The sequence below is a fragment of the Halorubrum sp. GN12_10-3_MGM genome (assembly GCF_005435235.1).
In the GTDB taxonomy this organism is placed as follows: domain Archaea; phylum Halobacteriota; class Halobacteria; order Halobacteriales; family Haloferacaceae; genus Halorubrum; species Halorubrum ezzemoulense.
In genome coordinates this window covers 56,718-140,727 of record NZ_SGUB01000008.1, presented here as the reverse complement: position 1 = coordinate 140,727, position 84,010 = coordinate 56,718, and the positions used below count along the sequence as shown (strand labels likewise).

Below are 84,010 nucleotides of genomic sequence, written 5' to 3'. Positions count from 1 at the left end.
GGACGATCGACATGCCGGAGGACCTCTCCGGGTCGGCCGACCTGACCACGCTGCGCCGCCGCGACGACCGCGCGCAGGGCGCATACGTCCGCATCCTCGGCACAGGGTACGAGGCGTTCGCCGAGGCCGCCGCCGACGACGCCGAGTTCACCGTGATCGTGGGCGAGGACTGGTCGATCATCCCGCTGGAGAACCTGATCGCCCGCGTCGGCGAGGAGACCCACCTCGTCGCCGGCGCGACGACGGCCGCGGAGGCCCGGACCGCCTTCGAGACGCTGGAGATCGGCGCCGACGGCGTCCTCCTCGACGCCGACTCACCCGACGAGATCCGCGGCGCGGTCCAGGCCCGCGACGCCGCGGACCGCGAGACGCTCGATCTCCGCTACGCCGAGGTGACCGAGATCGAACAGACCGGGAGGGCCGACCGGGTCTGTATCGACACGGGGTCGCTGATGGACGACAGCGAGGGGATGCTCGTCGGCTCGATGTCTCGCGGGCTCTTCTTCGTCCACGCCGAGACGGCGGAGTCGCCGTACGTCGCCTCGCGGCCGTTCCGCGTGAACGCGGGGGCGGTCCACGCCTACGTCCGCAACTCGGAGGGCGGCACCAACTACCTCGCCGAACTGTCGAGCGGCGACGAGGTCCAGGTCGTCGACACGGACGGCCACACCCGCGAGGCGGTCGTGGGCCGGGTAAAGATCGAGAAGCGCCCGATGTTCCGGATCCAAGCGGAGATCGAGACGGAGGACGGGACCGACCGGATCGAGACGCTCATCCAGAACGCCGAGACCGTGAAGATCGCGACGGGCGAGGGCCGCAAGGCCGTCACCGAGGTCGAGCCGGGCGACGAGGCGCTCGTCTACTACGAGGACGTCGCGCGCCACTTCGGCGAGGCCGTCGAGGAGAGCATCATCGAGAAGTGACCGCCGCGGCGGAAACCGGCCGCGTTCGTGTCGACCAGAACGCATTTTAGAGTTGATTGTTATCAGACGGCATGGCAGTCGCTAACGAGACCGATCGCCGCATCGTCGAACAGGGGTTCGTCGATCGAGTCCAACACCTCGCCCGGGCCGCGAATCCGGCGTTCGCGGCCGGGAGCCTCCTCGTCCCGCTGGCGTTCCTCGGGGCGAGCCTCGCGCTCGGGAGCACCGAACTGCTCTTCTACACGCACGTCGCGGCCGGGGCGGTCTGGTTCGGGTTCGCGCTGATCTTCCCGGCGATCATCGGTCCGACGCTCGGTGGTCTCGGCGAGGAGGCGTCGGCCGCGGTCACGACGACGCTGGTGCCGAAGGCGGTCTTCTTCCTCGTCGGCTTCTCGCTGACGACGGTGCTGTCCGGAACGGTGCTGTTGACGCCCGACCTCGGCCTCGGCTACGGCTTCGGCGGCGCGTGGTCGGGGGCCGCGCTCGCGCTCGGCTGGGGGCTGTTCGCGTTCGGGATCGCCGTGCCGCACCGGCTCCAGCTCAGCGCCTACTACGAGACGCTGTCGCCGGATCCGGACGCCTCGCGGCTCGAATCGATCGAGAAGAAGAACCTCGTCGTCGGACTGTTCGAGGGGGCGATGATGCTCGTGCTCATCGTCCTGATGACCGGGTTCCGGCTGGGATAAGCGCGGAGCGAGTGCGGGGACGGCCCCTCGGGGCGTCCGCGTCGCCCTCACCAAGGGACCCGCTCGCGGTCCTTCCAGAGCAGTCCCCCCGGGCCCCCGGTGCGAACCTGGCGAGCCACACCGGGGTCTCGGCCCCTTTCGACGGCGAGCGGGGCGCACCGTCCCCGCCCATGTCAGTCCGAACCCACCCGGGGGAGGCGGCGTTGGCGATGAGTCCCCGATCGCCGTACTCCCCGTCGAGGTAGGCCGTCAACCCTCCGAGACCGACCTTCGACAGCCGGTACGGCGGATACTCGCCCTCCATTCGTCCCTCCGTGAAGCGTCCGAGGCCCGACGACATGGAGACCACGCGCCCGCCGGGGCCGTCCAGAAGCAGCGGCAGCGCCCGCTTCGTCAGCAGGACCGGGCCGCGGAGGTTCACGGCCATCGTCCGGTCGAAGTCGGCCTCGTCCATCTCGTGAAGCGGTCCCGACCGGGAGAAGATCCCGGCGTTGTTCACCAGAACGTCCAACGACCCCCGCTCTCGTTCGATCCGGTCGACCGCCGCCCGGATCTGCCCGTCGTCGGTCACGTCCAGTTCGACGGCGCGCTGGTCCGCCGCGGTGACGTCGTTCGGGTCTCTGGCCCCGGCGTACACGGTCGCTCCCAGTTCCGCGAGACCCGCGGCGATCTCGGCTCCGATACCGCGGTTCGCGCCCGTGACGAGGGCGACGTCGTCGGTCAGGTCCGGCTTGAGGTCGATCTCGGGCTGCGGCTGCGACATATGGATCGGGGACGCCCTCCGGCCGGAAATATCCCACAGCCGGACGCACGCTCGGTCTCGGCCACGGGTGGCCGGATCGCGGGCGCGGCTGAGGGGGAATCGAGTGGATAGATTCATGCGGGTACCGCTACAGCGTAGCGAACACGGTGCGACAGTGAGTGACAGCGACCGAGGAGTGGCGGTCGTCGGCGACACGACGGTCGACCTCTACCCCACGGACGGCGGACCGATCGCGCCCGGGAGCGGCTTCGAGTGGCACGTCGGCGGCACGGCGACGAACGCCGCCCGATGGGCCGCTGCGGCCGGCTGCGAGGTCGACCTCGTCACGAACGTCGGGACCGACGTGCTCGGGGCGGCCGCCGCCGGGGACCTCGCGAACGGCCCGGTCGGCACGGAACGCCTCGCGCGGGTCGACGCGCCGTCACCGCTGACGCTGTACACCGGGGCGGCGGGCGACGAGGAATGGAACGCGTGGGTGGCCGGAAGCTGTTACGGGTTCACACCACCAGAGGATCCGGCGTCGTTCGCGGCCTCGTACGAGTGGATCCTGCTGGAGGGAGTCACGCTGCCGGCCGCGGTGAACGGGGCGACGGTCCGCCGCCTCGCCGCGGCGGCCGCGGAGCGCGGCACCCGCGTCGCGTTCGACCTCAACGGGCGTCCGAACCAGTGGTCGGGCCCGGAAGAGTACCGAGACGCGCTGCGAGAGGTCCTCCCGCGCTGCGACCTGCTGTTCGCCGGGACGGACGACCTCGCGGTGGCCGGCGTCGAGCCGACGCCGGCGGGCCTGCTCGAACTGCTCCCGGCGGACCACTCCGCGACGGCGTTCGTCACCGACGGCGGCGACGCGACGCGGGCGATGCGGATCGACGACGGGGCCGTCACGGAGCGCCTGACCGTCGCTCCCCCCTCGGCGACGGTTGCCACACCGGCCGGCGCCGGCGACGCGTTCGCGGGCGCGGTCCTCGCCGCGCGGCACGGCGGCGCGTCGGACCTCCGCCGGCTGGCGACGGTCGGCAACGCCGCGGGGGCGGCCGCAGTGGAGACCGTCGGCGCGTTCGACGCGGACGCCGCCGCGACGGACCGGTCGTTCTGACGCACGAGCGCGTCCCGCCGAGGACCGTCGACGGTGGTAGAAAAGCGGGTTCGGAGCGCTCGACGGCGCCTCAGATCCCGTACAGCTCGCCGTACTTCTCGTCGACGTAGTCGAGGAAGGCGTCGGCGGAGAAGTCCTCGCCGGTCGCGCGCACCACCAGTTCGTTCGTCTCGTAGCGGGCGCCGTGCCGGTGGACGTTCTCGCCGAGCCAGTCGCGGAGGTCGCCGAACTCGCCCTCGGCGATCTTCGCGTCGAGGTCGTCGATCTCGGCCTCGGCGGCCTCGAACAGCTGCGCGGCCATCACGGAACCGAGCGAGTAGGTCGGGAAGTAGCCGAAGTTGCCGTGGCTCCAGTGGATGTCCTGGAGACACCCCTCCGCGTCGTTCTCGGGACGGATACCGAGGTACTCCTCGTACTTGTCGTTCCAGACCTCGGGCACGTCCTCGACGTCGAGGTCGCCGCGGATCAGGTCGCGCTCGATCTCGAACCGGACGACGATGTGGAGGTGGTAGGTGAGCTCGTCGGCCTCGACGCGGATGAGATTGTCCTCGTACACCTGGTTGAACGCCTCGTAGGCGTCGCGGACCGTCGCGTCCTCGGTCTGCGGGAAGTGCTCCTGAAAGACGGGAAGGAACTCCTGCCAGAACGCCTCGCTCCGGCCGACGTGGTTCTCCCAGAGTCGCGACTGCGACTCGTGGACCGAGAGGTCGCGCGACGTGCCCAGCGGCGTGCCGAAGTGCTCCTGCGGGAGCCCGAGGTTGTACTGCGCGTGGCCGAACTCGTGGATCGTCGAGCCGACCGCGCCGAGCGGGTCGGTCTCGTCGAACCGGGTCGTCACCCGGCAGTCGAACTGGTTCCCGGACGTGAACGGGTGCGAGGAGACGTCGAGACGGCCGCGGTCGAAGTCGTAGCCGACGAGCTCGAGCGCCTCTCGCGAGAGCGACTCCTGCTCGTCCTCGGGGAAGGTCCCCTCGAAGGTGTCGACGGCGAGGTCGACATCGGACGCGCGGATCTCCTCGATCATCGGGACGAGCGCCTCGCGGAGCTCGGTGAGGATCGACTCCGCGCGCTCCATCGAGAGGCACGGCTCGAACTCCTCGAAGAGGACCTCGTAGGGGTCTCGGTCGGGGTCGATGTGCTCCGCGTACTCCCGCTTCAGCTCGACGTGTTTCTCCAGGTACGGCGCGAAGGTCTCGAAGTCGTTCTCGGCCTTCGCCTCCTCCCACGCCTGAAGCGCCTCGGAGCCCGTCTCGGAGATCTCCTCGACGAGTTCGACCGGGACGGCGTCGGCGCGCTCGTACTCGCGGCGGACCTCCCGGACGACCGCGGCCTGCTCGTCCGTGAGGTCGGCGTCGTCGAGTTCGTCGAGCAGTTCGCCCGTCTCGTCGGCGGTGACCATGTCGTGGTGGACCGAGGAGAGCGCCGAGAGCTGCTTCGACCGCGCGGGCGTGCCGCCCTCGGGCATCATCACCTGCTGGTCCCAGCCGAGGACGCCGGAGGCGCTCCCGACCGCGTTCCACCGCTGGACGCGGTCGAGGAGCGCGCCGTAGGCGTCCGGTGCGTCGGCTGCGTCGTCTGTCGCGGCTTCCGTTGCCATACGTCACGGATCGATCCCAGTCAATAAGAAGGGACCGAACGCGGAACCGACCGCGCCGAGCGCGGATCTCCCGTCCCGCGTTCGCTGCGCCGCTCGCTCGCCGAGCGCGGGATATATGCCCGGCGCCGCGGTAGGGCCTACAACAGATGTCCGACGACGAGTTCATCGACCTGCGGTCCGACACCGTCACGACGCCCTCCGAGGAGATGCGCGACGCGGCCGCGACCGCCGAGGTCGGCGACGACGTGTACCGCGACGACCCGACGGTCAACGAGTTAGAGCGCCAAGCCGCCGACGCGGTCGGCACCGAGGCCGCGCTGTACGTCCCCTCTGGGACGATGGCCAACCAGATCGCGGTCCACGCGCACACGGAGCCGGGCCAAGAGCTCCTCTTGGAGCGCGAGTCGCACATCTACCGCTGGGAGCTGGCGGGGGCGGCGAAGCTCTCCGGCGTCCAGACGCGGACGATAGACGCCGGCGAGCGGTGCGTCCCGACCCCCGAGGCGGTCCGCGAGGGGCTCGTCGACGAGGACCTCCACCGCCCCGGGACCGGTCTCCTCACCGTGGAGAACACCCACAACTACCGCGGCGGGATCGCGGTCCCGGTCGACCGGATCGCGGCCGCGGCCGAGGCCGCCCGCGAGGCCGACGTGCCGGTCCACCTCGACGGCGCGCGTGTCTTCAACGCCGCGGTCGCGCTCGGCGTCGACGCGAGCGAGATCGTCGCCCACGCCGACAGCGTCACGTTCTGTCTCTCGAAGGGGCTCGGCGCCCCGGTCGGCTCGATCCTCGCCGGCGACGAGGCGTTTATCGAGGACGCCCGCCGGGTCCGCAAGCTGTTCGGCGGCGGGATGCGCCAGGCCGGGATGATCGCCGCGCCGGCGCTCCGCGCGCTGGAGAACGTCGACCGCCTCGCGGAGGACCACGCAAACGCGGAGCGGCTCGCGGCCGGCCTCGACGCGCTCGACGGCGTCGACGCGCCCGCGCCGGACACGAATATCGTCGTTGCGGACACCGAAGCGGCCGGCATCCCGGCCGAGTCGCTCTACGCGGCCTGTAAGGACGCCGGCGTCGGCTGCGTCGAGTTCGACGACTACACGACGCGGTTCACGACTCACCTCGACGTCGACGAGGGCGACGTCGACGAGGCGGTCGACCGCGTCGCGGACGTCGTCGACAGCCTCCGGAACTGACCGTGCCGTTCGGGCCGCCGGGCCGCTCTGCGCGGCGACCCACGAAAACGTTCAATTCGACGGCCCACGTACGGCCTCGCATGGACGCACGAGCAGTCGACGCGAACGCGCGCGCCGGTCGAACGGTGGTGGACGGTTCCCGCCCCTGAGGTCGTCGGCGTGGACATCAGCGGCCGTCACGAGGAGGACGGCGAGTACCTGATGGTCGCGGCCGCGGTCCACGCGCGGATCGACTCCTCCCGGATCCGCTCCGTGGAAGGGATGGGGTTCGCCGCCGCGCGCGAGGGGCCGACGCTGGAGGCGACCGTCGCGCTCGCCGCCGACGCGGTGGGCGACCTCCCCGCGCCGCCCGACGGTCCGATCGTCGCCGAGGGCGGCGAGTTCTACGAGGAGCCGGCCGACCGCGTCGGACTCAGCTTCCAGCCCGAGTTTAAATACGTCGAGAGCATAGGCGAGCGCGAGACAGTGCAGGCAGCACACCACGCCGCGTACGCGGTCCGGGACCTCCTCCGATGAGCGACGGCGCCGGAGCGGGGGCGGCCGACGCCGACTCAGGAACCGACGGACGCCGAGCGGTCGTCGCCAAACGCGTCGACTCCGGTGCGGCCGACCTCTCCGAGATCCGTCAGTTAGCGGCGGCGGCGGGCTACGACGTGGTCGGCGAACTCACCCAGACCCGGACCGAGGACGCCGCGTTCATGTTCGGCGAGGGGAAGGTTGCGGAGCTGCGAGACCTCGTCCGGCGCGCCGACGCTGACGCGGTGATCATCGACAACGACGTGGGGCCGTACCAGACGTTCAACGTCGGCGGGAAGCTCCCCGAAGGCGTCGAGGTGGTCGACCGATTCACGCTCATCCTCGAGATATTCGGCCAGCGCGCGAACACGCGGAAGGCGCAGCTCCAGGTCGAGCTCGCGGAGCTTCGCTACGAGCTCCCCCGGGCGGAGGCGAAGGCGAGCCTCGCGAAGCGCGACGAGCGCCCCGGGTTCATGGGGCTCGGCGAGTACGACGAGAGCGTCGAGCGCGACATCAAACGACAGATATCCGAGATCCGCGACGAGCTGGCGTCGATCGCGGAGAAGGAGGAGGCGCGCCGCGAGCAGCGCCGCGACTCCGGCTTCGACCTCGTCGCGCTCGCGGGGTACACCAACGCCGGGAAGTCGACGCTGATGCGCCGGCTCGCGGACGAGCTGGCGGTCGACGAGAACGCCGAGCGTCACCGCGACCTCGACACCACCGCGGAGTCGCAGGACATGCTGTTCACGACGCTCGGGACCACGACGCGCCGGGCCGAGATGGAGAAGCGCGACGTGCTGCTGACGGACACGGTGGGGTTCATCGCGGACCTCCCCCACTGGCTCGTGGAGTCGTTCGAGTCGACGCTCGACTCGGTGTACCGCGCCGACCTCGTCCTCCTCGTCGTCGACGCGAGCGAGCCGGTCGAGGCCATGCGCGAGAAGCTCGTCACGAGCCACGACACCCTCTACGAGCGCAACGAGGCCCCGGTCGTCACCGTGTTCAACAAGATCGACCGGCTGGAGCCGGGAGCGCTCGCCGACAAGCGCGCCGCGCTCTCCGGCGTCGCGCCCGACCCGATCGCCGTCTCGGCGAAGACGGGCGCCGGGGTCGCCGAACTCCGCGACCGGGTCGAGGACGAACTTCCCGACTGGGAGCGCGAGCGGCTCGTCCTCCCGGTCTCCGACGAGGCGATGAGCCTCGTCTCGTGGGTCCACGACCACGGGTACGTCGCCGAGGAGACGTACGCGGGCGACCAGGTGACCGTCGACTTCGAGGCGAAGCCCTCGATAGTCGCCCGCGCCCGGGCGAAGGCTGCCGAGATGGCGGCGGCGCCCGCCGAAGAGTCGGCCTGACCGCCGCGGGTCGGGCGCTCGCCGAAGACCGTCCGACCGCCGCCCGGCCCCGCGCAGACCGCTCCGGCCGGACCGTCCTGCCCGGACCGTTTCGCCCGGCGAGCGGTCGGACAAAGTATACGTTCCTCCGCGGGCCATCACGTGGTATGGACGACTCCGGTGGCGGGGGGCGGCTGACAGACGGCGACGAGGACGTCGTCCCGCCGCCGGCCGACTTCTTGGAGCGAGCCGCCGCCGATGACCCGGGTGTGTACGAGCGGTTCGAGCGGGAGGGGCCTGACGCGTGGCGCGCGGCGGCCGACCTCCTGACGTGGGACCGCGAGTACGAGACGGTCCTCGACGACTCCGAGCCGCCGTTCTACGAGTGGTTCCCGGACGGGCGGCTCAACGCCGCGGCGAACTGCGTCGACCGCCACCTCGACGACCGCCGGAACCAGCTCGCGATCCGGTGGTTCGGCAAGCGCGGCGAGCGCCGGTCGTACACCTACCTCGACCTCCACCGCGAGGTGAACGCGGTCGCGGCCGGGCTCCGCGACCTCGGCGTCGAGGAGGACGACGTGGTCACGCTGTACCTGCCGATGGTCCCGGAGCTACCGATCGCGATGCTGGCGTGCGCTCGCATCGGCGCGCCGCACAACGTCGTCTTCGCGGGGCTGTCCGCGGAGGCGCTCGCGACCCGGATCGACGCGGCCGACTCCGAGTACCTGATCACCTGCGACGGCTACTACCGCCGCGAGGACGCGTTCAACCAGAAATCGAAGGCGGACAACGCCCGGATCCGCGCCGAGAGCGAGCTGTCGGCCGCCGTCGTCGTCGATCGCCTCGGCGACGAGCTGGCCGTCTCGCTCGGCGACGACGAACACGAATACGGCGCGCTCGTCGACGCGCACGACGGCGAGACCGTCGAGCCGGTCGCCCGGGACGCGACGGATCTGCTGTTCGTGATGTACACCTCGGGCACGACCGGCCGGCCGAAGGGGGTCGAGCACGCGACGGGCGGCTACCTCGCGCACGTCGCGTGGACGACGCGGAAGGTCTTGGACGTGCGCCCGGACGACACCTACTGGTGCGCCGCCGACATCGGCTGGATCACCGGGCACTCCTACGGGGTGTACGGCCCCCTCGCGACCGGGACGACCACGGTGCTGTACGAGGGATCGCCCGACTACCCCGACCGCGACCGCGTCTGGGACCTGATCGAGCGCAACGCGGTGAGCGTCTTCTACACCTCACCGACCGCGATCCGGTCGTTCATGAAGTGGGGCGCGGAGTACCCCGAGTCGCACGACCTCTCGTCGATCCGCCTGCTCGGGACGGTCGGCGAGTCGATCACGCCGAAGGCGTGGCGCTGGTACCGCGAGCACGTCGGCGGCGGCGACGCGCCGGTCGTCGACACGTGGTGGCAGACTGAGACCGGGGCCATCGCGCTTGCCACCCTCCCCGGAATAACCCCCATGAAACCGGGGAAGGTCGGCCCGCCGCTGCCCGGGATCGACGCCCGCGTCGTCGACGAGGACGGCGAGCCGGTCGATCCCGGCGAGTCCGGGTACCTCGCGCTCGCGTCGCCGTGGCCCGGAATGTTGCGCGGGCTCCGGGAGGGCGACGAGCGCTACCTCCGGGAGTACTGGCTCAGGGGCGAGGACGGCTGGCGCTACCGGACCGGCGACGGCGCGACCGTCGACGAGGACGGCTACGTCACGATCCTCGGTCGCGTCGACGACGTGATCAACGTCCGCGCCCAGCGGTTCAACACCGGGGAGCTGGAGGCGGCCATCGTCGACGCCGACGGCGTGACCGAGGCCGCCGTCGTCGGCGACGGCGACGGCCGCATCGTGGCGTACGTGACGACGAAGAGCGGCGTCGAGCCCGACGAGGGGCTCCGCGACGCCGTCGCCGACCGGCTGGCGGGGGCGGTCGGCGACGTGGCCCGCCCGGACCGGATCGTGTTCACCCCGGAACTTCCGAAGACGCGCTCCGGGAAGATCATGCGACGGTTGCTGGAGGACATCGCCCGCGGCGAGGAGTTCGGCGACGTGAGCGCGCTCCGGAACCCGGAGGTCGTGGGCGAGATCGAGTCGACCGTCAGAGACGAGAACAGCCGGCCGTAGCTTCGGTCGCCGCCACCCGCCCGCGACGCCGGCGAACGTTCCGCACCGGTCGGCTTCCGTCTGCTGCCACCGACCGTACAGCCCCTTTTGCCGCGTCGGCGTGTCGGGATGTCGGGGCGGGATCGCGTTGGCGAGGGTGCGGGCGGAAGTATTTCGGGAATGCGAGCAGATGCGAAGTACTTCTCCGGAACATCGTTTCCGAACGGAGGAATCTCGCCACGGCGCGGTAGCTCAGGGGACCGAGATCCGCGTTTCCGGAACAGTTTTGTTTCGGCTTCTTGTTGGTTCCCGAAACGAATGGTCGACGGACTCGACGCGGACGCCTACGACGCGCTCGTCACCGCCGCGGAGACGTATCGAGCGGCGCTCGTCGTCAGGCTGGCGGGCGAGGCCGGCCTCCGGACGGAGGAGGTAACCCGCGTCGCCCCGCGACACCTCCACGAGGCGGAGTCGGGCGCCGGCGCGCGGCTCCTCGCGGTACCGGCGGCCGAGGACGGCGAGCGTGAGGACGGAGACGGGGCGCCGCCGGCCGACATCGACGAGCGGATCGACCGCGAGACCGTCGTTCCGGCCTCGTTGGCCGCCGACCTCGACCGGTACGCGACGAGCGAGGGGCTCGGCGCGGACGACCCGTACGTCGACGTCTCGCCCCGCCGGGTCCAGATGATCGTGCGCGAGACGGCGGCGCGAGCGGCGAATCGCACCGACGCCGCCCCCGAGGAGCGGGTCACGCCGAGCGCCCTCCGGAAGACGTTCGCCAGACGGCACCTCGTCGACCGAGATGTCGACCCGCGCGCCGTCCGCGACGCCGGCGGCTGGGAGTCGCTCGGCACGCTCGACCCGTACCTCGACCCGCTCGACGGGGAGGCGCTGGCGGCCGCCCTCGCCGTCGACGCCGGCGCCGACGCCGACGCCACCGTCGGGCGGACCGGGACGACCGTCCTCCCGGGGTTCGAGGCGCTCACCGAGTCCGGGCCGTCAGACCCCGTCGCCGCCGTCGCCGCCGGGCTGACCGAGGCGGACCGCTGGACAGAGGCGTGGTTCGCCCGTCGGGCGGTCGGGGGCGAGCGGGTCGAGATCGCCGCGACCGCGGGCGTCGACCGGGCGACGCTCGCGGAGCGCGACGTGTCCGCGCGGGGCCCGTGGCAGGACGCGATAGCCGACGAGGCGCCGGTCTCGACCGACGGCCGACAGGAGACCGGCGGCCGGCCCGCGGTCGCGGTGCCGGCGGCCTACGAGGGCGCGGTCCACGGCGCGCTCTGCGTCGTCGCCGCCGCAGACCCGGTCGACGGCGCGGAGACGCGTTCGCTCGCGGTCCTCGGACGCTGCCTCGGTCGGCTGATCACCGCGGACCGGTGGCGGGAGCTGCTCCACTCCGACGCGGTCACCGAGGTCGAGTTCCGCGCGACCGACGACGGCGCGTTCCTCGCCCGGGCGAGCGAGCGGCTGGACTGCCGGATCGAACTGGCCTCGACCGTCGACGTCGACGACGAGGTCTCCCGGGCGTACCTCTCCGTCGACGGGGCCGGTCCGCAGGAGTTCGCGACCGTCGTCGAGGAAGTCAGGGGCGTCTCCGACTTCCGCGTGATCGAGACCCGGGAGGACGGGTGTTCGGCGTCGGTGCGCCTCGCGGGCGGGTCGCTCGTCAGGGCGCTCATCGACCACGGGGCGACGGTGCGCGACGCGTCGGCCGCAGACGGGCGGGTCCGCGTCGTCGCCGACTTCCCGGAGGGAACGAACGTCAGGCCCGTCGCCGACGGGCTCCGCGACCGGTTCGCGGGCGTCAGGCTGGCGAGCAAGGAGTCGGTCGCGCGCTCGCCGCGCACGGAGTCGGCGCTGCGGGACGGGATCGCCGACCGGTTCACCGACCGCCAGTGGGCCGCGCTGTCGGCGGCGTACCACGGCGGGTACTTCGACTGGCCGCGCGGCAGCACGGCCGAGGAGGTCGCCGACGCGATGGACGTCTCCTCCCCGACGTTCCACAACCACCTCCGAAAGGCCCAGCGCGCCCTGCTCGACGGCGTCTTCGAGGAGGACGGAGATCGGGCCTCCCGCGAGGACGGGAGGATCGTCGGCGCCGACGAGTAGGGGCCGTCGAGCAGGGCGCCTCGCCGGGGTATCCATCACGATTTTTCGTATTTAGCGTCAGCGTTTATATGGTGATATTGGTTGGATACGACCGTACCATGACAGAGGGAGACGGCCAACTGGAAGCGAGATTAGCGGAGCAAGAGGTGTTCGAGCCGTCGGAGTCGTTCGTCGAGCAGGCGAACGTCTCCGACCCGGAGATATACGAGGAGTTCGAGGAGAACTGGCCGGAGTGTTGGGAGACGGCCGCCGACCTGCTGGAGTGGGAAACCGACTACGACCGGGTGCTCGACGACGACGACCCGCCGTTCTACGAGTGGTTCACCGGGGGCGAGCTGAACGCGTCGGCGAACTGCCTCGACCGACACCTCGACGACCGCGGCGACGAGGTCGCCATCGAGTGGGTCGGCGAGCCCGTCGACGAGGACGACCGCTCGTACACCTACGAGGAGCTCCACCGCGAGGTGAACGAGTTCGCCGCCGCCCTTCGGGAGCAGGGCGTCGAGGAGGACGACGTGGTCACGATGTACATGCCGATGATCCCGGAGCTGCCGATCGCGATGCTGGCGTGCGCTCGCATCGGCGCGCCCCACAGCGTCGTGTTCGCCGGGTTCTCGGCCGACGCGCTCGCGACGCGGATGAACGCCGCGGAGTCGGAGTACCTCGTCACCTGCGACGGCTACTACCGCCGCGGCGACCCGCTCGACCACCTCGACAAGGCGAACGAGGGGCTCGCGGGCGTCGACCACGACACCACGACCGTCGTCGTCGACCGGCTCGGGCCGAACGGCGACGACTTCGGTCACGACCTCGGCGGCGACCAGCTCGACTACGGCGACCTCGTCGCGGCCCACGAGGGCGCCGAGGTCGAGCCCGTCACCCGGGACGCCGAGGACATGCTGTTCCTGATGTACACCTCGGGAACCACCGGGAAGCCGAAGGGCGTGAAACACACGACCGGTGGGTACCTCTCGTGGGTGTCGTGGACCTCGCAGTCCGTCCTCGACATCAAGCCGGATGACACGTACTTCTGCTCTGCCGACATCGGGTGGATCACCGGTCACTCCTACATCGTCTACGGGCCGCTCTCGCTCGGCACGACGACGATGATGTACGAGGGGACGCCCGATCACCCCGAGCAGGACCGGCTCTGGGAGATCGTCGAGGAGTACGAGGCGACCCAGCTGTACACGGCGCCCACGGCGATCCGCGCGTTCATGAAGTGGGGCGCGGAGTACCCCGACCGTCACGACCTCTCCTCGCTGCGCCTGCTCGGCACGGTCGGCGAGCCGATCAACCCGCGCGCGTGGAAGTGGTACTACCAGCACATCGGGGACGAGGAGTGCCCGATCGTGGACACGTGGTGGCAGACCGAGACCGGCGGGATGATGGTGACCACGCTGCCCGGCGTCAAGGACATGAAACCCGGCGCCGCGGGACCGCCGCTGCCGGGGCTCGACGTTCAGATACTCGACACGCTCGGCGAGGAGGTCGAGCCCGGGAAGGCGGGGTACCTCACGGTACAGAAGCTGTGGCCCGGCATGCTCCGGACGCTGTACAACAACGACGAGCGCTACATCGAGGAGTACTGGGCGGAGTACTCCGACACCGACAGCGACGACCCCGACGACTGGGTGTACTTCCCGGAGGACGGGGCGAAGATCGACGAGGACGGCTACATTACCGTCCTCGGCCGCGTGGACGACGTGCTCAACGTCTCCGGCCACCGGCTGGGGACGATGGAGATCGAGTCCGCCATCGTCGGGGTCGAAGGGGTGGCGGAGGCGGCCGTCGTCGGCGGCAATCACGACATCAAGGGCGAGGCGGTGTACGCCTACGTGACGACCGAGGACGGCTACGAGGGCGACGACGAGCTCCGCGACGCGATCGTCGCGGGCGTCGAAGACGCCATCGGCCCGATCGCCCGGCCCGAGCAGGTCGTGTTCACGCCCGACCTGCCGAAGACCCGATCCGGGAAGATCATGCGCCGCCTGCTGGAGAACATCGCCGACGGCAAGGAGCTCGGGAACACGAGCACGCTTCGGAACCCCGAGATCGTCGAGGAGATCCAACAGAAGGCCGACGCCGAGTAGCGCTCGGCGCACCGTTTTCGATCCGTCTCAGCCACGACCACGACGGACGACGCGACGGCAACTATCACGAAAAACTCAGATAAACAAACTCACGACTCAGGCCAAAACATGACAGATAATACCTCACGCGAACGGGACGACGCGGTCACCGACGGGGGGCGCGCATCCGACGACGCGGCCACCGACGGGGGCGTCGCCTCTGCCGGAGCCGCACAGACGCACAGGGACACCGACTACCTCAGCGAAGAGGTGAACCTGCTGAAACCGAGCACCGCGTACATGCGGGACCATCTCAGGATCGTCTGGACCGGATTCATCGTCTGGGCGCTCGCCGTCTTCGGCCCGGTGACACTGACGATGCTCGCTCCGGGGCCGATGACGACGACGACGGTACCGGTGCTCGGGTTCCCCCTCCACTACTTCCTCGTCGCCTTCGGAGCGCCGACGAGCGCCCTCGTCTTGGCGGCCGTCTACGCCCGTCAGCGCGACAAGTTGGACGATAAGTACGGCATCGAACACACCGCCGCGGAGCCCGCGGACTCCGGGAGCGTCGACGACGGGGGGCAGCAGGGATGATGGCCCCGCTTCAAGCCGAGGCGCTCGACATCTCGTTCAAGCTCCTCCCGGCGATCATCGTCTTCCTGATGATGGCCTCGTTCCTCGTCATCGGGTTCGTGTTCAAGGTGGCGGACGCCGAGGGCATGTGGGTCGCCGGCCGGGGTATCGGCAACATCGAGAACGGGATGGCGATCGGCGCCAACTGGATGTCGGCCGCCTCGTATCTCGGCCTCGCGGGGCTAGTCGCGCTGTCCGGATTCTACGGGCTGGCGTTCATCGTCGGCTGGACCACCGGGTACTTCGTCCTGCTCATCTTCCTCGCGGCGCAAATGCGCCGGTTCGGGAAGTACACTGCGCCGGACTTCGTCGCGGACCGGTTCAACTCCCCGATGGCACGCGCGCTGGCCGCGTTCACCACGCTGCTCATCGCGTACGTCTACTCCGTGGGCCAGGCCCGCGGGATGGGGCTCGTCGGCCAGTACGTCTTCGGGCTCGACATCGTCCCGATGATCGTCGTGATGATGACCATAACGGTCGGGTACCTCGCGCTCTCCGGAATGCTGGGCGCGACGAAGAACATGGCCGTCCAGTACGTTATCCTCATCATCGCGTTCCTCGCGGGCGTCTACGTCGTCGGCTTCTCGCAGGGCTACTCCACCGTGCTTCCGCAGATCGAGTACGGCACCCTGTTCAGCGAACTCAGCCGGCAGTTCTCCGAACCGTTCATCGGCGGGAACAGCTACTACCTCTGGGTCGCGACGGCGTTCTCGCTCATCGTCGGGACCTGCGGACTCCCGCACGTCTTGGTCCGGTTCTACACGGTCAAAAACGAGCGCACGGCCCGGTGGTCGACGGTCTCGGGGCTGTTCTTCATCATGCTCCTGTACTGGGCCGCGCCGGCGATGGCCGCCTTCGGCGTCGACCTGTTCGCCGCGGTCAACAACCTCTCCCCGGACGCCGTCTACAGCGGCCAACAGGCGATGTCCGGCGCGGAAGGGGACGTTATCGTCGTGCTGGCCGCCCAGTTCGCGAGCCTGCCGCGCTGGTTTGTCGGCCTCGTCGCCGCCGGCGGGATGGCCGCGGCCATCGCGACGACCGCCGGACTGTTCATCACGGCCTCTTCGGCCGTCGCACACGACATTTACTCGGAGCTCATCAACCCCGACGCGACCCAGCGCCAGCAGGTGCTCATCGGGCGGGCGACCATCATCGGCATCGGCGCCCTGGTCACCGTCACCGCGTTCAACCCGCCGGCGCTCATCGGTGAACTCGTCGCCTACGCGTTCTCGCTCGCCGGCACCGTGCTGTTCCCGATGTTCTTCCTCGGGCTCTGGTGGGAGAACACCAACCGCCAGGGGGCCTTGGCCGGGATGTCCGTCGGTCTCCTGCTGTGGATCACTTCGATCATCAACAGCGTCCTGCCCGCCTACCTGGGCTTCCTCGCCGACATCGCCGGTGGCTCCGGACAGGCGATCGTCCCGATCTACGCCCAGTACGTCCCGCCGATCGGCGCTGCTTTAATCGGAACGCCGCTCGTGTTCCTCGTCACGATTGTCGTCTCGATGGCGACGCCGGAACCGCCATTGGAGACCAAGCGGATGGTGCGCCAGTGTCACAGCCCCGAACCGATGGGGCAACAGCAGACCGCCGAGGACGTGGTCGCCGACGGCGGTGAAGACGTCGCGACGGACGGTGGTCGCGCAGTTGACGACGAGACGACGGAGGAGGAGCGATAATGTACGACCGCATCCTCGTTCCCACCGACGGCAGCGACGTCGCGGAGGCAGCGGTCGACCACGCCCTCGACCTCGCGGAGAAGTACGACGCCGAGGTCCACGCGCTGTACGTCGTCGACATCGACTCCGTGAACATCAGCCTCGGGACCGAACAGGTGGACCGAATCAAGCAGGGTCGGTTCGACGAGATGGACGAGCTGAAAGAACAGGCCGAAGCGGCGACCGGCGTCGTCGCCGACCGTGGCGCCGAGCGCGATGTCGACATCATCGAACACGTCGCGGGCGGGCGACCCCACAAGGTGATCGCCGACTACGCCGAGAATCACGATATCGACATCATCGTGATGGGGAGCCACGGCCGCGCGGGCGTCCGCCGCGCCCTGCTCGGCAGCGTCACGGAGCGTACCCTGCGCTCGACGCACGTCCCCGTCCTCGTCGTCGACTACCTCGACGAGGACTGAACCCCGAGGTTCGGTTCCTCGCCGACGGACGGATCGACTCGCCGCGCGGTCGACGCCGCGCGATTCCGCAACACCGACGTATCCCCCTCAGCCACTCACCATATGCCCGACTCGGACGCCGCGGAGACGCCGGACGACGAGCTGACCGACCCGAGCGTCGCCGACCGCGCCCGGCACGTACTCAGCGAGAACGGCACCGGAATGTTACAGGACCTGCTGTTCGCGCTCGTGTGGGTCGGGCTCGCGTCGTCGCTGTACAACGTCGCCTTCTCGGCGGCCCCGCAGTGGGTGCTGTACATGTTCATGCTCGCGGGGATCCCCGCCTACTTCGGCTTCTTCATCTCGCTGGAGATCGCCAAAGAGCAGAGCGCGCGCTAACGCGCCCGATTACTCTCGCCGTTCACCCGGCGAGTTCGCGAATATCACCGACGTCGAGTAACCGCTCGTCCGGATCCAGCGCGGCGCGGTACGTCGCCCGCGCGACCGTGTCCACGGAGAGCGGCCGCGACTCGCCGAGCCGGGACGCGATCGGCCGCGCGCTCGCGACGAACCGGAGGAGGCGGTCGACCACGCCGGGAACGTGCGGCTGTCCCTCCCCGTACACCGGTCCCGGTCGGAGGGTGACGGCGTCGAGGTCGAGGTCGGCGATCCCGGTCTCGGCGCGTCGCTTGGCCGTCAGGAAGGCGTTCCGGACGCCGGGCGGCTTCCCGGCCGCGGAGAGGAAGACGAACGCGTCGACGCCGGCCCGCTCCGCCTCCAGCGCCGCGAGGAGGGCCGCGTCGCCGTTGACGCGCTCGAAGGTCACGCCGTCGGTCGGCGCCTCGGTGAGGGTCCCGACGGCGTGAACCACGGCGTCGACGCCGTCGAGGCGATCGCGCCACGCGTTCGGCCGGAAGAGGTCGGCGCTCGTCCACGAGACGTCGTCGACCCAGTCGGCGGCGAGGTCCGGGCGGCCGCCCCGCGAGACGCTGCGGACCTCGTGGCCGTCGCGGACCGCGAACCGACAGACGCCGCGTCCGATGAACCCGCTGCCGCCGACGACGAGGAGGGTGGACATGCGCCGGCGTACGCTCCGCGCCGTCTTGGGACTTCGGGACGGCGAGCCGAGAGAGACCGACGAGGGACTGTCGGTGGCGTTCAGCGCCGCAGGAACCCGAGGAGCGCGTAGTCTCCGTCGGGATCGTACCGGCGGAAGGCGAGGCTGTTCGTCAGCACCGACACCGACGAGAACGCCATCGCCCCGGCCGCGAGGGCGGGCTGGAGCAGCCCGAGCGACGCGAGCGGGATCATCGCGGTGTTGTAGCCGAGCGCCCACACGAGGTTCTGTTTGATCTTCCGGAGCGTCGCGTCGGAGACGCGGATCGCCTTCACCACGTCGAGCGGGTCGTCGCGCATCAGCGTCACGTCGGCGGCCTCGATCGCCACGTCGGTCCCGGAGCCGATCGCGGTGCCGACGTACGCGACCGCCAGCGCGGGGGCGTCGTTGACGCCGTCGCCGACCATCATCGCCCGACGGCCGTCGCTCTGGATCGCCTCGACCGCGTCGGACTTGTCCTCGGGGAGGACGCCGGCGCGGACGTTCTCGGGGTCGATGTCGACCTGCTCTGCGACCGCGCGGGCCGTGCGCTCGTTGTCGCCCGTGATCATCATCACGTCGACCCCGCGCTCGCGGAGCTGGCTCACCGCGTCCTTTGCGCTCGGTTTCACCGTGTCCGCGTCGGCGACGACGCCGAGGAGCTCCCCGTCGTCCGCGCCGGCGGGGACCCGCGCGACGAGCATCGCCGTCTTCCCCTCGCGTTCGAGCCGCTCCATCGCGTCCGCCGCGGGCGAGGGGTCGATCCCGGCGTCGCGCAGCAGCTTCCGGTTGCCGACGAGTACCTCGTCGCCGTCGACGGTGGCTCTGACTCCGTGCCCCGGGACGTTCTCGAACGACTCGGGCTCGCCGAGGTCGAGGCCGCGCGCCTCGGCACCGTCGACGATCGCCCGGGCGAGGGGGTGTTCGCTGCCGCGTTCGGCGCTAGCGGCGAGCCGGAGGATCTCGTCTTCGGCCGTCGCCGTCGCGTCGTCCGTCGCCGCCGCGTCGCCGCGCTCGGCGACCGCGCCGCCGTCGGGGACCTCACCGGTCGCGACCACGTCGGTGAGCTCCATCTCGCCCGCCGTGAGCGTTCCCGTCTTGTCGAACACGACCGTGTCGACGTCTTTCGCGCGTTCGAGGACGTCGCCGCCCTTGAACAGGACGCCGTTCCGCGCCCCGATGGTGGTCCCGACCATCGTCGCGGCCGGGGTCGCGAGCCCGAGCGCGCAGGGACACGCGATGAGCACCGACGAGGCGAACACGACGACGGCGAACTCGAACACCGAGATGGTCCCGCCGGTCGAACCGGGTCCGCCCGCGACCTGCCCCCACAGCGGGAGCGAGTCGACGAAGCCCGCGAGCGCCTCGGGGAAGAGGAACCAGACGACGCCCCAGAACAGCGCGTTCGCGATGACCGCGGGCACGAAGTACGCGGAGATCCGGTCCGCGAGGTTCTGGATGTCGGGCTGGCGGGACTGCGCCTCCTTCACCGTCTGAACGATCTGCTGGAGCGCGGTGTCCGCGCCGACCTTCGTCGCCTCGACGACGAGGAGGCCGTTCTCGTTTATCGTCGAGCCGACGACCTCGTCGCCCTCGCCCTTCTCGACCGGGACGGACTCCCCGGTCACCATCGACTCGTCGACCGCGGACTGTCCCTCGACGACGACGCCGTCGGTCGGGATCTGCTCGCCGGGGCGGACCTTCATCCGGTCGCCGACCGCGACCTCGTCGATCGGGACCTCGCGCTCGGTCCCGTCCTCGTCGACGAGGGTCGCGGTGTCGGCCTCCATCTCCAGGAGCTTCCGCAGCGCGTCGCCGGCCTGTCCCTTCGAGCGGGCTTCGAGGTAGTTGCCGAGCGTGATGAAGACGAGGATCAGCGCCGCCGTGTCGAAGTAGACGCTCCCGGCGACCAGATCGAGGAGGACGGCGACGGAGTAAACGTACGCCGTCGACGACCCCAGCGCGATCAGCACGTCCATGTTGGCGCGGCCGTTCGTGACGAGCGCCTTGTACGAGTTCCTGTAGAACGGCCGCCCGAGCACCAGCTGGACCGGCGTCGCGAGCGCGAACTGGACCCAGCCGATCTCGACGCCGAGGACCCGCTCCGGGACGACGGCGCCCCCGAGGAGGAGCTTGTCGGCCATGAAGAACAGCAGCGGCGCGGCCAGCGCGGCGCCGAACAGCGTCAGCCGGAGCTGCTTTCTGATCTCCGCGTTCCGAGCCGCGTCGCGCGCGCTCTCGCCAGAGTCGCCGTCCTCCCCCTCGCCGTTCGAGTCCTCGTCCTCGCGGACCGGCGAGTAGCCCGCGTCCTCGACGGCGTCGTACAGCGCCGCCCGCGAGGTCTCGGCGGGGTTGTATCGGACCTGCGCCTCGTCCGTCGCGTAGTTCACGTCGGCGTCGACGACGCCGGGCACGGACTCGAGGGCGTCGCGGTTGGCGTCCGCGCAGTTCGCGCACGACATGTCGGTGATGGCGACGGTCGCCGTCTCCGAGACCGCCCCGTAGCCCGCGTCCTCGATCGCGTCGTAGATCGCCGCGAGCGACGTCGCCTCCGGGTCGTACTCGACGCTCGCCTCGTCGGTCGCGTAGTTCGCGTCCGCCCGCGAGACGCCGTCCAGCGACTCGACGGCGTCGCCGACCGCCGCCGAGCAGTTGGCGCAGCTCATCCCCGTGATGTCGAGGTGGGTCGTTCTGGCACTCATCTTGGGTACTACTACGGGATACTCCCTTAGTGCGTTTTCCCATTCGAAACCAAAGCCTGACAAGAGAGAAAATTTAGAATCCGAAGCTACCGGAGGGTTTCGCCCGAACTCGACCCTATTTCCTCCCCACGAACGCGGCACACAACACTTATCACCTCGTCGGGCGACAGTTGATCCGCGATGGCGACAGGCAAGGTCGACTTCTTCAACGACACCGGCGGCTACGGATTCATCGAGACTGACGACGCTGACGAGGACGTGTTCTTCCACATGGAAGACGTCGGCGGCCCGGACCTCGAGGAGGGACAGGAGGTAGAGTTCGAGATCGAGGAGGCGGACAAGGGTCCGCGCGCGACGAACCTCACTCGGCTGTAACTCGTCCGGCGGCATCCGCTACCGGCGAACTCGGACAGCTCTCGAAACGCGTTCCGTGTATATTACGCACCGCGAGCGACGGCGCCGTCGTTCGTCCGTCGGCCGACGCCCTCGCCGTCTCTCCCTCCCGCCGGCGGCGTCGCCGTTTTACTCGCCGAGCGACGAGCTTTCTACATGGAGGCCGACGACCCTAACAGCCACCTCGACGACCTCGACGCGTTCGTCGCCGAGAACCTCGACCGCTACGCCGAGACGCAGGGCGTCCTCCCGGAGCGGCTCGACGAGTTCGGCGAGCGGTACCGCTCGCAGGGGCACCTGACGCGGGACCAGCTGTACGAGATCGCCTACGAGTCGTCCACGCGGAGCGCGTACCACGTCGAGAAGAATCCCGAGGCGCGCTGCCGCGAGGTGACGCGCAACGCGCGCGCCGTCGACGGCGACTTCTCGTCGATCCACCTCATCACCGGCCTCGCCGGGTTCAAAGCGGCGACCGCGTCGTGCGTGGTGGCCGCGCTCGACGGCGATCGGCACGCCGTCGTCGACACGCGGGTCTGGGCGTCTCTGGAGCGGCTGGGTTACCTCGACGGGCGCAAGGAGTCGTTCGACGCCGCCGACTACGTGACGATGATCGAGCCGATCCGCGCGATCGCCGACGAGACGGGCTACCGGCCGGTCGACGTGGGCTACGCGCTGTTCGCGCACGACGCCCACGTCCGAGACGGGACGCTTCACTGAGGGACGGACCGAGCGAGCCGCGGCCGCGCGAGCGGCGCGCGAAAACCGCCTACACCGGGTACTCGACGCCGGTCGCCTCGGTCGAGTACTCCCAGAGCTTCCGGGCGTCGTCCCGGTCGTAGGAGGCGTCGTTCGACCGCCCGACGGTCGGGTGCCCGCGCATGTTCATCAGGCCGCCCGGCTCGACGTACGCCCCGCCGTCGACGTCGGCGGTGGCCGCGTACAGCATCGGCTCGACGCCGATATCGGCGTCCTGCCCGAGGACCGCGTTCGCGGCCTTCATGCCGACCTTCATCAGCGGGTTCCCGCTCTCCTCGGCGGTCCGCATCTGGAGGTTCGTGTCGGTGTAGCCGGGGTGGCAGGCGACGCTGCGGATCCCCGGGTCGCCGTCCTCGTCGCTCGCGGCGTCGAGCCGGCGCTGGAGCTCGTAGGCGAACAGCAGGTTCGAGAGCTTGCTGCGTCCGTACGCCTGCCACTTCCCGTACGACCGTTCCCAGTTGAGATCCGAGAAGTCCATCTCGCCCTGCTCGTGGGCCCCCGAGGACTGCGTGACGACGCGGGCGTCACCGCCGATCCCCTCGGCGGCGTCGAGGAGGTCGAACAGCCGTCCGGTGAGCGCGAAGTGGCCGAGGTGGTTGACGCCGAACTGCGTCTCGAAGCCGTCCTCGGTCTCGCTACGCGGGATCGCCATCACGCCGGCGTTGTTACAGAGCACGTCGACGGCGTCGTAGTCGTCTCGCAGGCCCTCGACGAACGCCTCCACCGAGTCGAGCGACGCGAGGTCGCACTCGCGGACGTCGAGGTCGCCGTCGAGGCCGCCCCTGGCGTCCGCCCGGGCCTCGTCGGCCGCCGCCTCGGCGCGCTCGACGCTCCGACACGCCATCACGACGGTCGCGCCCCTCGCGGCGAACTCCCGGGTCCCCTCGAACCCGAGCCCGCTGTTCGCCCCGGTGACGACCACCGTCTTCCCGTCCAACCGCGGCATCTCGTCGGCCGTCCATCCTGACATGGACGGAGGAAGGGGCGTCACGGGGAGAAACCTGTCGGCGGCCGAACCGTCGCCCGAGAGCGTCCCCGGGACGGGGCGGCGACGCTCCGAAATCAGGTCTCCTCGAACCCGCGCAACACGACGGCCACCGCGTCCGCGGACGGAACGTCGCGGACGGCGTACTCGGTCGGGTGCCGTCGGGCGTGCGGGTACGTGTCCGGCTGCGGGACCGCGTACGTCTCCCGCCCCTCGAAGCCCCTGAAGAAGTCCCGCGTGATCATCGGTTCGACGAACGCTAACCGCGGCGGCTCGCTCTCGTCGGGTGCGATGAACCCCTGGATGAGCGTATTCGCGAACGCGTCCGGGTCCCCCGGCTCGCCCGGGCCGTCCGGGAGTTCCGGCGCGTCCGCGGGAGCCGTGTGTTCGCCCATGTCGGTGATGTACCGCTGGTCGGCGACCGGCTCGGGCGACCGCGCGTACCCCTCGGGGAGCTGGTCGTAATCGAACCGCGTCTCCGTCACCTCGCCGTCGGGATCCGGCTGCGGACTGCCGGGCGCGTACTCCCCGTTCCCGGTGTCGTACGGCGGGAGTCGAGGTCCGTCGACGGCGTCGACGGTCGCCGGATCGAGCATGTGGAAGTGAATATCGAAGTGCGGCTTGAGCCACGCGCCCGCCCCGCCGAAGTGGCCGCCCGGATTCCAGTTGAGCCCGAGGAACGTGAACGGCGTCCGCTCCGCGGCTGGGAACGGGACGAAGAACTGGAGCGACTGCTTGAAGTGGACCTGCGTCGCCTGCCCGCCCGCGCGGTACTTGTCGGTCTCGGCCCGGTGGTTGGCCGCTTCGAGCTCGCCGGCGTTCGGGAGGCCCTCCAGCGCCGTCCGGTCGAACTCCACGCCGTGGTACTTCGGCTCGCCCGACGGGGTCTCGGTGGTGAACGTCCTGACCGAGCCGTTTCCGAGGTCGACGCTCCGGCCGTAGGTCGTGATCCCCTTCGGTGGGAACCCGCCCGCAGCGCGGACGCCGGCGCCGTTCCCACTTCTCGGTTCGCCGACGGCGGTCGACGTGCCCCAGACGAGGGCGGCGCCGGTCGCGGCCGCGCCTCGGAGTACCGCCCGTCGGTCCGGCTCCGGCGGTCGGGTCGTGGTTCGCGCTCGGTTCGCCTCGCCACTCGCGTCGTCTGTCATTTCAGTGCTCCCTCCCGGCACGAATGCTGGTCTGTGACACATCACCGTGCCGCATTGATCAATAAATTTAAATTATTTCAATGTAATGACCGGGCGGCCGACGGTATGACGGGATAGCGAGTTCAGACGCGTCCCGAGAACTGTCACGTGAGAGCGGCACACGCATCCGTCGGAGACGGCTTCTTCCGCGGGGATACACTTTCACCGCGCCGCCGGTGCGTTTTTAGGTGCCTCGGGGAAAGGAGTGAGTACCGAATGACGTCCTTCCAGTCGACGATCGGCGACGAGGAGGGGATCGCGGAGGAGCTGGCCGAGGGCCAGCGCGAGATCTCCATCGCCGAGTTCTTCGAGAAGAACAAACACATGCTCGGGTTCGACTCGGGCGCCCGGGGGCTCGTCACCGCTGTCAAGGAGGCGGTCGACAACGCCCTCGACGCGACCGAGGAGGCCGGCGTCCTCCCCGACATCTACATCGAGATCGAGGAGGTGGGCGACTACTACCGGCTCGTCATCGAGGACAACGGGCCTGGGATCACGAAAGAACAGCTTCCGAAGGTGTTCGGAAAGCTCCTGTACGGCAGCCGGTTCCACGCCCGCGAGCAGTCCCGCGGGCAGCAGGGGATCGGGATCTCGGCGGCCGTCCTGTACTCGCAGCTGACCTCGGGCCAGCCGGCGAAGATCACTTCGCGGCCGAAGGGCCAATCGCGGGCGCAGTACTTCGAGCTCATCATCGATACGGACACGAACGAGCCGGAGATCCAGGCCGACGAGGAGACGACGTGGGACCGCCCCCACGGGACCCGGATCGAGCTGGAGATGGAGGCGAACATGCGCGCCCGCCAGCAGCTCCACGACTACGTGAAACACACCGCGGTCGTCAACCCCCACGCACGGCTCGAACTGCGCGAGCCGGGGCTCGACGAGCCGATGAAGTTCGAGCGCGCCACCGACGAGCTGCCGGCGGAGACGGAGGAGATCCGTCCGCACCCCCACGGCGTCGAGCTCGGCACGCTGATCAAGATGCTGGAGGCGACCGAGTCGTACTCGGTCTCCGGGTTCCTCCAAGAGGAGTTCACACGGGTCGGCAAGAAGACCGCCGACAGCGTGATCGACAACTTCCGGGACGTGTACTACGGCCGCGAGCTGTCGTGGTCGCCGCCCCGAGCGCACGACGACCGCGATATCGCGAGCGCGGTCTCCGAGGCCGTCGCCAACAAGGGCGCGGAAGCGACGACCGCCTTCGCAGCGGGCGTCGCCGAGACGGTCGGGAACAACGACCGGATCACCCGGTCCGAGCTCGCCGACATCGTCGACAACGTCGCGGAGACGGTCGAGGACGACACCGGAAAGACGTTCGGCGGGACCGTCCGCGAGAACGCGGTCGACGCCGGGTGGCGGGCGGTCACCGGCCGCGGCGGCGCGGACGAGGAGGCCGCGGCGTCGAGCGGCGACGGCGGGGCCGACGACCCCGAGGAGTCCCCGCTCGTCCCCGACGTGTACGCGCTGGTCGACGAGGCCACGTCGACGCGGAAGGACGACGCCGCGGTTCAGGCGATGGCCGAGGCGCTCGCGCGCCGGTTCGAGAACCTCGACGGCGACGCGTTCCGGACCACCCGCGACGACCTCGAACGCCTCGTCGCGGACGCGGCGTCGTTCGTCGCCGAGCAGCACGACGCGACCTTCGGCGAGACCGCGCGCGAGAACGTCGTCGAGGCGTTCTGGTCGCGGGCGCGGACCGTGCCAGACGACCCGCCGAAGGTGAAGTCGATCGCGGGCGACCGCGACGCCGCGGCCGACCTCCTAGAGGCGATGCGGACGACGGACATCCTCGCGCCGCCGACCGGGTGTCTCGCACCGATCACGGCGGAGCTGGTCGAGGCCGGGCTACGGAAGGAGTACGACGCCGACTTCTACGCGGCGGCGACCCGCGACGCCGAGGTCCACGGCGGCGACCCGTTCATCGTCGAGGCCGGGATCGCGTACGGCGGCGAGATCCCCGCCGAGGGGTCGGTCGAGCTGCTCCGGTTCGCCAACCGCGTCCCGCTCGTCTACCAGCGGGGCGCCTGCGCGACGACGGACGTGATAAAACAGATCGGGTGGCGCAACTACGGGTTAGACCAGCCCGGGGGGTCGGGGATGCCGAACGGGCCGGCCGTCATCAGCATCCACGTCGCCTCCACGAACGTCCCGTTCACGAGTGAGTCAAAGGACGCGCTCGCGAACGTCCCCGAGATCGAAGACGAGATCGAGCTCGCGGTCCGGGAGGCCGCCCGCGAACTGAAGTCGTTCCTCAGTAAGCGGCGCTCGATGCAGCAGCGCCGGGAGAAACAGGACGTGCTCGGTCGCATCCTCCCGGAGATGGCCGACAAGGTCTCGGAGGTCACCGGCCGGCCGCGCCCCGACATCGACGGGGCCCTGGCGCGGATCATGAACAACGTCAGCGTCGAGCGCGAGGTGAACGGCGAGGCGGTGACGCTCACCGTTGAGAACCACTCGGACGTGAACGAGGAGCTGGAGATCACCGACATCGTCTCGGCGGAGCCGACCGACCTCTCCGACGGAACGGTGGTGGATATGGACGGCGAGTGGTTCGTCCAGTGGAAGCCCGAGGTCCCCTCGGGCGACGAGCGAGAACTGACGTACGCGGTCGACGGCGACCCCGAGTTCGAGGTCAGCGTCGGCGGCGTGGAGACCGAGAAACTCACGGTGAACGACTAATGACGACCGAAAGCGACGCACGAGACGAGCTGATCGACCTGGCCGCCGACTTCTACGACCAGTTCGCGGCGGGGTCGATTCCGGAGATGACGCTCCCCACGCGGACGAAGAGCAACATCGAGTACGACGAGGAGAGCGGCGTCTGGACCTACGGCGACCGCACCTCGACGCGAAGCGCGAACTCGGTGCGGGGCGCGCGCAAGCTGCTGAAAGCCGCCTACACGATCGAGTTCCTCGCGAACCAGCTCGACGACGATCGCTCGTCGACGCTGCGTGAGCTGTACTACCTGTCGGAGTCGTGGGACAACGACGAGGCGCAGTTCAACTCCCAGGACGAGTCGAACGACCTCGTGGAGGACTTAGAGATCGTCACGGGCGTCACCCGCGAGGACTTCCACATGCGCCCGGAGGAGTCTGGCGCGAAGGTGATGGGGCCGCTGCTCCTCCGCGAGCAGACCAACCGCGGTGAACGCGAGATCCACTGTCAGCTCGACGTGGGGCAGGGCGGCTACCAGATCCCGAACAACCCGGACACCATCGAGTTCCTCGACAACGACGCCGAGTTCGTCCTCTGCGTCGAGACCGGCGGGATGCGTGACCGGTTGGTCGAGAACGGGTTCGACGAGGCCCACGACGCCCTCGTGGTCCACCTCGGCGGCCAGCCCGCCCGCGCCACCCGCCGGCTCACGAAGCGCTTCCGCGACGAGCTGGACCTCCCGGTCGTGGTGTTTACCGACGGCGACCCGTGGTCCTACCGGATCTACGGCTCCGTCGCGTACGGCTCGATCAAGTCCGCACATCTCTCGAAGTACCTCGCGACGCCCGAGGCGCGGTTCATCGGGATCCAGCCCGAGGACATCGTCGAGTACGACCTCCCCTCCGACCCGCTATCCGACTCGGACATCAACGCCCTCGAATCCGAGCTGGAGGACCCGCGGTTCCAGACGGACTACTGGGAAGAGCAGATCGAGCTCCAGCTCGACATCGGCAAGAAGTCCGAACAGCAGTCCCTCGCGAGCCGCGGGCTCGACTTCGTCACCGACACCTACCTCCCCGAGCGGCTCGGGGAGATGGGCGTGATCTGACCGCCGGCGCCGTCGCGCTCGGCGGCCCGCCGCTACGCATCTTCGAACGCGATCCCGTCGACCTCGCGGCGCTCGCCGTCGGCGTCGTCGTCCTCGTACTTGTACACGACGCCGTCTTCCTCGTCGGCCGTGGCCCTATGCGAGCCGTCACAGAGCGGTTGCGAGTCGGAGAGCCCGCACCGACAGACGTAGATTAGGCCGTCGTCCCCCTTGTCGTCGTCGTCCAGTATCGTCGGCCCCCGCTCTTCGTGCGTGACTTCGCGTGCCATGGGCGCGAATCGGACCGCCGGGTGGATACCGTTTGGGGCCGCGGGCCGCAACTTCTCCGCGGCTCGCCCGTCGCAACCCCCTTGCCCGTGGGGCGCGTATCGGGGGTATGAGCGAGACAGACGAGCGCGACCCGGCGGAGCTGACCGACGACGAGTGGCGCGAGCGACTCTCCGACGAGGAGTACCGCGTGCTGCGCGAGAGCGGCACGGAGGCGAAGTTCTCCGGCGAGTACGTCGACCACCACCCCGACGACGGGGAGTACAAGTGTCGCGCCTGCGGCACGGTCCTGTTCGAGGCCGAGACGAAGTACGAGTCCGGCTGCGGCTGGCCCGCCTTCTACGCCGCCGAGGAGGAGTCGGTGACGACGACGGTGGACACCAGCCACGGGATGCGCCGCACCGAGGTCCGGTGCGCGAACTGCGACTCGCACCTCGGGCACGTGTTCGACGACGGCCCGGAGCCCACGGGGAAGCGGTTCTGTATCAACTCGGTCGCGATGGAGTACGACGACGAGTGAGCCGCCGCGACACGGCGCGTCGCGGGGTCACTCCGAGCAGAGCGGAAGCCTGACGACGAAGACAGCGCCCCTCGGCTCGTTGTCCTCGACCCACACGCCCCCGCCGTAAATCTCGACGAGCGAGCGGACGAGGTACAGCCCGATCCCCGCGCCCGGGCTGTCGAGGCCCTTCTCCCCCTTCCCGAATATCTCGTCGCGCTGGCCTTCGGGGATCCCCGGCCCGTTGTCGGCGACGCGGACCTCGGCGACGCCCTCGCCCTCGTCGACGGTCGCCGACACCGTCACCTTCGGCGGGGTCTCGTCGTTGTGCTGGACCGCGTTCCGCAGGAGGTTCCGGAACACCGAGCTCAACATCTCGTCGCCGACGACCTCGACCTCCGGGTACGAGCCCTCCACCGTGAAGACGGCCTCTGAGTACGCGGACCGCACCTCCTCGACCTGCTGTGAGAGGACCCGGTCGAGCGCGACGCGGCTCGGCTCGGCGTCCTCGCGGAGCATCACTTCGGCGAGGTCGCGGACCGTCGTGGTGAGCGAGACGGCGCTCTGCGTGTTCCGCTTGATCACGTCGAGGTACTCCCGCCCCTCCTCGTCGACGTGGTCGTCGAGCAGTTCGGCGTACGCCCCGACGAGCTGGAGGTCGTTGCGGATGTCGTGGCGCATCACCTGGTTCAGCAGCTGTAGATCGTCGCGCTGTCGCTTGAGGCGCTCTTCCGGGTCCGCCCTGTCGCCGCCCTCGAAGCGCGCGTCGTTACCCTCTCCGAGGGCCTCCTCCTCGTTCATACCGACGATATAGGCCTACCGGGGGTTTTAGATGTCGGTCGCGGGCGACCGGCGGTCCGTCGCCGCCCTCACATCCCCTCGTCGAGCAGTTCGCGGGCGACGATGTTCTTCTGGATCTCGGTCGTCCCCTCGTAGATCTGCGTGATCTTCGCGTCGCGGTAGAGTCGCTCGACGTCGTGGTCGTTGACGAAGCCGGCGCCGCCGTGGATCTGGACCGCCTCGTCGGCGACCTCGACCGCGGTCCGGGAGGCGAACTCCTTGGCCATCGACGCGAGCGCGGTCAGGTCGCCGGCCTCGTTGTCGACCGCCCACGCGGAGCGGTAGGTGAGCCAGCGGGCGGCCTCGGTGTTCGTGTGCATCTCCGCGAGCTTGTGTTTGATCGCCTGGAAGTCGGAGATGGAGCGGCCGAACTGCTCGCGCTCCTCGGCGTACTCCAGCGCGCGCTCGGCCGCGCCGCGGGCGATGCCGACGCCCTGCGCGGCGACCGCGGTCCGCGTCTCGTCGAAGAACTGCATGAGCTGGAGGAATCCCATCCCGCGCTGGCCGATCAGGTTCTCCTCGGGCACCCGCACGTCGTCGAAGCGGAGCTCCGCGGTGTCGCTCGCGCGGATGCCGAGCTTCCCGGTTATCTTGTCGCAGGTGAGCCCGTCGCGGTCGCCCTCGACGAGGATCTGCGAGTAGCCCGAGTAGCGGTCGTCGATATCGGGGTCCGTCTCGCAGACGACGACGAAGTAGTCCGCGACGGTGCCGTTCGTGATCCACATCTTCGACCCGTTTATGACCCACTCGTCACCGTCCTTCTCCGCCCGCGTCGCCACGCTCGTCACGTCCGAGCCGGCCTGCGGCTCGGAGATGGCCGACCCCATCACCGCGTCGCCCGCGGTCACTTCGGGGAGGACACGCTCCTTCTGTTCCTCGGTGCCGAACTCCATCAGCGCCTCGGCGCCGAACCCGGCGCTCGAGATACAGAGCCCGATCCCGGGGTCGGCCGCGAACAGCTCCTCGGTGAGGATGGCGTTCTCCAGCGAGGAGTAGCCGATCCCGCCGTACTCGACCGGGACGTGCGGCGCGAGCAGTCCCATGTCGGCGGCCTTGTCCATCACCTCGTGGGGGTACGCCTCGTCGACGTCGTACTCGGTCGCGACCGGTCGGATCTCCTCGTCGGCGAACTTCCGTACCTCCTCGCGCAGCTGCTTCTGTTCGTCGGTTAGCTGGAACTCCATGGCTCGAACATCAGGATCGAGCGTGATAATCTTTGGCGAACGGCAATAAATTTGGAAGTAGTTGTTCGTTTACGCGCCCGAGTGTGCCACCAGCGCGTCAGGCGCCCCGCGACGGCCGTATCGCGACGGGGACTGCGCCGCGACCGCGGCCTCAGCGTCCTTCGACGAATGCCGCGATCCGGTCGGTCGCCTCCTTCAGCTCGCGCATCGAGGTCGCGTACGACACCCGGAGGTGCCCTTCTCCGCCCTCGCCGAAGACCGACCCCGGGACGACGGCGACGCCCTGCGCCTCCAGCAGCTCCTCGGCGAACGCCTCGTCGTCCCCGCCGCACTCGGGGAACGCGTAGAAGGCGCCGCCCGGCTCGAAGGTGTCGAGGCCCATCTCGTTGAACCGGGAGACGACCAGCCGCCGGCGGCGGTTGTACTCCTCGACCATCTCCGACACTTCGTCGTCGCAGCGGTCGAGCGCCTCGATCGCCGCGTACTGCGGCGTCGTCGGCGCCGACAGCATCGTGTACTGGTGGATCCGGTTCATCGCGTCGATCGCGTCGGTCGGCCCCAGCGCGTACCCCAGCCGCAGTCCGGTCATCGCGTACGCCTTCGAGAAGCCGTTGACGACGACCGTGCGCTCGCGCATCCCCGGCTGGGTCGCGATCGAGGCGTGGTCGCCCCCGTACGTGAGCGCGGCGTATATCTCGTCGGCCACCACGCGGAGCTCGTTGTCGCGGCAGAACGCCGCGACCTCCGCGAGTTGCTCGTCGGTCATCGTCGCGCCCGTGGGATTGTTCGGGTAACACAGCACGAGCAGGTCAGCGTCGGCCGCGCCCGCGGCCTCCAGCGACTCCCGGGTGAGCGCGAAATCGTCCGCGGCGCGCGTGGGGACCGTCAGCCGCTCGCCGCCTGCCAGTTCGATCCCCGGTCCGTAGGAGATGTACGTCGGCTCGTGGACCGCCACGGTGTCGCCGGGGTCGACGAGCGCGCGGAAGGCGAGGTCGACCGCCTCGCTCGCGCCGGTGGTGACCAGGACCTCTTCGGACGGGTCGTACGACTGGTCGTAGCGCTCGTGGTGCGCGGCGACACGCTCGCGGAGCGCGGCCATCCCGCGGTTCGCGGTGTAGGACGTTTTCCCGCGTTCGAGCGAGTCGATCGCGGCGGTGCGGGCGGCCCACGGCGCCGAGAAGTCGGGCTCGCCGACCCCCAGCGAGATCACGTCGTCGCGCGCCTCAGCGAGCTCGAAGAACTTCCGGATCCCCGACTCCGGGAGGGTGCGCGCGCGGTCCGAGATCCTCATGGCGACACGGAGAGGCGGTCGTCGTCGTCCCCGTCCTCGAACCGGATCCCGCCGTCCTTGTACGTCTCCATGATGTAGTGGGTCACGGTCTGGGTGACCGCCGGCATCGGCGCGACCTGCTCGGAGATGAACTCGGAGACGTCCTGCATGTTCTCGCCGAGCACCTCGACGGCGAAGTCGTAGTCGCCCGAGACCAGGTGTAAGGCGTCGACGGCGGGGAACTTCGCGATCCGGTCCGCGACCTGCTCGTACCCCGTCTCGCGGTCGAGTTCCACGTTGATCTCGACGACGGCGCGGATCTTCCCCTCCTCGACGCGGTCCCAGTCGACCACGGCTTGGTAGCCGTGGACGACGCCGTCGCCCTCCAGCGCGTCGATCGCGTCAGCTACCGCCGCCGCGTCGAGGCCCGTCTGGGCCGCGATGTCGTCGATGTCCTCGCGGGCGTTCCGCGCCAACACGTCGAGTACCTCGCGCTCGGCGTCCATACCCTACGATTACTCGGGGGCGGTTTATGAGTAGCGACGGGCGCAAGACGGGCGGCGGCGCGCCGCGCCGCGCCCGTTCGTCGCGTCCCCTTCCGCCACCCCTACCGCTTTCAGCGTGGCGCGAGACGGACGGACCATGGCTTCCGACACCAGCGGCGGACGCGACACGTTCGACATCGGCGGGGCGTTCACGGTCGACCGACTCGGTTTCGGCGCGATGCGGGTCACCGGCGAGGACGTCATCGGCCGGCCCGCCGACGAGGAAGACGCGAGGGACGTGCTCCGGCGGGCAGTGGACCTCGGCGTCGACTTCGTCGACACCGCGGACTCCTACGGCCCGGGCGTCTCCGAGCGGCTCATCCGCGAGGCGATCGGCGATCCCGACGACGTGGTGATCGCCTCGAAGGCCGGGCTGCTCCGCAACCGCGAGGGCGACTGGCTCCCCCACGGCGACCCGGACTTCCTCAAGAACCAGGTCCTGTGTAGCCTCGACCGCCTCGGCACCGACACGATCGACCTCTACCAGTTCCACCGCCCGGACCCGGACACCGACTTCGCGGAGTCGGTCCACGCGTTCGCGGAGATGAAAGACGCCGGGCAGATCGCGCACGTCGGGCTCTCCAACGTCACCGTCGAGCAGCTGGAGACCGCGACGGACATCGTCGACATCGCGACCGTCCAGAACCGGTACAACGTCGGCCACCGCGACGACGAGGCCGTGCTGCGCGCTTGCGAGGGCCGCGGCGTGGGCTTCATCCCGTGGGGCCCGATGTACGCGGTCGACGACGACGAGTCCGCCGACGCGCTCGACGAGGTCGCGGCGCGACGCGACGCCACGCCGCGGCAGGTCGCGCTCGCGTGGCTCCTCGACCACTCCGACGTGACGCTCCCGATCCCGGGCACGTCGAGCGTCGACCACCTCGAATCCAACCTCGCGGCCGCGGACCTGTCGCTGACGGCGGAAGACATGGCCGCGCTGAACGCGATAGATCCGCGGGAATAGGCCCGAAATCCGACGGTAGACGGGCGAGTTCCTATTCGTCGAACGGGTTCGTCAGTTCGACCGTCTCCTCGCGGTCGGGGCCGACGCCGACGGCGTAGACCGGCGTGTCGATCTCGTCGGCGACGAACTCCAGGTAGTCGCGGGCCGCCTCGGGGAGCGCGTCGTAGCCCGCCTCGGCGACCGCCGAGGAGTCGAACGGCGCCCACGTGTCGAGCGTCTCGTATACCGGCTCGCAGCGCTCCCACCGGTCGGTCGTGGTGGGGACGGTGTCGAGCGTCTCTCCGTCGAGCTCGTAGCCGGTACACACCTTCAGCTCGTCGAGCCCGGCGAGCACGTCGACGTGGTTGACCGCGACCCCGGTGAACCCGGAGACGCGCGCGGCGTGACGGAGCATCGGCAGGTCGAGCCAGCCGATCCGGCGTGGGCGGCCGGTGACCGTGCCGAACTCGCCGCCCTTCTCGCGGATCTCGTCGGCGAGCGCCTCCTCGTCGGCGTCGCCGTCGAGTTCGGTCGGGAGCGGCCCCTCGCCGACGCGCGAGAGGTACGCCTTCACGATGCCCACGACCTCGCCGTCGCCGACCGTCGTGACGCCGAGCCCGGAGCCGACGGCCGCGCCGCCCGCGGTCGGGTTCGACGAGGTGACGAACGGGTAGTTCCCGTGGTCGACGTCGATGTGCGTCCCCTGCGCGCCCTCGAAGAGGATCTCGTCGCCCGCCTCGTGACGGCGGTGAAGGTAGTCGGAACAGTTGACGGTCATCCCCTCGTCGGCGAGGCGCTCGCCGATCGCGGCGAACTCCTCGTGGAGGGCGTCGACGTCGAAGGCGGCCGCGCGGTCGTCATCGCTGTCGTCGTCGCCGGACTGCGTCCGGCTGCCAGAGGCGCGTTGCGCCTCGCTGTCGAGGTCGAGCCCGTACACGTCCTCGACGAGCGCGCGCTTCTGCGGGACCGCGTACTCGAGCTTCTCGCGAAGGGTCTCGGGGTCGAGCAGGTCCGCGACCCGGATCCCGCGGCGGCCGGCCTTATCCTCGTAGGTGGGGCCGATACCGCGACCGGTCGTGCCGACCGCGTCGCCGGCGTCGTCGTCGGCTTTTACCTCCTCCTCGATCCCGTCCAGCACGCGGTGGTACGGCATGATCACGTGCGCCCGGCGGGCGACGCGCACGTCGGGGTCGAGCCCCTGCTCGCGCAGGTTGTCGATCTCGGCGAACAGCGTCTTCGGGTTGACGACGCAGCCGTTGCCGAGGATACCGACGGTCCCCCGGACCGCGCCGCTGGGAACCAACGAGAGTTTGTACTCCGCGCCGCCTTCGACGACGGTGTGGCCGGCGTTGTCGCCGCCCTGATAACGGACTACGACGTCCGCGTCCCCTCCCCACCGGTCGACGAGCGCGCCTTTGCCCTCGTCGCCGAGTTGGGAGCCGACGATGGTGAGTGTCATACGACCTGCCGATTCCCGGCGGGGGGTAAAACCGATTACGGTCTGTGACTGCGACATAACCACGAATGAGGATCACTGAATAAACGGCTCACAGGAAATAGGCTCGTTCGTGTATCTTCCCAGTTTCCGGACCTGTACTCACTCTCGCGGTCTCCGTCGCGATCGGTCGCGCCGCGTCCGAGCCGCGCGCTGCGCCGCAATCGAACACGTTAATTACTGCCACGTCAAAGGGTGCGATCTGACAGGGTGACCGCGGTCGCCGACAGCAACTTTTAAACGGGGGCATGACAAGTTAACATGTGCCATGATAGATCGACTAGAGAAAGAGGTAGACATGCTGGAACGTCACCTCCAAGTCCTGCGGATGGTCATCGAGAACGAGCCGATCGGCATCGTGAAGATGTCGAACGAGACTGGGTACCCGCACCACAAGGTCCGATACTCGCTGCGCGTCCTCGAAGAGGAGAACCTCATCGAGCCGTCTAGCCAGGGAGCGATCACCACGGAGCGGACCCACGAGTTCGTCGACGAACTCGACGAGAAGCTCGACGAGACCGTTGATAAGCTGGGGTCGATGCGGATCGACGACGCCGCGGAACTCCAGAACTGACTGCGATTCCGATTTGGCCCGCCGACGTAGGTGCCGCGTTTTCTCTCTCAGCCCGCGCTCGCGAGCCGCGGCGGTCGGACCGACTACAGGTCCGGGACCGTCATGTGGAACCCGCCGTCGCGCGCCTCGACGAGGCACAGGTGGAACCCCTGCTTGCGCGAGAGTTTCACGAAGCTCGCCCGCTTGGACCGGCTGAACAGGCCGCCGCCGACCGCATCGCTCGCGGTCTCTAAGGCCCCGGGCTCGAAGAAGCTCTCAGTCACCGCGAACGCCCCGGCGAACGTCTCGTTGGAGGCGGCGATGTCGCGCCCGTTCTCGACGAGCGACTCCAGCGTCCCCTCGGGCGTCGGGTCCCGGCTGTCGTTCAGGTCGGCGACGAACAGCGGGTGTCCCATGCGATCGCGCAACACGAGGTCGAACGACCGCTGCTCGCGGACCTCCTCGCCGCCCTCGCGGAGTTCGACCGACACCGTCCCGCCGATCTCGGCGCGGTCGATGTCCGGGAGCGCGTCGTAGAGGTCCCGAAGCGTCCCCTCGTTCCCGGTACCGCGGACCTCGAACGGGAGGTCCTCGACGAGCCAGCGGGTGAAGCCGTACTCGATGGTGTCCCCGAGGAACTCCTCGAACGGCCGCCCGTCGACGGCGAGGCCCTCCGTCTCGAAGCTGGTGTGGTGTTCGACCCGGAGGTTCTCGCGGAGGGCCTCGCGGTCGACGCTCCCGTTGTGGGCGTCCGCCAGCGTCGCGCCCTCCTTCGATTCGTACCTGATGAACAGGTTCGTTCCGCTGCGCGCCTTCGCGGGGGTGAGCGTCCGCTCGGCGTCCGGGAGCCGGTCCTTCGCCTCGGAGAGCTCGCGGCGGAGCCGGTCGCGCTCCTCCCGGAGGTCGCCGACCTCGGACTCGAGCCGCTCGACCTCGTCGACCAACTCGTCGCGTTCGGTCGCGATCTCGTCGCGCTCGGCCGCTAGCCGGTCGCGTTCGTCGGCCAGCGACTGGCGCTTCGTCTCCGTCTCCTCGAGGGCCGCCTCGAGCTTCCGAAGCCGCTCCGGGCTCGCGTCGCCCGTCGCGTCGCGGGCGTCGCGGGCGTCGCGCTTCGAGACCGCCGACGGCGTCGACGCGGACCGCTCGGTGGAGCGCGGCGACGGCGACCCGCCGTTCGCGTTCGATCCGCTCCGCTCGGCCCGCCCGGGGTCGGCCGCCGAACGAGAACGCTGCGACGGCGGGTCGGGACGCTCGTCGGCCCCGCGGGGTTCGTCGCCAGCCTCCGACGGGTCGAGCGCCGGGATGGACTTCTGCTCCCGCCACTCGGCCTCCTCCGAGAAGACGTCCTCGTCGCTCGACGCGTTCCCGGTGCCCGACGCGCCCTCGGCGTTCGATGCGTCTCCCGCGTCCGGCGTTCCCCGGGTGTCCCGCGAAGCACCGTCTCCGGTCGCTTCGGTCGGTGGCCGGCGCTCGCGGTCCGCCACCCCCGCCGCCTCGACGTCCGTCTCCGCGGCGTCTATCTCCGCGGCGTCGGCGGCTCCTATCTGTACCGCGTCGGGCGACTCTTCGCCCTCCCCCGTCGTCGCTTCACCGCCCGCTTCGGCCGCGTCGGGCCCGTCCGAATCTGAGTCGCGAGCGGCGGTCGTCGGGTCGTCTCGGGGCCGGGCCGCCGAGCCGTCGTCCCGCCCGGTGTTCGGCGCGGGATCAACGGCGTCCGCGGGGGAAGCTTCATCGGCTCCGCCCGGCGTGTCCCTCCCGTCGTCGCCCCTCGAGTCGGGGTCGCTCCCCGCGTCTTCCGTCTCGTCGGTCGTCCCGTCGTCCGTAGCGTCCGCCGTCCCCGCGTCGTCCGGGAGCGGGCGGACGTCGAGATCGACCTCGTACACGGTGTAGATGCCGACCTCGTCCGCGGCGAGTTCGAAGGCGTCGTCCCCCGTCTCCAGCCGGCGCGCGTTGCCGACGTACGCGGCGGCCATCGACTCGCCGCCGGTGTACGCGACGTAGTAGTCGCCGGAGAGGACGTTCTCCGACAGCTCGATGTAGCCGGTGAATCCGCCCTGCGAGAGCTTCCGGTCCGCCTCCTTGAGCGGCGTGTCATTGGTGTAGTACTTCGCCCGCGGCTCGCCGCCGAGCTCCTGCATCGCGAAGAGCACCGGGAGCGCGTCGTCGGGGGCCCGGTAGACGGTCCCCGAGGCCTCCGCGAAGGCGTCGAGCGTCGCGTCGACCACGCCGACGACGCGACCGTCGACGAGGAACACCCACCCGACCCCGTCGGTCGCGGCGCCGGAGAACCCGTCGTCGACGATCCGCCCGAGCCCCGCGAGCCCGTCGGAAAACGAGCGCTCGTCCCACTCGGCGATCGCTTCCCTTCGCTGTGCGTCCATCCTTGCGTTTACGTCGCCAACACCGACTCAAATACCTTCCGGAGCGTGAGACGGCCGTCTGACGCCCCGCTCCGCCGCTCCGACCGGTGGACGGCGGCGGCCCCGAGAGCGCTCTCGACGGCCCGTCCCGCTCACCCCTCGTCGACTGCGGCGATCGCCTCCCGACCGAGGTCGACGACGTCCTCCGGGAGGTCGCTCGCCGCGAGTTCAGACCGGGTGTACCAGCGCCACTGGTCCGGGTCGACCTCGTCGTCGCCGTCGGGAGCGATCTCTCGGGAGTCGACGCGGGCGTAGTAGAGGTGATCGACGTGCTGGTGGCCCACCGACCCGTCCTCGTGGACGTTGATGTCGTGGAGCATGAGGTGGGCCGGCTCCGGGAGCCCGCGGGTGTTCGGGCCCGTGATCTGCGACTCGGCGGCGACCAGCTCCGGCGTCAGCCCCGTCTCCTCGCGGACCTCGCGGCGAGCGGCCTCGTGCGGGAGCTCGTCGCGGTCGACGTGGCCGCCGGGCGGCAGCCGGATGCCGAGCCGCTCGTGGTCGTGAAGCGCCGTCGCCCCGTCGTTGACGATGTACGTCGTCGCCGTGAAGTGGCGGGTCGTCTCCATACGTGCGGGTGGCGACGCGTCGCCTTCGCGGTTTCGACCCGGACGGAGGGCGACCGACGCGGCGGCGGGCAGAAAAGCGGCTCAGTTCAGCGCGACGGAGTCCTCGGCCTCGAGGAGCTCGTGGTACCGGTTCCGGATGGTGACCTCGCTGATGTTCGCGACCTCGCTGACCTCGCTCTGGGTCACCTTCTCGTTGACCAGCAGCGAGGCGGCGTAGACGGCGGCGGCGGCGAGCCCGACCGGCGATTTGCCGGAGTGGATCCCTTGCTCCTTCGCCGTGTCGAGCAGGCTGCGGGCGCGGCGCTCGGCCTCGTCGGAGAGGCCGAGGTCGGAGGCGAACCGCGGGACGTAGCTCTCGGGGTCGGCGGGCTGGATCTCCAGCTTCAGCTCGCGGACGACGTAGCGGTACGTCCGAGCGATCTCGTCCTTCTCGACGCGGGAGACGCCCGCGATCTCGTCGAGGCTCCGCGGCGTCCCGGCCTGCCGGGCTGCGGCGTACAGCGAGGCCGTCGAGACGCCCTCGATGGAGCGGCCGGGAAGCAGGTCCTCGTCGAGCGCGCGGCGGTAGATGACGCTCGCGGTCTCGCGGACGTTGTCGGGGAGGCCGAGGGCGCTGGCCATGCGGTCGATCTCGCCGAGCGCCTGCTTGAGGTTGCGCTCCTTGGAGTCGCGGGTGCGGAACCGCTCGTTCCACGTCCGCAGCCGCTGCATCTTCTCGCGCTGGCGGCTGGACAGCGACTTACCGTAAGCGTCCTTGTCCTGCCAGCCGATGTTCGTCGAGAGCCCCTTGTCGTGCATCATGTTCGTCGTCGGGGCACCGACGCGGGACTTGTTGTCCTTCTCCTTGGAGTCGAACGCGCGCCACTCCGGCCCGCGGTCGATCTCGTCCTCTTCGACGACCAGTCCGCAGTCGACGCAGACGGTCTCGCCGTGTTCCGTGTCCGTCGCTAGCTGACCGCCGCACTCGGGACACCGCAGTTCCTCCTCTTGGCTCTCCGACTCGGTTTCGCGCTCGTCGTCGGCCGTCTCTGTCGTGTACGTTCGAAGGTTCTCGCTCATTGGTTTGGTACGTGGAGGGAACAACGAAACCGAGAGACGGATCTCGGTGTTTTCCTCATCTTCAGGTAAGTGAGCCAAATAGTTAAATGTTTGTGTGGTTGGTACCTCTGAGACACGCCCGAAAACGGAGTGTACAACCCTGTAAGATTCGGTATTCGAGATGCCTCCTGCGAAACCACGTCACGAGCGAAACAGACGGACTCTCCCCGGGATATAGTATATAGCCGTTTCGCGGTGACGGGACGGCGTTCGCGGCGACCGATCCGGCCGTCAGTCCCCGGTCGCGAAGGTCGCGCTCGCACCGACGAGATGGCCGACGACGACGCCCAGTCCGGTCACCAGTAGCACTGTCGCGGCGAAGTCCGGACCGGCGGTGACGCCGGCCGCCTCCGTCACAGGTATCCCGTCCGCGTCGGAGATCGGCACCGTCCCGTCGGTCGCGTGACGCGTCAACGGCACCCGAGAGACCGCCCGCAGCGCGAGCATCGTCGGGAGGTATCCGAGGGTCGCGCCCATGCCGGTCACGGCGCCGGCGAGCAGGTCGTCGATACCGAGGTATCGGACGGCGGCCGCGGCGCCGAGAGCGAAGGTCAGCGGGACCGCGCGGAGCGGCCACAGCGCGGCGTCGGCCTGTATCAGCGGATGCCCGAAGATGACGTGGTTCGACAGCCCGGGTCCCGTCCGGACCCGGACCCAGTGGGCGTCGAGGAGGAACCAGATCGACCCCTCGACCGCGGATATCGGGCCGCCGACCATCCACCGGGCGACCTCGGACTCCCCCGGCGAGACGCCGGCGACCGCGAGCCCGATCCAGGTGAGCGCCAGTCCGAGCAGCGCCGCAGCGCTCCCGCAGGCGACGGCGACCGGCAGCCAGCCGGACGGGAGGTGTACGAGCGAGAGGAGGGTAGTTCGTCGGTCCGTCGACATCACGCCCCGGTCGTTCCGGCTTGGCGGGCATATGCTTTGTCGCGGGTCGTCGAGGCCCCTCACCGTCTCGCCGGTTCCGAGAGGACAACCGCTTTGCCCCTCCCCGAACAGGGGCACGTATGAACCGACCGCGGCTCGACGACCGCCTCGCCGACCTCGAGACGGACGGCTACCTGATTGACGCCTCGCAGGAGGACGCCAACCAGCTGTACCTCTCCGGGTTCACCGGGCCCGACCCGTTCCTCACGCTGTACGCCGACGGAGCGGTCCACGTCCTCGTCGGCGGCCTGGAGTACGGGCGGGCGAAGAAGGAGGCGACGGCCGACGGCGTCGAGCGCCACGCCGACTACGACTACGAGTACGGCGGGCGCGAGGCGCGAAACGACATGTACGCCGCGTTCGTCCGCGACAAGGGCGTCGAGTCCGTCTCGATGCCGCCCCGCGGCCCGGTCGGTACCGCCGACGCCCTCCGGGAGCGCGGCGTGGCGGTGACCGTCGACACCGACGACCGGCTCCGGGAAGTCCGGGCGGTCAAGACCGACGACGAGATCGAGGCGATCCGCGAGGCCCAGGCGGCGAACGAGGCGGCGATGCGCGCCGCCGAGGACCTGATCGCCGGCGCGGACGTGGCGACCGAGAGCGACGACGCGGAGACGGGCGTCCTGCTCCGCGACGGCGAGCCGCTCACCAGCGAGCGGGTGACCGAGGAGATCGAGGTCACCCTCCTGCGGCACGGCTGCGCGCTCGACGAGACGATCGTCGCCGGCGGCGCGCAGGCCGCGGACCCCCACGACCGCGGCTCGGGCCCGCTCCGCGCGGACGAGGCGATCATCGTCGACATCTTCCCCCGGTCGAAGGCGACGAAGTACAACGCCGACATGACGCGGACGTTCTGCGTCGGCGAGCCGAACGAGACCCTCCGCGAGTGGTACGAACTCACCGAGCGCGCCCTCGACGCCGCGCTCGACGCGGTCGAGCCGGGCGCGACCGGGGAAGACGTCCACGCCGCCGCCTGCGAGGTGTACGAGGAGGCCGGCGAGCCGACCTTCCGCACCGACCCGGAGACGGAGACCGGGTTCATCCACTCGACGGGGCACGGCATCGGTCTCGACGTCCACGAGTCGCCGCGGCTCGCGAGCGGCGGCGGAGAGCTGGAGCCGGGCCACGTGATCACCGTCGAGCCCGGCCTCTACGACCCCGACGTGGGCGGCGTCCGGATCGAGGACCTCGTCGTCGTCACCGAGGACGGCTACGAGAACCTCACCGACTACCCGATCCGGTTCGCGGCCGAGTGAGCTCTCGGGCGGTCCGGCCGGAGAGGCTCCGGTTCGTCTGACCGCGATCGGAAGCCGCTTTGACCCGTGTCCGGTACGGCGACCGTGAACTGGCGGTACGAACACACGGCGCTCGCGCTCTGTACGCTCGCGTTCACCGGCACCATGGTGGCGCGGCTGGCCGTCAGCCCGCTGGTCCCGGAGATCACGACGCAGTTCGGCGTCACCAACGGCACCGTCGGGCTCGCGCTCAGCGGCATGTGGCTCACCTACGCGCTGGCGCAGTTCCCCTCCGGCGTCCTCGGCGATCGCTACGGCGAGCGCCGCGTCATCCTCACCGCGGTGGGGGCCACCGCGATCGCGTCGGTGCTCCTCGCCGCCTCGCCCTCGATGCTCGCGTTCGGACTGTTCGCGGCCGTTCTCGGCGTCGGGGCGGGGCACCACTACTCGGTCGCGACGACGTTCCTCACGCGGCAGTTCGACGACACCGGCCGCGCCATCGGCGTCCACGTGGCCGGGGGACCGCTCGCGGGACTCGCCGCGCCGCCGGCGGCCGCGCTCGTCGGATCGCGGTACGGGTGGCGCGCCGGGGTCCTCCTCGGCGCTGCCGTCGCGGTCCCCGTGTTCGCGCTGTTCGCGTGGCGGGTCCGGCCGACCGAACCGCTCCGCCCCGACCAGCCGATGGGCGAGCGATTCGCGTTCGGTCCGCTCGCCGAGCTGCTCTCGCGGCCCGAGATCCTCTACACGACGGCGCTGGCGACGATGGGCGCGTTCACGTGGCAGGCGACCGCATCCTTCCTGCCGACGTTCCTCGAGGTCGGGACCGGCTTATCGAGCGCGCTGTCGGCACTTTTGTTCTCGGCGTACTTCCTCGTCCACGGGGGAACACAGCCGGTCACCGGGTCGATATCCGACCGGATCGGCCGCGACGCCACCGCGATGGTGACCATGAGCGCCGGCGTCGTCGGGTACGGGGCCCTCGTCGCGACTGCGACGCTCGACCTGGGGCTGCCGGTCACGGTCGCGGGCGTCGGCCTCGTCGGCCTCGCGATGTCGTGGGGCGCGCCGGTACAGTCGCGGTTCATGGACCTCCTCTCCGACGCCGAGCGCGGCGCCGGGTTCGGGCTGGTCCGGACGGCGTACATGGTCACGGGGGCCTCCGGCAGCGTCGTCGTCGGCGCCGTCTCCGACGCCGCGGGGTGGCCAGTCGCGTTCGGGCTGCTCGCCTGCGTGATGGCGCTCGGGCTGGCCACGCTGTCGGCGAACCGGCTGTTTGGCTTGGGGTACTGACTCGCCGCAGGTATGTCAGCTACATGCCTGTTGTAGAGTTACTACACACAGATTCGGTCGACTGAACCCCGATTCGAACGCCAGCCAGAATATAATATACAAAACAAGTCAGCACGTATTTACGTACGTGTCTGGAGGGTACCGTAGACCACATATGAACAGGCGATACGTTCTCACCAGCGCGGCGGCCGTCTCTCTTCCACTTGCGGGCTGTAGCGGTTCGACCCCCGACGAGTCGGCGCCGCCGAACGGGTCCGAGGAAGCGTCCGACGGGGACGACAACGGCTCGGAGAATCAGACGGAAAGCACCGAAGACGCGGCGCCGACACTGGACGATTTCGACTACCCGGACGGGGCACGTCAGGACGGTGTCGACGGAGCGACGCTGTTCGGCACGCACGAATCGACCCTGGTCGAGGCGGGGTCGTTGACGCACGAGGGGGAGCGCACCGACGTGTTCGACGACAACGAGTTCTCCCAGACGCAGACGAGCAAGTTCGACGACAACGCCGTCTCGCGTGAGGTAACGGAGAACGGGGAGACCGAGCGTGTCTGGTCGCCGGCCGACGAGGACGTGGCGTACGTCAGGATGGAGTCCGGGTTCGAGCAGGCCTACAGGGTGGACGAGCGCGCACCGCCGACGGACGAGGTGACCGGGCTGAGCGAGTTCAGGCGGTACATCTCCGAGGTGGAGTGGGGAGCGGCGACGGAACTGGTCGAGACCGCGGGCGGCTTGGGGGTCGTCTACGAGTCGGTCGGCTACTCGGAGCGACTCAGCTTCGGGGAGATGCGGGAGTTCGACGCGTCGATAACGGTCAGCGAGTCCGGATTCGTGAGCCAGCTGGAGTACGATCAGACGGAACTCCAGGGCGGCGAAACGATCGCGTTCGACGTTACGGCCGCGATAACCGCGGTCGGCGACACGAGCGTGGACGAGCCCGACTGGGCGGACGCGGCGCGAGAGCAGGGCGTCCGGTTCGACGTCGCGTTCACCGACGACGGCACCGCGTTCCGGGTGGAGATGACGGGCGGCGACGACGTGTCCCGAGACGCACGTATTCGTCTGCGAGACGAACGGGGGAGCGCCAGCAGCAGGCTTTCGGAGCCGCTCTCGGTCGGCGACGTGCTGTTCGTCGGACTCTCCGAGAGCGGCGGCCTCCTGATCGACGAGAGCGAAGCGCCCGCCGAGGCGCGACCGCTGGCCGGGGACCTTCGGCTCACCGTTCGCACGGAGTTCCCGCTTCTGACTCACACGCGGCGGCCGTAGTCCGCCGGACGCCGCTCGCTGTCGGCGTGGTGCGTTTCTAGGAAGAAGCCGGGTCAGGCGTCGAGACGACCCTTACAGCCGGTCGTCTTCGATGCTTCCGGGGTCTTCGGCGGTGTCGAACATGTTGTTCTCGGCGCCGTCGAGCATCTCGTCGCGGGGATCGTCGTCGACGACGCTCACGTTGTACGCCTCGATGCCGGACGCGATGAGGTCCTCGGCGGCCTGCTCCTCGGAAACGAACTCCTCATCGGCCAGCTGCTGAAACTCCGCGTACACGTCGTCCGAGAGGTTCAGCTCGAAAGTGGGCATACCTCCCGTATCGACCGGACGCTTTTAAATTGTTCCCTCGTTTCGCGAGGCGTTCGGAGAGGCTGGTTCCAGTGAGCGACTCTGCCGAGACGATCATCGAAACGTACGACGACGGCCATCGGATCGTCCGCGAGGAGCGTGTCCGCCCTGACGCGTACCACTTCGACGGCCCCGACGGGCGCATCGCGCCGTCCGACCTCCCGCAGGCGGCCCGGCTGTACGCCGATCTGTACGCTATCGCCGGCGGGTTCGACGAGAGACAGACCGGCAGACGGGGTACCCCGCCCTCGGTCGTCCGAGCCGACGAGGAGGTCCGGATGACGTGTCTCGCCGTCAGGCTGTCGGTGGCGTACGCCGCCCGGGCGTTCGACGTCGACGAGTCGATCGTCCGCGACGCCGTCGACGACGTCCACGCGCGGGGGTCGGAACTGCGATCACGGGCGGGCGAGAACGGCTGAGAACCCATCGCCGACGACGATCCGAACATCTGCTCAGGCGCCGCTCTTGGGCAGGACCGGACCGGGGGAGGGAACCGCGAGCGGCTACAGGTCGCTCCACGCGCCGAGGAACCGCTGGACCGCGGTCAGGTGACCGACGACGGCGAACAGCGCGAGCAGCAGGCCGACGACGTTCAGTCCGGCGACGATCGGCGCCGAGTAGACCGCGGCGACGACGCCCACGACGCCCATCAGCGCGAGCCGGTCGGCCCGGCCGAGGAGGCCGCCGTACTCGCGGCCGATCCCGACCGCCTGGATCTGCGTGCCGAGGTACGAGGTGAGCAGGACGCCCGTGACGGCGGCGAAGCCCAGCGCGTACGCCTCCACGCCGGCCGTGAGCCCGCCGATGACAGCCACGTCGGCGTAGCGGTCGAGGACGTGGTCGAGGAAGTCCCCGCCGTCGGAGGCGATCTCTTGGTGGCGCGCGAGGGCGCCGTCGACGAGGTCGAGCCAGCCGTTGAGGAGGACGAGTAGCGCGCCGGCCGCGTACAGCGGCGTCGACCCGGCGGCGAAGGCCGCGGCGGCCCCGACCGCGACGAGGAAGGCGATCACGCTCACCTGGTCGGGCGAGAGGCCGAGCCTGTCGGCCGCGGACACCCACGGGCCGAGCAGCCGGTCGGCCACGGAGCGGTACTGGTCGAGGGTCATCTACCGTCTCGACGCTCGCGGCCGGCTCATATATAATCGATGAAGTCCACGGTGCCGGCGCTCGGCTCGCGCTCCCCCTCGATCGCTGCCCGGATCGCATCGGCGACCGCCTCGGGGTCGCGGTCGGTGGCGTCCACCTCGTAGACGTTCTCCGCGCCGTGTTCGGCCACCGCCTCCGAGAGGATCACGTCGAGCGCCTCGCTCTCGGCGTTCTCGGCCGCCGTCTCGGCCGTCTCGCCGCGCGCCTCGAGTCGGGACTCGACCGTTTCGGGGTGACAGCGCAACACGACGACGCGGTCGACAGCGAACCGGTGCGCGAGGTGCGAGTCGAGGACCCCGGACCAGCCGCCGAGGTCCTCGCGGACCGCGTCGAGGTCGGCGACGAGCGTGTCGCGCTCGTCGTCGCGCTCGGTCCAGAGGTCGTCGTCGGACTTGATCCGGTCGTTGAGGTGGATCACGTCGTACTCCCCTTCGAGCAGCGCCGTCGCGGTCGTCTTCCCGGTCCCGGGCGTGCCCGTGACGGCGACGCGGTCGGCGCGGTCGCGGTCAGGGCTGGCGTCGGCGTCGTCGGCCCCCGCCGTCACGCCCGAACACCGAGGTCGAGGTCGGCCAGCGTCTCGTTGAGCAGTTCGACCGCCTCGCGGGTCTCCTCACGGGTCCCCGTCGAGATACGGACGTGCTCGGGGAGCCCGAACGAGGTACAGTCGCGGATGATCACGCCGCGCTCTTGAGCCGCCTCCGCGACGCGCTCGCCGTCCCCCACCGCGGCGAGGACGAAGTTCCCCGCGGAGTCGACGGTGGGCGCGTCAAGCTCGTCCGCGATGTACTCGCGGGCCCAGCGGGCGGACTCGATCGACTGCTCGACGTGGTCCTCGTCGTCGAGCGCGGCGAGGGCGGCCCGGCACGCCAGCTCGTTGGCCGCGAACGGCGTGTTGACGCGGGCGTACGCCTCGCCCCACGCCTCGGGGACGACGCTGTACCCGATCCGGAGCCCGGCGAGCCCGTACGCCTTCGAGAAGGTGCGCAGGACCGCCACGTCGTCGCGCTCGTCGGCGAGCGGGATCGCGCTGTCGACGTCCGAGAACTCCCCGTACGCCTCGTCGACGACGACCAGCGTCTCCGGCGCGGTCGCGTCGGCGATCGCCTCGACCTCGTCGAGCGGCATCGTCGAGCCAGAGGGGTTGTGCGGCGAGGTGACGTAGACGATGCGCTCGCCCCCGTAGGCGGACAGCACCGTCTCCGCGTCCTGCGCGAAGCCGTCGGCGGTCGAGAGCTCGTACTCGGTCACCTCGCCGTGGTGGTACCGCGAGGACATCGCGTAGTACGCGAAGCCGGGGCTCGGCACCAACACCTCGTCGCCCGGCTCCAGCGCGGCCCGAGAGAGGTAGTCGATCGAGCCGTCGGCGCCGGGCGAGACCCACACCTGCTCGTCGTCGACGCCCCACTTCTCGGCGATCTTCGCGGTGAGGTCCGTGTGCGAGGACTTCGGGTACTGGTTCACGCGGTCGGCGTGGTCGCGAATGGCCTCGACGGCCGCCGGGCTCGGGCCGTGCGGGTTCTCGTTCGAGGAGAGCTTGATGAGGTCGTCGGGGTCGATCCCGCGCTCGCGGGCGACTTCCTCGACGCCCCGCCCGGGCACGTACGGCGAGTGATCGGAGAGATCCCGTGGTCGCATGCCCGGAGGTCGGGGGCGGTCGGGCTTAAGGGTGGTCTTGACGGACGCCGGTCACGGCGCTCCCGGGTCGGTGTCGGGAGCGCTCACGGGGGCGAACCCGCGCCGCGCAGCCGCCGCTCCGCCTCGGCGACGACGTCGGGCCGTCCCGCCAGGTCGACGGCCATCGTCTCGCCGCCGTACTCGACGCCCGCGACCACCGCTCGGTCGTACGCCCACGAGAGCGCGGCCTGCGCGTCCCCGCCGTTCTGGACCTCGACGGTCGCCGTCGCCGTCGGCAGCGCGTCCGCCACCGCGTCCGCGAGGTCGCCGAGCCCCGACTCGTCCCGGACGCTCACCGGAACCGGCGACCGGAGCGCGTCGGCGACGGGCGCGTCCCGCGGGCCGAGTTCGGCGACGACGGTTTCGTACGCCTCGACGGCGGACGCGAGCCCGTCGGCATCGACCTCGTCGACCTTCGACAGGACGGGGACGACCGGGCCGTCGGTCGCTTCGATCGCCGACAGCGACGCGCTGAGCTTCCGACGGAGGGCCGCGGGGTCGTCGCTCGCGTCCACGACGAGCAGCGCGCAGTCGGCGGCCCGGACCGCGTCGATGGTGGCGCGGAACGAGCGCACCGCCTCGTGCGGCAGCCCGTCGAGGAACCCGACGGTGTCCGTAAGCAGGGTGCGCCGTCCGGCGACGGTCGCGCGGCGCGTGGTCGTCGAGAGCGTCTCGAACGGGCGGTCGGCGACCGCGAGCGCACCGGCGTCGTCCGCCGGGTCCCCCGCGGCCGTGTCGGCGCACGCTGCGGGCCGATCCGAGGCCTCGGCACCGAAATCGGGGTCGTCGACCTCGTCCGCGAGCCGCCGCGCCAGCGTCGACTTCCCGGCGTTGGTGTAGCCCGCGAGGGCGATCAGGTCGAACCCGGCGTCGCGGCGCTCCGCCCTGCGCGCCGCGCGGTCGTCGGCGATCTCGTCGAGCGCGCGCTCGGCCGACTCGATCCGCTTCTCGACGTCGAGGACGCGGCTGTCGCCCTCCGGCCGGAGGCGCACGTCCTCGCTCGCGTCGCGGGCGACCGCTTCCCGGAGTCTCGGCAGCTCGTAGCGGAGCCGCGCCAGCTCCAGCTGTCGGTCGGCGGCCCGCGAGTCGGCGGCGTCGGCGAACAGCTCCAAGGCCAATCGCGGGCGGTCGACGACCGCGGTCCCGGTCGGCAGCAGGTCGCCGAGTGAGAACGTCTGTCCCGGCGACAGGCTGCCGTCGTAGATGACGGCCTCGGCGTCGGCGTCGGCCGCGAGCCGCATCAGCTCCTCCGCCTTCCCGCGCCCGAGGTCGTAGGTCGGGTCCTCGCGCCGTCGCTGGGTGACCTCGCCGACCACCGCGTAGCCGGCCGCAGCGGCCAGCTCGCGGATCTCCGTTGTGTCTGGCGGGTCGTCCTCGGACCGCGCCGCGACTATCGCTCGGGTCGCATCGCTGTGTGCGGCGTCGGTCTCGGTTGTGCTCGGTCCGCTCGATTCGTCGCGTTCGTTCGTCGCGTCGTCGTCTCGTGACATTCGGTCGGGCGCTCGCGTCGGCCCGGAGAGGGGAGCGTCTCCGCTCCGCGTGCGGTCTCGGCGGCGCGTCCGATCGGTCGATCCGATTCGGACCGGTTGTCCCGCGTCCGACGGGGCCGGCCGGCGTCGGATCGCGCCGCGACGGTGCCGTCAAGGTTCGGCGACGAACGAACTGGTCTCCATACCTCCGACTCCGGGGGCTGGCATATAAGCGTTCACCGGAAACGAGGTGTGGTACCGAGCTACAGGAACGGCCGGACAGGTCGGTCGGTCCGGGCGTTCAGGGGACGCGAACGTCGTGTTCGAGCGTGCCGACGCCCTCGATCTCGATCTCCACCGTGTCCCCGCCAGAGAGGGCGCCGACCCCCTCCGGCGTGCCAGTGGCGATGACGTCGCCGGGCTCGAGCGTGAGGTACGTCGTGATCTCCTCGATCAGCGTCGGCACGTCGAAGATCATGTGCTCGCGGTCGCTCGACTGCTTCGTCTCGCCGTTGACGCGGAGCTCGACGCTCGCGTCGGCGGGAACCTCGTCGGGCGTCGCGAGGACCGGGCCGAGCGGCGCGGCGCCGTCGAACGCCTTCCCGCGCACCCAGTTCTGCTCGCGGTTCTGGTCGTCGCGGTTCGACACGTCGTTCATACAGGTGAACCCCGCGACGACCTCCATGGCGTCGGCGGCGTCGACCGCCTTACACTGCTCGCCGATCACGACCGCGAACTCCGCCTCCCAGTCGATCCGGTCTTTGCCGGCCGGGACGGTCACGGTGTCGCCGTGGCTCGCCACCGCGTTCGGCGGCTTGAGGAAGAGCAGCGGGCGGTCGGGCACGTCGTTCCCGAGCTCTTCCGCGTGGTCGGCGTAGTTGCGGCCGATACAGACGATCTTCGAGGGCTCGCTCGGCGCGAGCACGTCGATCGCGGGGTCCGAGAGCGCGTACGCCTCGCCGCCGAAGGCGACCGTGTCGGTCGCCGGGTCGTACTCGCCGTCGCGGATCGATCCGGCCGGATCGCGGAACCGTACGTGGTACATACGAGGCCGAACGGGCGGCCGCCCGAAAAGCGTTCGCGGAGGGGCAAGCGACGACCCATCGAAGGAAGCGACGACCGCGGCGGAGAGGCCCCGACTCACTCGGCGGAGTCAGCCGACTCGCGGACCGAGTCAGTCGCTGACTCCGCGCTCGAACCGTCGCCCACGGCGTCGTCCGCGGGACGGCCCGCGCCACCGTCCGCGGCCTCGTCGTCGACCGCGACCCTCTCGTCGGCGAGGCCGCCGATCGACGGCGAGTCGACGCGGTCGCCGAACACCTCCGAGCGCGCGCAGTCGACGCAGTAGTGGTTGTGGCGGACCGAGTGGGTGCGGACGGGGACGCCGGCGACGAGCGTCTCGTCGCGGCGCCGCCTGACGAGTCCGCGGTCGAACTCTTGGCCGCAGACCACGCAGGGATCGTCGACGGACTCGGGCGGTCGGACGATCCGGTGGTCGACCGTCCGCTGCCGACCGAACCGCGTGATCCCGTGGCGGCGGTCGAGCCGTCGGCGGACTGGCGGAGCGACGCCGAGGCCGAGCCCCGCGAACGCGAGGCCGATCAGCGCGGCCGGCGGGGAGCCAGACTCGACCGAGAGGAACGCGATCCAGCCGCCGATCAGCAGCAGCAGCGCGGTCAGGACGTACGCGGAGGCGGTCTCGACCCGACCGCCGCCACCGTCGACGCTCGACGGGGCGCGCGCGGTCGTCTCGTCGCCGCGGACGAGTCGGCGCCGTTCGGCCAGCTTGGAGTAGTGCCACCAGCCGTACAGCAGGTTGCCGATGCCGCTGGTGAAGATGAACAGGAGGATGTGGACGCCGACGGAGCCGATCCCCCTGTCGACGAGGACGACGCGGTCGCCGTCGTCCCGCTCCACGTCCCACCCGGCGTCGAGGTGGTCCTGAACGCGGCGCCTGAAGGCGCGCTCGCTCTCGCCCGGGGACGGCTCCGAGCGAGAGGCGCGTTCCGCATCGCTCGGGCGCTCGGCCGCGTCGGTCCGGCTCTCTGACGCGGCCGGGGCGGACCCGTCGCCCGACCGCGACGCGCCGCAGTTCGAGCAGAACCGGTCGTCCTCGTCGAACGCCTCGCCGCACTCGGCGCAGTACGCGGCGGGGCCATCGAGGTCGGCGCCGCAGTCGGGGCAGAAGCTCGCCCCGGCCGGAACCGCCTGAGCACACTCGTGACACCGGTCGGTCGGCGGCGGGGCGTCGGTCCGCTTGGAGGGCATCGACAGTCGGTTCGCGCGGAGGCGTGTTAACTCCTCTCCTCACCGCCGGCGGAGCCGGATCGACACGTCGTTCCCGCCGAGGTCGCTCGCGCCGAACGAGAGCTCTCCGCCGAACGTCTCGACGGTCAGCTCAGCGAGCCAGAGCCCGAGCCCGCTTCCGTGGTGCGTCGGCGTTATCGCCGATCCGTCGCGGATCACGTCCCGCTCGTCGGCCGGGATCTGGGGGCCGTCGTCCTCGACGTGGATCACGACCCACTCCCCGGACGCCGCGCCCGAGAGGCCCTCCGCGCTCGTTATCCGGAGACGGACCCGGGGCTCCGGGCTCGGATTGTGCTCGATCGCGTTGTCGACGAGGCTGTCGACCGCGTACCGGAGCCGGCTGTCGGCCATCACCCGACCCGTCTCGCCGGTCTCGATCTCGATGTCGGCGCTCGGCGTCCGCTCTCGGTGGTCGTCGACGACGGCGCGCACCGTCGGTTCGGGGTCGATGTCGGCCACCTCGTCGGTCGGATGTTCGAGGACCTGACGGATGTGGTTGGCCTCGTCGGCCAGCTGTTCGAGCTCGTGGGCGGCGCGCTCGATCGTGGCCGCCACGTCGACCGTCTCGCCGCGTCGATCCTCCAGTTGGGCCAGCAACCGCGTCGTGTGGCCGGCGACGACGTTTGCGTTGTTACGGAGGTTGTGCCGGAGGATCCGGTTCAACACCTCCAGCCGCCGCTCGTTTCTGGACACCTCCGTGAGGTCGGTGTAGACCGCGAAGCCGCCGTCGGGGGTGTCGTCGTCCGCGTCGCCGGTCGCGTACGGGATCCCCCGGTAGAGGAACTCGCGGAGGCCGGTCGCGGTCTCACGGGTCACCTGCTGGTAGTTGATCGCGCCGGAGGCGGTGTTCGTGTCCAACTCTCTCGCCTCCGCGAGCTTCCAGTCGGGGACGACCCACTCGTTGAGCGACTCGCCGCGAATGTCGTCGGCCTCGTAGCCGAAGACGTCGACGAACGCCCGATTGACGTCGCTGACCGTTGGCTCTCCGTCGGCGAGCGTGAACTCAACGACCGCGTCCTGAACGTGTTCGATGAGGTGACGATATCGGCCGTCATTCGAGCCGTCCTCGACGCGTTCGTCGGTCGGCTCACCCGCCATGTCGAGGCTCCACTGTCACGGGCGTCGTAGGACGATCCGATTGTTAAGGCTGTATTCGCGGGAAGATATTGCGCAGGCCGCCGCTCGAACTGATCAGTCTGCGGAAAAACTGCGAAGACGAGACGAACAGACACCGCCGGTCGCGGTGCGGACCGGTTCGCCGTGGCCCCGCTCTCTATCGCGCGCCGATTGGGATCCGCAGCGTCGAGTTTTATTACCGTTCGCCGAGACGCATCGAACGGACCATGGAACTCACCTGGCACGGCCACTCCACGTGGCACGTCGTCGTCGACGACACGGAGCTGCTCATCGACCCGTTCTTCGACAACCCGAAGACCGACGTCGATCCCGCGGACCTCGACCCCGATTACCTGCTCTTGACCCACGGCCACGCGGACCACATCGCCGACGCGGCCGAGTTCGAGGACGCCACCGTGGTCGCCACCCCGGAGCTGACCGCCTACGTCCAAGAGAACTTCGGCCTCGAGAACACTGTGCCGGCCGGGGGGATGAACATCGGCGGCACCGTCGAGTGCGGCGACGCGTGGGTGACGATGGTCCGGGCGGACCACTCGAACGGCATCGAGAACGACCCGGACTACGCCGGCGGCATGCCGACCGGCTTCGTCGTGGGCGACAAGAAGCCGACCCAGGAGTCCGACCCGGACTGTACCACCTTCTATCACGCCGGCGACACGGGCCTGATGTCCGAGATGGTCGACGTGATCGCGCCGTACCTCGAGCCGGACGCCGCCGCCTTGCCCGCCGGCGACCACTTCACCATGGGGCCCGCCGGCGCGGGAATCGCCGCCGACTGGGTCGGCGCCGACGTCGTCTTCCCGATGCACTACGACTCGTTCGGCCCGATCGAGATCGAGACGCAGGAGTTCGTCAGCGAGGTGAAGGCGGCGGGGGCCGCCGCCGAGCCCGTCGTCCTGGACGGCGACGAGACGTACACGCTGGAGTAGCGCGAGGGGCGTCCCGTGCCCACGGCGACGGGGCTCCGACCGGGCTCTTTTCGCGAAACGACGACGCGTCCGCGGAGCGCGAGGGCCGCGCGAGGCACCGTTTCGAGCCCGCGTTCGGCGTACCACTGTCACGCGTCGAGTCCCGACTGCCGGGCGGACCGGTAATAAGATACTATTCGGATCCGAATAAATATAAGCCGTCCCAGTGGTAGATTTCGTCGCGCTCCGCTGACAGAAATATATTGGATATACGTAAATTAATAATAAATCAGAAGTCTTCTAAATAAAAGATGATTAGCGCCGGATCGGTACACCATGTCAACCGCCGATATGCGGGCCGCGATACGCGGAGACGGGGGACGGTTCGTGTACATCGTCTCCGCGCTCGCGGCGCTCAACGGACTCCTGTTCGGGTTCGACACGGGGATCATCTCCGGAGCCATCCTCTTCATCGACACCGCCTTTGAGCTGAGTCCCTTGGTGGAGGGGATCGTGGTCAGCGGCGCGATGGTCGGCGCGGCGGCCGGCGCGGCCGTCGGCGGGCAGCTGTCCGACCGAATCGGCCGCAAGCGCTTTATCCTGCTGTCGGCCGGGGTGTTCTTCCTCGGCTCGTTCCTCATGGCGGTCGCGCCCACCGTCGAGGTGCTCGTCGCGGGGCGGATGATCGACGGGATCGCCATCGGGTTCGCGTCGATCGTCGGCCCGCTGTACATCTCCGAGATTGCGCCCCCCGCCGTCCGCGGGGGGCTCACCTCGCTGAACCAGCTGATGGTCACCGTGGGGATCCTCTCGTCGTACTTCGTCAACTACGCCTTCTCCGGCTCCGGATCGTGGCGGATCATGCTCGGCGCGGGGATGGTCCCCGCCCTCGTGCTCGCCGCGGGGATGTCCCGGATGCCGGAGAGCCCGCGGTGGCTCTACGAGCGGGGCCGGACCGACGAGGCTCGCGCCGTCCTCCGTCGCACGCGCGACGGGGAGATCGAGTCGGAGCTGTCGGAGATCGAGGCGACCGTCGAGGCCCAGTCCGGGAACGGGGTCCGCGACCTGCTCAGCCCGTGGATGCGCCCGGCGCTGATCGTCGGCCTCGGGCTCGCAGTCTTCCAACAGGTCACCGGGATCAACGCCGTGATGTACTACGCGCCGACGATACTGGAGTCGACCGCGCTCGGCAGCTCGCAGTCGATCCTCGCCTCGGTCGCCATCGGGACGGTCAACGTCGTCATGACCGTCGTCGCGATCCTCCTCGTCGACCGCGTCGGGCGGCGGCCCCTCCTGCTCGTCGGGACCGGTGGGATGATCGGGTCGCTCACCGTCGCCGGCCTTGTCTTCCAGTTCGCGGACCCGACCGGCGGAATGGGGTGGCTGGCGACGCTGACGCTGGTCTCGTTCGTCGCGTTCTTCGCCATCGGGCTCGGTCCGGTGTTCTGGCTGCTGATCTCCGAGATCTATCCGCTCGCCGTCCGGGGGAGCGCGATGGGGTTGGTGACCGTCGCCAACTGGCTCGCGAACCTCGTGGTGGCGCTCTCGTTCCCCGTGCTGCTCGACGGGATCGGCACGCCGATGACGTTCTGGCTGTTCGGCGCGTGTAGCCTCGTCGCGCTGCTTTTCACCTACCGCGTCGTGCCCGAGACGAACGGCCGGACGCTGGAGGCGATCGAGGCCGACCTCCGGGGGGCGACGGGACTGGGGTCCGACGCGTCAGAAGACGACTGAGGCCGGTCCGCCGCCCTCGGCGACGGGTCGCGGCGGTGTCGGCGCGCCGATGGCGGTAACTTTTATCCCCGCGAGTCCGAACTGCGAGACGACTATGGCAGACATCGAGACATCCACAGTTTCCGAGTCCGGATACGCCAGCACGAGTCAGGTCGGCGAGTTCGACCTCCAGATCGACGCGACCGACGAGACGGGACCGAACCCGAACGCGACGCTCGTCGCCACGTACGCCTCCTGTTACCTCCCGGCGTTCCGCGTCGGCGGCAGCCAGCGCGGCGAGGAGGAGCTCGGGCAGATCCAGATCGACGCCAGCGCCGAGCTGGACGACCACGACGACCTCGAGTCGATCGCCTTCGACGTCCACGTCGAGGCCGACCTCGACGACGAGACCGCCGCGGACATCGCCGAGCGCGCCGAGGGTATCTGCCACGTTCACAGCGCTCTCCGCGAGGAGCTGAACGCCGACGTCAGCGTCTACACCGGCGCGTTCTAGCCGGGTCGACGCAGTCTTCTCTTTCCCGCGCCGTACGCTCAGCCCGACGACTCGGCGGTCTCCGCGGGCGACTCCGGCCGGTCGACGCCGGTGAACTCGAACCGAGCGCCGCCGCGTTCCCCCTCCGTCACCGCGACCTCCCAGCCGTGCGCCTCGGCGATGCGCTGGACGATGGAGAGCCCGAACCCGGTGCCGGTCTCCGAAGTCGTGTAGCCGCTCTCGAACACCTCGTCGCGGCGGTCCGCGTCGATCCCGGGGCCGTCGTCCGCGACGTAGAACCCGTCCGGGAGGTCGCCGACGACGACGCGGTCCCCGCCGTGTTCGTCGGCGTTGCGGAACAGGTTCCCGAGCAGCTGGCCGACCCGCCCGGAGTCGGCGCAGATCTCGCCGTCGGCCTCGACCGCGACCGTGACGCGAGGCTCTCCCTCCGTCTCGTCGCCGCCGAAGGGGTCCTCGCCCTCGGCCGACCCGAACGCGTCGTCGCTGTACCGGGCGGCCAGCTCGCCCAGGTGGACGGGCTCGAACGAGCCGACCGCCTCGCCCTGTTTGGCGAGCGTCAGGACGTCCTCGATGAGTCGCTCCATCTCATCGAGCGCGCGCTCGCACCGGTCGAAGTACGAGTCGTCCCCGGTCTCGCGGGCGAGACGCAGGTACCCCGAGAGGACGTTGAGGGGGTTCCGGAGGTCGTGTGAGACGATGCTCGCAAACTCGTCGAGCCGCTCGTTCTCCCGTTCGATCCGGCGCTCGTACGCCTTCCGCTCGGAGATGTCCCGGCTGCTCGCGAGGAACCGGTCTTCCCCCCGAACGTCGATGCGTCGCACGTGGACCTCGACGGGGAACGTCGACCCGTCCGCGCGGGTGAACGTCGTCTCCAGCCGCACCGTCTCGTCCATCTCCAACCCCTGCCAGAGCCGTATCCCTTCGTCGGGCTCCAGCTCCGCGTCGACCTCCCATACGTCCATCCCGACGACCTCGTCGCGGTCGTACCCCAGCTCTCGGGTCATCTCCCGGTTGGCGTCGACGATCTCTCCCCCCTCGTCGTGGATGTCGATCATGTCGGGAGACCCCTCGAACAGCGCTTCGAGGCGCGCCGAGGTGCGTTCGAGCCGGCGCTGACGCCGTCGCTGCTCGGTCACGTCCCGAGAGATGCCGAGGACGCCGTCAAGCTCGCCGTCGATGACCAGCCGGCTGAAGTCGTAGTCGACGATGGCGTCCGACTTCGTCGGCAAGTCGACTTCCGTCGTCCCGGTCAGCGAGTCGCGGTCACCCTCGACGAGCGCCCGCCACGGGTCCCCGTCGCTCGCCGCTCGAACACGCTCGACGAGGCGACTCGACTCGCCGGCGAGCCCCTCCGGAGCGGCGTCGTACACCTCGGCAAGGTGGTCGTTGACGAGGGCGAACCGGCCGTTCGCGTCGTATGTACAGACGGACTCGGGCAGCTCGTCGACGATCCGCCGGTACCGTTCGAGGTCGCGTTCGCGCTCCTTCTCTTCGGTGACGTCGATGTGGATCCCGACGGCCCGCCGGGGCTCGCCGTCGTCGGTCCACTCGACGACACGACCGCGGTCGCGGATCCACTTCCAGTCGCCCGACTCCGTCCGCATCCGGTAGTCCGACTGGTAGAGGTCCGACTCGCCGGCGAAGTGAGCCTCGATGGCGCTCCACGCGGCGTCGATGTCGTCGGGGTGAACCCGCTCTTCCCAAGTGCCGAGCTCGAACGCCAACTCGTCGCGCTCGTGCCCCAGTATCGCCGCCCACCGCTCGTCGAACCGGACCTCGTCCGTCCGGACGTTCCAGTCCCAGACGCCAATGTCGGCGCCTTCCACGGCCAGCTGAAGGCGCTCGGAGAGCTCGCGGAGCTCTCGCTCCCGCTCTCGCCGCTCGGTCACGTCGCGGAAGTACAGCGCCCGCCCGCCGGGGGCCGGGTACGCGTTCACCACGAGGTCCGCGCCGAGCCGGTCGACGTGGTATTCGAACCGCTTCCCCTCGCCGGTCTCGGCGACCTCGCGCAGCGCCGTCTCGGCGTCGGTGCCGACGATCTCCGGGAACAGGTCCCAGATCCGCTCGCCGAGCACCTCATCCGGGTCGCGCTCGATGAACTCGGCCGCCCGCCCGTTGAGGTACGTCAGCCGCCACTCGGCGTCGAGTTCGCAGAAGGCGTCGCTGGTGTGCTCCAAGTGCGTGGCGAGCCGACGGTCGTCCCGCGTCTCCGAGACGAGTTCGGTCACCGCGCCCGCGAGCCGCGCGTACTGGTCGGCGGGCTCGCTCCGCCTGACGTACTCGTCGACCCCGGCGGAGATCGCCTCACTGGCGACCGCTTCGGACCCCGATCCGGTGAACAGGACGAAGGGCACGTCGCCGTGTCTGTCACGGACCGTTTCGAGCAGGTCGACCCCGTCGGTCTCCGCCAGTTCGTAGCCGGACACCACGCAGTCGAACGTCGCCGCGGACAGTGCGTCGAGCGCCGCGTCGGCGTCGACCGCCGTTCGCACCTCGATCCGGTCGTCGCGCGACTCGAGCCGCGAGGCGGCCGCCTCTGCGAATCCCAGTCCCCCGTCGACGACGAGCACGCGGACCGGCGACGCCGCTTTCGCTCCGGCCATCCCGTCGGCTCTGTTCGCTCCGCTCATCCGGACTGATGTTTTCTATTCGACATGATAACCGTTTCGTTCGGTTTCACCGAATAACCGCCGAAACGGAGATACCGGAGCCAGCGGGGAGCAGCGCCGGCGCCGACGAGTACGCGAACCGGTGACGGCGCGTTCGCCCCGCCGTCCCGTCGGTCCCGTACGGTCCGCACACCCGGAGTAATATATGTAACTCGATATGATGACCGTTCCGTTCGATCTCATCGAACGACCGTCGAAACGGCGATTCCGGAGCCGACGGGGAGGATCGCCGTCTCCACCGCGTCGTCGGAGCGGACGGTCCCCACGTACTCGCCGATGCCGCGCGTCGCTCCGTCGACGGCGTCGTCCGGCAGCGGCTCGCCCGCCTCGAAGTGTGCGACGAGGGTCTCGAAGTCGATGGGCCCCCGGGCGATGTTGTCGGCGACGATCACGCCCCCGGACCGGACTTTCGGCAGGACGGTCCGGTAGGCGTCGGCGTACCGGCCCTTCTGGTGGTCGATGAGGACCACGTCGAAGGGCCCGTCGTAGCGGTCGACCGTCTCCATCGCGTCGCCGACCTCGAAGGTGACGCCGTCGGCGTAGCCGTGGTCGGCGGCGAACGCGACGCCGCGCTCGGCCTCGTCGGCGTCGAACTCGGTACAGACCACGCTCTCGGCGCCGCCGCGGAGGAACCACGTTGCCGAGTAGCCGAAGCCGGAGCCGAACTCGAAGACGCGGTCGGCGTCCGTCAGCCGCGCGAGCAGCCGGAGGACCGCCCCCGCCTCGGGACCGATGATCGGGAACCCCCACTCGTCGGCGAGGTCGGCCATCTCCGCTTGGACCGCGGTGTGGTCCGGCGCGGTCGCGGCGAGGAAGCGGCGCGCGGGGTCCGTGAGTACGTCCATGCGGCCGTGTCGAACGCGGGATACTTAAATCGCCCCCGCGAGGACGGGGTGCCGTGGCGCCGCCGGTCGCGCGGCCCGCGCCCGCCCGTCCCTGAAAACTGTTAAGTCCCGTTCGGTCGACCGATTTAGTAATGTACGACCCTGAGGAACTCGCCGAGATCCGGGAGGGCAAGGAGTCGTGGGAGGCGGGCACCTACGGCGAGACGGTCGACCGGTTCGGCGAGCGCGAGGAGACGTTCACCACCGACACCGGCGGGCAGGAGGTCGATCCGCTGTACACGCCGGCGGACGTCGACCTGGACTACCGCGAGGACCTCGGTTACCCCGGAGAGGAGCCGTACACCCGCGGCGTCTACTCGACGATGCACCGCGGGCGGCTCTGGACGATGCGCCAGTACGCCGGGATGGGCACCGCGGCGGAGACGAACGAGCGGTTCCGCTACCTCATCGACGAGGGCTCGTCGGGGCTGTCGATGGCGTTCGACCTCCCGACGCAGATGGGGTACGACTCCGACGCCGCGATGGCCGAGGGGGAGGTCGGGCGCTCCGGCGTCGCCATCGACACCCTCGACGACTTCGAGACCGTCTTCGACTCGATCCCCCTCGACGAGGTGTCCACGTCGATGACGATCAACGCGCCCGCCGCGGTGCTGCTCGCGATGTACGTCGCGATGGGGGACAAGCAGGGCGTCCCGCGCGAGCAGCTCCGCGGGACGATCCAGAACGACATCATGAAGGAGTACATCGCGCGGAACCTCTACATCTACCCGCCGAAGGAGTCGATGCGGCTGATCACGGACATCTTCGAGTTCTGCGCGGCGGAGACCCCGAAGTTCAACACGATATCCATCTCGGGGTACCACATCCGCGAGGCGGGGTCGACCGCGGCCCAAGAGATCGCCTTCACCCTCGGCGACGGGATCGAGTACGTCGAGGCGGCCCTCGACGCCGGGCTCGACGTCGACGAGTTCGCCCCGCAGCTCTCCTTCTTCTTCAACGCCCACAACAACATCTTCGAGGAGGCCGCGAAGTTCCGCGCCGCCCGCCGGATGTGGGCGAAGATCATGGACGAGCGGTTCGGCGCGGAGAACCCCAAGTCGAAGCAGCTGAAGTTCCACACCCAGACCGGCGGCTCGACGCTCACCGCCCAGCAGATCGAGAACAACGTCGTCCGCGTCTCCTATCAGGCGCTGGCCGCGGTCCTCGGCGGCACCCAGAGCCTCCACACGAACGGGAAGGACGAGGCGCTCGCGCTGCCGACGGAGAAGTCCGTCCGCACCGCGCTCCGCACCCAGCAGATCCTCGCGCACGAGTCGGGCGCCGCCGACACGATCGACCCGCTCGCCGGCTCGTACTACGTCGAGGACCTCACCGACGGGATCGAGGAGGAGGCGTTCGAGATCCTCGAGGAGGTCGACCGACGCGGCGGCATGCTGGAGGCCGTCGAGAGCGGCTGGGTCCAGCGCCAGATCCAAGACGTGGCCTTCGAGCGCCAGCAGGAGATCGAGGAGGGCGAACGGATCATCGTCGGCGTCAACGAGTTCGAGGTCGACGAGGAGCCCGAGATGGACTTAGAAGAGGTCGACCCCGATCAGGAGCAGAACCAGCGGGACCGCCTGAAGGGGGTCAAGGACGAGCGCGACGACGACGCGGTCGACGAGGCGCTCGCCGGACTGCGCGAGGCCGCACAGGGGACGGAGAACGTGATGCCGCACGTCGTCGACGCCGTGAAGGCGTACGCGACGGTCCAGGAGATATCGGACGTGCTCCGCGACGAGTTCGGGGAGTACAAGCCGGGGCGGTGAGGTCGGGGACGATCCGCGGTCGCCCCTGTCCGGGCGTTTTCAGTCCGCGCCGCGGACGACGTGACCGTACTTCAGCAGCGCGACGAACACCGCGCCGCCGACGGCGTTCCCGACCGTCGCCAGCGCGAGGAACGCGACGTAGTCCATCGGAGTGATCGCCGAGGAGACGATCAGCCCGAACAGTACCTCGACGTTGCCCGCGATCGAGTGCGGGAGGTGGAGCAGACCGATCGTTCCGGTGACTATCAACACGAGGAGGATCCGAGCGGTCGTGTCCTGGGCCGCCGCGACGAGCCACGCCAGCAGCCCCATGAGCCACCCGGCGAAGACGCCGCCGACGAACAGCCACGGGAGGTCGTGGTCGACCAGCTTCAACGCGATCGTCTCGAAGGAAGTCGGGTCGACGACGCCGAGTTCCGGCATCAGCAGCGTCACGAGCAGCGTGAACAGCAGCCCGCCGACGATGTTCCCCGCGTACACCAGTCCCCAGAGCCGGCCGAGCTGGCGGACCGAGGCCTGCCGATCGATCACCGGGATGACCGCCAGCGTCGTGTGTTCGGTGAAGAGCTCCGAGCGCCCCAGTATCACGAACATGAAGCCGACGGAGTAGACTGACGCCAACAGGAGCTCCGTCGTCAGATCGCCGAAGGTCCCCGGAGAAAGCGTCAACACGACTGCCATCATCAGCGGTCCGAACCCGATGTCGAGCCCGGCGGACAGTCCCGAGAGGAGGAGCCCGGACCGTTCGCGGTTCATCTCGTGGAGCCCGCTTTTGAGCAGCGACCCGAGGATGTTCCGCGAGGTCATCTGCTCCGTCGAGCCGCCTGTCTCTGAGTCGCTCACGGCTGGGTGATGATGCGAGGTACGGCAGGGACGCACCCAAACCTTGGGATAGGGGCAGGGCGACCGGGAACCGCGCGGTCATTATAAGTCGACGCCGCCGGAACTGAACCGTATGCGCTTCGACCACGTCGGCGTCGCGACCCGCGACGCGACCGACTTAGCCGACCTGTTCGGCGGCCTGCTCGACGCCCCGGTCGCCCACGAGGAGACGTTCGACGACATGCGGATCGTCTTTCTCGAACTCGACGGCGGTGGGTACTTCGAGCTGCTCGAACCGGACGCTGGCGGGACGATCGCGGAGTATCTCGACCGCGAGGGACCGGGAGTTCACCACGTCGCGCTCGCGGTCGACGACCTGCCGGCGGCGCTCGACCACGCGCGCGACCTCGGTATCGACCTCGTCGACGAGGAACCGCGCCCGGGGGCGTGGGGCCACGAGGTCGCGTTCTGCCACCCGCGGTCCACCGGCGGCGTCCTCGTCGAGTTCGTCGAACACTGAGAGCGGTTCCGCCGGAGGGAGCCGCCGCGATTCAGTCCGCCGCCTCGATCGCCGGGTCGTGCGTCTCGTACCAGCCGAGAATCTTCTCTAGCCGGTGGATCGCGCGGTCCGGGTCACCGATGTTGTGGTGCTCGTCGGGGTAGACGACCAGCTCCGCGTCGACCCCCTGCTTGCGGGCGGCGACGTACAGCTGCTCCGACTGGGAGGGCGGACACCGCCAGTCCTCGCCGCCGGCCATCACGAGCAGCGGGGTCTCGATGTTCCCGGCGTCCAACATTGCCGTCGACGACGCGTACGCCTCGGGGTCCTCCCACGGGAGCCCGAACTCCGCCTCCAGCCAGACGTGGGTGTCGTCCGTGCCGAACGCCGAACGGAGGTCGTAGATGCCGTGCTCCGGCGCCGCGGCGGTGAACAGGTCCGGCTCCTGCGTGACGAGGAACCCCTGCGCGATGCCGCCGTACGAGAAGCCGTGGCCGAACACGCGGTCCGGGTCGACCCACCCGCGGTCCGCGAGCGACTCGACGCCCGCCGCGATGTCGTCGACCTCTGCGGTGCCCCACTTTCCGCTCAGTTCCGCGGTGAACTCCCGGCCGCGGGAGGTACCGCCGCGGTAGTTTGGCCGGAACACGAGGTACCCTCGGCTCGTCAGGGCGGCGTGGCCGAAGCTGAACACCGGCTCGTCGTACGACATCGGGCCGCCGTGGATCGCCACCACCAGCGGGTGGTCGCCGTCGTCCGGATCCACGTCGGGGCCGTGGTAGAGCACGCCGTCGAGCGTCCAGCCGTCAGACTCCCACTCGACGCGGCGGGCCTCCGGCATCGGGAACTCGTCGGTCAGCGACTCGTTGACGCTCGTGAGGCGGCGAAGGGAGTCGGGTTCGGCGGCCGCGTCGAGGTCGGTGACGTCGACCGCGTACAGGTCGGTCCCGGACTCCGGCTCAGAAAGGACCGTCACCGCGGTCGCCCCGTAGTCGGCGACGTCGAACCCGACCATGGCCCGGTCGCGGCCCTGCGCCTCGAAGACGCGCTCCGCGCTGCCGTCGGTCTCGACGCGGACCAACCGGGTGTGGCTCTCGTCGGCGATCCGGGTGTAGATCGACCCGTCGACCCACTCGACCCCGCCGCCGCGGGCGATCGTCCGGTCGAGAGCGGCAGTGACCGAGGTCGGGGCGTCGCGGTCGTCGGCATCCGGGTCGTCGCCTTCCCCCTCGGCGGCGTCGACGAGGTACACCTCCGCCGGCGCGGGCGGGTCGTCCGGGTCGCTCGCGGTCGTCGCGATCCGGTCGCCGTCCGGGTGCCACGCGGGCGCGCCGTGGGCGAGGTCGCCGCCCGTGAGCCGCTCCGCGTCGCCCCCGTCGGCCGACACCGCGTAGAGATCGCGGACGGTGGTGTCGTCGGGGCGGTCGAGCCGACAGGAGGTGAACGCGATCCGGTCGCCCGGCCCCCACGTCGGGTCCATGCCGGCGACGTCCTCGAACGCGCCGCCGCCGTGCGCGTCGTCGAGCCGCCGGGGGTCGGTCTCGGGGTCGTCGAGGTCGACGACGAAGAGGTACCGCGTCACGTCGTCGGTCCACCCGGCGCCGTTCACCTTGTGCTGAAGGCGGGTCGTCTCGATCGGGCCGCCCTCCTCGCGGACCTGGTCGAGGTACTCGGACTCCTCGTCGGTCGGGTCGCGCGACTCGATCACCAGTCGGTCGCCGTCGGGCGACCAGTCGAACCCGGCGACGCCCTCGTCGCGCTCGGTCACCTGTCGCGCGTCGCCGCCGAGGGCGAGGTCGAAGATCCACACCTGCGGCTTGGGCTCGTCGTCGCTGCCGAGGTGGTTCTCGCCCTCACCGTCGGCCGATTCGTCGTCCGCGTCGTCCTCGCTCGCGTCGCCCTCCGCGTCGCCCGCGTCCTCATCGTCGCGGTCCCGCCAGCCGACCCGCTTCTCGGCGTCGCGATCGCGGGCGGCCACGAACGCGAGGCGGTCGCCGTCGGGTCCCCACGTCGGCGAGGCGGCGCCCGACGCGCTCGTCAGGCGGTGGGGCTCGCGGGAGCCGTCGGTCGGGACGACGAACAGCGAGGAGACCGCCTCGTCCGCGGCCTGGTCGTACTCGGTCGCGGTGAAGGCGACGCGGTCGCCCGCCGGTGAGACGGCGACCTCGCCGATCTGGGTCAGGTCGTAGTAGGCGTCGAGCGGCAGTTCCGACATGGAACCACCCAGCGGCGGGCGCAGGAAATACGTTCGGGCCGCGGAACCCCGCGGACGACGGCGGGCCGACCCCGTCGTGTCGGGGGCACTGACGGCGACCGACTTAACCGCGCCGCGGTCCGACCGCCGACCGTGTTCCGCGACCTCTCGCGACCGACCGAGACGGGGATGCCGACGTACCCGGGCGACCCCGACGTGACGCTCGCGCCCGACGCGACCCACGAGGCCGACGGGTACGCGACGAGCGAACTCCGGACCGGCACCCACGCGGGAACCCACGTCGACGCGCCTCGCCACACGCTCCCCGAGGGGGAGGCGATCGACGACCAGCCGGTCGGTCGGTTCGCCTTCGACGCGCGCCTCGTCGACCTTCGACCGCTGCAACCGCGAGCGGCGATTCCGCCCGAGGTGCTGCCCGAGCCGAGCGACCTCGACCCCGGCGTCGACCTCCTCGTCCTCCGCACCGGCTGGGCGTCTCACTGGGGGAGCGACCGGTACCGCGACCACCCGTACCTCACCGCGGCGGCCGTCGAGCGCTGTCGGGCCGCGGGCGTCGGGGTCGGCCTCGACACCTTCGGACCGGATCCGACGCCGGCGGCGAGCGGCGCGGCCGACGCGCGGTCGTCCGAACGGAACGAGCCGGACGGGACCCCCGCTCACGACGCGCTCTTGGGCGACTCGCTCCCGATCGTCGAGAACCTCCGCGCGCTCGACGGCCTCCCGTCGGGGTTTCGGCTGTACGCCTTCCCGCTCCGCCTTCGCGGCGCCGACGGGTCGCCGGTGCGCGCGGTGGCGGAGTGGGCGGACTGAGCGGCGCATCGGACGCTCGGTCAGGGGCGGCGCCTCGCCGGCGCCCCAGACCAAACCCGTTTTAAGCGTCGGCGACGAACCGCGTTTCAAGGTCGATATCCATGGAAATGCCACGCCGCTTCAACACGTACTGCCCCCACTGTGACTCCCACCACGAGCACGAGGTGGAGAAGGTTCGATCGGGTCGCGCGACCGGAATGAAACGCGACGCTCGGCAGCGACGCCGCGCGCTCGCGACCATCGGCAACGCCGGCGGGTACTCGAAGGTGCCCGGTGGCGACAAGCCGACGAAGAAGACCCACCTGAAGTACCGCTGCGGCGACTGCGGGAAGGCTCACATGCGCGAGGGATGGCGCGCCGGCCGTCTCACGTTCCAGGAGTAAGCATGGCGGGAGACTTCCACCGCGTCGCCTGCGGCGACTGCGAGAACGAACAGGTCGTCTTCGGCAAGGCCTCCTCCACGGTGTCGTGTGCGGTCTGCGGCACGACCCTCGCGACCCCGACCGGCGGTGAGGCCGAGCTTCACGGCGAGATCGTCGAAACCGTTGAGGCGCGGTAACCGCCTCGCATCTCCGTCATGAAGTACAGCGGCTGGCCCGAACCCGGCGAACTAGTGGTTGGCGAAGTCGACGAGATAGCCGACTTCGGCGTGTTCGTCGACCTCGACGAGTACGAGGACAAGCGCGGCCTCTGCCACATCAGCGAGGTCGCCTCCGGCTGGATCAAGAACGTCCGCGACCACGTCCGCGAGGGACAGACGGTCGTGGCGAAGGTGTTGGAGATCGACGAGTCGTCGAACCAGATCGACCTCTCGATCAAAGACGTCAACGAACATCAGCGCAAGGAGACGATCCAAGACTGGAAGAACGCCCAGAAGGCCGACAACTGGATGCTGATCGCGCTCGGCGAGGACGTCGACGACGACCGCTACACGACGGTCGCGAACGCCCTCCTCGCGGAGTACGAGAGCCTCTACGACGCCTTCGAGGCGGCCGCGATCAGCGGCGACGAGGCGCTCGACGACATCGACGTCGACGGCGACACCGTCGACGCGATCGTCACGGCCGCCCGCAACAACGTCTCCGTCCCGTACGTCGACGTGACCGGGTACGTCGACCTCGAGTCCGCGGCCCCCGACGGCGTCGACGACGTGCGCGACGCCCTCGCGGCGGCCGAGGGGAACGGCGAGATCCCGGACGGCGTCGACCTCGACGTCGGCTACGTCGGCTCGCCCGAGTACCGGATCAAGGTCCGCGCGCCGAACTACAAGACGGCGGAGTCGCAGCTCGAGGCCGCCGCCGAGCGCGCCCGCGAGTCGATCGAGGCCGCCGGCGGCGCCGGCGAGTTCCACCGCGAGCGCCGCGAAGACGACGAGTAGCGCCGATCGGCCGAGGACACGACCGTTTTCCCGTAACACGACCCTTCTATCCGTGAAATCAGATATCCGCGTCTGCGCGAACTGGGAGCGCGTCCACGACCGACCGGTGTACGCGCTCGGCGATCGCTGCCCGGAGTGCGACGGTCCCACCGAGAACAGCGCGCCGGCCCCGTTCGGGCCGGAGGACCCGTACGGCGAGTACCGGCGGCGGGCGCGACGACGGACGGAGTGACCCCTCGGTCGATCGCGAGGACGGTACCGACGCGCGAATAGCCACGCTCTTGTGACCGCCGCCCGGACGGACGGGACATGGAGGACATCGAGATCGACGAGGTCGCGACGCCGGAGCTGGACGACCCGGTGTTGATCGAGGGGCTGCCGGGCGTCGGCCACGTGGGGAAGCTGGCGGCCGAACACATCTTAGAGGAGTTCGACGGGGAGTTGGTCCGCCGGGTGTACGCCACGGAGTTCCCCCCGCAGGTGAGCGTCGACGACGAGGGGGTCGCGGAGCTGACCTGCGCGGAGTTCCACGCCGTCGAGACGGACGGCGCCGACCTGCTCGTGCTGACCGGCGACCACCAGGCCGGGTCGAACGCGGGCCACTACCGGCTCACCTCGACGTTCCTCGACGTCGCCGCGGAGTTCGGTGCCGAGCGCGCGTTCGCCCTCGGGGGCGTCCCGACCGGCGAACTCGTCGAGGAGTACACCGTCCTCGGCGCGGTCTCCGACGGCGACCTCACCGCCGACCTGGAGGACGCGGGCGTCGAGTTCCGCGCGGACGAACCGGCCGGCGGCATCGTCGGCGTCTCCGGCCTCGTGCTGGGGCTCGGCGGTCGCCGCGGCTTCGACGCCACGTGCCTGATGGGCGAGACGAGCGGCTACCTCGTCGACCCGAAGAGCGCGCGGGCCGTGCTGGAGGTCCTCGAAGCCGTCCTCGATCTGCGCGTCGACTACGAGAGCCTCGAGGACCGCGCCGAGGAGATGGAGGAGGTCGTCGGCAAGATCCGCGAGATGCAGGAGGGGCCGGCGGTGCCGGACGACGACCTCCGGTACATCGGCTGAGCGCGGGCAGACCCTCGACGCAGTCCGGCAATTTTTCTCTTCCTCGCCCACGCGCTGCTCCGCCGTCCGCCGACCGGGACTCCCGCTTCCGGCAGAGCTAAACCGCATCCCCGATCATCGTTCGTGTATGTCTGAGGTACGCGTCGCCGGTGTCGGGCTCACACCCTTCGGCAGCCACCCTGAACGGACCGGCCGCGATCTGTTCGCGGAGGCCGCGCTCCGGGCGTTCGAGGACGCCGCAGTGGCTCGGTCCGACGTCGAGGAGCTGAACTACGGGAACTTCATGGGCTCGCTCGCCGAACACCAGGGCCACCAAGCGCCGCTGATGGCCGAGGCCGCCGGGGTCCGCTGCCCGGCGACGCGCTACGAGTCGGCCTGCGCGTCGGCCGGGGTCGCGGTCCGCGAGGCGGTCCGGACGGTGGCGGCCGGCGACGCCGACGTGGTCCTCGCGGGCGGAATGGAACGGATGACGAACCTCCCGACCGACGAGGTGACGGAAGGGCTCGCCATCGCCGCCGACGACCTATTCGAGGTCCGGTCGGGCGTGACGTTCCCCGGCGCGTACGCGCTCATGGCGAACGCGTACTTCGACGCCTACGGCGGGACCCGCGAGGACCTCGCGCACGTCGCGTCGAAGAACCACGCCAACGCGGTGCCGAACGAGTACGCCCAGTACCGGAAGGAGGTGTCCGTCGACGAGGCGATGGACGCCCCGCCGGTCGCGGAGCCGCTCCACCTGTACGACGCCTGTCCGATCACCGACGGCGCGAGCGCGCTCGTGCTCGTCTCCGAGGAGTACGCGGCCGAGCGCGACCTCGACGCGCCGGTCGCGGTGACGGGGACCGGACAGGGGACCGACCGGATGGCGCTCGGCGACCGCGACAGCCTCGCGCGGACGCCCGCGGCGGACGACGCGGCCGACGCGGCCTACGCCGACGCCGACATCGGTGCCGACGCGGTCGACGTCGCGGAGGTCCACGACTGCTTCACCATCGCCGAGGTGCTGGCGCTGGAGTCGCTCGGACTGTTCGAGCCGGGTGAGGGGATCGCGGCGGCCCGAGAGGGCGTCACGACCGCCGACGGCGACCTCCCGGTGAACCTCTCCGGCGGCCTGAAGGCGAAGGGCCACCCGGTCGGCGCGACCGGCGGCTCGCAGATCGCGGAGCTGACCCGCCTACTGCGGGGCGACCACCCCAACAGCGACCACGTTCCGGACGCCGAGGTCGGCGTCGCGCACAATGCGGGCGGGACCGTCGCGAGCGCGGTCGTCCACGTGCTGGAGGTGGCGGAATGAGCGACGACGGCGCGGACGCGGCGGACGCCTCGTCGCCGACGGACCGAGAGTACGCCGAGTGGCTCGACGCGCTCGCAGACGGGGACGGGTTCGCGGTCGTCTGCCCGGAGGGGCACGGTTCCCTTCCCCCGCGGCGGGTGTGTCCCGAGTGCGGCTCCCCCGAACTCTCGCGGGAGCCCCTCGACGAGACGGGGACCGTCGAGACGTACAGCGTCGTCCACGTCCCCTCGCCGCGCTTCGCCGACGACGCGCCGTACGCGACCGCGGTGGTCGACTTCGGCCCGACGCGGCTCACCGGCGTGGTCCGCGACGGCGACGCGGAGCGAGACGGAGACGACGCCGCCCCGGCGGTCGCGATCGGCGACGCGGTGACGGTCGATATCGGCGAGCGGGCCACCGACGGCGAGCGGCTGGTCGCCTTCCGTCCGGCCGCCGGTGAGACCCCGGCCGAAGACGAGTGAGCCGCGAGCGGCGGGCTGACGGACCGGTTCGGGAGCCCCGGGCGATCGCGGCCGGCGACCGCTGACCGCTCGGACGGAGCCGACCGCTCGACGCCTGCGGGGCAAAACCGTTATACCCGAATGGTAAGTAATCCGAGTGTATGACCGACCGCATCCCGGTCCTGCTCGTCGACGACGACCCGGACCTGCGTGCGGTCGTCGCGTCGTTCTTACGGGAGGAGCGAGACCGGATCGCGGTCGAGACGGCGCCCGACGCGGCCGCCGGACTCGAGACGCTGTCGGAGCGCGACGTGGAGTGTATCGTCTCCGACTACGAGTTGTCCGGTCGAGACGGCCTCGATCTCCTCGACGAGGTCCGTGAGCGCGACCCGGACCTTCCCTTCATCCTGTTCACCGGAGGGGGGAGCGAGGCGGTCGCGAGCGAGGCGATATCCGCGGGCGTCACCGACTACATGCGGAAGTCCAGCGACACGGAGCAGTGCGAGCGGCTGGCGGACCGGATCGTCGAGGCCGTCGAGCAGCGGCGGGCCGAGCGGGAGGCCGAGCAGGCCGTCGGACAGTTCCGCGCGGTCGCAAAAGGGGCGTCGGACGCGATCCTGTCGGTCGACACCGACGGCGTGATCCGGTTCGCGAACGCCGCCGTCGAGCCGATGTTCGGGTACGAACCGGCCGATCTGGAGGGTGAACCGCTCACGACGCTGATACCGGAACGACACCGCGACGACCACCTCGAGGCGGTCGATCGGTATCTCGCCGACGGCGAGCGGAGCGTCGACTGGTCAGACGTCCGGTTCAACGCGCTCCACCGCGACGGCCACGAGGTCCCCGTCTCCATCTCGTACGGTGAGTTCACCGCGGACGGCGAGCGGCGGTTCGTCGGCGTGGTCCGCGACGACAGCGAGCGCGAGCGACACCGGGCGTTCATCGAACACGCCGGCGACGTGGTCACGGTGCTGTCGAGCGACTGGCGATTCCGGTACCTGAGTCCGTCGTGCGAAAGCGTGATCGGCTACGCGCCGTCGGACCTCCTCGGCGAGCGGGCGCTGGAGTACATCCACCCGGAGGATCGAGATGCCGTGAGTGAGGCGCTCGGCGCGCTCGAGGGCGACGGGGACCCCCCGACCGCCGAGTACCGGTTCCGAACGACCGACGGCGGCTACCGCTGGCTCGAGTCCGTCGGCAGCGACCGGATCGAGACGGACGGCATCGAGGGGTACGTCGTCACTACGCGCGACATCTCCGAGCGGAAGGAGCGCGAGCGGACGCTCGCGAGCCTCCGGGAGTGGACGCGGGAGCTCAACTACACGCGAACCACCGACGAGGCGGCCGAGCTGGCGGTCGAGGCGGTCGACGACCTGATCGACGCCGGGTTGAGCGGGATCCACCTGCTCTCGGAGGACGGCGAGAGCCTCCAGCCGGCCGCGCTCGGCGACTCTGTGCCGATGCTGTTCGAGGAGCAGCCGTCGTACGACCGCGACGCGCCGGCAGGATCGCGCGCGGCGCTGGCGTGGGGCGCCTTCCGCGGCGAGGGGTCGGTCGTCATCGACGAGCTCTCGTCGTCCGATCGGTTGGACGAGCCTTCCCCGGCGGAGAGCCTCGTGTTGGGCCCGATCGGCGACCACGGGCTGTTCGTCGTCTCCTCCCCGGACCCGCACGAGTTCACCGACACCGACGTCCTCGTGGCGGAGATCCTCACCGACCACCTCGAAGCGGCGCTCGACCGGATCGAGCGCGAGAGCCGCGTCGAGCGGCTCCACGGCGCCACGCGGACGCTCGTCCGCGCGGAGTCGCGGGAAGCGATCGCCGAGCAGGCCGTCGCGGCCGCCACCGACGTCCTGGAGTTCTCGATCGTTACCGTCCGGCTCTACGACGAGGCGGCCGGCGGGCTGGTCCCGGTCGCCGTCTCCGACCGCGCGACGGAGGTGTTGCCCGAGCGGGAGACGTTCACGCCGGACGGCGGGAGCCTCAACTGGGCGGCGTTCGAGGCGGGCGAACTCCGGAAGTTCGACGACATCCGGACGACCGACGCGCTCGACGTCGACACGCCGCTCCGGAGCCTGCTCATCGTTCCGATCGGCGAGTTCGGGACGATATCGATCGGCGAGACGGAGCCGGGCATGCTCGGCAGCGTCGACGAGTACCTCGCCGGAATCCTGGCGACCGCGGCCGAGACGGCGTTCCAGGCCGAGGCGCGCACCCGTCGCCTCGCGGATCGGACTGCGGAGTTGGAGCGGCAGAACGACCGACTAGAGGAGTTCGCCGGCGTCGTGTCACACGACCTCCGGAACCCGCTCGAAGTCGCGCGGGGCCGGACCGAACTCGCTCGCGAGGAGTGTGACAGCGAACACCTGGCGGCGGTCGAGCGCGCCCACGACCGGATGACCGCGCTGATCGACGACCTCCTCACGCTCGCGCGCGAGGGCGACCCCGTGACCGACGCCGAGCCGGTCGACATCGCACGGGTCGTCGGCGCCTGCTGGCGGACCGTCGACACCAGCGACGCGACGCTGCGCACCGAAGTCGAGGGGACGGTGGTCGCGGACGAGGGGCGACTCAAACAGCTGTTAGAGAACCTGATCCGGAACGCGATAGAACACGGCGGCGAGGACCTGACCGTCACGGTCGGATCGCTGCCGGACGGTTTCTACGTGGCCGACGACGGCCCGGGGATCGACCCGGACCTGCGCGGGACGGTGTTCGACGCCGGCTACTCCACATCGCAGTCGGGGACCGGATTCGGGTTGCGGATCGTCGAGCAGGTGGCCGACGCGCACGGCTGGTCGGTGCGGGCCGTCGAGAGCGAGGCCGGGGGGGCGCGCTTCGAGATCACCGGGGTCGAGTCGGCAGACTGACGGCGACCGCGGAGGAGAAACGGAGTCGGACGGCGGCGGACTCAGTCCCGCGTGACCAGTTCGACCTCGTGGCCGTCCTGGTCCTTCGTGAACGCGTAGTTGTGGTCACAGGAGGCGGGGTCGCGGTAGTCAGGGGCCTCGCGGGTCATCAGCGCGTCCCACGCGTCGTCGAGGTCGTCGACGCGGACCGCGACGTGGCCCCACGCATCGCCCATCGTGTACTCCCGGCCGTCGTAGTTGTAGGTGAGTTCGAGCTTCATCGCCTCCTCCGGCGCGTCCTCGGGCGCCACGAAGTAGTTCGAGAAGGTGTCGGCCTCCCAGCGGCCGGGGTACTCGGTGTACTCGAACTTGCGGGTCCAGTAGCCGAGCGCCTCGTCGGCGTCCTCGACGCGGACCATCGTGTGGTCGATGCTCCACTTCGCGCCGTGGTCGCGCTTGACGATCTCGATCTCGTGGCCGTCCGGGTCCTTCACGAACGCGTAGCGGTTCCCGCAGGACTCGGGGTCGCGGTAGTCGTCGACGCCCTCCGACATCAGCTGGTCGTACGACTCCTGGAGCGCGTCCTCGGGGACGCGAACCGCGATGTGACCCCACGCGTCGCCGAGCTCGTAGCTCCGGCCGTCGTGGTTGTACGTGAGTTCGAGGAGCGCGCCGTCCTCGTGAACGTCCTCGGGACCGAGGAAGACGTTGGTGAAGGTGTCGGCCTCCCAGCGGCCCTTCTCCTCGTAGTTCAGGTGGGTCTGGTACCAGTCGAGGCTCTCCTCTAAGTCCTCGACGCGGATCATCACGTGATCGAAGGTTCCGTCCATACGCGAGTTATCGGCCGCTCGTGTCAAAAGCGTACTGAACCCCGAAGGTGCCCGCGTCGTTCGACCGAGCCCGCTGATACCGCGAGCGCTCGCGTTTTGTTAACGCCTCACGGCGTGGGTAAGTGTAGATCGATACCCCACGACGCACGTCCGTCGCCGACGCGCGGGAGATCGATCCCGACGCGCGGATCGAGGTCGGAACGGTGTCGTCCGTCTCGGTGTCGGTGGTGCTGCGGGTCGTCTTGGAGAACCTCTGTTCGAACGCGGTCCGACACAACGACGCGGACGAGCCGTGGGCCCGGATCGACGCCCTCGTCGAGGACGGCTGGGTCGAGGTCACCGTCGCTGACGACGGTCCCGGCATCGACCCCGCGGAGTACGGCGTGTTGGACCGCGGCACCGAGACGCCGCTGCGCCACGGGAGCGGGATCGGCCTGTGGATCGTCAAGTGGGGCGTCGACCACCTCGGCGGCCGGATATCGTTCGCGGAGCGCGAGCCGAGGGGGACGGCGGTGACAGTCTGCGTCCCGGTTCACGACCGGGGCGGTTCGGACGCCGACCGCGAAGGCGACGTTCCCGACGACTCGCGGTCGGCCGACGAGTCGGCCCCGCTGGGGCCGCCGCCGAACGCGGGTCGATAGGCACTTGCCTCCGGGCGGTGACCCCGTGGTATGGACGCTACGGCCACGACCTACCTCCCGTACGCGCTGCTCGCCATGGGTGCGTACGCGCTCGTCTCGCCGCTGATGCGCGTCGCCACGACCGGTCCGAACGCGATCCCGAGCGACGTCGCCGTCGTCGTCTCGAACACGCTGCTCGTCGCCATGGCGCTCGGCGTGATCGCGTACACCGGACAGGAGTTCACCGGCCACCTCGCCTCGCCGAAGCTGGCGCACGTGCTCGCCGCGGGCGTGTTCCTCGGTATCGGGATCCTCGCACTGTACCGTTCGCTCTCCGCGGGTCCGGTGAGCGTCGTGACGCCCATCTTCGCGATGTTCCTCGTCTTCTCGTCGGTGATCGGCTTCCTCTTCCTCGGTGAGTCGTTCACGGCTCGGAAGGGGCTCGGGATCGTCTTCGCCGCCGCGGCCGTCTACCTCGTCTCGGGCGCCTGATCGGGCGACGGCTCGGCCCGCGACCCCCGCTCGATCCGGAACCGCCTGCCGCGTGACGAAACTCCTTTAGCCGCCAGCGGAAAAGGCGGGCATCTGCCGTGTCTCGCCTTCCGAACTCCCTCCGCGAGCTGATCTCTCGGCTGCCGAACCCCTTCCGCGCGCTGATCCTCTACATCGGCTTCGCCCTCGCGAGGGCCGGGCTGATCGACCGTCACCGGGTGGTGCGGACCACCGACCTCGCGTGGCCCCGGATCGTCACCGGGATCGCCCGGATGTCGAAGAACGCGGTCGACGTCGCGATGGTCGGCGTCGCGGTCGGCACGAGCGCCGTCGCCGGCGTCGGCTTCGCGGGGCCCTACTGGGGGCTCGCGTTCGCGTTCGGCGGCGGCGTCGCCGGCGGCACGATCGCCTTGGTCTCCCAGCGGTACAGCGCCGAGGCGTTCGGCGAACTGGGGGACGCGGTGCGCTCCAGCGTCCTCCTCGCGGTGGCGATCACGCTGCCGGTCAGCGCGGCGTTCTGGCTGTTCGCCCCCGCGCTCATCGACGTGTTGAGCAGCAACGAGGCGGCGATCGCCTACGGCGCGGACTACCTCCGCGTCGTCGGCCTCGGCGTCCCGTTCGCCGCGCTCAACCTCGTCGGGAGCCGCATCCTCGTCGGCTGCGACGACGCCTACACCGCGATGCAGGTCCGGGCCGGCGGCGCGGTCGCGAACATCGCCCTCAGCGCGCTGTTCATCTTCGGGTTCGGCTGGGGCGTCGAGGGGGCCGCGGTCGGCACCGTCCTCTCGAACGTGCTCGCGGTCGGCGGCTTCACCGTCGGCCTCGTGCGCGGGAGCGCCCCCCTCATCGGCGAGTTCCCGGTCGCGATCGACCCGACCGGCTCGTACCTGAACCCCGGCATGCTCCGCGACCTCGTCGAGATCGGCGTCCCGGTCGGGGCGCGCAACCTCGTGTGGACGGCCGCCGAGTTCCCGATGCTCGCCATCCTCGACGTGTTCGGGGAAAACACCGTGGCCGCGTTCGTCATCGCCCGCCGCATCTGGGGGATCATGAACACGCCCGGCTGGGGGTTCGGCCTCGCCTCCTCCAGCCTCGTCGGGCAGGAGCTCGGCGTCGAGCGCCCGGACGAAGCGGAGGCGTACGCCCGCGACATCATCCGCTTCTCGGTGGCGACGTACGCCGTCTCCGCGGTGCTGATCGCCGTCTTCGCCACCGACATCGTCTCGCTGTTCGCCGAGTCGCCCGACAGCCCGGAGATACCGATCGCCGTCAACCTCGTGTACGCGGCCTGCGCCGCGGTGATCTTCCAAGGCGTCTCCGGCGGGGCGGCCGGCCCCCTCGACGCCGCCGGCGACACGAAGATCCCCTTCGCGAGCCAGTTCCTCGGGATGTTCTGCGTGTCGATCCCGCTCGCGTACGTCGGCGCACACGACGCGACACCCGCGATCGACCTCCCGCTCGTCGGCCTCACGGTCCCCGAGGTGGCGCTCCCGGCGATCGGGCTGTGGGGACTCTACTTCGCGTTCATGGCCGAGACGACGATCCCCGCCGCGATCAACTACCTCCGGTTCCGGTCGGGGAAGTGGAAGAAGATCAGCGAGGCGTACCGACCCGAGGCGACCGCCGACGACTGAGGAGTGCGGGTTCGGCCGGCCTCGCGAAGGTGTAAACTCCGGAAGCTGGCTAACGCCCGAACGGAGTGTTCGGGAGCGCGATCATCGCGGTGATCGCCGGCGGGACGTGAAGCGCCATCAGCGCGACGGCCTCGCTCGTCGTCACGCCCTCGACGGCGACGAGCAGGCCGACATCGGGGACGAACGACAGGACGAGCGCGGCGACGGCGACGCGGACGAACGTCCGGTCCGGCGTCGCGGAGAAACGCGTGAGCGCCCCGTAGATAACGGCCGCACCGATCGTTCCCAACAGCGTCCAGACGACGATCGGGGGGTACCGGAAGAACTCCGTCAACGCCACGAGACCCCCGGTCAACGCGATCCACCCGAGAGCGAGATTGACGGCGACCCCGATCAGGAACGTCCCGGCCCCGCGGACGGCGAGCGTCCGAGCGGCTATCGGATTCCGTGCGGTCATGCCGACCTCCCGTCCGGGGACGGCCCGACGCGCGACGGGGTGTCGGCTCCGAGCGGCGAGTCTGTCGGGCGCTGCTTCGCGGTCGCAGCGACGGCGGTTCCACCACATCGGTCCGCCGCCTCAGCGTCTCTCATCATAGGTCGTATACAGGCGCCCTACGGATAAACATAGTGTTGTAAATAGTTCACAATATATACGGAAGAAGTAGCTGGAAATGAGCATCTGAAGAAAACTGACGCGGCGGTATTGCGTGTTAGGGGCAATAGTTATCCGGCGGCGAGACGTACTACCGTGTATGAAAGGCTGTGAGAAAGGCCGTCTATTCGGGTCCGCAATGATACTCGTCCAAGGGGTCGTCACCGCGCTCTTCCCGCGGGCGAGCGTCAGGCTCAGCAAAAAGATGATCGGGAAGAACTTCGACAACGCGTCGGAGCTCGAAGCGAAGCCGGCGTACCTCCGGCAGCTCCGTGCGATCGGCGTCGGTATGATCGCCGCGGGCGGGACGGGGTTGCTCCTCGAAGACTCCGAGGAATTGGAAACCGAACTGTCCGAACTCGGCGGCGCGGAGGGATCCGAGGCCGACGAGTGAAGCGCTCGCAACGCCGATAGTTCGGGGAACTTCTCGCGGAGCGCTCCCGAGTCGTAGCGGGCCGACATCGAAACGGGCTCCGGGTCCGGCGCGACAACTGAAGGCGATCGTCCGCCGAGGAGTTCACCGGAGCCGTCCAGTTACTTCTCCTCTCCGTGCCGCACCTCGACGGCGACGCCGCGGGTCGATCCCGCCATTTCTGGGCCAGACATCGCCGCGCGGCCGACCGCGAACGCCTTCGGCCCCTCGATGACGACCTCGTCGCCGACCCGAATATCGTCGTCCGCGTCGACGACGCCCGGCGCGAGCACGGAGCCACGCGGGACGAACTGATCGATCTCCACCCGCTTCGTCGGCGCGTCGCTCTCGACCCAGCGGCGCGCGCCGGCGAGGGTGAACGAGAGCGTGCCGTACTGCGGGACCATCGTCGCGAGCTGTTCGCCCGGCTCGCCCTCGCGGCCGGCGTCGGGCTCGTCGCCCCACACCTGGAGCTTGGGGTAGCGGCCGGTAGTGCGGACGTCGGCCTCGCCGCCGTATCGGTCGCCTCCGCCGCTCGCGCCGAGACCGCCGAACAGGTCGTCGCCCGCGCCGTCGCCGAGCAGGTAATCGGCGATAGCGCGAACCGTGTTGTGCTCGCGCTCCCGCTTGCTGTACGCCGGCTCGCCCTGGAGGGCGGCGTTCAGTTCGCCGAGCGACTCGTCGGTCGTCGGGTGGTCGACGCAGGTGTACTCGAAGTCGGCGTCGATCGCGGGGTCGCTCTCCACGCGCTCGCAGATCTCGCGGTACCCGTCCTCGGGGACGTGCGCGACGACGCGCGAGTAGTCGTTGCGTTCGAGATACCGCCGGAGGACCTCCGCGACGAACTCGATCTCGTCTTCGCTCCAGTCGCCCGTGACGACCGAGTCGTAGTGTTGAGCGGGGTAGGTCGTCTCGAGCTCCTGCGGCACCACGCCGATAGGGGAGGTAATCGAGACGGTGTGGCCGCGCCACTTGATCGCGTCGTGGAACTGGCGGTGACTCTGGGAGTCGCTGTACGGCTTCGTCGCCGAGCAGGGGACCAACACGAGCGGCTGGTCGGTGAACCGGTTCCGGTAGCGGCTCGTGACGCGGTCGGCGAACCGACGGATCTCGACGCGGTCGAGCGTCTCCGCCGACGCCGCCGTCACCTCCGCGTCGCGCATGAGCGGCGTCCGCTCCTCCAAGTACCCCCACTGGTCGTCGAACTCGCGGAACGCGGCCGTGAGCCACCCCTCGTGGCGGGCCTGCGCCTCGATGTAATCGCGCAGGCGGCCGCTCCGGATCCGCTCGCGGACCCGCCGAAGCTCGGCCCGCAGCGCGTTGGCGTTGTGGTCGGCGCAGTCGTCCCGGGTGAACTCGCTTCGGGGTTTCGCGCAGGCCGGGCAGGCGCAGGGGAGCTCCTCCAAGTCTTCGAGGAAGTGTTCCGCGTCGGCGGTGAGGTACATCCCCTGCGTCCCCTTCGTCCGGGCGCGCGTCGCGTCGACGAGGTCGGCGCCGGCGTACGCGAGGAGCGCGACGTTCCGCGGGGTCGCGACGCCGGAGAGGCCGAGCGCGGCGTCCGGCGGCAGCGCCGACTTCGCGCGGAGGATCGCGTCCCGGAACGCCTCGCCGTGGCCGACGAACCCCTGCGCGTCCGAGAGCAGGTACGCGTCGGCGCCGAGGTCGCGGGCGCTCCGACTGTCGACGACCGCGGCCGAGGGGAACGCGACGCCGGGGTGGTCGACCGCGAACGACTCGCGCACCTCGTCGCGGGTCCCCGCGGGGAACGCCCTGTGGGGAAGCACCGTCAGCGCGGTCTCGTCGCCGTCTGGGACCTCGCGGTCACCGGCCCAAAGACTTCCGGCGTCGTCGAGGAACGGGTCCGCCAGCGCCGGCGTGGACACGGGCTCGGCGAGGCGGACCTCCCCGAGCCGGGCGGCGCCGTCGCGCTCGTGGACCTCGAAGTAGTCGGTCATACCACCTCTCGCGGGGGGACCGTCAATTCTCTTGTGTTCCGGAGCCGCCGGGCTCCGAGTGGTTCGGCCGTCGACCTCGATCGAGTCCGGGCGCCGCAACTGTTAGGCGGGGCGCGGGCGTAGGATCGGTATGGACCCGACCGGCCCGTGGGACCGCGACCGCGTCGACGAGTTCCTCGCCGCCGCGTCCGTCCCGGTCCGCCTCGGCTGCCGTACCCCGGGCGACCGTCCGTGGATCGTCTCGCTGTGGTTCGCGTGGGACCCGGACGGGGGGAGCGCCGACGGTGGAGACGACGGCGACGGCGCGGCGCGGCCGCCCGGCGCGATCCGCTGTGCGACGAGCGCGAACGCCGATCTGGTCGAGTTCGTCGACCACGACGACAGCGTCTCTTTCGACGTGTCGACGAACGACCCGCCGTACAAGGGGGTCCGCGGCCGCGGCCGGGCGACGGTCCGACCAGACGATGGGAAGCGGCTCCTGCGGTCGCTCCTGACGAAGTACCTCGGCGGCACGGACAACCCGACCGCCGACCGGCTCCTGCGATCCGAGCGCGAGGAGGTCGAGATCCGGATCGAACCGGAGCGGATCCACGCGTGGGACTACTCTGAGCGGATGGGGACGGCCGAGGAGTGAGCCGCCCGCGGTCGGCTCCGATGCGGTCCCCGTCGCTCTCCGGCAGCCGACGTTTTAACCTGTCCCCGGGCCACCCACGGGTATGAGCGTTCTCGAAGACGACGAGTACCGCGCGTTCCGCCGCGACCTCCACCGCCACCCCGAGCCCGCGTGGCGCGAGTTCTACACCACCGCCCGCATCGTCGAGGCCCTCCGCGAGCGGGACCTGACGGAGTTCCACGTCGGCCCGGACGCGCTGGCGACCGACGAGCGACTGAACGTCCCCGACGACGAGGAGCTTGCGGAGTGGGAGGAGCAGGCGCGCGAGGCGGGCGCTGACCCGGATATCCTCGACCGGCTCTCGGGCGGCTACACCGGCTGCGTCGCGGTCGTCGAGCGCGGCGACGGCCCCGTGATCGGCCTGCGGGTCGACATCGACGCGCTCCCGATCACGGAGTCTGAGTCGGCCGAGCACGTCCCGGCCGCCGAGGGGTTCCGCTCCGAGCACGAGGGGTTCATGCACGCCTGCGGCCACGACGCCCACGCGACGATGGGGCTCGGCGCGCTCGACGCCGTCCTCGACTCCGACTTCTCCGGCACGCTCAAGGTGTTCTTCCAGCCGGGCGAGGAGCAGGTCGCAGGCGGGAAGCCGATGGCCGAGTCGGGCCACCTCGACGACGTCGACTACCTCTACGCGGTCCACGTCGGCCTCGATCACCCGTCCGGCGAGGTCGTCTGCGGCGTCGAGGGATTCCTCGCGGTGCGGCACTTCCTCGCGGAGTTCTCCGGCGAGCCCGCGCACGCCGGCGCGCGCCCCGAGCAGGGTCGGAACTCGGTTCAGGCGATGGCGGCGGCGGTCCAGAACCTCTACGCCATCCCGCGGCATGCCGACGGCCCCACGCGCGTGAACGCTGGGCTCGTCGGCGGCGGCACCGCGACGAACATCATCCCCGAGGAGTCGCACATCGAGGGCGAGCTCCGCGGACAGACGACGGAGCTCGCCGAGTACATGTCCGACCACGCCGACCGCATCCTCGACTCCGCCGCGGCGATGCACGACTGCGAGGTCGAGGTGTCGACGCTCGGCGAGGCGCCCAGCGCGACGAGCGACGACGCGCTCGCCGCCCTCGTCCGGGAGTCCGCGGGCGACGTCGAGGGCGTCACGAACGTCGTCGACAGCGACGACCTCGGCGGCTCCGAGGACGCTACGTACCTGATGAACCGCGTCCAAGATCAGGGCGGGCTCGCCTGCTACCTCGGCGTCGGCACCGACCACCCGGGCGGGCACCACACCACCGACTTCGACGTGGTCGAGGACGACCTGTCGCTCGGCATCGACGTGATCGCCGGCGCGATCCGGCGAGTCGCGGAGGCGCAGCCGTAGACGTCGCCGGTCCGCCGAATCTCGCCCCGTTCAGAAGGTGAGGTGCGAGCTCGACGACGGCCCCGCGCCGTCGTCGTCGTCCTCGTCCGGCAACCCCTCGCGGAGGTAGCTGAGGTCGTCGTCGGTCAGGAACACCGCGCCGTCGCGGACGGTCACGTCCACCGATCGGAGCGTCGTGCCCGCCGCCTCGCCGTTGTCGCAGCCGCCGTCGCACGCGTCGAACGCCGAACCGTGCTTCGGGCAGACGACGGAGCCGCCGCGGGTGACGGCGCCCACCGCCTCGCGGTGAAGCCGCTGGTCCTCGTGGGTACAGCGGTTGATCCACGCGCGCACCGGCGGGTCCTCGTCGTCGCGCTCATCCGACTCGTCCGCGCACGGCACGAGGAACACCTCGCGGTCCTCGTCGCCCTCACGAGCCGTGAACGCCCACGAGCCCTGCTCGCGCACCGTCTCGACGGTAGTGAGCCGGTAGCCGCTCACGGCCTCAGTACTTCGCGTCGGCGCCGGTCGTCTCGTAGACGCGGTCCATGATGTCGTCGCGCTGGCGGGTCCAGTTCGCCATCGCGGCGGGGCTCGTCGGGTACTCCTCGTAGTGGCCGATCAGCTCGTCCGCCAGCGACTTCGTCTGGTAGAAGTTCCGGATCGTCCCCCAGTAGCCGAACGACTTGACCGCGGCCTTCAGCTTCAGCCCGAAGGACATCGAGGTCGACCCCTCGTACAGCGCCTCCGCGAGCTTCTCGCCCGGCAGCGACGCGAGCAGCCCCATGAGGTTGTCCACGTCGACCGAAGTCGCGAGGACGTTGTACACGTCGAGGCCAGCGTACCGGCCGCCGAAGTGGTCCATCACGCGGGTGTTGTACCGCCAGAGGTTCTCCTCGCTCACGTCGTCGTCCGAGACGGCCTTCACGGCCTGCTCGCCGGCATACTTGCCCGCGTACGCCGCGCCGGCGATTCCCCCTCCGGTCGTCGGGTTCACGTGACCCGCCGCGTCGCCGACCGCCATGTACCCCGGCGCGACCGCCGAGTCGTAGGGGCGTCGGGTGGGCAGGGCGGCGCCCAGTTTGTCGCGGACCTCCGCGCCCTCGAACTCGGGGCGGTCGCGGAGGTCCTTCTTCAGCGACTCGACGAGCTTCATCGGCTCCTCCGTCATCTGGAAGCCGAGGCCGGCGTTGATCTCCGTCGCGGTCCGCGGGAAGTACCAGAGGTAGCCCGCCGCGCGGTCGGTCGCCTTGAACACCAGCGCGTCGTCCCACTCCACCGGCTCCGGCACGTCGACGATCTCGCGGTACGCCGAGCAGAACTGCGAGTACCGGACGTTCGTGTCGAAGGTCGTCTCCTCGAAGTCCGCCTTGTCTTGGAGCAGCGAGAGCGACCCGGCACCGTCGATCACGACGTCCGCCTCGTACGTCCGCGGGTCGCCCTTCCGCACCGCGTGGATACCGGTGACGCGGCCGCTCTCGTTCTGTCTCACGTCGTTGATGACGGTGTCGTAGTGGAAGTCGACGCCCGCGTCCTCGGCCCCGGAGATGAGCTGGCGGCCGTACTCCCAGCGATCGATGACGGCGAGCTCGCCGGGGACGGGGATCTCTAGGACCGTGTCCTCCTGCGGGATCTCGAAGCGACCGTGGTCGACGCCGGTGTTCGTGAACGCGGGTTCGAGTCGGTCCTTCGGGATCGCTTCGGGGAAGGCGTCGGCGCCCTTCAGGGCGTCGCCGCAGGCGATGTGGCCGGCCTCCTCGGCGTCCTTCCGCTCCACGATGACGACGTCGAGCCCCTCGTTCGCGATCGTCGCGGCGGCGTAGCAGCCGGCGGTCCCGGCCCCCGCCACGACGACGTCGTACTCGTCGATATCCATTACCGGACCGTGTCGTGCGCCGGGCAAAACTCTTTGCTCCCGTTTCGGTCGGCCGCGCGCCGACGAATTTCGCGATGGCCGGGGCGAGCCGGGGCGCGTCCGGAGCCTAACTGTTCAGGCTCGTCGTTTAACGGCCTCGAAACGAACGATACGGACATGGGGCAACTCGAACGGGTCGACGCCGACCGGCTCCGGGCGTGGCTCTCGGAGGTCCGGTCGGCGGAGGCGACCGCGGCGCTGATGACCGCCGTCGCGTACGACCGAGGTATCGGCACGGCCGAACTCGCTTCGTGGTACGACCGCTCCGAGGAGTGGGTCGAGGAGACGATCACGGCCCTCGACTCGCCGGGGCTCGTCTCGACGGTCGCCCGGCTCGAAGGGGTCGACATCGGGGCGGTCGCCGCGGAGTCGAACCTCGCGCCCGCGACGGTCCGCGATTGGTTCGACGACCTCGGCGACGAGCCGGTCGGCGAGGCGGCCGACGTGGTTCGGCGGTACGCGGAGGGGTCGGTCGAACCGGTCCGCACCGGGTCGCCGTCTACCGTCTATCACCTCGACCGCGACGCGCTGACCGAGCACGGCTGGTCGCTCGACGATGAGGACCTCTTCGAGAAGGCCGCAAACGCCGACCTCGACCTCCCGGAGTACGGCCGCTTCCTCGTCGAGCCCGGCGAGTCGATCCTGGAAGCGGCGGAGCGCGGCGGCCGGTCGTGGCCGTACGCCTGCCGCGGCGGCGCCTGCTCCAACTGCGCCGTGGTCGTGGTGAAGGGCGACGTGGCGATGCCGGGGCAGTCGATCCTCTCCGACGAGCAGATCCGCGGGGCGAACGCCCGCCTCTCCTGCGTCGGCGTCCCGATCACCGACGAGGTCAAGATCGTCACGGGGATCGGCGACACCGAGGCGTTCGCCGACCTGCGACTGCCCTCGCCGACCGAGGAGACCGAGGCGTCGGACTGACCGTCCGGACCCGGGAGGTCGTCAGCGGGCGCGAGCTACTCCTCGGTCTCGTAGTGTTCGCCCGCGGCCTCGGGGATCTGCGTCCGGCCGACCAGCGTGAGGACGACGATCACGACGACGTACGGGATGGTCTGGACCAGCGTGTCCGGGATCGCGTACCCGAGCTGCTGGAGCCGGATCTGTATCGCGTCGAGGCCGGCGAACAGCGCGCCCGCGCCGAGCGTCCCGAGCGGATTGTAGTTGCCGAACAGGTACGCGACGATGGCGA

Annotated in this window: 77 protein-coding genes and 2 pseudogenes (1 of these 79 running past the window's edge); 45 read left to right on the top strand and 34 right to left on the bottom strand. The window is 70.1% G+C overall.

From position 1 onward, the window contains the following. Both EXE47_RS08385 and EXE47_RS08380 read left to right on the top strand, forming a co-directional pair. On the top strand, positions 1-923 hold a 923-nt coding region (locus tag EXE47_RS08385), incomplete at its 5' end, for a 3-dehydroquinate synthase II (RefSeq protein WP_137708107.1). A 71-nt stretch (positions 924-994) separates the two neighbouring features. Continuing rightward, positions 995-1,609 carry a hypothetical protein gene (locus EXE47_RS08380; protein ID WP_049929571.1) on the top strand — a complete coding sequence of 205 codons (615 nt, stop codon included), beginning with the start codon at positions 995-997 and terminating at the stop codon, positions 1,607-1,609. 47 nt (positions 1,610-1,656) lie between these two features. Here the strand turns inward: EXE47_RS08380 and EXE47_RS08375 are convergent. After that, positions 1,657-2,372: pseudogene (locus tag EXE47_RS08375) on the bottom strand (SDR family NAD(P)-dependent oxidoreductase). 154 nt (positions 2,373-2,526) lie between these two features. Here EXE47_RS08375 and EXE47_RS08370 point away from each other — a divergent pair. Beyond that, a complete protein-coding gene (locus EXE47_RS08370) occupies positions 2,527-3,465 on the top strand; it encodes a carbohydrate kinase family protein (RefSeq protein WP_089307654.1) in 939 nt (312 codons plus the stop codon). A 70-nt stretch (positions 3,466-3,535) separates the two neighbouring features. On the opposite strand, the gene EXE47_RS08365 is transcribed toward EXE47_RS08370, so the two are convergent. Next, positions 3,536-5,062 (bottom strand): carboxypeptidase M32, encoded by a 1,527-nt coding sequence (locus tag EXE47_RS08365; RefSeq protein WP_086215788.1) that lies wholly within the window; start codon positions 5,060-5,062, stop codon positions 3,536-3,538. A 146-nt stretch (positions 5,063-5,208) separates the two neighbouring features. Here EXE47_RS08365 and EXE47_RS08360 point away from each other — a divergent pair, with 146 nt between their 5' ends. From EXE47_RS08360 to EXE47_RS08315, 10 genes are all read left to right on the top strand, one after another. Beyond that, complete coding sequence (locus tag EXE47_RS08360; RefSeq protein WP_089307655.1) at positions 5,209-6,255, top strand: low specificity L-threonine aldolase; 1,047 nt, start codon at positions 5,209-5,211, stop codon at positions 6,253-6,255. A 159-nt stretch (positions 6,256-6,414) separates the two neighbouring features. Continuing rightward, positions 6,415-6,771 (top strand): DUF2209 family protein, encoded by a 357-nt coding sequence (locus EXE47_RS08355; RefSeq protein WP_086215790.1) that lies wholly within the window; start codon positions 6,415-6,417, stop codon positions 6,769-6,771. Continuing rightward, positions 6,768-8,126 carry a GTPase HflX gene (gene hflX, locus EXE47_RS08350; RefSeq protein WP_089307656.1) on the top strand — a complete coding sequence of 453 codons (1,359 nt, stop codon included), beginning with the start codon at positions 6,768-6,770 and terminating at the stop codon, positions 8,124-8,126. Before EXE47_RS08355 ends, hflX begins: the two co-directional genes overlap by 4 nt. Before the next feature lie 146 nt (positions 8,127-8,272). Next, the gene (gene acs, locus EXE47_RS08345; protein WP_089307657.1) at positions 8,273-10,234 is read left to right on the top strand and encodes an acetate--CoA ligase; all 1,962 of its coding nucleotides are present in this window, start codon (positions 8,273-8,275) and stop codon (positions 10,232-10,234) included. Between the two features lie 297 nt (positions 10,235-10,531). After that, the gene (locus EXE47_RS08340; RefSeq protein ID WP_089307658.1) at positions 10,532-12,322 is read left to right on the top strand and encodes a bacterio-opsin activator domain-containing protein; all 1,791 of its coding nucleotides are present in this window, start codon (positions 10,532-10,534) and stop codon (positions 12,320-12,322) included. A 98-nt stretch (positions 12,323-12,420) separates the two neighbouring features. Further along, positions 12,421-14,415: an acetate--CoA ligase gene (gene acs, locus EXE47_RS08335; RefSeq protein WP_137708106.1), complete on the top strand. Its 1,995-nt coding sequence runs from the start codon at positions 12,421-12,423 to the stop codon at positions 14,413-14,415. A 108-nt stretch (positions 14,416-14,523) separates the two neighbouring features. Then, on the top strand, positions 14,524-14,991 hold the full coding sequence (locus EXE47_RS08330) for a DUF4212 domain-containing protein (RefSeq protein WP_089307660.1): 468 nt from the start codon (positions 14,524-14,526) through the stop codon (positions 14,989-14,991). Continuing rightward, complete coding sequence (locus tag EXE47_RS08325) at positions 14,988-16,709, top strand: cation acetate symporter (RefSeq protein WP_049929581.1); 1,722 nt, start codon at positions 14,988-14,990, stop codon at positions 16,707-16,709. The genes EXE47_RS08330 and EXE47_RS08325 overlap by 4 nt, the downstream gene beginning before the upstream one ends. Then, positions 16,709-17,170, top strand: coding sequence for a universal stress protein (locus EXE47_RS08320; protein WP_089307661.1), 462 nt, complete (start codon positions 16,709-16,711; stop codon positions 17,168-17,170). The genes EXE47_RS08325 and EXE47_RS08320 overlap by 1 nt, the downstream gene beginning before the upstream one ends. A gap of 102 nt (positions 17,171-17,272) precedes the next feature. Continuing rightward, the gene (locus tag EXE47_RS08315; protein ID WP_089307662.1) at positions 17,273-17,548 is read left to right on the top strand and encodes a hypothetical protein; all 276 of its coding nucleotides are present in this window, start codon (positions 17,273-17,275) and stop codon (positions 17,546-17,548) included. A gap of 22 nt (positions 17,549-17,570) precedes the next feature. Here EXE47_RS08315 and EXE47_RS08310 read toward each other — a convergent pair whose 3' ends face one another. Continuing rightward, the gene (locus tag EXE47_RS08310; protein ID WP_089307663.1) at positions 17,571-18,227 is read right to left on the bottom strand and encodes an NAD(P)-dependent oxidoreductase; all 657 of its coding nucleotides are present in this window, start codon (positions 18,225-18,227) and stop codon (positions 17,571-17,573) included. Between the two features lie 80 nt (positions 18,228-18,307). Beyond that, entirely contained in the window at positions 18,308-20,947 is a 2,640-nt protein-coding gene (locus EXE47_RS08305) for a heavy metal translocating P-type ATPase (RefSeq protein WP_089307664.1), read from the bottom strand. Positions 20,948-21,127: 180 nt separating this feature from the next. Here EXE47_RS08305 and EXE47_RS08300 point away from each other — a divergent pair, with 180 nt between their 5' ends. Both EXE47_RS08300 and EXE47_RS08295 read left to right on the top strand, forming a co-directional pair. Continuing rightward, on the top strand, positions 21,128-21,322 hold the full coding sequence (locus EXE47_RS08300; protein WP_004045866.1) for a cold-shock protein: 195 nt from the start codon (positions 21,128-21,130) through the stop codon (positions 21,320-21,322). A 174-nt stretch (positions 21,323-21,496) separates the two neighbouring features. Continuing rightward, complete coding sequence (locus EXE47_RS08295; RefSeq protein ID WP_049929586.1) at positions 21,497-22,057, top strand: hypothetical protein; 561 nt, start codon at positions 21,497-21,499, stop codon at positions 22,055-22,057. Between the two features lie 49 nt (positions 22,058-22,106). Here the strand turns inward: EXE47_RS08295 and EXE47_RS08290 are convergent, their stop codons facing one another. Then, the gene (locus EXE47_RS08290; protein ID WP_089307665.1) at positions 22,107-23,066 is read right to left on the bottom strand and encodes an oxidoreductase; all 960 of its coding nucleotides are present in this window, start codon (positions 23,064-23,066) and stop codon (positions 22,107-22,109) included. 92 nt (positions 23,067-23,158) lie between these two features. Then, positions 23,159-24,229 carry a hypothetical protein gene (locus tag EXE47_RS08285; RefSeq protein ID WP_089307666.1) on the bottom strand — a complete coding sequence of 357 codons (1,071 nt, stop codon included), beginning with the start codon at positions 24,227-24,229 and terminating at the stop codon, positions 23,159-23,161. A 255-nt stretch (positions 24,230-24,484) separates the two neighbouring features. Between EXE47_RS08285 and EXE47_RS08280 the strand changes: the two genes are divergently transcribed. Then, positions 24,485-26,947, top strand: coding sequence for a DNA topoisomerase VI subunit B (locus tag EXE47_RS08280; RefSeq protein WP_086215802.1), 2,463 nt, complete (start codon positions 24,485-24,487; stop codon positions 26,945-26,947). Next, positions 26,947-28,032, top strand: a complete 1,086-nt coding sequence (locus EXE47_RS08275; protein ID WP_049929589.1) for a DNA topoisomerase IV subunit A — start codon at positions 26,947-26,949, stop codon at positions 28,030-28,032. Before EXE47_RS08280 ends, EXE47_RS08275 begins: the two co-directional genes overlap by 1 nt. A 32-nt stretch (positions 28,033-28,064) precedes the next feature. Here EXE47_RS08275 and EXE47_RS08270 read toward each other — a convergent pair whose 3' ends face one another. Further along, complete coding sequence (locus EXE47_RS08270) at positions 28,065-28,301, bottom strand: CDGSH iron-sulfur domain-containing protein (protein WP_089307667.1); 237 nt, start codon at positions 28,299-28,301, stop codon at positions 28,065-28,067. Positions 28,302-28,408: 107 nt separating this feature from the next. Between EXE47_RS08270 and msrB the strand changes: the two genes are divergently transcribed. Continuing rightward, positions 28,409-28,819, top strand: coding sequence for a peptide-methionine (R)-S-oxide reductase MsrB (gene msrB, locus EXE47_RS08265; protein WP_049929592.1), 411 nt, complete (start codon positions 28,409-28,411; stop codon positions 28,817-28,819). 27 nt (positions 28,820-28,846) lie between these two features. Here msrB and EXE47_RS08260 read toward each other — a convergent pair whose 3' ends face one another. From EXE47_RS08260 to EXE47_RS08245, 4 genes are all read right to left on the bottom strand, one after another. Then, positions 28,847-29,599, bottom strand: coding sequence for a sensor histidine kinase KdpD (locus EXE47_RS08260; RefSeq protein WP_089307668.1), 753 nt, complete (start codon positions 29,597-29,599; stop codon positions 28,847-28,849). A 68-nt stretch (positions 29,600-29,667) separates the two neighbouring features. Further along, a complete protein-coding gene (locus tag EXE47_RS08255) occupies positions 29,668-30,822 on the bottom strand; it encodes an acyl-CoA dehydrogenase family protein (protein ID WP_089307669.1) in 1,155 nt (384 codons plus the stop codon). 151 nt (positions 30,823-30,973) lie between these two features. Further along, complete coding sequence (locus tag EXE47_RS08250; protein WP_089307670.1) at positions 30,974-32,113, bottom strand: pyridoxal phosphate-dependent aminotransferase; 1,140 nt, start codon at positions 32,111-32,113, stop codon at positions 30,974-30,976. After that, positions 32,110-32,598 carry an Lrp/AsnC family transcriptional regulator gene (locus EXE47_RS08245; RefSeq protein ID WP_049929596.1) on the bottom strand — a complete coding sequence of 163 codons (489 nt, stop codon included), beginning with the start codon at positions 32,596-32,598 and terminating at the stop codon, positions 32,110-32,112. The genes EXE47_RS08250 and EXE47_RS08245 overlap by 4 nt, the downstream gene beginning before the upstream one ends. 136 nt (positions 32,599-32,734) lie before the next feature. Here EXE47_RS08245 and EXE47_RS08240 point away from each other — a divergent pair, with 136 nt between their 5' ends. Continuing rightward, a complete protein-coding gene (locus tag EXE47_RS08240; RefSeq protein WP_049929597.1) occupies positions 32,735-33,601 on the top strand; it encodes an aldo/keto reductase in 867 nt (288 codons plus the stop codon). Between the two features lie 31 nt (positions 33,602-33,632). On the opposite strand, the gene EXE47_RS08235 is transcribed toward EXE47_RS08240, so the two are convergent. Next, entirely contained in the window at positions 33,633-35,039 is a 1,407-nt protein-coding gene (locus EXE47_RS08235) for an adenylosuccinate synthase (protein WP_049929598.1), read from the bottom strand. 304 nt (positions 35,040-35,343) lie between these two features. Here EXE47_RS08235 and EXE47_RS08230 point away from each other — a divergent pair, with 304 nt between their 5' ends. Continuing rightward, the gene (locus EXE47_RS08230) at positions 35,344-35,649 is read left to right on the top strand and encodes a hypothetical protein (protein ID WP_049929599.1); all 306 of its coding nucleotides are present in this window, start codon (positions 35,344-35,346) and stop codon (positions 35,647-35,649) included. A gap of 83 nt (positions 35,650-35,732) precedes the next feature. Here EXE47_RS08230 and EXE47_RS08225 read toward each other — a convergent pair whose 3' ends face one another. The 4 genes from EXE47_RS08225 to EXE47_RS08210 all read right to left on the bottom strand — a co-directional run bounded on the left by EXE47_RS08225 (position 35,733) and on the right by EXE47_RS08210 (position 40,600). Beyond that, positions 35,733-38,009 (bottom strand): hypothetical protein, encoded by a 2,277-nt coding sequence (locus tag EXE47_RS08225; RefSeq protein ID WP_089307671.1) that lies wholly within the window; start codon positions 38,007-38,009, stop codon positions 35,733-35,735. 131 nt (positions 38,010-38,140) lie between these two features. Beyond that, on the bottom strand, positions 38,141-38,614 hold the full coding sequence (locus tag EXE47_RS08220; RefSeq protein ID WP_086215809.1) for an NUDIX hydrolase: 474 nt from the start codon (positions 38,612-38,614) through the stop codon (positions 38,141-38,143). A gap of 81 nt (positions 38,615-38,695) precedes the next feature. Then, positions 38,696-39,673 (bottom strand): transcription initiation factor IIB family protein, encoded by a 978-nt coding sequence (locus EXE47_RS08215; protein ID WP_049929602.1) that lies wholly within the window; start codon positions 39,671-39,673, stop codon positions 38,696-38,698. Positions 39,674-39,943: 270 nt separating this feature from the next. Then, on the bottom strand, positions 39,944-40,600 hold the full coding sequence (locus EXE47_RS08210) for a hypothetical protein (RefSeq protein ID WP_049929603.1): 657 nt from the start codon (positions 40,598-40,600) through the stop codon (positions 39,944-39,946). Positions 40,601-40,719: 119 nt separating this feature from the next. Between EXE47_RS08210 and EXE47_RS08205 the strand changes: the two genes are divergently transcribed. The 3 genes from EXE47_RS08205 (at position 40,720) to EXE47_RS08195 (ending at position 44,431) form a co-directional block, all read left to right on the top strand. After that, a complete protein-coding gene (locus EXE47_RS08205; protein ID WP_049929604.1) occupies positions 40,720-41,895 on the top strand; it encodes a Xaa-Pro peptidase family protein in 1,176 nt (391 codons plus the stop codon). A gap of 84 nt (positions 41,896-41,979) precedes the next feature. Then, positions 41,980-43,164, top strand: coding sequence for an MFS transporter (locus tag EXE47_RS08200; protein WP_089308083.1), 1,185 nt, complete (start codon positions 41,980-41,982; stop codon positions 43,162-43,164). Between the two features lie 154 nt (positions 43,165-43,318). Beyond that, positions 43,319-44,431, top strand: coding sequence for a hypothetical protein (locus tag EXE47_RS08195; protein ID WP_049929606.1), 1,113 nt, complete (start codon positions 43,319-43,321; stop codon positions 44,429-44,431). A gap of 72 nt (positions 44,432-44,503) precedes the next feature. Here EXE47_RS08195 and EXE47_RS08190 read toward each other — a convergent pair whose 3' ends face one another. After that, positions 44,504-44,740, bottom strand: coding sequence for a hypothetical protein (locus EXE47_RS08190; protein WP_008442562.1), 237 nt, complete (start codon positions 44,738-44,740; stop codon positions 44,504-44,506). Between the two features lie 71 nt (positions 44,741-44,811). Between EXE47_RS08190 and EXE47_RS08185 the strand changes: the two genes are divergently transcribed. Beyond that, positions 44,812-45,198, top strand: a complete 387-nt coding sequence (locus EXE47_RS08185; protein ID WP_049929607.1) for a hypothetical protein — start codon at positions 44,812-44,814, stop codon at positions 45,196-45,198. Positions 45,199-45,282: 84 nt separating this feature from the next. Here the strand turns inward: EXE47_RS08185 and EXE47_RS08180 are convergent, their stop codons facing one another. From EXE47_RS08180 to EXE47_RS08150, 7 genes are all read right to left on the bottom strand, one after another. After that, on the bottom strand, positions 45,283-45,885 hold the full coding sequence (locus EXE47_RS08180) for a CDP-alcohol phosphatidyltransferase family protein (RefSeq protein WP_049929608.1): 603 nt from the start codon (positions 45,883-45,885) through the stop codon (positions 45,283-45,285). A gap of 26 nt (positions 45,886-45,911) precedes the next feature. Beyond that, positions 45,912-46,469, bottom strand: coding sequence for an adenylate kinase family protein (locus EXE47_RS08175; protein ID WP_089307672.1), 558 nt, complete (start codon positions 46,467-46,469; stop codon positions 45,912-45,914). Beyond that, positions 46,466-47,560: a histidinol-phosphate transaminase gene (hisC, locus tag EXE47_RS08170; RefSeq protein ID WP_089307673.1), complete on the bottom strand. Its 1,095-nt coding sequence runs from the start codon at positions 47,558-47,560 to the stop codon at positions 46,466-46,468. Before hisC ends, EXE47_RS08175 begins: the two co-directional genes overlap by 4 nt. 83 nt (positions 47,561-47,643) lie before the next feature. After that, positions 47,644-49,089 (bottom strand): GTPase, encoded by a 1,446-nt coding sequence (locus EXE47_RS08165; protein WP_089307674.1) that lies wholly within the window; start codon positions 49,087-49,089, stop codon positions 47,644-47,646. 280 nt (positions 49,090-49,369) lie between these two features. After that, positions 49,370-50,113 carry a fumarylacetoacetate hydrolase family protein gene (locus tag EXE47_RS08160; RefSeq protein WP_089307675.1) on the bottom strand — a complete coding sequence of 248 codons (744 nt, stop codon included), beginning with the start codon at positions 50,111-50,113 and terminating at the stop codon, positions 49,370-49,372. A gap of 95 nt (positions 50,114-50,208) precedes the next feature. Continuing rightward, positions 50,209-51,336 (bottom strand): zinc ribbon domain-containing protein, encoded by a 1,128-nt coding sequence (locus EXE47_RS08155; RefSeq protein WP_089307676.1) that lies wholly within the window; start codon positions 51,334-51,336, stop codon positions 50,209-50,211. 39 nt (positions 51,337-51,375) lie between these two features. Continuing rightward, entirely contained in the window at positions 51,376-52,473 is a 1,098-nt protein-coding gene (locus tag EXE47_RS08150; RefSeq protein WP_086215870.1) for a sensor histidine kinase, read from the bottom strand. A 245-nt stretch (positions 52,474-52,718) separates the two neighbouring features. Here EXE47_RS08150 and EXE47_RS08145 point away from each other — a divergent pair, with 245 nt between their 5' ends. The 3 genes from EXE47_RS08145 (at position 52,719) to EXE47_RS08135 (ending at position 55,647) form a co-directional block, all read left to right on the top strand. After that, positions 52,719-53,441: a metal-dependent hydrolase gene (locus tag EXE47_RS08145; RefSeq protein ID WP_049929617.1), complete on the top strand. Its 723-nt coding sequence runs from the start codon at positions 52,719-52,721 to the stop codon at positions 53,439-53,441. Between the two features lie 315 nt (positions 53,442-53,756). Further along, positions 53,757-55,154, top strand: a complete 1,398-nt coding sequence (locus EXE47_RS08140) for a sugar porter family MFS transporter (protein ID WP_049929618.1) — start codon at positions 53,757-53,759, stop codon at positions 55,152-55,154. 94 nt (positions 55,155-55,248) lie between these two features. After that, positions 55,249-55,647 carry an OsmC family protein gene (locus EXE47_RS08135; protein WP_086215873.1) on the top strand — a complete coding sequence of 133 codons (399 nt, stop codon included), beginning with the start codon at positions 55,249-55,251 and terminating at the stop codon, positions 55,645-55,647. A gap of 38 nt (positions 55,648-55,685) precedes the next feature. On the opposite strand, the gene EXE47_RS08130 is transcribed toward EXE47_RS08135, so the two are convergent. Next, positions 55,686-58,277: a PAS domain S-box protein gene (locus tag EXE47_RS08130; protein ID WP_089307677.1), complete on the bottom strand. Its 2,592-nt coding sequence runs from the start codon at positions 58,275-58,277 to the stop codon at positions 55,686-55,688. Positions 58,278-58,495: 218 nt separating this feature from the next. Next, a complete protein-coding gene (locus EXE47_RS08125) occupies positions 58,496-59,161 on the bottom strand; it encodes an O-methyltransferase (RefSeq protein ID WP_049929621.1) in 666 nt (221 codons plus the stop codon). A gap of 131 nt (positions 59,162-59,292) precedes the next feature. On the opposite strand from EXE47_RS08125, the gene EXE47_RS08120 reads away from it, so the two are divergent. Beyond that, positions 59,293-60,966: a methylmalonyl-CoA mutase gene (locus tag EXE47_RS08120; protein WP_049929622.1), complete on the top strand. Its 1,674-nt coding sequence runs from the start codon at positions 59,293-59,295 to the stop codon at positions 60,964-60,966. A 39-nt stretch (positions 60,967-61,005) separates the two neighbouring features. Here EXE47_RS08120 and EXE47_RS08115 read toward each other — a convergent pair whose 3' ends face one another. Then, the gene (locus tag EXE47_RS08115) at positions 61,006-61,809 is read right to left on the bottom strand and encodes a formate/nitrite transporter family protein (protein ID WP_049929623.1); all 804 of its coding nucleotides are present in this window, start codon (positions 61,807-61,809) and stop codon (positions 61,006-61,008) included. A gap of 112 nt (positions 61,810-61,921) precedes the next feature. Here EXE47_RS08115 and mce point away from each other — a divergent pair, with 112 nt between their 5' ends. After that, positions 61,922-62,308, top strand: coding sequence for a methylmalonyl-CoA epimerase (gene mce, locus EXE47_RS08110; RefSeq protein WP_049929624.1), 387 nt, complete (start codon positions 61,922-61,924; stop codon positions 62,306-62,308). Between the two features lie 31 nt (positions 62,309-62,339). Here the strand turns inward: mce and EXE47_RS08105 are convergent, their stop codons facing one another. Continuing rightward, positions 62,340-64,502: a S9 family peptidase gene (locus tag EXE47_RS08105; RefSeq protein ID WP_089307678.1), complete on the bottom strand. Its 2,163-nt coding sequence runs from the start codon at positions 64,500-64,502 to the stop codon at positions 62,340-62,342. A gap of 132 nt (positions 64,503-64,634) precedes the next feature. On the opposite strand from EXE47_RS08105, the gene EXE47_RS08100 reads away from it, so the two are divergent. From EXE47_RS08100 to EXE47_RS08060, 9 genes are all read left to right on the top strand, one after another. Beyond that, positions 64,635-65,312, top strand: a complete 678-nt coding sequence (locus tag EXE47_RS08100; protein WP_089307679.1) for a cyclase family protein — start codon at positions 64,635-64,637, stop codon at positions 65,310-65,312. A 101-nt stretch (positions 65,313-65,413) separates the two neighbouring features. Beyond that, positions 65,414-65,695, top strand: a complete 282-nt coding sequence (locus tag EXE47_RS08095) for a 50S ribosomal protein L44e (protein ID WP_004595867.1) — start codon at positions 65,414-65,416, stop codon at positions 65,693-65,695. 2 nt (positions 65,696-65,697) lie between these two features. Continuing rightward, on the top strand, positions 65,698-65,871 hold the full coding sequence (locus tag EXE47_RS08090; RefSeq protein ID WP_004595868.1) for a 30S ribosomal protein S27e: 174 nt from the start codon (positions 65,698-65,700) through the stop codon (positions 65,869-65,871). A gap of 18 nt (positions 65,872-65,889) precedes the next feature. Then, on the top strand, positions 65,890-66,690 hold the full coding sequence (locus EXE47_RS08085) for a translation initiation factor IF-2 subunit alpha (RefSeq protein ID WP_089307680.1): 801 nt from the start codon (positions 65,890-65,892) through the stop codon (positions 66,688-66,690). A 52-nt stretch (positions 66,691-66,742) separates the two neighbouring features. Continuing rightward, a complete protein-coding gene (locus EXE47_RS08080; RefSeq protein WP_049929627.1) occupies positions 66,743-66,922 on the top strand; it encodes an RNA-protein complex protein Nop10 in 180 nt (59 codons plus the stop codon). A gap of 77 nt (positions 66,923-66,999) precedes the next feature. Continuing rightward, the gene (locus EXE47_RS08075; protein ID WP_049929628.1) at positions 67,000-67,752 is read left to right on the top strand and encodes a proteasome assembly chaperone family protein; all 753 of its coding nucleotides are present in this window, start codon (positions 67,000-67,002) and stop codon (positions 67,750-67,752) included. Positions 67,753-67,879: 127 nt separating this feature from the next. Further along, complete coding sequence (locus EXE47_RS08070) at positions 67,880-69,046, top strand: thiolase domain-containing protein (RefSeq protein WP_089307681.1); 1,167 nt, start codon at positions 67,880-67,882, stop codon at positions 69,044-69,046. Beyond that, positions 69,043-69,507: a Zn-ribbon domain-containing OB-fold protein gene (locus EXE47_RS08065; RefSeq protein ID WP_049929630.1), complete on the top strand. Its 465-nt coding sequence runs from the start codon at positions 69,043-69,045 to the stop codon at positions 69,505-69,507. Before EXE47_RS08070 ends, EXE47_RS08065 begins: the two co-directional genes overlap by 4 nt. Positions 69,508-69,647: 140 nt before the next feature. Continuing rightward, on the top strand, positions 69,648-72,359 hold the full coding sequence (locus tag EXE47_RS08060) for a PAS domain S-box protein (protein WP_089307682.1): 2,712 nt from the start codon (positions 69,648-69,650) through the stop codon (positions 72,357-72,359). A gap of 41 nt (positions 72,360-72,400) precedes the next feature. On the opposite strand, the gene EXE47_RS08055 is transcribed toward EXE47_RS08060, so the two are convergent. Further along, the gene (locus EXE47_RS08055) at positions 72,401-73,168 is read right to left on the bottom strand and encodes a VOC family protein (protein WP_049929632.1); all 768 of its coding nucleotides are present in this window, start codon (positions 73,166-73,168) and stop codon (positions 72,401-72,403) included. A 149-nt stretch (positions 73,169-73,317) separates the two neighbouring features. On the opposite strand from EXE47_RS08055, the pseudogene EXE47_RS08050 reads away from it, so the two are divergent. From EXE47_RS08050 to EXE47_RS08040, 3 genes and pseudogenes are all read left to right on the top strand, one after another. After that, a pseudogene (locus tag EXE47_RS08050) lies at positions 73,318-73,809 on the top strand (sensor histidine kinase); the annotation flags it as partial. 30 nt (positions 73,810-73,839) lie between these two features. Then, entirely contained in the window at positions 73,840-74,280 is a 441-nt protein-coding gene (locus EXE47_RS08045; RefSeq protein ID WP_049929634.1) for an EamA family transporter, read from the top strand. A 98-nt stretch (positions 74,281-74,378) separates the two neighbouring features. Beyond that, on the top strand, positions 74,379-75,914 hold the full coding sequence (locus tag EXE47_RS08040) for an MATE family efflux transporter (protein WP_049929635.1): 1,536 nt from the start codon (positions 74,379-74,381) through the stop codon (positions 75,912-75,914). 49 nt (positions 75,915-75,963) lie between these two features. On the opposite strand, the gene EXE47_RS08035 is transcribed toward EXE47_RS08040, so the two are convergent. Continuing rightward, a complete protein-coding gene (locus EXE47_RS08035; protein ID WP_137708105.1) occupies positions 75,964-76,371 on the bottom strand; it encodes a DUF6069 family protein in 408 nt (135 codons plus the stop codon). A 295-nt stretch (positions 76,372-76,666) separates the two neighbouring features. On the opposite strand from EXE47_RS08035, the gene EXE47_RS08030 reads away from it, so the two are divergent. Further along, the gene (locus EXE47_RS08030; protein WP_049929637.1) at positions 76,667-76,960 is read left to right on the top strand and encodes a hypothetical protein; all 294 of its coding nucleotides are present in this window, start codon (positions 76,667-76,669) and stop codon (positions 76,958-76,960) included. Positions 76,961-77,100: 140 nt separating this feature from the next. On the opposite strand, the gene arcS is transcribed toward EXE47_RS08030, so the two are convergent. Then, positions 77,101-78,933 (bottom strand): archaeosine synthase subunit alpha, encoded by a 1,833-nt coding sequence (gene arcS / locus EXE47_RS08025; protein WP_089307685.1) that lies wholly within the window; start codon positions 78,931-78,933, stop codon positions 77,101-77,103. Positions 78,934-79,063: 130 nt separating this feature from the next. On the opposite strand from arcS, the gene EXE47_RS08020 reads away from it, so the two are divergent. Together EXE47_RS08020 and EXE47_RS08015 are read left to right on the top strand one after the other, a co-directional pair. Beyond that, a complete protein-coding gene (locus EXE47_RS08020; protein WP_049929639.1) occupies positions 79,064-79,567 on the top strand; it encodes a hypothetical protein in 504 nt (167 codons plus the stop codon). A gap of 82 nt (positions 79,568-79,649) precedes the next feature. Then, positions 79,650-80,930 carry an amidohydrolase gene (locus tag EXE47_RS08015; RefSeq protein ID WP_089307686.1) on the top strand — a complete coding sequence of 427 codons (1,281 nt, stop codon included), beginning with the start codon at positions 79,650-79,652 and terminating at the stop codon, positions 80,928-80,930. Positions 80,931-80,960: 30 nt separating this feature from the next. On the opposite strand, the gene EXE47_RS08010 is transcribed toward EXE47_RS08015, so the two are convergent. Continuing rightward, positions 80,961-81,410, bottom strand: a complete 450-nt coding sequence (locus EXE47_RS08010) for a Rieske 2Fe-2S domain-containing protein (RefSeq protein ID WP_049929641.1) — start codon at positions 81,408-81,410, stop codon at positions 80,961-80,963. Positions 81,411-81,414: 4 nt separating this feature from the next. Beyond that, complete coding sequence (locus tag EXE47_RS08005; RefSeq protein WP_089307687.1) at positions 81,415-82,785, bottom strand: geranylgeranyl reductase family protein; 1,371 nt, start codon at positions 82,783-82,785, stop codon at positions 81,415-81,417. Between the two features lie 156 nt (positions 82,786-82,941). Here EXE47_RS08005 and fer point away from each other — a divergent pair, with 156 nt between their 5' ends. After that, entirely contained in the window at positions 82,942-83,742 is an 801-nt protein-coding gene (gene fer / locus EXE47_RS08000; protein ID WP_089307688.1) for a ferredoxin Fer, read from the top strand. 35 nt (positions 83,743-83,777) lie between these two features. Here fer and EXE47_RS07995 read toward each other — a convergent pair whose 3' ends face one another. Then, on the bottom strand, positions 83,778-84,010 hold the 3' portion of the coding sequence (locus EXE47_RS07995; RefSeq protein WP_089307689.1) for an ABC transporter permease. Its footprint extends 814 nt past the window's final position; 233 of the gene's 1,047 nt are visible here — the last part of the coding sequence; its start codon lies beyond the right edge, outside the window; it ends in the stop codon at positions 83,778-83,780.

What these genes read in the sequence shown, in the direction of transcription:
- EXE47_RS08380 (WP_049929571.1), top strand. Translation starts at nt 995, where the DNA reads ATGGCAGTCGCTAACGAGACCGATCGCCGCATCGTCGAACAGGGGTTC.
- EXE47_RS08365 (WP_086215788.1), bottom strand. Translation starts at nt 5,062, where the DNA reads ATGGCAACGGAAGCCGCGACAGACGACGCAGCCGACGCACCGGACGCC.
- EXE47_RS08360 (WP_089307655.1), top strand. Translation starts at nt 5,209, where the DNA reads ATGTCCGACGACGAGTTCATCGACCTGCGGTCCGACACCGTCACGACG.
- hflX (WP_089307656.1), top strand. Translation starts at nt 6,768, where the DNA reads ATGAGCGACGGCGCCGGAGCGGGGGCGGCCGACGCCGACTCAGGAACC.
- acs (WP_089307657.1), top strand. Translation starts at nt 8,273, where the DNA reads ATGGACGACTCCGGTGGCGGGGGGCGGCTGACAGACGGCGACGAGGAC.
- EXE47_RS08340 (WP_089307658.1), top strand. Translation starts at nt 10,532, where the DNA reads ATGGTCGACGGACTCGACGCGGACGCCTACGACGCGCTCGTCACCGCC.
- acs (WP_137708106.1), top strand. Translation starts at nt 12,421, where the DNA reads ATGACAGAGGGAGACGGCCAACTGGAAGCGAGATTAGCGGAGCAAGAG.
- EXE47_RS08330 (WP_089307660.1), top strand. Translation starts at nt 14,524, where the DNA reads ATGACAGATAATACCTCACGCGAACGGGACGACGCGGTCACCGACGGG.
- EXE47_RS08325 (WP_049929581.1), top strand. Translation starts at nt 14,988, where the DNA reads ATGATGGCCCCGCTTCAAGCCGAGGCGCTCGACATCTCGTTCAAGCTC.
- EXE47_RS08320 (WP_089307661.1), top strand. Translation starts at nt 16,709, where the DNA reads ATGTACGACCGCATCCTCGTTCCCACCGACGGCAGCGACGTCGCGGAG.
- EXE47_RS08315 (WP_089307662.1), top strand. Translation starts at nt 17,273, where the DNA reads ATGCCCGACTCGGACGCCGCGGAGACGCCGGACGACGAGCTGACCGAC.
- EXE47_RS08310 (WP_089307663.1), bottom strand. Translation starts at nt 18,227, where the DNA reads ATGTCCACCCTCCTCGTCGTCGGCGGCAGCGGGTTCATCGGACGCGGC.
- EXE47_RS08305 (WP_089307664.1), bottom strand. Translation starts at nt 20,947, where the DNA reads ATGAGTGCCAGAACGACCCACCTCGACATCACGGGGATGAGCTGCGCC.
- EXE47_RS08300 (WP_004045866.1), top strand. Translation starts at nt 21,128, where the DNA reads ATGGCGACAGGCAAGGTCGACTTCTTCAACGACACCGGCGGCTACGGA.
- EXE47_RS08295 (WP_049929586.1), top strand. Translation starts at nt 21,497, where the DNA reads ATGGAGGCCGACGACCCTAACAGCCACCTCGACGACCTCGACGCGTTC.
- EXE47_RS08290 (WP_089307665.1), bottom strand. Translation starts at nt 23,066, where the DNA reads ATGTCAGGATGGACGGCCGACGAGATGCCGCGGTTGGACGGGAAGACG.
- EXE47_RS08285 (WP_089307666.1), bottom strand. Translation starts at nt 24,229, where the DNA reads ATGACAGACGACGCGAGTGGCGAGGCGAACCGAGCGCGAACCACGACC.
- EXE47_RS08280 (WP_086215802.1), top strand. Translation starts at nt 24,485, where the DNA reads ATGACGTCCTTCCAGTCGACGATCGGCGACGAGGAGGGGATCGCGGAG.
- EXE47_RS08275 (WP_049929589.1), top strand. Translation starts at nt 26,947, where the DNA reads ATGACGACCGAAAGCGACGCACGAGACGAGCTGATCGACCTGGCCGCC.
- EXE47_RS08270 (WP_089307667.1), bottom strand. Translation starts at nt 28,301, where the DNA reads ATGGCACGCGAAGTCACGCACGAAGAGCGGGGGCCGACGATACTGGAC.
- msrB (WP_049929592.1), top strand. Translation starts at nt 28,409, where the DNA reads ATGAGCGAGACAGACGAGCGCGACCCGGCGGAGCTGACCGACGACGAG.
- EXE47_RS08260 (WP_089307668.1), bottom strand. Translation starts at nt 29,599, where the DNA reads ATGAACGAGGAGGAGGCCCTCGGAGAGGGTAACGACGCGCGCTTCGAG.
- EXE47_RS08255 (WP_089307669.1), bottom strand. Translation starts at nt 30,822, where the DNA reads ATGGAGTTCCAGCTAACCGACGAACAGAAGCAGCTGCGCGAGGAGGTA.
- EXE47_RS08250 (WP_089307670.1), bottom strand. Translation starts at nt 32,113, where the DNA reads ATGAGGATCTCGGACCGCGCGCGCACCCTCCCGGAGTCGGGGATCCGG.
- EXE47_RS08245 (WP_049929596.1), bottom strand. Translation starts at nt 32,598, where the DNA reads ATGGACGCCGAGCGCGAGGTACTCGACGTGTTGGCGCGGAACGCCCGC.
- EXE47_RS08240 (WP_049929597.1), top strand. Translation starts at nt 32,735, where the DNA reads ATGGCTTCCGACACCAGCGGCGGACGCGACACGTTCGACATCGGCGGG.
- EXE47_RS08235 (WP_049929598.1), bottom strand. Translation starts at nt 35,039, where the DNA reads ATGACACTCACCATCGTCGGCTCCCAACTCGGCGACGAGGGCAAAGGC.
- EXE47_RS08230 (WP_049929599.1), top strand. Translation starts at nt 35,344, where the DNA reads ATGATAGATCGACTAGAGAAAGAGGTAGACATGCTGGAACGTCACCTC.
- EXE47_RS08225 (WP_089307671.1), bottom strand. Translation starts at nt 38,009, where the DNA reads ATGGACGCACAGCGAAGGGAAGCGATCGCCGAGTGGGACGAGCGCTCG.
- EXE47_RS08220 (WP_086215809.1), bottom strand. Translation starts at nt 38,614, where the DNA reads ATGGAGACGACCCGCCACTTCACGGCGACGACGTACATCGTCAACGAC.
- EXE47_RS08215 (WP_049929602.1), bottom strand. Translation starts at nt 39,673, where the DNA reads ATGAGCGAGAACCTTCGAACGTACACGACAGAGACGGCCGACGACGAG.
- EXE47_RS08210 (WP_049929603.1), bottom strand. Translation starts at nt 40,600, where the DNA reads ATGTCGACGGACCGACGAACTACCCTCCTCTCGCTCGTACACCTCCCG.
- EXE47_RS08205 (WP_049929604.1), top strand. Translation starts at nt 40,720, where the DNA reads ATGAACCGACCGCGGCTCGACGACCGCCTCGCCGACCTCGAGACGGAC.
- EXE47_RS08195 (WP_049929606.1), top strand. Translation starts at nt 43,319, where the DNA reads ATGAACAGGCGATACGTTCTCACCAGCGCGGCGGCCGTCTCTCTTCCA.
- EXE47_RS08190 (WP_008442562.1), bottom strand. Translation starts at nt 44,740, where the DNA reads ATGCCCACTTTCGAGCTGAACCTCTCGGACGACGTGTACGCGGAGTTT.
- EXE47_RS08180 (WP_049929608.1), bottom strand. Translation starts at nt 45,885, where the DNA reads ATGACCCTCGACCAGTACCGCTCCGTGGCCGACCGGCTGCTCGGCCCG.
- hisC (WP_089307673.1), bottom strand. Translation starts at nt 47,560, where the DNA reads ATGCGACCACGGGATCTCTCCGATCACTCGCCGTACGTGCCCGGGCGG.
- EXE47_RS08165 (WP_089307674.1), bottom strand. Translation starts at nt 49,089, where the DNA reads ATGTCACGAGACGACGACGCGACGAACGAACGCGACGAATCGAGCGGA.
- EXE47_RS08160 (WP_089307675.1), bottom strand. Translation starts at nt 50,113, where the DNA reads ATGTACCACGTACGGTTCCGCGATCCGGCCGGATCGATCCGCGACGGC.
- EXE47_RS08155 (WP_089307676.1), bottom strand. Translation starts at nt 51,336, where the DNA reads ATGCCCTCCAAGCGGACCGACGCCCCGCCGCCGACCGACCGGTGTCAC.
- EXE47_RS08150 (WP_086215870.1), bottom strand. Translation starts at nt 52,473, where the DNA reads ATGGCGGGTGAGCCGACCGACGAACGCGTCGAGGACGGCTCGAATGAC.
- EXE47_RS08145 (WP_049929617.1), top strand. Translation starts at nt 52,719, where the DNA reads ATGGAACTCACCTGGCACGGCCACTCCACGTGGCACGTCGTCGTCGAC.
- EXE47_RS08140 (WP_049929618.1), top strand. Translation starts at nt 53,757, where the DNA reads ATGTCAACCGCCGATATGCGGGCCGCGATACGCGGAGACGGGGGACGG.
- EXE47_RS08135 (WP_086215873.1), top strand. Translation starts at nt 55,249, where the DNA reads ATGGCAGACATCGAGACATCCACAGTTTCCGAGTCCGGATACGCCAGC.
- EXE47_RS08130 (WP_089307677.1), bottom strand. Translation starts at nt 58,277, where the DNA reads ATGAGCGGAGCGAACAGAGCCGACGGGATGGCCGGAGCGAAAGCGGCG.
- EXE47_RS08125 (WP_049929621.1), bottom strand. Translation starts at nt 59,161, where the DNA reads ATGGACGTACTCACGGACCCCGCGCGCCGCTTCCTCGCCGCGACCGCG.
- EXE47_RS08120 (WP_049929622.1), top strand. Translation starts at nt 59,293, where the DNA reads ATGTACGACCCTGAGGAACTCGCCGAGATCCGGGAGGGCAAGGAGTCG.
- mce (WP_049929624.1), top strand. Translation starts at nt 61,922, where the DNA reads ATGCGCTTCGACCACGTCGGCGTCGCGACCCGCGACGCGACCGACTTA.
- EXE47_RS08105 (WP_089307678.1), bottom strand. Translation starts at nt 64,502, where the DNA reads ATGTCGGAACTGCCGCTCGACGCCTACTACGACCTGACCCAGATCGGC.
- EXE47_RS08095 (WP_004595867.1), top strand. Translation starts at nt 65,414, where the DNA reads ATGGAAATGCCACGCCGCTTCAACACGTACTGCCCCCACTGTGACTCC.
- EXE47_RS08090 (WP_004595868.1), top strand. Translation starts at nt 65,698, where the DNA reads ATGGCGGGAGACTTCCACCGCGTCGCCTGCGGCGACTGCGAGAACGAA.
- EXE47_RS08085 (WP_089307680.1), top strand. Translation starts at nt 65,890, where the DNA reads ATGAAGTACAGCGGCTGGCCCGAACCCGGCGAACTAGTGGTTGGCGAA.
- EXE47_RS08075 (WP_049929628.1), top strand. Translation starts at nt 67,000, where the DNA reads ATGGAGGACATCGAGATCGACGAGGTCGCGACGCCGGAGCTGGACGAC.
- EXE47_RS08070 (WP_089307681.1), top strand. Translation starts at nt 67,880, where the DNA reads ATGTCTGAGGTACGCGTCGCCGGTGTCGGGCTCACACCCTTCGGCAGC.
- EXE47_RS08065 (WP_049929630.1), top strand. Translation starts at nt 69,043, where the DNA reads ATGAGCGACGACGGCGCGGACGCGGCGGACGCCTCGTCGCCGACGGAC.
- EXE47_RS08060 (WP_089307682.1), top strand. Translation starts at nt 69,648, where the DNA reads ATGACCGACCGCATCCCGGTCCTGCTCGTCGACGACGACCCGGACCTG.
- EXE47_RS08055 (WP_049929632.1), bottom strand. Translation starts at nt 73,168, where the DNA reads ATGGACGGAACCTTCGATCACGTGATGATCCGCGTCGAGGACTTAGAG.
- EXE47_RS08045 (WP_049929634.1), top strand. Translation starts at nt 73,840, where the DNA reads ATGGACGCTACGGCCACGACCTACCTCCCGTACGCGCTGCTCGCCATG.
- EXE47_RS08035 (WP_137708105.1), bottom strand. Translation starts at nt 76,371, where the DNA reads ATGACCGCACGGAATCCGATAGCCGCTCGGACGCTCGCCGTCCGCGGG.
- EXE47_RS08030 (WP_049929637.1), top strand. Translation starts at nt 76,667, where the DNA reads ATGAAAGGCTGTGAGAAAGGCCGTCTATTCGGGTCCGCAATGATACTC.
- arcS (WP_089307685.1), bottom strand. Translation starts at nt 78,933, where the DNA reads ATGACCGACTACTTCGAGGTCCACGAGCGCGACGGCGCCGCCCGGCTC.
- EXE47_RS08020 (WP_049929639.1), top strand. Translation starts at nt 79,064, where the DNA reads ATGGACCCGACCGGCCCGTGGGACCGCGACCGCGTCGACGAGTTCCTC.
- EXE47_RS08015 (WP_089307686.1), top strand. Translation starts at nt 79,650, where the DNA reads ATGAGCGTTCTCGAAGACGACGAGTACCGCGCGTTCCGCCGCGACCTC.
- EXE47_RS08005 (WP_089307687.1), bottom strand. Translation starts at nt 82,785, where the DNA reads ATGGATATCGACGAGTACGACGTCGTCGTGGCGGGGGCCGGGACCGCC.
- fer (WP_089307688.1), top strand. Translation starts at nt 82,942, where the DNA reads ATGGGGCAACTCGAACGGGTCGACGCCGACCGGCTCCGGGCGTGGCTC.